Below are 115,343 nucleotides of genomic sequence, written 5' to 3'. Positions count from 1 at the left end.
TCACGGCGGTAACAGGGGTTCGAGTCCCCTAGGGGACGCCACTTTTCCTGCGTTTTGCAGGGCTTTAAAAGGCTCGTCGCTTATTGATGAGCCTTTTGTTTCGGGGCTATAGCTCAGCTGGGAGAGCGCCTGCATGGCATGCAGGAGGTCAGCGGTTCGATCCCGCTTAGCTCCACCATTTCTGCCAGGGTTCACGCAAGTGGATCTTCGCGAAGGTTACGTCCCCTTCGTCTAGTGGCCTAGGACACCGCCCTTTCACGGCGGTAACAGGGGTTCGAGTCCCCTAGGGGACGCCACGTTTACCCGCGTTTTGCGGGACTTTAAAGGCTCATTCGCTTATTGAATGGGCCTTTTGTTTTTTCCCTTCTCAATAATTTGCCCCCGACAAACGGCCGCACATTTTGCTTGCCAAAAAATATGATGAGAATAATATTTCGATCATCATATTTTGTGTGGGTGTGCCAGATGAGCGACAAGAAGAGCAAAACCCGCGAACGCATTCTGGAAGCTGCGCGCAGTGCGCTGATCCAGCACGGCCCGGCCGAGCCCAGCGTCAGCCAGGTGATGGGTGCGGCAGGCCTGACCGTCGGGGGCTTCTATGCGCACTTCGACAGCAAGGACGAGCTGATGCTCGAGGCGTTCCGCCAGTTGTTGGGTGAGCGCCGTGCCTTGCTCGCCCAGATCGACCCCAATCTCGATGGCGCCGGGCGGCGAGCGCTGGCCGGCGCCTTCTACCTCTCGCGCAAGCACCGGGACTGCGAAGTACATGCTTGCCCGCTGCCTAACGCGTTGGGCGAAATGCAGCGCCTGCCGGAGGTCTTCCGCGAGGTGCTGGCCGAGCACATCGAGTTGATGGCTGCCGCGATGGTCGACCGCCCTGAGGATGCTGACAAAGCATTGGCCGACCTGGCCCTGATGGTGGGGGGGCTGGCGCTGGCCCGGGCCTTGGGGGCCAGTGACCTGTCTGACCGTATTCTGCGCGCCGCCAAATCGGCGGTGCTTTAACCCTGGAGCATGGCGATGACCACCCTGAGCTGGATTCGCGGTGTCAATGGCACCTTGGGCCGCCTGGCCCCCGAGCATGTCGCGGGCAGGATGCGCCGTGCCTTCATGACCCCGCGCAACCTGCCGCCGCGGGATTGGGAGCTGCCTGTGCTGGCCAGGGCTGAGCGCATTACACTGCGCTTCGGTCTGTCTGCCTTGCGCTGGGGGCAAGGGCCGACCGTGCTGCTGATGCACGGTTGGGAAGGGCGCCCGACGCAGTTTGCCGCCTTGATCGAGACCTTGGTTCAGGCGGGGCATACGGTGGTGTCGCTGGAAGGGCCTGGGCATGGTCGTTCGCCTGGCGAGCAGGCGAATGTGGTGCTGTTTGCCCGGGCGCTGCTTGAGGCTGCGGCTGAGTTGCCGCCCTTGCGTGCGGTCATAGGTCATTCCATGGGCGGTGCCAGCGTGCTGCTGGCTTTGCAGATGGGGCTGCGTACAGAGGCGGCTGTCAGCATTGCAGCGCCGGCACGGTTGCTCGGTGTGTTGCGTGGTTTTGCCCATCGCCTGGGGCTGCCAGCCCGGGCACGGGCAGCGTTCATTCGCCAGATCGAGCGCGATGTGGGCATGCAGATTGCGCGGCTGGATGTCACGGGTTACCAGCTGGAACTGCCGGGGCTGGTGGTGCATGCTGCCGATGATGCTCTTGTGCCCGCAGATGAGGCACATGTGATCCACAAGGCCTGGTTCGACAGCCGGCTGATGCTGCTGGAAGGGGGTGGTCACCAGCGAGTGCTCGCCGACCCGCGGCTGAGCGACGCCGTGCTCGAATTGCTGGCTCGGGCTGAAGCGGTCAGTGTCGGGGCGGCTTCAGCCGCGAACATCGGCATCGCCGGTGCCACCCACCGCGGTGTCTGATTCGCGGGCAAGCCCGCTCCTACAACGACCGCTTCAGGCTCGCTGGGGCTGGACATTGCCCCGCAGATCGCTGCTAAATCGCCTTTTGCGCCAAGGAAGCGAAAATGAGCTGGGACCTGGCAACACCCTTCGTCATCGACCTGCGCGTCGGCAGCGAGGACATCGACGGCCTTGGCCACGCCAACAATGCCGTCTACGTCACCTGGCTTGAGCGCTGCGCCTGGCGCCACTCCCAGCGTCTGGGGCTGGACCTGGCCGAGTACCGGCGCCTTGACCGAGCGATGGCTGTGGTGCGCCACGAAATCGACTACCTGGCCGCCGCCTATGAAGACGATGAGCTGCAGCTGGCCACCTGGATCATTGATTGGGACCAACGCCTGCGCATGACGCGGCGGTTTCAGCTCAAGCGCCCGCGCGATGGTGTGACGTTGCTGCGTGCGCAAACCACCTTTGCCTGCATCGAGCTGTCCAGCGGCAAGCCCAGGCGCATGCCGGCGGAATTCGTCGAAGGTTACGGTCCGGCGCTGATCGGCGCCTGAGTCGCCGGCATTTTTTGTTAAACTGCCGGCTTTTTCCGCTGAGACCCCGACATGCAAATTGCTCTGGCCCCGATGGAGGGGCTGGTCGACAACATCCTGCGCGACGTATTGACCCGTGTGGGCGGTATCGACTGGTGCGTCACCGAGTTCATTCGCGTGTGCGACCGCCTGCTGCCGGCGTCCTCGTTCGACAAGCTGGCGCCTGAACTGCGTCAGGGCGCGCGCACGGCTGCCGGTGTGCCCATGCGCGTGCAATTGCTGGGTTCGGACCCGGTATGCCTGGCGGAAAACGCCGCACTGGCTTGCGAGCTTGGGGCGCCGGTGATCGACCTGAACTTCGGTTGCCCGGCAAAGACGGTGAACAAGTCGCGCGGTGGCGCGGTACTGCTCAAAGAGCCGGAGTTGCTGCACGCCATTGTGCGTGAAGTGCGGCGTGCGGTGCCGGCGAACATTCCGGTGACCTCGAAGATGCGTCTGGGCTTCGACAGCCCCGATGGGGCACTGGAGTGCGCCACGGCGCTGGCCGAGGGCGGTTCGGCACACCTGGTGGTGCACGCACGGACCAAGGTTGAGGGCTACAAGCCGCCAGCGCACTGGGAGTGGGTGGCGCGTGTGCAGGATGTGGTCAAGGTCCCGGTATTTGCCAATGGCGAGATCTGGACGGTCGATGACTGGCGGCGTTGCCGCGAGGTCAGTGGCGCTGAAGACATCATGCTCGGGCGTGGGCTGGTATCGCGCCCGGACCTGGGCCTGCAGATTGCAGCGGCGCGGGATGGGCGCGACTATCAGCCGATGAGCTGGCATGATTTGTTGCCACTGTTGCGTGAGTTCTGGCGCCAGGCCCAGGCCAAATTGTCGCCGCGTTATGCGCCGGGGCGGATGAAGCAGTGGCTGGCGATGCTGACTCGCAGTTACCCCGAAGCGGTGGTGTTGTTTGCCGAGTTGCGCCGGGAAGATGACTGCGCGCGGATCAGCCGGTTGCTAGGGGTTGAGGCGCAAGCGTTGGAGGCTTGCGTCGCCTGAGCAGGGCGCTACGCGGGTACTGCACCTGTAGGCGCGGGGTCACCCGGGAAAGGGGCGGGCCTGCTGGCCATTTTCCACCCGCCGTTCACCGTTGCCGCCGCTACCGTATTCGCGGGTAAACCCGCTCCTACGCCGGATTGGTGGTGGACACATGTTGGTGGCGGGGCACAGGCCGTCGTAGGAGCGGGTTCACCCGCGAAGAGGCCGGGCCTGCTGGCCAATTTCCACCGGCCGTTCACCGTTGCCGCCGCTACCGTATTCGCGGGTAAATCCGCTCCTACGTCGGATTGGTGGTGGACACATGTTGGTGGCTGGGCATCGGCCGTCGTAGGAGCGGGTTCACCCGCGAAAGGGCCGGGCCTGCTGGCCAATTTCCACCCGTCGTTTACCGTTGCTGCCGCTACCGTATTCGCGGGTAAACCCGCTCCTACGCCTGATCGAGGGTGGACACATTGTCGGTGGCGGGGCACAGGCCGTCGTAGGAGCGGGTTAACCCGCGAAGAGGCCGGGCCTGCTGGCCAATTTCCACCCGCCGTTCACCGATGCCGCCGCTACCGTATTCGCGGGTAAACCCGCTCCTACGTCTGATCGAGGGTGGACACATGTCGGTGATTGGGCGCAGGCCGCCGTGTAGAAAGGGCCGGCCCTGCTGGCCAATTTCCACCCTTCCTTCACCGTTGCCGCCACCACCGTATTCGCGGGTAAACCCGCTCCTACGCCGGATTGGTGGTGGACACATGTTGGTGGCTGGGCATAGGCCGTCGTAGGAGCGGGTTCACCCGCGAAGAGGCCATCAAACCCCGTGCAAAAAAATCAAATTTTTTCTGTTTGCCCCTTGAAAGCGTTTCCCTCGGCCATATCTTTTGAGTACGCGATGCCGAAGCCGGGTCGCGTAATGACTTACTTGCTGAATCTCAGGAGTTTATGACCATGACTACTGCTTTCTCTCTTGCTCCACTGTTCCGTCATTCCGTTGGTTTCGACCGTTTCAACGACCTGTTCGAATCCGCGGCACGTAACGAGGCCGGTAGCAGCTACCCGCCCTATAACGTGGAAAAGCATGGCGATGACCACTACCGCATCGTGGTTGCTGCAGCTGGTTTCCAGGAAGAGGACCTCGACCTGCAGGTCGAAAAAGGTGTCCTGACCGTGACCGGTGGCAAGCGCGACAATAGCGCCGCTGAAGTGACCTACCTGCACCAGGGTATCGCACAACGCGCCTTCAAGCTGTCGTTCCGCCTGGCAGATCACATCGAAGTGAAGGCCGCCGGCCTGGCCAATGGCCTGCTCAGCATCGACCTGCTGCGCATCGTGCCTGAAGAAGCCAAGGCCAAGCGCATTCCGATCAATAGCGAAAAACCAGCGCTGAACTGACCGCGCGGCACTGAAAAAAGGGCACCTCCAGAGGTGCCCTTTTTCGTGCTTCTGTCCCGTCCTGAATAAGGTTTACACCTCCCATCCCGAATTTCCGGAGAGTCTGATGGAGCAAGGTGTAAAGCGCACACAGCGTGATTACTCACTGTCTTTTAAATTGGCGGTGGTTGATCAGATAGAAAAAGGCGAACTGACCTACAAGCAGGCCCAGGTGCGGTATGGCATCCAGGGTCGCTCGACGGTTCTGGTATGGTTGCGTAAGCACGGTCGGCAGGATTGGAGCCAGGGGGCCTCGATCCGCGACGAGAGGAGCTGCGCGATGTCTGACCCCAAAACGCTCACTCCAGAGCAGCGGATCAAAGAGCTTGAGCAGCAGCTTGAGCTGATGAGCCAGAAGGCCCAATTCTTTGAGACGGTCGTTGATGTTCTGAAAAATGACTATGGTGTCTCGGTCGTAAAAAAGCGATCCGGCAAGTCCTCACGCAAGGTCAAGTCGCAGGACTGAGCATTGCCAGGGCTTGTCAGTTTCTAGGCATCAGTCGACAGGCTTACTACAAACGCAATCGAGTTGCTGATGGCAAAGAACGCCAGGCAGACCGGGTGGTTGAGTTTGTACAGCAGATCCGGATACGCCAGCCTCGTCTGGGCACACGCAAGCTGCACTATCTGCTGCATTGCCAACCTGACAGACGATTCCAGGTCGGCCGAGATAGGCTGTTCCAGGTCTTGGGAGAGCGCCGTTTGCTAGTGCTGCCTAAGCGGGCCTATCACAAGACAACACAAAGCTTTCATCGCTTCTACCGCCATCCCAATTTACTCAAACCCGGCCCAAGTCAGATCGTTCCGACAAGGCCGGAGCACGTCTGGGTTGCCGACATTACTTACCTGCCCGCACGCAAGGGCCCGCTGTACCTGAGCCTGGTAACGGATGCGTACTCAAGGAAGATTGTTGGCCACCACGTCCATGAAAGCCTGCATGCCGAGTCAGTGGCGCAAGCCTTCAAGCAGGCATTACGAAAGCGCCGTCGTCGCCAGCCATTAGTCCACCATTCGGATCGAGGAATCCAATATTGCTCGGCGCTATACCAGTCACTACATCAACGGCACGGCGTTCAGTGCTCCATGACTGATGGGTATGACTGCTACCAGAACGCGCTGGCCGAGCGAATCAACGGAATCCTCAAGATGGAGCTGCTGTTGAGTAGCCCTGAGGATCTGGAACAAGCGAGGCAGATGGTTGACGAGGCAGTGCAGATTTACAATACAGAACGGCCTCATATGGCCCTGAAAAACAAAACGCCCGATGCGGTGCATCAGGCGTTTTGAGGCCTGTCGGCCTACCTGAACAGGTGTAAACCTATTTCAGGACTAGACATTCTCACGCGGTCCCGTGTAGGCGCGCGGCCGTCATGCGATCAGTAATCTGCCGGCGCCTCCAGCAACATCTGCCGAAACTCCAGCAACGGTAATGGCCGGCTGTGCAGATAACCCTGGTACAGATGGCACCCCAGCCGCTCGAGAAACGCCAGCTGTTCGGTCAGCTCTACCCCTTCGGCAATCACCGCCAGGTCCAGACTGCGCGCCATGGCGACAATGGCGCGGACAATTTCTGCGTCGTTGGGGTCGACCGGTGCATCGCGCACGAAGCTCTGGTCGATTTTCAGCGCATCGACCGGCAGGCGCTTCAGGTAAGTCAGCGAGGAATAGCCGGTGCCGAAGTCATCCATGGCAAAACTCACCCCATAGCGCTTCAGCTCGCGCATCTTGCTGATGGTGTCTTCCAGGTTCTGAATGACGATGCCTTCCGTGATTTCCAGCGTCAGCATCTGCCGCGGCAGGCGGTAATCGTCCAGGCTGCGCAGCACCCGCCCGACAAAGTCGTTCTGGCGGAACTGTCGCGGGCTTATGTTCACGCACAGGCTGAAATCATCAGCATCGATCAACCCGTCGGTGAGCATGCGGGCGCAGGCGTCGCAGGCTTCGTCGAGAATCCAGCTGCCAACTTCAAGGATCAGGCCGCTTTCTTCCAGTACCTGAATGAACTGCGAGGGCGGTTGCTGGCCCAGTAGCGGGTGGTGCCAGCGCAGCAGTACTTCAGCACCGACGATGCGGTTGTCGCGGGCATCCACCTGCGGCTGGAAGTGCAGCGCCAGTTCGCCACGGGCCAGGGCCAGGCGCAGGTCGTTTTCCATGCGCAGGCGCTCGCTGGCGGCCTTCTGCATGGTGGTGTGGAACAGCTGTGTGGTGTTGCGACCGGAGTCCTTGGCCCGGTACAGGGCGATATCGGCACGCTTGAGCAGGTCGGCCGGTGTGGTGCCGTGGTCGGGGATCAGCGCCACGCCGATGCTGGGCGTTACCTGCAGGCGCTGGCCATCCAGTGACATTGGCTCGGCCAGCAGTTCGCGAAGGGTGTCGGCCAGCTCGCGCACTTTCTCCTCCACGTGTTCGCGACTCCCTTCCAGGCCGCTGAGCAGCACCACGAATTCGTCGCCCCCCAGACGCGCCACGGTGTCCTCCAGGCGCACGCTGGCCTCAAGGCGGGCGGTGATGATCTTCAGCACAGTGTCGCCCACCGGGTGGCCCAGCGAATCGTTGATGTGCTTGAAGTGGTCGAGGTCGAGGAACAGCAGGGCGCCACGCAGGTTATGACGCTTGAGCAGGGCGATCTGCTGGCTCAGGCGGTCCATCAGCAAGGCGCGGTTGGGCAGGTTGGTCAGCGGGTCGTGATAGGCCAGGTGGCGTATCTGCGCCTGGGCGTTCTTCAGCTGGCTGACGTCGCGGGCGGTCAGCAGCAGGCAATCCACTTCGTTGAGGGTGATCGGTTCCACCGAAACCTCGACCGTGAGGATATCGCCACGCTTGTTGCGCCCGAGCATCTCGCGGTGGTGTACCCGGCCGCGCTCGTGCAATTCGGCCAGCAGCGCGCTGCGCTGCTTGTCGTCGGCCCAGATGCCGATCTCATACACCGTGTGGCCGATCACGTCGGCAGTGCTGTAGCCGGTCAGGCGGCAGAAGCCGTCGTTGATCTCCAGGTAGCGGCCGCTGTGGCGTTCGGTGATGGTGATGGCATCGGGGCTGGAGTGGAAGGCCTTGGCGAACTTCTCCTCGCTGGACTTCAGCGCGGCTTCGGCGCGTTGTTGCTGGGTGATGTCGCGCAGGGTGGTCACGCTGCAGGGCTGGTCGTCGACGGTGATCAGGCGGCTGGAAATCACACAGGTCATCGGGGCGCCATTGCGGTGGTTGAGTACCACGGCGACGTTGCTCAAGGCCTGTTCGCGGATCACCTGCTCGATACGTTTGGCGCGCTCGACGGACTCGGCCCACAGGCCGATCTCCTCTGCGGTACGCCCAAGCACCTGCTCGCTGCTCCAGCCGAAGGTCTGGGTGAACGCCGGATTGATCTCGATGAACTGGCCAGTGTCCTGGCGGGTGACGCAGATCGGGTCGGGGCTGACCTGGAACAGGCTGGCAAACTTCTCTTCCGAGGCGCTCAGGCGCTGTTCGCGCTCCACCTGATCGGTGATGTCGAGCAAGGTGCCCGCCATGCGCAGGGGGATGCCCTGGTCGTCGCGGTACAGCCGCGCGCGGCTTTCGATGTAGCGTGAAGTGCCGTTTTCCAACTGCACCCGGTAGGTGATCTGATAGTTGCCGGCAGGCCCTTCGCGCAGGCTGCGGTAGGCCTGTCGCATCGAGTTGCGCTCTTGCTCCGGCACACCTTCGAAGAACGCATCGAACGATTCATGAAAAGGGATGGGCGGCAAGCCATGCAGCTGCGCCGCGCGGGCTGAGCCGTAGAGCATGCCGCTTGGGATGTGCCAGTCCCAGGTGCCCAGTTGCGCCGAGTCCAGGGCCAGGTCCAGCCGCTCCTGGCTGTCCTTCAGGGCCTGTTCGGCGCGCTTGCGTTCGGTGGTGTCGACGAATGTACTGATCAGGAAGGTCACGCCTTCCAGCTCGATGCCCTGGGTGCACAGGATGCCGTCATGCACCTTGCCGCTGGTCGCGCGAAATTGCACCTCCATGATCAGCGGGCCGCCGTTGGCGCGGGTCGACTCCATGATCTGGTGGCGCTGTTCGGGGTTGACCCACAGGCCCAGTTCCAGGCTGGTCTTGCCGATCACCTGGCTGCCGGGCCAGCCGAACATGTTTTCGAAGTGCTGGTTGACCTCGAAGATCATGCCATCGTGGCGACGGGTCAGCAAAATGGCGTTGGGGCTCAGGTGGAACAGCGTGGCGAAGCGCTTTTCCGAATTGATCAGTGCTGTTTCCCGTTCGCGCTGGCGGGTGATCTCGCGGATCACGCCGATCATCTGCGGCCGGCCGTGCGGGTCGTGGGTCAGGCTGCCGTTGATCTCCAGCCAGTGCAGGCTGCCGTCCGGCCAGCGGATACGGTGGCGCATGGCTTGCTCCACCGGCTCGCCATTGACCACCGCCTGGAACACCTGACGCGTGCGGGCGCGGTCCTCCTCGGGCAGCAGGTCGAGGTAATCGATATCGGCGGGCAGTGGCCGTTGTGGATCAAAACCGAACAGGGCCTGGGTGCCCCGCGACCAACTGACCCTGCCGCTTTCGATATCCCATAGCCAGGCACCCAGGCGCGCACCGTTGAGCGCTGCCAGCAGTTGCGGGGCGTTCTGCCAGGCCTGCTCGGACTCCTGGGGATCAGCGGCAGGTATTCGCGGCAGGCGCAAAAAGCGGTTTGCTGATTTGGGCATCGGTACCAGACCTTTGGCGTATGACGTGTCCTTGGAATCGGAATAGCTGACAGCCAGTCAGGTGGGCCCTGAGTGGCTGTCGAGCAGGGCCATGAATGCCCTGGCCGCATTCGATAGCGTACGCTCCGTGTGCAGAATGTAGCCTAGCTGGCGCGACAGCTGTATGCCGGGCAAAGCGATGGGTGAAACCTGTTCGTCGAGCATGGTGCGTGGCAGCACGCTCCAGGCCAGGCCGATCGACACCATCATCTTGATGGTTTCCAGGTAGTTGGTGCTCATGGCGATGTTCGGCGTCAGGCCCTGGCTTTCGAACAGGCGCTGGACAATATGGTGGGTAAAGGTATTGCCGCCGGGAAATACCGCCGGGTGGCGGGCGACGTCAGCCAGGCTTACCGCCTGGTTGTTGGCCAGCGGGTGCTCGGGGGCGGCGACAAAGTCCAGGGCGTCATCCCACACCGGCACGGCCTTGACCAAGTGGTGTGGCTCGGGCGCCAGGGTGATCACGGCGATTTCGGCGCGGCCATGCAGAATCTCGTCGTAGGCCTGTTCCGAATCCATGAACTGAATATCCAGTGCCACTGCCGGGTACTGGCGGGTGAAAACCCGTAGTAGCGGGGGCAGGCGGTGCAGGCCGATGTGGTGGCTGGTGGCCAGGGTCAGGCGACCGCTCACAGCCCCGGTCAGATTGGTCAGCGCCCGTCGGGTATCATCCAGGACGTTGAGGATCTGGTAGGCCCGCGGCAGCAGTGCGCGCCCGGCTTCAGTCAGGGTTACTTCGCGGCCCAGGCGGTCGAACAGGCGCACGTCCAGTTGCTGCTCCAGGCCGGCGATGCGTTTGCTGATGGCCGGCTGGGTCAGGAACAGGCGTTCGGCTGCGCCGGAAAAGCTGCCGGTTTCGGCAATGGCGATGAAGGCGCTGAGGTTGGCCAGGTCCATGGTGTGGTATTCCTTTGGGTTATCCAAAGCATAAAAATTATGAATTTGAGTTATTCAATCTAACCCCCTAGCATCGTCCGTACAAGCCAAGGGGTCTTTGGCATAGAAAGACGCTGATGAGGAACAGTCTGATGGCTGGCAAAACGCTCTACGACAAACTCTGGGAAGCCCATGAGGTCAAGCGCCGTGATGACGGCTCGTCCTTGATCTACATCGACCGCCACATCATCCACGAAGTGACGTCGCCCCAGGCCTTCGAAGGCCTGCGCCTGGCCAATCGCAAACCGTGGCGTATCGACGCCAACATCGCCACGCCTGACCACAACGTACCGACCACGCCAGAGCGCAAGGGCGGTATCGAGGCGATCGTCGACCAGGTTTCGCGCCTGCAAGTACAGACCCTCGACGAGAACTGTGACGAATACGGCATCGTCGAATTCAAGATGAATGACGAGCGCCAGGGCATCGTCCACGTCATCAGCCCGGAGCAGGGCGCCACCTTGCCGGGCATGACCGTGGTCTGCGGTGACTCGCACACCTCCACCCACGGCGCTTTCGGTGCCCTGGCCCACGGCATCGGCACCTCCGAGGTCGAGCACGTGCTCGCCACCCAGTGCCTGGTCGCCAAGAAGATGAAGAACATGCTGGTGCGCGTGGAAGGCCAATTGCCGGCCGGCGTCACCGCCAAGGATATCGTCCTGGCCGTGATCGGCAAGATCGGCACTGCCGGTGGCAACGGTCACGCCATGGAATTCGCTGGCAGTGCCATTCGCGAATTGTCGATGGAAGGCCGCATGACCATCTGCAACATGTCCATCGAAGCCGGTGCCCGCGTTGGCTTGGTGGCGACCGATGCCACTACCGTTGCCTACGTCGAAGGGCGCCCGTACGCGCCGAAGGGTGAGCAGTGGAAGCAAGCGGTCGAATCGTGGAAAGACCTGGTGTCGGATGACGATGCCGTATTCGACACCGTGGTCGAGCTGGATGCCAGCCAGATCAAGCCACAGGTCAGCTGGGGCACTTCGCCCGAGATGGTTCTGGCCGTCGACCAGCGCGTACCGGATCCGGCGGCCGAAGCCGACTTGGTCAAGCGTGGTTCGATCGAGCGTGCCTTGAAGTACATGGGGCTGACCGCCAACCAGGCGATCACCGACATCAAGTTGGACCGTGTGTTCATCGGCTCGTGCACCAACTCGCGAATCGAGGACCTGCGCGCTGCGGCGGAAATCGCCAAGGGTCGCAAGGTGGCCGCCAGCGTCAAGCAAGCCATCGTCGTGCCGGGTTCGGGCCTGGTCAAGGCCCAGGCCGAGCGTGAAGGCCTGGACAAGATCTTCCTCGAAGCCGGTTTCGAATGGCGTGAACCAGGCTGCTCGATGTGCCTGGCGATGAACCCGGACCGCCTGGAAAGCGGCGAGCATTGCGCGTCCACCTCCAACCGCAACTTCGAAGGCCGTCAGGGCGCCGGTGGCCGTACCCACCTGGTCAGTCCGGCCATGGCCGCCGCTGCCGCGGTAGCCGGCCACTTCATCGATGTCCGCGAGTTGATCCAAGGGAGCGCAGCATGAAAGCCTTTACCCAGCACACTGGCCTCGTCGCACCGTTGGACCGTGCCAACGTCGACACCGACCAGATCATCCCAAAGCAGTTCTTGAAGTCGATCAAGCGCACCGGCTTTGGCCCGAACCTGTTTGACGAGTGGCGTTACCTGGACGTGGGGCAGCCCTACCAGGACAACAGCAAGCGCCCGGTCAACGAGGAGTTCGTGCTCAACCACGCGCGCTACCAGGGCGCCAGCGTGTTGCTGGCGCGGGAGAACTTTGGTTGCGGCTCCAGCCGTGAACATGCCCCTTGGGCGCTGGACGAGTACGGCTTCCGCAGCATCATTGCGCCAAGCTTTGCCGACATTTTCTTCAACAACAGCTTCAAGAACGGCTTGCTGCCGATCATTCTCAGCGATGAGGAAGTCGACGAGCTGTTCAAGCAGGTCGAAGCCAACCCGGGCTACCAGCTGACCATCGACCTGCAGGCGCAGGCGGTGACCCGCCCAGATGGCAAGGTGCTGCACTTCGAAATCGATGCGTTCCGCAAGCACTGCCTGCTCAACGGTCTGGACGATATCGGCCTGACCCTGCAGGACAGCGACGCGATCAAGGCCTTCGAGGCCAAGCACCGCGCCAGCCAGCCTTGGCTGTTCCGTGATGCCTGAAGTTCGCAGGTGACAGTGCGGGCCTCTTCGCGGGCAGAGGGTTACGCGGTCGTTGTAGGCGCGGGTTTACCCGCGAAGAGGCCGGCACAGGCAACAAAAATCTAAAGGAACGAGACATGACCAGCACCCAGCACATCGATGTGGTCCAACGCCAGTTCGGCGAGCAGGCCAGCGCCTACCTCAGCAGCGCCGTGCACGCCCAAGGCAGTGAATTCGCCCTGCTGCAGGCTGAGCTGGCAGGGCAGGCCCATGCCCGCGTGCTGGACCTGGGCTGCGGTGCCGGTCATGTCAGCTTCCACGTCGCCCCGCTGGTTGCCGAAGTGGTCGCCTACGACCTCTCGCAGTCCATGCTCGACGTGGTCGCCAGCGCCGCCGCCGAACGCGGCCTGGCCAATATCACGACCGAACGCGGCGCTGCCGAACGCCTGCCGTTCGCCGATGCGTCGTTCGACTTTGTCTTCAGCCGTTATTCGGCCCACCACTGGAGCGACCTGGGCCTGGCCCTGCGCGAGGTGCGCCGGGTGCTCAAGCCCGGTGGTGTGGCGGCGTTCATCGACGTGATGTCGCCGGGCAGCCCGCTGCTCGACACTTACCTGCAAACGGTCGAAGTGCTGCGCGACACCAGCCACGTGCGCGACTACTCCGCCGCCGAGTGGCAACGCCAGGTCAGCGAAGCCGGCCTGCACGTGCGCAGCCACACCCGCCAACCGTTGCGCCTGGAGTGGAGCACCTGGGTTGAGCGCATGCGCACCCCCGAGCCGATGCGTGTGGCCATCCGCCAATTGCAGCAAGCCATGGGCGAAGAAGTACGGCAGTATTACCAGATCGAGGCCGACGGCTCGTTCAGCACCGATGTGCTGGTGTTGTGGGCCGAGCGTTAAGCACTTTTCGGTGGGGCCCGCTTGGCCACGCCGCGTGAATGGATAGAGGAAAGCATGAGCAAGCAGATTCTGATTCTCCCAGGTGACGGTATCGGCCCGGAAATCATGGCCGAGGCAGTCAAGGTACTGGAGCTGGCCAACGACAAGTTCCAGCTCGGCTTCAGCCTGGCGCACGACGTGATTGGCGGTGCCGCCATCGACAAGCACGGTGTGCCGCTGGCCGACGAAACCCTGGAGCGTGCGCGCAAGGCCGATGCGGTGCTGCTGGGGGCTGTGGGCGGGCCGAAGTGGGACAAGATCGAGCGAGACATTCGCCCGGAGCGCGGCCTGCTGAAGATCCGTTCGCAACTGGGCCTGTTCGCCAACCTGCGCCCAGCCATCCTTTACCCGCAACTGGCCGATGCCTCGTCGCTGAAGCCGGAAATCGTATCGGGCCTGGACATCCTCATCGTCCGTGAGCTGACCGGCGGCATCTACTTCGGTGCCCCGCGTGGTCAGCGCGAGCTGGAAGGCGGCGAACGCCAGGCCTACGACACCCTGCCGTACAGCGAAAGCGAAGTGCGCCGCATTGCCCGTGTCGGTTTCGACATGGCCCGTGTGCGCGGCAAGAAGCTGTGCTCGGTGGACAAGGCCAACGTTCTGGCCTCCAGCCAGCTGTGGCGTGAAGTGGTCGAAGACGTGGCCAAGGACTACCCGGACGTGGAACTGAGCCACATGTACGTCGACAACGCTGCCATGCAGCTGGTGCGTGCACCCAAACAGTTCGACGTGATGGTGACCGACAACATGTTCGGTGACATTCTGTCGGATGAAGCTTCCATGTTGACCGGTTCCATCGGCATGCTGCCTTCGGCGTCTCTGGATGCCGACAACAAAGGCATGTACGAGCCTTGCCACGGCTCGGCACCGGACATCGCCGGCCTTGGCATCGCCAACCCACTGGCGACCATCCTGTCGGTGTCGATGATGTTGCGTTACAGCTTCAATCAGTCGGCTGCCGCCGAGGCGATCGAGAAGGCCGTGAGCCTGGTTCTGGACCAGGGGCTGCGTACCGGCGACATCTTCTCGGAAGGCTGCCGCAAAGTTGGTACGCAGGAAATGGGCGACGCAGTAGTCGCAGCGCTGCGGAATCTGTAATCTCTCTGGCCCGCCCCCCAAAATTCCCGGTGGCGGCCCACTTTTAGCAAAGGTGTAGTTGCGATGAAACGTGTAGGTCTGATCGGTTGGCGCGGTATGGTCGGTTCCGTGCTCATGCAGCGGATGCTGGAGGAGCAGGATTTCGACCTTATCGAGCCGGTGTTCTTCACTACCTCCAATGTTGGTGGCCAGGGTCCGAACGTGGGCAAGGATACAGCGCCCCTCAAGGACGCTTATTCGATTGAAGAACTCAAGACCCTCGACGTGATCCTGACCTGCCAGGGCGGCGACTACACCAACGAGGTCTTCCCCAAGCTGCGTGAAGCCGGCTGGCAGGGTTACTGGATCGACGCCGCTTCGTCCCTGCGCATGCAGGATGACGCGGTGATCATCCTTGACCCAGTCAACCGCAAGGTCATCGACCAGCAGCTGGACGCCGGTACCAAGAACTACATCGGTGGCAACTGCACCGTCAGCCTGATGCTGATGGGCCTGGGTGGCCTGTTCGAGGCCGGTCTGGTCGAGTGGATGAGCGCCATGACCTACCAGGCGGCTTCGGGTGCCGGCGCGCAGAACATGCGCGAGCTGATCAAGCAGATGGGTGCTACCCACGCGGCAGTGGCCGATGACCTGGCCAACCCGGCCAGCGCCATCCTCGATATCGACCGCAAGGTTGCCGAGACCATGCGCAGCGAAGCGTTCCCGACCGAGAACTTCGGCGTGCCACTGGCGGGCAGCCTGATCCCGTGGATCGACAAGGAACTGCCGAACGGTCAGAGCCGCGAAGAGTGGAAGGCCCAGGCCGAAACCAACAAGATCCTCGGCCGCTTCAAGAGCCCGATCCCGGTCGACGGCATCTGCGTGCGCATCGGCGCCATGCGTTGCCACAGCCAGGCGCTGACCATCAAGCTGAACAAGGACGTGCCGATCGCCGACATCGAAGGCATGATCAGCCAGCACAACCCTTGGGTGAAGCTGGTGCCGAACCAGCGTGAAATCAGCATGCAGGAGCTGACCCCGACCAAGGTCACCGGCACCCTGAACATCCCGGTTGGTCGCCTGCGCAAGCTGAACATGGGTTCGCAGTACCTGGGCGCGTTCACTGTAGGTGACCAGCTGCTGTGGGGCGCCGCCGAACCGCTGCGCCGCATGTTGCGGATTCTGCTGGAGCGTTGATCGTTCAGGCTTTACCTGAAAAATACCGCACTGGTGACAGTGCGGTATTTTTTTATGCCTGAAGGTATGCATTTGGGTCGCGGGCCTAATCGCCGGATAATTCATGCCGCTGTTTAATGGCGAAATGTCTGCTCTGACAGAGCCGTTGCCGTTGCCGTTGCTTTTGCTTTTGCTTTTGCTTCTAAGTGCGCGGTAGTTCAGGCGACGCAGATTGCGACTTCAGGAGGCCGAGCGCAGGGCTTGCGAAGGGAGGTGACGGGCATGGATGCCCGTCAAGCGCTGGGCCCCAGGATGGGGCCTGCAGCGCGGTCCTCCCGGGAGCAAGCCCGGAGCGAGGGGACCCCGGAGCGCAGCGCAGGGGCCGGATGATGGGAGCCGACGGCTTTGGTTACTTTGGCCACGACCAAAGTAACCCGCCGGAAGGGCGGAAAGGTGAATAGGCGCCAACATCGTGAATGAATGTCTGCTTGATGTGTAAGCGTACAACCCAAAAGCTCAAAAGCTTAAGCGCCGGTTTTGATCGGGCGTACAGTCCGTTTGCGATGGCGACGCCGACTCACCTTTCCGCCCTTACGGCGGGTCCCTTTTTGTCGTGGCAAAAAGGGACCAAAAACCGTCGGCTCCCATCATCCGGCCCCTACGCTGCGCTCCGGGGTCCCCTCGCTCCGGCCTTGCTCCCGGGAGCACGCGCTGCAGGCCCCATCCATGGGGCCTCAGCGCTTGACGGGCATCCATGCCCGTCATCTCCCTCCGCAATGCCTCCACTCGGCCTCCTGAAGTCGCAATCTGCGTCGCCTGGACTACCGCGCGCTTAGAAGCAAGATCAAAAGCGAGAAGCGAATTCGGTGATTGGCCGGCACCGCCGATGCATTCGGTGAGGTTCTGCCCAGTCATCTGGATAAGGATACGTCGGCATGGCTGCCCTCGGCCTGGTGTACCTGGAAGAACGCCGTTGCTCTTGCTCTTGCTTTGGCTTTTGCTTCTAAGCGCGCGGTAGTTCAGGCGACGCAGATTGCGACTTCAGGAGGCCGAGCGCAGGGCTTGCGGAGGGAGGTGACGGGCATGGATGCCCGTCAAGCGCTGGGCCCCAGGATGGGGCCTGCAGCGCGGTCCTCCCGGGAGCAAGCCCGGAGCGAGGGGACCCCGGAGCGTAGCGTAGGGGCCGGATGATGGGAGCCGACGGTTTTGGTTACTTTGGCCACGACCAAAGTAACCCGCCGGAAGGGCGGAAAGGTGACGATGCGCCACCTGCGCGAAGGAATACCTACTCGGTGTGAGTGCGCACATCCAAGAAGCAAGACGCAATCGAGCAACAGCAACAGCAGCGCCGGGTGGGCACAGACAAAACCCTACAATCCGAGTAAAGTGCCGCCCCCGCCGTTTACAGCAAAAGGATCCCTTCCATGACACACCCTTTGGATATCGCCGTCGTCGGCGCCACCGGCAGCGTCGGTGAAGCCTTGGTGCAGATCCTCGAGGAACTGGCATTCCCGGTTGCCACCCTGCACCTGCTGGCCAGCATGGAATCGGCGGGCAGCAGCGTGATGTTCGCTGGCAAGAAACTGAAGGTGCGCGAAGTCGACAGCTTCGACTTCGCCCAGGTCAAGCTGGCCTTCTTCGCCACCGGCGCCGCCGTCAGCCGCAGCTTTGCCGGCAAGGCGCTGCAGGCGGGCTGCACGGTCATCGACCTGTCCGGCGGCCTGGACGACGCCCTGGCCCTGGTGCCGGAAGCCAACGCCGAACGCCTGGCCAGCCTGTCGTTGCCAGCGCGCATTGTCAGCCCATGCTCGGCCGCAGTAGCCCTGGCCGTCGCGCTGGCGCCGCTCAAAGGCCTGCTGGACATCGAGCGGGTGCAAGTGATGGCCGCGTTGGCGGTGTCGGCGCAAGGCCGTGAAGCGGTCAGCGAGCTGGCCCGGCAAACCGCCGAACTGCTCAATGCCCGCCCGCTGGAGCCGCGCTTCTTCGACCGCCAGGTGGCATTCAACCTGCTGGCCCAGGTCGGTGCTGCCGACGAGCAGGGCCATACCGCGCTGGAGCGCCGCCTGGTCAGCGAACTGCGCGTGCTGCTGGGCCTGCCTGACCTGAAGATTTCCGTGAGCTGTGTTCAAGTCCCGGTGTTTTTCGGCGATAGCTTCAGTGTGGCCGTGCAAAGCCGTCGCCCGGTAGACCTGGCAGCGGTCAACCAGGCCCTGGAGGCAGCCGACAGCATCGAGCGGGTGGAAAACGATGATTATCCGACCCCGGTAGGTGACGCAGTGGGCCAAGACGTGGTCTATGTTGGACGTGTACGTCACGGTGTTGATGAAGACCAGCAACTCAACCTCTGGCTAACCACTGACAACGTGCGCAAAGGCGCCGCGCTCAATGCCGTGCAAGTGGCGCAATTGTTGATTAAACACATGCCGTAAAAGATACTGGCGAGCACTTTTGTCCTGCTCCGCATGCAGGTTTCGGGACGATTCATACAAGGGAAGAGGTCATGCTTCGAATTCGCAAACTGGTTCTGGCCATGGCTGCAGCATCCGCGCTGTCGTCTGGCATGGCGAATGCGCTGGGCCTGGGGGAGCTGACCCTGAAGTCGGCACAGAATCAGCCGCTGGACGCCGAGATCGAATTGCTCGACGTGCGCGACCTCAAAGCCGCCGAGGTGGCGCCGAGCCTGGCGCCACCGGAAGAGTTCAGCAAGGCCGGGGTGGCGTTTCCGACCTACCTCGAAGACCTGACCTTCACACCGGTAATCAACCCCAACGGCAAAAGTGTGCTGCGCGTGACGTCCAGTCAGCCGCTGCCAGGTCCGGTGGTCAAGTTCCTGGTGCAGGTGATGTGGCCGCAGGGCCGTCTGCTGCGTGACTATAGTGTGCTGCTCGACCAGGCCAAGGCGCAGGGCGACAAGCCGGCGGCAGGCAGTGTCACACCGGCCATGACCGGTGCCAGCAACTACACCACCCAGCGTCGCGACACCTTGTGGCAGATTGCCGCGCGTAACGCCCAGGGAGGGTCGATCCAGCAGACCATGATCGCGATCCAGGCATTGAACCCGGACGCCTTCATCGGCAACAACATCAACCAGCTGAAGGTTGGCCAGGTACTGCGCCTGCCCGACCAGCAGCAGATCCAGAGCATCGCCCAGGGCGAAGCGAACCGCGAGGTGGCCGAGCAGTATGCGGCCTGGCGTGAAGGCCGTCGCCTGGGGCCGCGTGCCCGCCAGCTGGATGCCACCCGCCGTGGCGCCGCCGAAGCTGCGCCGTCGCGTATCGCCCAGGGCGACAACCTGCGCCTGGTCAGCCCGGGCAAGCAGGCCGGTGCAGGGCAGGCCAAGGCGTTGAATGACGAGCTGGCCATGGCCCAGGAAAGCCTGGACACCAGCCGTCGCGACAACGAAGAACTGAAAAGCCGCATGGCCGACCTGCAGAGCCAGCTGGACAAGCTGCAGCGCCTGATCGAGCTGAAGAACAACCAGTTGGCACGCCTGGAAGGCCAGGGCGCAGCCGCGTCGGCTGCCGCTATCCCGGAGCAGCCCGTGGTCGATCCGGCACCTGCTGCTGCCGATACCGCACCCAAGCCTGTGCCGGACGCCCAGCCAGCATCCGCCAGCCAGCCGAAGGGTACGCTCGATTCGGTCCTGGGCAACCCGTGGCTTTTGGGGGTGATTGCCGGTTCCAGCATCCTGGTGCTGGCACTGCTGCTGTGGCTGCTGGCGCGCAAGCGCAAAGCCCAGCAAGAAGCCGAGAAGCACCTGCGCATGGCGCGGGCGCTGGAAGAAGAGCAGGGCGCAGGTTTCGACAGCGATACCGAGAGCTTCGACGGCGTCGAAGCCCGGGAGCCTGGCGTAACCCTGTCGCCGGCGGTGGTTGCCGCTTCGGCTGCAGCTGCCGTCGCTGCGGAAAAAGTGGCAGAACCGGTCGCTGAGGCAGAACCCGAGCCTGAGCCGCAAGCAGACCCGCACGCCGCGCTGCTGGCGCAAGTTGACCAATGCCTGGCCGAAGGCCGCCTTAATCGTGCTACCGAGCTGTTGGAGCCCGCCGTGGCCGCCGCGCCGGAGCGTGACGACCTGCGCCTGAAGCTGATGGACGTGTACGCCCGTCAGGGTGACCAGAGCGCGTTCGCTGAACAGGAGCGTCAGTTGCCGGCCAGCGAGCAGAACGTTGCTGAAGTCGCCAGCCTGAAAGAGCGTTACCCCGCCATGCTCGGCCTGGCTGCTGCCGGCCTGGGTGCGGCGGCGCTGGCTGCCGAAATGGATGAGCAGTACGTGCAAGAGCTGCTGCACGATGAGCCCGAAGCGCCGGTGGTTGCCGATGTGGTGCCTGACGAGTTGTCTGGGTTCGAGCCGCACGTGGAGGCTGAGCCAGAGGCTGTCGCGCAAGCAGAGCCTGACGCTGAGCTGGACGCCTTCGATGAAGTGCCAACGCTCGATGCAACGGACCTGGCCGAGCAGGATCTGGACAGCGCCTTCGACCTGAGCCTGGGTGAAGACCTGGCCGATCAAGACCCACTGGCCGCGTCCGTGCTGGACGAGCCGATCGCACAGGGGGGCGTACCCGACGAGCTGGTAATCGCTGAGCCTGTGCTGGATGAGCCCGTACAGGAAGAAGCTCAGCCAGAAGAACAGCCCTTTGCCGTGGATGCCGAGCTGCAAGCCGACGCCGACGCTGATTTCGAGGCCATGCTGGCTCAGGCCGAGCCTCAGCCTGCCGTGGACCTGTCTGATTTCGACCTCGACGTCAGTGAGCCGGTTGCCCCGGCTGCCCCGGAGGCGCTGGAGCAAGATCCGCTGGATGTCGCGTCCGAACTGGCTGCCTTCGACAGCGAGCCGGAGTTTGACCCGGTCTCCGAGTTCGACCTGCCATCGGACTTCGACTTGTCCCTGTCGCTGGAAGACGATTCGCCGGCCGCCAAGAGCTTTGCCTCGGAGCTCAATGACGTCAACGCCGAGTTGGACAAGCTGTCGCAGAGCCTCGAAACGCCATCGCTGGAGCCGCACTTCACCAGCGAAGACGCGGTGGCGCAGCCAGAGCCCGAGCCTTTGGACGACCTGGACTTCGACTTCTTCTCCGGCAGTGACGAAGTCGCCACCAAGCTCGACCTGGCCCGTGCCTATATCGACATGGGTGACAGCCAGGGCGCGCGTGACATCCTCGACGAAGTGGTCAAGGATGGCGACGACAGCCAGCGTCAGGAAGCCGAGGACATGCTCTCCCGGCTGGTCTGATGCAAGCAGGTCAGGCCTCTTGGCGGGCTGACCGCGCCCGCGAAGAGGCCCGCACATGCAGTGCGCAACCACCGGCAGCCCTACGAGGCTGCCGTTGTCGTTATAATCCCCGCCATTCCGTACACCCCACAGGTTTCATGCTCTTGGACATCATCGACACCGCTACCGCCGAATCCGCGGCCGAAGGCTACTCTCGCATCGCCCTGGGCGTGGAATACAAAGGCGCGCGCTACCGCGGCTGGCAACGTCAGGCCAGCGGCGTGCCGAGTGTCCAGCAAGCCCTGGAGCAAGCGCTGTCCAAGGTCGCCAACGAGCCGATTTCGGTGGTCTGCGCCGGGCGTACCGACGCCGGCGTTCACGGCTGCGGGCAGGTCGTGCACTTCGATACCCGTGCCGTGCGTGACGAGCGCGCCTGGACCATGGGCACCAACTTCAACCTGCCGCACGACATCAGTGTGGTCTGGTCGCGGCCAATGCCGGCCGACTTTCATGCCCGCTTCAAGGCCTGCGCCCGGCGCTACCGCTACGTCATCTACAACGACCCGATTCGCCCGGCGCACCTGGCCGAAGAGGTGACCTGGAACCACCGTCCGCTGGACGTCGATCGCATGGCCGAGGCGGCGCAGTTCCTGCTGGGTACCCACGACTTCAGCGCCTTCCGTGCCAGCCAGTGTCAGGCTAAGTCACCGATCAAGCACGTCTACCACCTGCGTGTTACCCGCCATGGCCAGATGATCGTGCTGGACGTGCGTGCCACCGCCTTCCTGCACCACATGGTGCGTAACATTGCCGGTGTGCTGATGGCCATCGGCGCCGGCGAGCGTCCGGTTGCCTGGGCGCGCGAGGTGCTGGAAGGGCGCAACCGCCGTGAAGGTGGGGTAACGGCACACCCATACGGGCTTTACCTGGTGCAGGTGGAGTACCCCGAAGCGTTTGCGTTGCCCAAGCGTTACATCGGCCCACACTTTTTGAGTGGTTACGAGGCGTTGGCAGACTGACGAGCGAAAAGCCATTTGCTAACATCCGCCCTTTCGCCGCAACAATCAGGGTCCTTGTTCCATGAGCAATGTTCGCAGCAAGATCTGCGGGATTACCCGCATCGAAGACGCACTGGCCGCTGCCGAAGCGGGGGCCGATGCCATCGGCTTCGTCTTCTATGCCAAGAGCCCGCGGGCGGTGGACGTGCGCCAGGCGCGGGCGATCATTGCCGAGTTGCCGCCGTTCGTGACCACGGTCGGGCTGTTCGTCAATGCCTCGCGCTGTGAGCTGAACGAGATCCTCGAAGTGGTTCCGCTGGACCTGCTACAGTTTCACGGCGATGAAACCCCGCAGGACTGCGAAGGCTACCACCGCCCCTGGATCAAGGCCCTGCGTGTGCGCCCTGGCGATGACCTGGAGGCGGCCTGTCAGCTTTACGCGGGTGCCCGCGGCATTTTGCTGGACACCTATGTGCCAGGCGTACCAGGGGGAACCGGCGAGGCGTTCGATTGGTCATTGGTACCGGCGCGTCTTGGCAAGCCGATCATCCTCGCGGGTGGTCTGTCGGCCGATAACGTTGGCCAGGCCATTGCCCGGGTAAAGCCTTATGCGGTGGATGTCAGTGGCGGCGTCGAACAGGCCAAGGGCATCAAGGATGCGGCGAAGATCGAGGCCTTCATGCGTGCGGTGAAACAGGCTTGATGGCAGATGTGACGGCTGGCTGCGCGCCATCGTCCATAGCTTTCGCAGCCCTGCGGGCCGCATGCCAGCACCTGTGGCGGCAAAAACACATTAGCGGTGGAGTGGCGCGCTGGAAGCCCCGGCGGCCGGTCCACCATCGTTTCATAAAAGATTTTGAGCTCAAGGGCAGGGTAGGGCCGGTGACGCCGTCCCCCGCCTGCCAATACTGGAGAAAGAAAGCATGAGCAACTGGTTAGTCGACAAACTGATCCCTTCGATCATGCGTTCCGAGGTGAAAAAGAGCTCGGTGCCTGAGGGCCTGTGGCACAAGTGCCCGTCCTGCGAGGCCGTGCTGTATCGTCCGGAGCTGGAAAAGACCCTGGATGTCTGCCCCAAGTGCAATCACCACATGCGCATCGGCGCACGTGCGCGCATCGACATCTTCCTTGACGCCGAAGGCCGGGCCGAACTGGGCGCTGACCTGGAACCGGTCGACCGCCTGAAGTTCCGTGATGGCAAGAAGTACAAGGACCGCCTGACCGCTGCGCAGAAGCAGACTGGCGAAAAAGACGCGCTGATCTCCATGAGCGGCACCCTGATGGGCATGCCGATCGTGGTTAGCGCCTTCGAGTTCTCGTTCATGGGCGGCTCCATGGGTGCCATCGTCGGCGAGCGCTTCGTCCGCGCGGCCAACTATGCCCTGGAAAACCGCTGCCCAATGGTTTGCTTCTCCGCTTCGGGGGGGGCGCGCATGCAGGAAGCGCTGATCTCGCTGATGCAGATGGCCAAGACCTCTGCCGTGCTGGCGCGCCTGCGCGAAGAAGGCATCCCGTTCATCTCGGTCCTGACCGACCCGGTGTATGGCGGTGTTTCCGCCAGCCTGGCCATGCTCGGCGACGTCATCGTCGGTGAGCCGAAGGCCCTGATCGGTTTCGCCGGCCCACGCGTGATCGAGCAGACCGTACGCGAGAAGCTGCCTGAAGGCTTCCAGCGCAGTGAGTTCCTGCTGGAGCACGGTGCCATCGACCTGATCATCTCCCGTGGCGAATTGCGTCCGCGTCTGGCCCGCCTGCTGGCGCAGATGACCGGTCAGCAAACGCCGGAAGAAGCGCGTGAGGCGGCTGCCGTCGCGTGATGAAACAACGATCCCTGGGCGAATGGCTCGCCTACCTCGAGCAGTTGCACCCCTCGGCCATCGACATGGGCCTGGAGCGGTCGCAGAAGGTGCTTGCCCGCTTGGCGCTGGGCAAGCTGGCGCCGCGCGTGGTGACAGTAACCGGCACCAACGGCAAGGGTTCGACCTGCGCCTTTGTGGCGTCGTTGCTGCGTGCCCAGGGGCTCAAGGTCGGTGTGTACAGTTCGCCGCACCTGCTACGTTACAACGAGCGGGTGGTGATCGATGGCCAAGAGGCCAGCGATGAGCGCCTGTGCGAAGCCTTCGCCGCCGTCGAGGCGGCGCGGGGCGATATTTCCCTGACCTACTTCGAGATGGGGACGTTGGCCGCGTTCTGGTTGTTCTACCAGTCGCAGCTGGATGCGGTGGTGCTGGAGGTGGGCCTGGGTGGCCGCCTGGATACCGTCAACGTAGTGGATGCCGACTTCGCCCTGGTGACCAGCATCGGTGTCGACCATGTTGATTACCTGGGTGATACCCGCGAGCTGGTGGCCTTCGAGAAGGCTGGCATCTTCCGCCCGGGCAAGCCGGCCCTGTGCGGTGATCTGGATCCGCCCGGGCCGTTGCTGGACAAGGCCGCCGAACTGGCCGCGCCACTGTTCCTGCGTGGTCGGGAATTCGACCTGACCAGCGCCGAAGGCTGCTGGAGCTGGCGTGGTACTGCCGCCGATGGTGCGCAGGTCGAGCTGCGTGACCTGCCTTTGCTAGACCTGCCCATGGAAAACGCCACGCTGGCCTTGCAGGCTTACCTGCTGATGGGGCTGCCGTGGGACGCGGTGCAAGTTCGCCAGGCGTTGCTGGATACCCGTATCACTGGGCGTCTCGACCTCCGTCTGTTGAACTGGCAGGGTAAGCCGGTAGCGTTGCTGCTGGATGTCGGGCATAACCCGCATGCGGCGCAGTACCTGGCCAGGCGGCTGGCGGCCCGGCCGCTCAAGGGGCGCCGCCTCGCGGTGTTTGGCCTGCTCGCCGACAAGGATCTGGAGGGCGTTATCGCGCCGCTTCAGGGCCTCATCGACGACTGGGCGGTGGCGCCGCTGGATACCCCGCGCAGTCGCCCGGCCGCAGAACTGGCCTCGTCCTTGGCGAACCTCGGTGCCACGGTGAAGTCTTATGCCAGCGTCGACGCCGCCCTTGAAGGGCAATGTGCGCAGGCGACGGCGGATGATCAGATCCTGCTGTTCGGTTCGTTTTTCTGTGTCGCCCAGGCGCTGGAATGGCTGGAGCGGCACGCCCAGGAGGGTGGAATAGATGGCTGTGCTGGATAAAGGGATGAAACAGCGCATGGTGGGTGCGCTGGTGCTGGTGGCGCTGGCGGTTATCTTCCTGCCGATGCTGTTTACCCGCGAGGACGAGATGCGCCAGGTGCACGTCGAAGCCCCGCAGGCACCGGCCATGCCCAGCCTACCGGAAGTGAAGGTGGAGCCGGTTGCCGTGCCGGAGCCACAGGTTATTGCGCAGGAGGCGCAGCCCGCGCCGGTGGTGATCGACGAGGCCACTGCGCCGGCGAGTACGCCCAGCCAGCCAATCACCCCGTCGCCGCAGACCCAGGCGCAGGTTCAGCCGCCCAAGCCGCAGGCGCCCGCGCCCAAGGTGGAGGCCAAGGCTGCTGCAACACCAGCGCCTGCCGCGCCATCGAAGATCGACGCCAATGGCCTGCCCGTCAGTTGGTCGATCCAGCTGGCCAGCCTGTCCAACCGCGCCGGTGCCGAAAAGCTGCAGCAAACCCTGCGTAGCCAGGGTTACAACGCCTATATCCGTACGGCGGGGGGCATGAACCGCGTGTACGTGGGGCCGTTGATCGAGCGCGCCGAAGCTGAGCGCGTGCGTGACGCCATCAACCGTCAGAACAGCCTCAAGGGCTTTGTGGTGCGCTTCCAGCCTGAGCGCAGCTGATTCCCCGGGGCGGCCATGCCGCCCATTCGCGGGTGAGCCCGTTCCTGCAGGTACTGCGCCGCTGCAAGGCTCAGCCAGAACCAGTTGGGGGCGGGTTTGCCTGCCAATGGCCCAACACCAATCCAGCTGACATTCCGCTTACTCCCGGCCCGCCGCTCTGGTAAAATGCGCCGCCTCAAACGTCTGCAGGCAGCACCGTGGCATTTACCTTGGTTGATTGGGCGATCATTGCGATCATCGCCGTCTCCACACTGATCAGTCTCAAGCGCGGCTTCGTCAAGGAGGCCTTGTCCTTGCTCATCTGGATCATTGCCGGTGCGGTTGCCTGGATGTTCGGCGGTTCGCTCTCGGTGTATCTTGAGAGCTATATCCAGACGCCATCGATGCGCGTCATCGCTGGCTGCGCCATTCTTTTCGTCGCCACCTTGCTGGTGGGGGCCATGGTCAACTTCCTTGTCGGTGAGCTGATCCGCGTGACCGGGCTGTCCGGCACCGATCGTTTCCTGGGCATGGCCTTCGGTGCTGCGCGCGGGGCCTTGCTGGTAGTGGTGGCCATAGGCCTGATCAGCCTGGGGCCGGTTCAACAAGACACCTGGTGGCAGGAATCACGCCTGATACCACAATTTCTCTTGGTCGCCGACTGGTCGAAAAACCTGATTCTGGGTTTCACCGGCCAATGGACGCCCAGTGGGCTGATCAGCACTCCGGCTGATCTTCCGTTCAAGGAACAGTTGCTCGGGCCGTCCAAGCCCTGAGCGCTATTCACTCAAGTTTCATCAAAGTAGGGGTTGCGTCGCATGTGTGGCATCGTCGGTATCGTCGGTAAGTCGAACGTCAATCAGGCGCTGTATGACGCGCTTACGGTCCTCCAGCACCGCGGCCAGGACGCTGCCGGTATCGTGACCAGCCATGACGGCCGGTTGTTCCTGCGCAAGGATAATGGCCTGGTGCGCGACGTGTTCCAGCAGCGCCACATGCAGCGCCTGGTAGGCAACATCGGCATCGGCCACGTGCGCTACCCCACTGCGGGCAGCTCGACCTCGGCCGAGGCCCAGCCGTTCTACGTCAATTCGCCTTACGGCATCACCCTGGCTCACAACGGCAACCTGACCAACGTCGAGCAGTTGGCCAAGGAGATCTACGAGTCCGACCTGCGCCACGTCAACACCAACTCCGACTCGGAAGTGCTGCTGAACGTGTTCGCCCATGAACTGGCGGTGCGCGGCAAGTTGCAGCCGACCGAAGAAGACGTGTTCGCTGCGGTCTCCCATGTGCACAGCCGCTGCGTTGGCGGTTACGCCGTGGTGGCCATGATCACCGGCTACGGCATCGTCGGTTTCCGCGACCCCCACGGCATTCGCCCGGTGGTGTTCGGTCAGCGTCACACCGACGAAGGTGTGGAATACATGATCGCGTCGGAAAGCGTCGCCCTGGACGTGCTCGGCTTCACCCTGATCCGCGACCTGGCACCGGGCGAAGCGGTGTACATCACCGAAGAAGGCCAGTTGTTCACCAAGCAGTGCGCCGAATCGCCAAAGTTGCAGCCGTGCATCTTCGAGCACGTCTACCTGGCGCGCCCGGACTCGATCATCGATGGGGTCTCGGTGTACAAGGCGCGTCTGCGCATGGGTGAAAAGCTGGCCGACAAGATCATGCGCGAGCGCCCCGATCATGATATCGACGTGGTCATCCCGATCCCGGATACCAGTCGCACTGCCGCGCTGGAACTGGCCAACCGGCTGGGCGTCAAGTTCCGCGAAGGTTTCGTCAAGAACCGTTACATCGGCCGTACCTTCATCATGCCCGGCCAGGCCGCGCGCAAGAAGTCGGTGCGTCAGAAGCTCAACGCCATCGAGCTGGAGTTCCGCGGCAAGAATGTGATGCTGGTGGACGACTCGATCGTGCGCGGCACCACCTGCAAGCAGATCATCCAGATGGCCCGCGAAGCCGGCGCCAAGAATGTCTACTTCTGCTCCGCGGCCCCTGCAGTACGCTACCCCAACGTCTACGGCATCGACATGCCGAGTGTTCACGAACTGATCGCCCACAACCGCACCACCGAACAGGTGGGTGAGTTGATTGGCGCCGATTGGCTGGTCTATCAGGACCTGCCAGACCTGATCGATTCGGTCGGCGGCGGCAAGATCAAGATCGAGCAGTTCGATTGCGCGGTGTTCAACGGCGAATACGTCACTGGCGATATCGACGAAGCCTACCTCGACCGCATCGAGCAGGCCCGTAATGACCTGGCCAAGGTCAAGAACCAGGCCGTCAGCGCGATCATCGACCTTTACAACAACTGATTTTGGGAGCGACGGCATGACGGATCAATGGGATGCCGGGCGACTGGACAGTGACCTCGAGGGTGTCGGTTTCGACACCCTGGCGGTTCGCGCTGGTCAAAACCGTACCCCGGAAGGCGAGCACAGCGAAGCGCTGTTCCTGACCTCCAGCTATGTGTTCCGCACGGCAGCCGATGCTGCTGCGCGCTTTGCCGGCGAAACGCCGGGCAACGTCTATTCGCGCTACACCAACCCATCCGTGCGTGCCTTCGAGGAGCGCCTGGCGGCCATGGAAGGTGCCGAGCAGGCCGTGGGTACGTCCACCGGCATGGCGGCGATCCTGGCCGTGGTCATGTCGCTGTGCAGCGCCGGTGACCATGTGCTGGTGTCGCAGAGCGTATTCGGCTCTACCATCAGCCTGTTCGAGAAGTACTTCAAGCGCTTTGGTCTACAGGTGGACTACGTGCCACTGGTCGACCTCACCGGTTGGGAAAAGGCCATCAAGGCCAACACCAAGCTGCTGATCGTCGAATCGCCCTCCAACCCGCTGGCCGAGTTGGTCGATATCACTGCGCTCAGCGAAATCGCCCATGCTCAGGGTGCCATGCTGGTGGTGGACAACTGTTTCAGTACCCCGGCGTTGCAGCAGCCGCTGAAGCTGGGTGCCGACATTGTGTTCCACTCGGCCACCAAGTTCATCGATGGCCAGGGCCGCTGCATGGGCGGTGTGGTTGCCGGCCGTACCGAGCAAATGAAAGAGGTGGTGGGTTTCCTGCGAACCGCAGGTCCAACCCTCAGCCCGTTCAACGCCTGGATCTTTACCAAGGGCCTGGAAACGCTGCGCCTGCGTATGCGTGCACACTGCGAAAGCGCTCAGGCCCTGGCCGAATGGCTGGAGCAGCAGGACGGCGTGGAAAAGGTGCATTACGCCGGCCTGCCCAGCCACCCGCAGCACGAACTGGCCAAGCGCCAGATGAGCGGTTTTGGTGCAGTGGTCAGCTTCGAGGTCAAGGGTGGCAAAGAGGGCGCGTGGCGTTTCATCGACGCTACTCGGGTGATTTCCATCACTACCAACCTGGGTGACAGCAAAACCACCATCGCTCATCCGGCGACCACCTCACATGGTCGCCTGTCGCCGCAGGAGCGTGAAGCGGCGGGTATCCGCGACAGCCTGATCCGCGTTGCCGTGGGCCTGGAAGACGTGGCCGACCTGCAGGCTGACCTGGCGCGCGGGCTGGCGGCATTGTGATCGAAATCAGCGGCAGCACCCCGGGCCACAATGGCCGGGTAGCCTTGGTCACGGGCGCGGCCCGCGGCATCGGTCTTGGCATTGCCGCATGGCTGATCTGCGAAGGCTGGCAAGTGGTACTGAGTGATCTGGACCGCCAGCGTGGTACCAAAGTGGCCAAGGCGTTGGGCGACAACGCCTGGTTCATCACCATGGACGTTGCCGACGAGGCCCAGGTCAGTGCCGGCGTGTCCGAAGTGCTCGGGCAGTTCGGCCGGCTGGACGCGCTGGTGTGCAATGCGGCCATTGCCAACCCGCACAACCAGACGCTGGAAAGCCTGAGCCTGGCCCAATGGAACCGGGTGCTGGCGGTCAACCTCAGCGGCCCCATGCTGCTGGCCAAGCATTGTGCGCCGTACCTGCGTGCGCACAATGGGGCGATCGTCAACCTGACCTCTACCCGTGCTCGGCAGTCCGAACCCGACACCGAGGCTTACGCGGCAAGCAAGGGCGGCCTGGTGGCTTTGACCCATGCCCTGGCCATGAGCCTGGGCCCGGAGATTCGCGTCAATGCGGTGAGCCCGGGCTGGATCGATGCCCGTGATCCGTCGCAGCGCCGTGCCGAGCCGTTAAGCGAAGCTGACCATGCCCAGCACCCAGCGGGCAGGGTAGGGACTGTGGAAGATGTAGCGGCCATGGTTGCCTGGTTGCTGTCACGCCAGGCGGCATTTGTCACCGGCCAGGAGTTTGTGGTCGATGGCGGCATGACCCGCAAGATGATCTATAGCTGAGCACCTTGTTTAAACCGCGCCGGCCTCTTCGCGGGTAAACCCGCTCCTACAACGGTTAATGTCCGACTGTAGGAGCGGGTTTACCCGCGAAGAGGCCGGCACAGGCAATAACCTCACGTTGCCTTTTTGAAAAAAATTCAATGGGGCTATTGACTTAGCTTCGCCACCTGCGTAAATTTCGCGGCCTCAGCGAAGCAAACGCAACAAGCAACATCGCGAGGGTGATTAGCTCAGCCGGGAGAGCATCTGCCTTACAAGCAGAGGGTCGGCGGTTCGATCCCGTCATCACCCACCACTTCCTGAGATGTTCCTGGAGCATCGGATTCGCAAGAAGCCGATAGCCAGAGAGGAACGCACTGCGCAGCGGTAGTTCAGTCGGTTAGAATACCGGCCTGTCACGCCGGGGGTCGCGGGTTCGAGTCCCGTCCGCTGCGCCATTTTTCAGTAACAGATGGGTGCCTGGCACCGGTCTGAAGCCACAAGGCAGACGCCTTGGGCTGATCCCAGTTTCAATCGGGCGCAAGCCTGAACGATACGCAGCGGTAGTTCAGTCGGTTAGAATACCGGCCTGTCACGCCGGGGGTCGCGGGTTCGAGTCCCGTCCGCTGCGCCATCTTCGCTTCAAGGTCCCTAGAACACCTTGAAGCAAACACAAGAGAAGCGATCGTGTTATCGCTTTTTTTGTGCCTGCCCTGAGGCCATCGCGCCGCAAGGGTAGACCCAGGTTTCAATCGGGCGCAAGCCTGAATGATACGCAGCGGTAGTTCAGTCGGTTAGAATACCGGCCTGTCACGCCGGGGGTCGCGGGTTCGAGTCCCGTCCGCTGCGCCATCTTCGCTTTAAGGCCCCATGAACGCCTTGAAGTAACGTTAAAGCGACCTTCGGGTCGCTTTTTTCGTTGGTGCGCCTGGCAAGTGCCTGCCTTTACCCAGATTTACACCAACCTGACAGATTCTTCACCGACCAGCGGTTCCTGTGCCTGCCTGCTGTGTTGCACAATAGGCACTTTCCCGACATACCCGGAATTCGCAATGACCAGATCTTCCGTCTTTGGTGCGCTCGGGCTGGCCCTGGTGCTGGCGGGCGTGACCGGTTGTTCCTCGAAAAAAGCGGCCGTCTACGAGCACGAGAACTTCGATGACTCGGGTACCTTCTCGCGCAGCTTTCCGGTGAGCGATGCTGGCTCTTGCGAGGCCGCCCGGCGTGCTTTGCTTAGCCAGGGATACATCATCACCAGCAGTGGCGCCAACCAGGTGGTGGGTAACAAGAGCTTTCAGCAAAACAGCGAGAACCACCTGCAGATCAGCTTCAATGTCACCTGTGCGCCGGACGTGAGCGACGATCAGCGCTCGACCATGTTCGCCAACGCCCTCCAGGACCGCTATGCGCTGAAAAAGTCCAACACCTCCGCCAGCCTGGGCGTGGGGGTGCTGGGCTCGGTGTCGATGCCGATCGGCTCCAGTGACGACTCGATGGTCAAGGTAGCCAGTGAGACGGTGACCGCGGCGCAGTTCTATGACCGTTATTTCGCCTTGGTGGAGAGCTACCTGCCCAAGCCGAAAAAAGTGAGCAAAGCCAAGGTCGAAGAGCCAGCGCCGAAGGTTGAAAAACCGGCGGCTGACCTTGGGCTTCCGGAGCAGGCTGCGGCGAACCCGGTGGCGCCGGCCCCGGCAGCTGCGCCGTTGGTTGAAGCGACGCCTGCACCTGTGGGGGTAGCCCCGGCCAGCGAGGCGGCAGCGGCGCCGGTGGTGGATGATAGCCAGGGTTCGCAGCCTGTGGCCCCGCCGGCGGAAGCTGCACCCATTCAGGTGCAGCAGGATGCCCAGCCGGTCGAAGCCGCCGCCCCCTCCCTTTGATGGGTCGCCTGAACCGGCCTTTTCGCCGGCAGCCCGCGAAAGGGCCGGTTCAGGCTGTAAACATCCCCTGTTACAGACGCCCCGCGATAACTTCCTGAACACCTGCTACGTTTACCACTCATAAGCTTGTCATCATCCCTTCATCCCACCTGCTTAGGCTGAAGGCGATACCTACAAAGGCAAAATGAGCAAAGAGGACGCAGGGCAATGGATGAATACCAGGAAGAACTACTCGAAACCCAGGCTTACGAACTGGACACCCCGGAACCGGCCGACGACGCCACCGAACTCTAGCCCGGCTGCCGCTGGCTGCGGCGGAACTCCCCCGGCGTGAGGCCCGTCCAGCGCTTGAATGCGCGCTGGAAGGCCTCGGCCGAAGCAAACCCCAACAGATAGGCAATCTCGCCAAAGGCCAGCGCCGTGTCACGGATGTAGGTCTCGGCCAGGTCGCGCCGTGTTTCGTTGAGCAGGTCGCGAAAACGCGTGCCTTCCTCGGCGAGCTTGCGGCGCAAGGTCCAGCTTGGCAACTGCAAGTGCAGCGCCACTTCTTCCAGGTCCGGTTCACGGCCGCCATTGAGCAGCGGGCCCAACAGGTGGGTGATGCGCTCACCCAGGCTGCGCACCCGCGTGCGCTGCAGCAGCTCTGCCTCGCACAGTTGCAGCAGGTGCTGCCAGGTACTTGGGCAATGCCCTGGATTGGCCAGTTGCAAGGTGGCGCGGCTCAGACGCAGCTGATTGCCGTCGGCGGCGAACTGCACAGGCGTGCTGCAGAGCGGTTGATAGCGCGCGGCATAGGAGGGTGCGGCAAACTCGATCTCCAGGCGTTCAGCCTGCACTGGGGTGCCGGCAAGGTCGGTCAACTGGGCCAGCCAGCCGGCCAGCAGTGAGTCGACCACAAAGCGGTTGTAGTCGTTATACGGGCTGATGGAGTAGAAGCGCAGCCAGGCGCCCTGGGCATCTTCCACAAAGCGGGAACGGCCACGGTAGTTGGCCGCGTAAAGCGGCTCGAAGCGAAGCAGGGTGCGCGCCGCCTCACCCAAGGTGGGGGCCTGGGCCGCGGTGACCCCGGCCAGGCCAGCATGCGCCAGACGGCTCAGGCGCCCCATACGCAGGCCTAGAGCAGCCTCGCCGCTCATTTCGATTGCCGCGTGGCCCAGATGCATGTAGCGGGGGATGGACAGGCGTGCGCCGGCTTCGCCCAGGCGTGTCGCGTCCAGGCCGTAGCGGCGCAGCAATGGTTCAGGGTCGTGGCCCAGCTCGCGTAGGGCTTCGCTCAAAGGCTGGACAAAACCCACCGACAGTTCGCCCAGGCGCACGCGGGGGCGGGCCATGGGCTTACAGCCACACATTCAGCAGGCGGGCACCTGGGCTGGGAGGGGCGGCAAGCAACGCTCCCGACTGGCGGGCAAAGCCCTGGCCATCGCTGCCCTGTTCCCAGAACTGCCCGCGCATGAACACGCTCATACTGCTGATGTCGGTTCCGGCCACTTCGGTCAGGCGTTGCCAAGCCGCCTGTTCACTGACTTCGCCGCGCTGCAAGGCCAGCCCGGCGCTGGCATCCTGGTGGCGATTTCCCCGCCAGGGTGCTTGCCAGCTGCCCTTGCCACTGAGAAACGCTGGGTTGGCGATCAGTTGTACGGCTTGTTCAGTCAGTTGCTGGTGGTTTTCCGGGTACCAGCTGTCACTGCCCACCAGTATCCCCAGGCGCCCGGCCGGGGTCTGCACGACCTGCAGCGGGTGCTGGCGGCCGTCGTGGACGTAGCGGCGCATTTCACTGTCGGGATATTGCTGGCGCTGGGGCTGTCCCAGTAGCGAGCCGTCACCGGCAAACACCACACTGCTGTTGAACAGCGGGCCACGGCCGGTATGCAGTACGCCTTGTTTCACATAAGGTTCGGGCAGCACGATCGAACCGGCCACCAAGGTGACGCCAAATTCCTTGGCCAGGCCACCGAACAGCTGCTGGTAGTCTGCGGCCATCTGCTCGGCCTTCATGCGCAAGTGCGCATCGGCGCGCCAGTCGTCGCCGTCAGCGCCAAGAACCGCGAGGCCATAGCGCAGCGGGTTGCTCAGTTCCAGCCATTGTTGGGCTTCGCGGCTCTGGGTAACTTGATACAGCTCGCTCTTCTCTCCGCGCGCCCACAGCCAGGTACCGATGTGTTCCGGCAGCACCACCACCGTGCGCGGGTTCACCAGGCCTTGGGCGCGGGCTTGCTCCAGATAGGCTGCGAGCTTGCGGTGCAGGCGTTGCAAGTTCTGATAGTCGCCCGGGTACAGCAGTGGTTCGACACCGAGCAGGTTGCCGTGCTCGCCCGGGACGCCATGGTTAAGCGCCAGTTCGATGCGCAGGTCGGACAGGTAGTGGCCTTCCGGGCGCTGTTGGGTCCAGAAACCGTAGCCGCAGAGGGCGGCGATCATCACCAGCGCCAGGGCGCTTGCCAGGAGTTTTCGCATCAAGCGTGGGTATTCGCTAAAAATGGAGTGGCCATGCGGGAAATCAAGGACATGGTGCGGCCTTATTCATCAGCATCGGAATCCTTGTTGCGCTGCCTTCTTGCAGAGTCGCGTTTGATCATACCAAAGCTACCGGGCGCTTATGAGCATTCTCTGCAGACAAGAGCGGGTGTCACGGCCGGCAAGCCAGGCGTTGACGTTCATAGTTAACTGCCTTGTCCCGTTCCGGAAGGTTGTAAGGTGCCGAACACTGGCGCTCACCCCACTTGATGGTCAGGCTGCCCTGGTCCTGTTCCAGGAGTAACAATGCCTTGCCGCTCGGGTCGGAAATTGCCAGTTGCTGGCCCGCAGCGTCCTCGACCGAGGCCCCGAACGGTATCAGTTGACCGCGCTCGTCGAACAGCTCGAACTGCACCCGACGCCCGCTCTTGCCGGTATAGCGGGCCAGCACCACGGCACCGCGGCGAGGCACCAACTGCTGGGTGGCGTTGTCGATTTCGATGTCGCCCCCCAGGTCACTGGTGTCCAGGCTGATCCAGTTGACGCGATAGGGCTGGGCGCTGGGGATCACCGCATAGCCATTGTGCCCGGTCTCCACACCGCTATAGCTGCTGATCTTTGCACCCTTCACACCCGGCACTTCGGCCAGGGCGAAGGTCTCACTGAGCGACTGGCCGAGGTTGATGCCGCCCTGGTGGGCAACCACGGCGCCGGCAATGTTCAGGTTCTGCGAGTCGTAGCCGCGCCCTTGGCTATAGCCCAGGCTGATGTCGGCGACCGAAGTGCGGGTGTTCAGGTTGGCCGATGCCGAGCTGCCGCTGGTGCGGCTGTGGCCGCCCTGGATCGAGTAGAAGGTGTCGCTGGTCTCCGACAGGTAGCCGTTGATGCCGGCCTGGGTGGTGTCGTTTCCCTTCTGTGTGCTGGTGGTGACGAACGCCCGCGGTGCGCGGGCGCGGCTGCCGAGTGGGAACGATACCGACAGGTTGAGCTGGGTATCTTGCCCCGAAGGGCCTGAGTTCCCCAGCTCCTTGGTGCGGCTGACGTCCAGGTTGTAGGAGATCTCGCCCCAGTTGTTGCTGTATCCGGCGGTCAGGCTCTGCGAACCGCCGCGGTTCCAGTAGCGCTGGTCGGTGGCCGTCAGGTACAGGCTGCCGAACGCGCGGTTGCGGCCCAGGCTCTGGTTGATGGTCAGGTCGGTGCGGGTCTTGGAGTTGCCACTGCGCTTGATCGCGTTGGCGCTCAGGTCCTCGACATGCTGGGTGAGGGTACGGAAGCCCTCGGTGGAGTAGCGGTAGGCCGCGAGGGTAAAGTTGGTGTCGGTGCCGGTGAACGTCTTGGCGTAAAGCGCCCGCAAGCTGTTGCCCTGGGTGGTCTGGCCCTGGGCCTTGCTCGAGGAGTGGGTGACATCGAGCGAAAAGGCGCCCAGCAGTGTGTTCAGGCCGCTGCCCACGGCCATTGCCTTATAGTCTTGGGTGGCTTGCAGGCCAACGACGCCCGTCACGGTGTTGGTCAGGCCGTAAGCCAGCGTCGTACTGAGCATCTGCGGCGTGGCCAGGCCCTCCGTGTTGCTGTTGTAGCGTCCAGCGGACAGGCTGTACTTGACCTGACCGCCACGGACCATGAGCGGCAGGCTGGAGAAGGCCTGCACGGTGACCCGCCGACGGCCGTCGGCCTCGATGATGGTGACTTCCAGGTCGCCATTGGAGCCGCTGGGGTAGATGTCGCTGATCTCGAACGGGCCGGGCGGCACGTTGGCGGTGTAGAGCACGTAGTTGTTCTGGCGAATCTCGACCCTGGCGCTGGTCTGCGCCACGCCACGCACCACAGGTGCGTAGCCGCGCTCGCTGTCGGCGCGCATGCCTTCGTCCGAAGCCAGCTTCAGGCCCCGGTAGCGCACGCTGTCAAACAGGTCGGTGTCGCTGAAAATGTCACCGGCGCTGAACTGGCCTTTGAGCGCGGTCACGTCGTGCTGCACATAGCTGCGGTTGCTCTTGAAGGTGTCCGGCTGCCCGGTGCCGCTGCTGAAGTTCGATTCGTTGCGCAAGCGCCAGCTGCCCAGGTTGATGCCGTTGCGCAGGCTCAGGTTGTTGGCGATGCGGGTCTCGGCATCGCCGGCGCTGCGGCTGGTGTTGAACTGATAGTTCACGAACGCCGCAGACACCCCTGCGTCCCACAGTTGCGGGTCGACGTAGCCGCGCAGGCCGCGTTTCATGGCGACCTGCGGGATGCTGGCGGACAGGCGCAGGTGACCCGAGTCGTAGCTCAGGCTGGCCTGGTCGATCAGTGCGGCCAGGTCGTGGCAGGCCGAGGCGGTATCCAGGCGCCCCTGTGCCTTGAGCTTGTCCATGTCGATACCCAGCTGCTCGAGCAGTTCCAGGGTCAGGCAGGGTTCCACCCGCCCAGTCTGTGGGTGGCGGTTGAATTCGATGTCACGCCGGCCTACCAGCACTTCGTTGCTGTACAGGTCTACCCGGTAGTTGCCCGGCAGCACGCTGTTGGCCGACAGCAGCATTTGCAGGTCGACCGCCGATTGCGCGCCCTGCAGAAAGGTGGTGTTGAAGCCCTGCAGGTGGGCGGCGTCCTGCGCCGATGCAAGGCTGGGCAGCGCGGTGCAGATGACCAATGACAGGGCGTTGAGCTTCCAGGCCGGACGAAGCGTGCCGCCACTGAACGCGTGCGCGCCTGCATCGGCTCCCTCGACGGGGTGGGGGGCGATGGACAGAGACATACCAGAAACCTATTTCATATCCCGGCACGGGCTGGGCACGGGGAGGCCGCACGCGACCAGGGCACGAGGTGGGGGCTACGATTTCACAAGGTGATGGCGGGTTCGGCAGGCTTGGCGCTACCCGGCTGGGCAGTGTTCAAACGCAAGGAATATCCATGTTGGGCGCCATAGTCGTTGATGCTCTTGAACGTCAGCGTCAACGGGCCGTCCACCTGGGAAAATACCGAGGTGAATGTCTTTTGTTCGCCAGGGGCGATCATGGTCGAATCGGCGTTAAGCACGGTTTGTTTCCCGCTTTTAAGTTCGATATCGGCCATCGACACGTGATACAGGCTGGGGTTGTTCACGGTCAGTTGTGGCTTCCCGGCGCGCTGGGTCAATTGCCAGACCAGTTGTTCGGGGGCCAGCAGGGCATTGCCGGGCAAGTTGGCCGGGCGGAAGAAAATCTTGATACGTTGGCGCACCGCCAACTGCAAGGTATTGGCCTGGGTACTGGCTTGCGGAATTTCCTGGACATTGAGCCAGACCACCGACTCGCGATCGGTCGGCAGGCCTTGGCCTTCATAGAGAATACGCAGCAGTTGTTCCTGCTTGGGCAATACTCTGGCCAACGGTGGAGTAATGGCGAACGGTGCCTGTGCACGGTCGCCGGCATCTACCCAGGATTGCACCAGGACTTCCTGGTTGCCATTGCGTACGATGACATTGGCTTCTTTGTGCGCACCGTCGAACACGACGCGCGTAGCGCTCAGGGAGATGCTGGCAGTTGCCTGGGCGGCGACGAGCATGCCCAGCAACCCGAGAACGGGGTACAGAGAACGACGCAACATGGTTGGGTACCTTGCGGGGCGAAGAAGTGGCGAGGCTGGTCAGCCTCGCGCAGGGAGCAGCGGCGAAGTGATTACTCGTACTGCAGGATGAACGGCAGGGTGGCGTCACCGCGACCGGCGGTGGCAGTGCCGGCGGCGCCCGTGGTGACGTACGCCGCAGAGAAGCTCAGGGTGGCGTCGCCGCCCTCGGCGCCAGTGCCGTGTACGTCGCTCTGGATCTTGGCAGTGGCAGCCGAGCTCAGGTCGATCAGGTTGCCATTAGGGTCGAGCAGGGCAATGCCAACGTTGGCGGCAGTGCCGGTGCCTTTGGTCAGCGCCAGGACTTTCTTGCCGGTCACCAGGCCCGAGCCGCCGCTGTTGGCATCGAAGATCATCGCCACCTTGGTGCCGAGGTTGCAGTTGACGTTGAGGTTGAAGTCCTTGCCGGTCACGCGGCCAGCTGTCGGGTTTTCGGCGGTGCCCATGTCTTTGATCGCGACGCTGCCCATGTCCACGGCGATCACGCGGTCGGCGTTGGCGCCATCGACCGAGCAGGCGTCATTGTTGATTACGCCGGTGAAGGAAATCTTGCCGCTGCCACCGGTGACTGGCCCGGTGGCCTCGACGGCCAGTGCACCGGCCGAAGCGGTCAGGAGCGAGAGGGTCAGGGCGGCCAGGGAAAATTTATTCATATTGATGTCCACATGAGAGTGAGTAAGTGCTGCAACTTAATGCACGCTCACAATAAGTCAGGTGGTTTCTCTGGCCCATCAGACGAATCTTAATGGTGGGGCAATGACGCGCGCTAGTTAATTAAAGATATGACTCGCCAGGCAATAGGCCAACAATTCCTGATCGCTGTTCACTTCAAGTTTGCGCATCGCGGAAACTTTCTGCGCACTAATGGTCTTGGTGCTTCGATGTTGGCTGCGGGCGATCTCACTGACACTTTGTCCGGCAACAAACAGGCGCAGTATTTCGAATTCCTTGGGTGACAGGTTTTCCACCCGTTGATCGATGGCGGTGTTACAGGCGACCACCGACTGCCTTGCCGGTGCCGGCGCCCGGTAGGTGCTGTTGCGGGCGACGGCATTGAGGGCCTTTTCGATTTCGCCATGCAACTGGCTCTTCTGGATCACGCCGTCCACGCCCAGTTCCTGCAGCCGTGTCAGGATCAGCGGGTTGGAAATCATCGTCAGCACGAGGATGCGGACAGCGGGATAGTGACGTTTGAGGTAGTCGATCAGTTTCAGGCCGTCACCGTAGGGTGAGTCTGCCGGCATGTTGTAGTCGGAGATGACCATGTCCACGGGTTGGCGTTCGAGCAGTTCGATCAGCCCTTGCGAACAGACGGCTTCGCCGACCACGCTAAAGCGTGGGTCGCGTTCGACCAGTTCCCTGACGCCGAGCAGCACGATGGGGTGATCGTCGGCGATGATGACCTTGAGTTTTTCCATAAAAGACGACCCGTTAGCCGGTGCGGATGGGAGGGTTGTTTCCATGCGCTATCAGCGCTGAAGTTGATTCTATGCGAGGGCATCGAGTATTGCTGACAGCCTGTCCAGCACCCCCCCCAGCTTATCGGCCAGGGCTGCGTCGAGCGGCGACTCGGCCAGCGCGGTTTCCAGCGCACAGCACTGCTCGGCCAGGGGCCGGGACTGTACCGCGCCCAGGGCGCCGGCGATGCTGTGCAGGCGCTCGCCAAGACGCCGCTGGTCGCCTTGCTCAAGGGCCAGGCGCAACTGCTGCATATCCTCGCGCAGGGTGGTGATGAACAGCGCGCGCATGGCGTCGGACACTTGCACGGTATCGGTGGCTGCAGGGGAGCGGGAGGGGGAGGCGCTGAGGCTGTCCGCTTGCGGACGGCTGGGCGCTTCGGCCAGTGCTGGCCGACACAGACGGACCAGATGGCTGCGCAACGCCTGCAGGCTCAACGGTTTGACCATCCAGGCATTCATGCCCACCTCGAGGCAGCGCTGGCCTTCTTCTCGCAGTGCATTGGCGGTGACGCCGATGATCGGCAACCGGGCGTCGTGCTGGCGCAGGGTCCTGGCCAGTTCGTAGCCATTCATCAACGGCATGTTTACGTCGGTCAGGACCAGGTCGAACTGGCCTGGCTGCCAGCGTTGCATGGCCTGTTCGCCGTTGGCCGCGACCACCGTGGTGCAGCCCAGCGCCTCGAGTTGCTCCTGCAGGATCGCCTGGTTGATCGGATTGTCCTCGGCCACCAGGATATGCAGGCGCAGAGCGGCGCGTTGCTGTTGCGCGGTGTTCTGGTCATCGGGCGACCCGCCCTGGCGCACGACCGCGATGAGCTGGGCGATGGCCCGCACGTCATGCAGGTCTACCCGCCAGCAGCCGTCGACGAACGCGCCGGGGGTAGGGCCGTCGCTGCTGGCGCAGATCCGCTGGCCATGCCAGGTGGCGGCGTCCGGGCAGTCGAGCAGGTCTACCAGCAGGGCCTGGTGGTTGTCCTTCTCCAGGGGTGGAATCGTCAGGGTCGCGGCGATACCCAGGCGCTGCAGCCAGTCGACGCCATGCTGGGCAAGCTCCGGTATCGGCGCGCGCACATACACCGGGGTCGGGTCGGGCACTGCGCTTGGGCTGTCGCTCAGCGCCCCCTGGGCCAGTGGCAGGCTGATGTTGAGGGAAAAGCTGCTGCCCAGCCCCGGCTCACTGACCACCTTGATCTGGCCACCCATCATGTCGGCAAGCCAGCCGCAGATCGGCAGGCCCAGGCCCGCACCGCCCTCGCTGGAGGCGTCGGCGACCTGGTAGAACAGCTCGAAGAGCCTGGCCTGCTGTGCCTGGGAAATGCCAATGCCGCTATCGGCTACCTGCCATTGCAGGCGCACGTGGGTGTCGTCGAGCGCCAGCACGCGGGTGCGCAGCACCACCCGGCCGGTGTCGGTGAACTTGATGGCGTTGCTCAGCAGGTTGTTGAGGATCTGGCGGATGCGTATCGGATCGCCCACCACCTGCGCCGGCAGGCGGGCGTCATGGCAGGCATAGAGCAACAGGCCCTTGCGCTCGGCGAAGGCGCGATAGGTGCGCACGGTGTCCTCGAGCATGTCCAGCGGGCAGAACGGCACGGGTTCGAGCGCCATCTGCCCGGATTCGATCTTGGTCACGTCGAGCACGTCACTGATCAGCTGGAACAGGGTTGCCGAGGAGCGCTGGATAGTGTGCAGGTAGCCTTTCTGGCGTGCATCCAGGTGCGTCAGGCCAAGCAGCTCGAGGGTGCCCAGCACGCCGTACAACGGGGTACGGATCTCGTGGCTCATGGTGGCCAGGAACAGGGTCTTGGCGGTGTTGGCGGCGTCGGCGGCGCGCCGGGCTTCGTCGAGCGCCTGGGCGTCCTCGACATGGCGGGTGACGTCGTTGAATGCGTAAAGGCGCACGTCTTCGCCGTGGTAGCGGGTCGACACGAAACCGACCTGCAGGTGGCGGCCTTCGACCTGCAGGTAGTGCTCGCCACTGCGGGTGTTGCCCACTGCCGAGGCGAGGGTACTGACCAGCTCGCGGGTGCCCTGCCATTGCTGCGCCCGCTGGTTCTCCAGCAGCACCTCGTTGTCGGCGCTGCGGATTACGCACAGGCCGGTCGGGGCGGTGTCGATGACCACCCGGCTGAAGGCCTCGCTCTCGGTGATGACCTCGTGGGCCGCGCGCGCAGGCAGGATGACCTGGCGCTGATACCAGCGGATGGCCACCCGGCCCAGCCCGATGAGGACCAGGAACGTGGCGGCGATGCTGGCCAGCGACCAGAACGCGTAACGGAAGAAGTGCCGGTAGGTCACGGTGTAGATCGCACTCCAGCCACCGTTGGCCTGTTCGTGGAGACGGAACACCAGGCCTTCGGGCTTGATGTTGAGGCCTTCATGCACCCCCTTCAGGGGCGTGGGCGCGCCGATCAGCACCTCGCCGGATGGGGTGATGAGGTTAAAGTGGTCATACACGGTCCAGTCCATGATGCGTTCGAAATCATCGATCTGGGCCAGGTCCACCAGCGACGCCACTTGCGTGGCTTGGCCCTCTGCCTTGCCCGAGCGCAGGGGGACGTTGGCGTAGGCCAGCACGCGTGGCGGGGAGGCCTGGTCCGGCTGCTCGACATAGCTGCGCCAGACGATCCTGCTGCCTGGGCCCCAGTCCTTGTCCTGAGGCTGGCGCACAATGACCTGCCTGATCACATCGATGAACGGTTCATTCTCCAGCTTGCCCCGCCCGCGTCCTGCGGCGGGAACCGTGATGTCGTAACGGGCATCCGGCGAGAACAGGAACACCTGTGGCGAACGGTACGGAGAGGCCGACCAGAACATGCTGTAGAAGCTGGCCAGGTTCGCCCCCAGGGTGAAGATGTCCGATACTTCGCGGTCAGCCAGGTTGCGTGGGTCGAATTTGAGGCTGAACGGCATGGAAAATGGAAAGATCTGGCCCTTGTAGATGTCCGGCCCTTCCTCGGGCATGGGTGCCAGCGCCGGCTCGAGCGCACGTGGGTAGTCGAGCAGCTCCCCCTTGGCGCTGCGTTGCACGAGGGCCTCGAGGAAGGTTTCCTGCTCTTGGACATTCTCCATCAGCCGGGCGAAATGGATGCTGACCGTATCGCTGTGTTCGTCGATCAGGCGCTCGAGCGACCAGAGACTGAAGCCGGCCAGCAGCAGCGCCAGGCCCAGCAGGACGGTCATGCCTTTGTTCAGGCGCAGAGAGCTGCGGGCCAGGTTTTCCAGCAGGGCGTTGTACTGTTTCATGCAAGGGTCCGCAAGGGCGTGGGGGCATCGATACCCAACGAATATTACCTTTGATGCCCGGCCGGCGCTGTGGGTTACAGCCGGTCAGTAGGCTGACGGGGGACCGTCGTTGTGCAGCAGGCGCTGGAACTGTTCCGCCGACACGGCATGGGCGATCAAAAAGCCCTGCACCTGGTTGCAGTCGACCTTGCGCAGCATTTCGAGCTCCTGAGGCGTCTCGACCCCTTCGGCGACCACGGTGAGCCCGAGCTTGCGACCCAGGGCAACGATGCTGGCCAAGGCCGAGGCCAGGGTCTCGCTTTCATCGCAACGCTGCACCAGCGCCCGGTCTATCTTCAGTTCGGTGAAGGGCGTCGAGACCAGGCTCATGTACGAGCTGTAGCCTTTGCCGAAGTCGTCCTGGGACAGGCCGAAACCTTTCATGCGCAAGCGGCAGGCGCCTGCATAGAAGTTGCTCAGCTCTTCGGGAATGGAACATTCCATCAGCTCGAAGCACAGCTTGCCGGGCACGCCTTGGTGGTGCAGGACGAATTCCAGCAGCCGGTCGGCCAGGTCATGGCTATTCAGCAGGTGGGTCGGCAGGTTGATCGAGACCGGGATGTCATAGCCCCGTTCGCGCCAGCGCGCCTGGGCATCCATGGCTTGCTTGAGCATCACCCACAGCAGCCTTTCCTCCAGGCCAAAGGCATTGATCGTTGGCAGGAAGGTGCCTGGCAGCAACACCCCTTGCTCCGGGTGCATCCAGCGCACCAAGGCCTCTGCCGCGACGATGCGACCATTGTGCAAGGACTTCTTGGGTTGGAACCAGGCCTGAAAAGCTCGGTTGTTCAAGGCATCGACCAAGGTCTGGCGATCGAACTCGGGCGTGGCCGGTACCGCCTGGGCCGGTGCCTGATGGTGCAACTGCAATTGGTCGATCAGGCTGCGCAGCGCGGCGGGTTCGACCGGCTTGGAGATCAGCCCGAGCACGTCCACGCCGAGGTTCTTGGCCACCAGGCTCGCCGCCATGAGCATGCGCCGCGAGGCCACGCTCATGATCGCCAGGCCTGGCTTGTGGCGCAGGCCGGCAAGGTGCTGGATGAATTGCACACCGTCCATGCCGGGCATCAGCAGGTCGGTCAGCACCAGGTCGAAGTCACGCTGGCGCAGGCGCTCCAGCGCTTCCTGGCCATCCCGGGCCGCTTCCAGGTTGAAGCTGCCAAGCTCGCTGAACAAGTGTTGCAGGTACATATGCTGGAAGGGGTGGTCTTCGACGATCAGGATGTTAAAGGTCTTCAAGGGCTACCTCGATACGGGGCCAGGCAGTTGAACAGGACTTGCAGGTTGAAGGGCTTGATCAGGCAGCGATCCATGCCGGCGGCCAGGCACAGTTCTTCCTCGCCGCGCAGGGCATTGGCAGTGGCGCCGACGATGGGGCGTGTGCAGCCCAACTGGCGCAGGGCCCGGGTCAGTTCGTAGCCGTTCGTGCCGGGCATGTTGACGTCGGTCAGCAGCAGGTCGAAATGCTCGCGCTGCCAGGTTTGCAAGGCCTGCTCGCCATCGTTGACCAAGGTCACGCTGCAGCCGAGCTCCTCGAGCTGGTCGCGCAGGATCAACTGGTTGATGACATTGTCCTCGGCAACCAGCACGTGCAGCCCGAGCGGCTCGGTCAAGGGGGCCGGCGCGGCGGGGTCCCTGGGACGGCGCAGGCCCTGGGCCTGGCCGACAGCATGGTGCAGGGCGCCCAGGTCGTTGAGGTTGACCTGCCAGTGACCGGCCTCGTGCCGCGCCTCCCAGCAGTCCTGGGCGCTGGCCTGGATTCGCGGGCCGGGCCATTCGGCGACCAGCCAGCGTTCGACAGTGCCGGGATGCAGCTCGACCAGCAGTTCGCCGGGCAGGGCGCTGCCTGGCGCCGGCGCGCCGACCTGCGCACGCGCCCCCCAGCGGCAGAGCCAACCACTGATGGCTTCAGCCAGTTCGTGTACGGGCGATACCACGTGAATGCGTTCGCCCAGCAGGTTGAACGGGGCGCTGGTGCGGCCTGACGCCACTTCCAGGGGTAGGGTCAGGCTGAAGCTGCTGCCCAGGCCCAGCTCGCTGACCAGGCGCAGCTGGCCGTTCATCAATTGCGTCAGGCGCTGGCAGATCGGCAGGCCGAGCCCGGTGCCGGGGATGACCTGGCTATGGCCTTCGGTCTGGTAGAAAGGCTCGAAGATGAACGGCTGGTCCTGTTCGGCGATGCCCTTGCCCGTGTCCGAGACCTGCCACAACAGGCAGGAGCGTTCGCCGTCGCGGTTGAGCAGCCTGGCCCGCAGCACCACGCGGCCGCAATCGGTGAACTTGACCGCATTGCTCAGCAGGTTGTTGAGGATCTGGCGGATCCGGTTGACGTCGCCGATCAGGTGTTCCGGCAGGCGTGGGTCCAGGCAGCTGTAGAGCTGCAGCCCCTTGCTCCTGGCTGCCGCGCTGTAGCCCTGGACCACCTCGCGGACCAGGTCCGGGGCACTGAACTCGCTGAGTTCGAGGGCCAGCTGACCGGCCTCGATCTTGGACACGTCCAGCACGTCGCAGATCAACTGCAGCAAGGTTGACGAGGAGCCTTCGATTGCCCGCAGGTAATCGCGCTGCTGGGCGTCGAGCACGGTGCGCGACAGCAGCTCCAGGGTCCCCAACACGCCGTACAGCGGTGTGCGGATTTCGTGGCTCATGGTCGCCAGGAACTGGGTTTTTGCTTCGTTGGCGGTGTCGGCCGCGCGCCGGGCGTCGTCCAGCGCGGCCTCGATCTGCTTGCGTGCGCTGATGTCGCTGAACGCGCAAAGCAGCACCGGCTCGCCCTTGTAGCGGGTTGGCGAGCAGCTCAGGTACAGGTGGCGCCCTTCGGCGCTCTCGAAATAGTCGCTGCACTGGCCTTCGTGTCGCTCGAAAGCCTGCTCGATCCATTGCGCGCTACGCGCACCGCGTGCCGGGTCCTGGCCCAGCCACTGCTGGGCCAGGTGGTTCTCCAGCACCACCTGGCCATCGCTGCGGCGCAACACGCACAGGGCGACAGGTGCGGTTTCGATGACGTCGCGGCTGAACATCTCGCTTTCCACCAGCGCGCGGATGCGTTCAACCGTGGGGGTGAACAAGCGCTGGTCGAACCGCTGGATCAACACCCGAATCAAGGTGATGCTGAGCACGCAGAACAGCAAGGCACCCAGCAGCTGCTGCCACAGACCGGCGAGGATCGCGGACAGGTCGATCGCGTAAACCAGTTGCCAGTCCGAGGACATCAACGGCTTGCTGATGACCAGGTACTCTGGCAGGAGCCCCTGGCCGGCGAAGCCGAAGAAGTTGTTACCCACGGGATGGTGCAGCGAACGGTCCAGCGCCGGGCCTGGGGTGTTGCTGAACACCAGCATGCCGTCGGCATTGAACATCATGAACTTACCCGCGCTGGCATCCTCGAGCGACGGCGACACTGCATGGCTGTCGATCTCCAGGCCCAGCCAGCCAGAGCCCGGGTCGCGTGCGTCCAGGCGCAGGAAGATGAACAGGCGCGAACCTTGGGCACCCTGGTCGGCCAGCCACAGTTCCCGAGGGGCCGTGCCCCGCTGCCCAGCAGCCAGCAGCTGCTCCAGCAGGGCAGATGAAGGCAGCGAGGCCTGGGCGTCAGCGTTGTACAGCCAGCGCATGGGGGCCTGCGCCGCTGTGTCGACATACAGCAGGTTGACCTGTCGGGCCTTGAGGTAGGCACACATACGCTGGGTCAGCCACAGGCTCCAGCGCTTGCCTGGCTGGCTGCCCAGTTGCAGGTGCACTTCCTCGCCCGGTGCCAGGGGCAGCCAGTCGACACCCGGCGCCGTTTGACGCACGGCTGCCAGGCTCAGGCTCTCCAGCAGCGCCTCGCGGTTGGTGAAGAAGGTATGGGCCTCGGCGATCGCGCTGCTCATGGCACCATGGCGCCGAGCGATATCGGTGTTGAAGGTAAAGGACAGGAAATTGTAGGCCGCGCCGAGAATGCCGGCCGATAGCACGATTGCCAGCAGCCGAAGCAGGCGGCGTGCTGCCTCGGGGTTGGAGAGCAGGGGGTTGATCTGTTGCAGGTAGGCTTTGAGTCGCATCCCGCAAATGTAGGCAGGCCGCTGGCAACTGGACATCAGACGATCCTTAAAGGCCGCCTGGCCGAAGGTTTTACTGGTAGTACAGGTCGACCAGCGCCGTGGCTTCGAACGGACCGGAAATGGGCGCCGAGCGCCAGATCAGGTCGGCGCGGAACGGGTTGTGGATCACGCCCGGCGCAGCCAGGTCGGCCAGCTTGAACCAGGTGGCGAAAGGCACCGGCTGGTTGCTGTCCTGCTGGGTCAGGGCGATGCCGACGGAGGTGTTGTTGGCGGGCACCAGCAGCTTGTCGATGATGCTGGCGCTGCCAGCGACCGGGGTGAAGCGGGCGCTGACGGTGTAGGGCGTGTCGCAGGATCTGGTCAGGTCGAGGCTGAAGCTGGCCGAGCTGGCGACCTGGCCGACCTGTGCCGAGCTGGCCAGGGCACGGCGGAAATTGACCACCGAAGGCAAGATGGTCAACTCGGGAGAGCAAGGCACGAAGCGGATGTTGTTCATGCCGGTGACGACATAGTTGAGGTTGCTGTCGGGTTTGGGGTTGAGCATGTACCCGCCGTCCAGCTGGAATACCCGGTATTCGCTGAGCGTGCTGGCTTGTCCGTTGGTTGGCGTTGCGCCGTACTTTTCGATGAACACCGTAAAATTCAGGGTGAAGCGGGCCTTGTACCAGCCTGTACAGTTCGCCCAGTCGCAACCATGAAACGAGTTGTAGCCAGTGGTGACGGCGCCCGAAGTCTGAGTGATTTTCTGCGAGCCGTAGCGAATCCCGACCCGTATGCCCTTGCCTATACTGGCTTTGGCCGGGTTGACATAGAAATAGACATCTTCCTTGATGCCGGTTTCATAGTCGTCGGCGCAGATGACCGGAAGCGAGTGTGGTGCCGACTCCCAGATGATCGTGCCGTCGGGCGCGTCGGCCGGTACCGCCAGTGCAGTGCCCAGTGCCTCCTTGAATACCGTCGCCATGGACGGGTCCAGCTTGCAGGACAGCGCATAGCTGGTGGCGGGGCAGCTGGCGGCGACGAAAAGCAGGCCAAGCAAGTGTTTCCGGATCAGGTTCATGAGTAAGTATCCTGTGGCGGTGTGTTCACGGCAGCGCGATGTGGTGGCGCTTCTGCAGGCCGATATCGGTGAGTTCGCTGAACGCCACGCGACTTTGCGCGGGCAGGGGCGAGGGCGCCTCGAGGGTGAGCGATGCCCCCGGGCGCAGGAGGACGTAGTCCGCAAGCTGGCGCGACTGCCCGGGGCTGTCGAGCTGGAGGTTGACCAGCGAAACATGAAAGGCACTCGGGTTGCTGACTTCGATCAGGCCAGGCTGACGTGCGCGCCATGCCAGGCCCTCGACCGCCTCGCTGGCCGAGCCTGGCAGGCCGGCAGGGCGGTAGAACAGCTTCAGGCGCTGGCGAACGGCGAATTGCAGGGTATTGGCCTGTTCGGGTTTGCGCGGGATCTCGAGGATGTTCAGCCAGAACAGTGACTCCCTGTCCTCGGGCAGCCCCTTGCCGGCGTACAGCACCCGCAGCATGTGCCGGCCGTTGGGCGGTATCAATGCCAACGGTTGGACGATGGCGAAGGGCGCATCGGCGCGTTCGTCGGTACTGCTGACCCAGCTTTGCATGACTGTGTCGAGGTCGCTGCGATTGACCACGCTGATGCTTGCTTCCTTGTTCGAGCCTGGGTAAATGAGGCGTGTGCCCTCGACTTTGAGCTGGCCCCAGGCACCGGACGCCAGGCCCATCAGGACCAGCGCCGCCATGGCTGGGCGCGAGAGGGTATGAAGCAAGCGCGACATGGTCAGGGCAGGGCTCCGGTGAGGGTGACTGGGAAGGACCTGGGCATCCTAGACAGCTGGGCCGCCCCCGGCTTTGAGACGTTTCTTAAATTGCCGCGTGGTTTAAATGCCTGCTTTGTGAACTGCCTCACGCGCGCAGACGGCCCGGTCCCTGCTCATCCGATAGGCTCAAACGTGGGTATCGGGGAGTGGAAACCATGAGCGGCAAGCGATTCGCATTGAGTGTTGCAATGAGTCTGGCCCTGGTCGGTCAGGCCCAGGCAGGCGCCGTCGTCGCCTCGGGCATGCTGCAGTTCACTGGCAGCATCGTCGAGCCGTCCTGCACGACTACCGTGGGCAGTGCCGGTTGGCGCATGGATGACTGTCCGGCGCTGGCGCGTGACAGCGTCATCGGCATTGAGGGCGTGGACGGCCAGGCACTGCCGGCGCTGGCGGTACGCGTCGATCAGGGGGCCACGGTCGACCAGGCCTACAGGCTGGTCGACGGGCGCGGCGAGCCGCTGACCCAAGGCCATTACGTGGTGATCCTGACCTCACCTTGAGGGCGGGCAGCCGCTCGCTCGCGCTTTGGAGAACATCTTCAGCTTCAGCGCTCAACACAACATGAATTGCCGTACAGGCAATCCGCCAGTTCGTTTGGATGGCGGCTCGGGAAGCGAGCCGCTGGTTCTCAACCCTGGGACGCTGGAAAATCGACGCCGCGAGCGGTGGCTTCCCAGACGCTGAACTCCGTACGCATGGCGGACAGCTTGGCCATCGCCACATCGAATGCTCTGTTGCCCAGCAGCAGGCGGTGTGGTGGCTGAGGCGAAGTAACCGCAGTATGAATTGCCGCAGCTGCACGGGCCGGGTCCCCCTCCTGCTTGCCGACCGAAGCGTGGTAGGCACGGCGCGCCTTACCTGCGGTAACCTCGTAATCCGCTATCGGTTCCGACACTTCACCCGATGAGCCTGCCCATTCGGTGCGAAATGCGCTGGGCTCGACCGTCATGACACCGATCCCCAGGGGCTCAAGCTCAGCACGCAAGGTTTCCGATAACCCCTCGACAGCGAACTTGCTCGCGCAGTAGTAGCCCACTGCGGGGAAGCCCGCGAGCCCACCTATGGAGGTCAGGTTCACGATCATGCCCTGACGCCGCTGGCGCATGCCGGGCAGCACTGCCTGGATCATATGGGAGGTGCCGAAGAAATTAACGTCGAACAGGCGGCGCGCCGCCTGCGGGTCTGTTTCCTCGACAGCGGCGAAGTAACCGATACCGGCGTTGTTGATCAGTACATCCACCCTGCCGAATACGCGTTCAGCTTCAGCCACCACGGCCTTGGCCTGTTCGGCATCGGTTACATCCAGTGGCAGTACCAGCGATTGGCCGAGGCTGGCGAGATCCTGCACCTGTTCGGTCTTGCGTGCGGTGACAACCACGCGCTCGCCTTGCTTGAGCAAATGGGCTGCAATGTGGCGGCCAAAACCGGTGGAACAGCCGGTTACCAGCCAGGTGTTCTGTGTACTCATGGGAGGGTCCTCCTGCAAGTGGTCGGGTTCAGTGCTTGATCGTCTAGGCGCGCCGCTCGAACGTATGGACCTCGGGGACCTCGCTGCAGAACGTGTCGAGTTCGGTCATGAAGGCCTGCACATAAGGTGTCTGCAGATGTCCGTCAAAGGCCTCGGACGAGTGCCAGTCCTCGTAAACGAGCCAACCCTCGACCGAGTCGCCCGATTGGTAGATGTCGTAACGGACGCAGCCAGGCTCCTGCCGTGTGGGGCCGACCAGCGCCAACAGGCGCTGGCCGAGGGCACCGCTTTGCCCGGGGCGTGCGGTGAAGAACGCGAGCTTTGTGAGCATGCTATGGGCTCCTTTATGGGTGATAGACCGATCAACCGGCGGTCACGGTCATGCCGCCGTCGGCCATGACAACCGAACCGACCATGAAGCTGGCCCGTTCGGACGCGAGAAACGCGACGAGCTCGGCAATTTCTTCCGGCTGTGCGGCACGGCCGATGGGGGCCGCTTCGCCGTGCTTGGCAAGAAAGCCCGGACCATCTTCGACCACGTCATTGAGGATGTTGGTGACCACGTCGCCGACGCCGATGGCATTGACACGTATACCGTACTCGATGGCTTCGAGTGCCAGCGTACGGGTCAGCTGTGCCAGCGCACCCTTGGAGGCGGTGTACGCCGCGATGGTTGGAAAGGCGAAGTAGGCGGCATAGGAGGCGATATTGACGATTGCGCCGGACTTGTTAGGCATCATTGCCTTGACTGCCTCGCGGCAATGCAGAAAGGCCGCGGTGGTATTAACCGCCTGGATGCGCTCCCAGTCTTCGCGGGTCATGTCGATGACCAGTTTGTTGATGATGATCCCGGCGTTATTCACCAAAATGTCCAGCCGGCCGAACCGCTCGACGGCAAGGCCGACGGCACGTTCTGCAGCGCCATCTTCGCTGATGTCCGCCACCAGTGGGACCAGCCCTGGACGTGCGAGGTCTTCTACGGCAGGGTCGATATCTTCGGCAACGACCTTGGCGCCACGTGCATGCAGCAAAAGCGCAATTGCCTTGCCGATGCCACTGGCGGCGCCGGTGACCAGCGCGACTTTGCCTTCGACTTCATGGGGAATGTTGGGCGTGATAGTAGTCATGATGCTCTCCTGCGTTGTGAGCCGAGGAGACATTCGCCGGCTCTAGCCCGTAAGGGACGGCTTTACTGTCGCGCAACGCGCAGAGAGAGGCTTTCGTAAGCTTGCCGAGGCTGTCGGGATTTTGCGCCGATATGCAGTCCCTCGGTCCGTAAGCGCAAATCATGCTTTGAATCGCAGCCAACCCCGCCATCCAGGAGCGGAGTAAACACAGGGGCACCTGGCTCATCGGGGCTTTGCCCCGCTGGCTTACCTGCAAACCTCAGATAATATGAGCCGGAACGTTCGAGAGAAGAGCAATGATTTCAGACCCGGGTACCCCAACGCTCGATCAACTGCGGGTATTTCTTGCAGTAGTCGATGTCGGCAGTTTTGCTGGAGCAGCGCGCAAGTTGCATCGCGCCACTTCAGTGGTGAGCTACTCCATTGCCAACCTGGAACTGCAGCTGGGCGTCAGCCTTTTTGATCGCAAAACCACCCGTAAGCCGCAATTGACCGACGCCGGCCGGACAGTGCTGGCCGAGGCGCGCACCATCTACAGCAGCATTGACGGGCTGCGCGCCAAGGTTCGCGGTTTGCTGCATGGCCTGGAAGCCGAAGTGCATCTCGTGCTTGACGTAATGTTGCCTCGCGAGCGTATGGTCGATGCGCTGAAAGCCTTCCGAGTAACGTTTCCAACCGTATCCCTACACCTGCATATAGAGGCGCTTGGCGCAGTGACCCAACGGGTGCTCGACCGTGGCGCCACGTTGGGTGTGAGTGGCCCTCTGTCCACAAGCATTGATGGCATTGAACGTATCGGCGTAGGTAAGGTGGCGCTGGTTCCGGTGGCCGCGCCTGACCACCCGTTGGCGCAACCGGGCCCACACCCGCCGGGCTCAGGTCGCGCACATGTCCAACTGGTCCTGACAGATCGCTCACGGCTCACTGAAGATCAGGAATTCGCGGTGGTCGGCACACGCACGTGGCGCCTGGCGGATTTGGGCGCCAAGCACATGCTGCTTCGCGAAGGCATCGGCTGGGGCAACATGCCGATAGACATGGTTCGCGATGACCTGGCCACCGGACGCCTCGTGCAAGTCGAACTGCCCGACTGCTTTGGCGGCGATTACGCGTTCGATGTTATTTACCGCACCGACACGCCTCCCGGCCCGGCCTCGAAATGGCTGATCGAACGGTTTAAGGCTCAGGCCCGATCCTCCTGACCATTCGAAAAAGTCGAACCTGACGCCCGGCGCATCTATGAACAGGAGTATGTGCTCTTCGTGCGTGTCAAGGACGGCAAGCTTGCCTTTATCCGTGAGTACTTCGACCCGGTCCGGGCTGCCGTTGCACTGAATGCGCCGATTCCTGCGTTGGCCAGTTAAGGTGTCGCTCGCGCTTACGCAACGCCGCTGCACGGTTGCCGCTTCGCTGAGCCCCTGGCTGTTCGGCTGGAGGGATTTTGAAGGCACACTGGGCGGTCGGTAACAAAAACCGATGCGTTCGCCGAGCTTCTATACGGCATCATGTTCCCCTATTGGCGGTATTGCGTGGGCGTTACGCCCACCTCGCGTTTGAACACCTGTGAGAAATGGCTGTGACTGCTATACCCAACCTCCAGGCCTACATCGATGATGCTCTGATCGGTCTCGAGGAGAAGCTGCCGGGCCCGAGCCATCCTCAACCTGATGAAGAACTGCAAGGGTGAATATCCGGCGGCTTTTTTGAACATTCGGCTGAAGTGGCATTCACTCATCCCGGCAACCTCGGCCAACTGCCTTAAATTGAAGTCCCTTGCCAGATCGGCTTCCATGGCCGCCAGCACGCGCCGAAACTTGTACGCAGGGAGAGCGTTGCGGCGTGGGCGATCGTCCGCTGAGCTATCCAGGTAATTGCGGGCAAGGTAGACGGCGATGCATTGGGCCAGACCCTGCAAATACAGCGGGCTCGCGCCACGTCCCATGAGTTCCTGCCGAACATGCTCCAGCAGTACCGACAGTCCTTCGTCACGCCCGCCTGACACTTCCCGCAGGCGAACGGCCTCGACAGGCCCGCCCAGTATTTCATGGATGGCTTTTTCCAGGAGCGGGACACCGAGATAGATGTGCATGACTTCAAAGTCGTCTGCGCTGGAGACGTTCCAACGCATCTCATACGGTTGCGCCGAAGTGGTCAAAAAGAAATCGCCTTTAGCAACTTCGCTGGTTTCCCATTGGCCCCCAAGCTCACGTTCCTGTACGGCAGCGTTTCCCGAAATGATCCAGACCAGCAAGGGTTCGGCCACCGCTGGGACGATGAAGTTACCTTCCTCACGTTCCCGGTTGAAAATCTGCACCAAGATGTCCCGGTCGGCCAGCACGTCCGAAGCGGCAATTCGCTTGCCCCGGATGTGTGCCTCCAAACCATGGGCAGAAGTCCGCTCTGTCACATCCAGGGTCATAGTGTCCTCCCTCTTTCTTGGCGAGTACGCAGGATAAAAGCTGCCTCGCTTCCTGGGTGCCGTACGGTCAGGTACAGGTTCAAGGCGGACAGCGCGCGGTGTATTTCACCTGATCTGGTCACGGCAGTGAGAACACACTCTGGACGCAACGGCAGGGCTTTCAGGGTTCAGAGTCACGACAAAGCCGGAATGTCTCCATTCCGGCTTGCGCTTCAACGTTCGGGGTATAAAACCATCCCGGCGTGGTACAACACATTGTTGCGAAACTCACCATCAGCGGTAAATCCAGTGTCATCGACATACTCGATGTGATCACCCTCCAACCAATAGCGGCCCTGGTAAGCACTTGCTTGCCGACCGCGTGCTTCGTCGTAGCGGCCCCCGGGCAAGAGTTCATGGCGGATCCGACCGTCAGCCGTCACCCACATGCCAACGTATGTGTTCTGGTTTCCATATGGCTTGCCCATCTCTGTTCCTCGCTATCGTCAATAGAGCATCAGAATGGACTCGCGGTTGGACGCACGATCAGCTCGCTGACGTCGACATCCGCTGGCTGCTCGACCGCGTAGGCAATCGCACGGGCAATGGCCGCAGCGGGAATCGCGATCTTGCGGAACTCCCTCATCTCCGTGCGTCCGCCTTCATCCGAAATGCTGTCGGCCAGCTCCGATTCGGTAACGCCTGGTGCAATCACCGTGACTCGAATATCACCCCCGACCTCTTGACGCAGACCTTCGGAAATTGCCCGGACGGCATATTTGGTGGCGCAGTACACCGCAGCGGTAGGGCTCACGGCGTAGGCACCAATTGAGGCGATATTGATGATCTGGCCAGCACGCTGCTGTTGCATGAGCGGCAGCGTTGCAGCAATACCGTGTAGTACGCCGCGAATGTTCACGTCGATCATCCGGTTCCACTCATTGACCTTCAACGCTTCCAGTTTCGAGAGTGGCATTACGCCGGCATTGTTGATGAGTACGTCGACGCGACCATGCAATTCGACAGCGAAATCGATGAAGGACTGCATGTCGTCCAGGCTGGTGACGTCCAGTGCCAGCACATCAGCGGTACCGCCTGCTGAACGAATGTCATCGGCCAGGGCTTCAAGGCGGTCGGTACGGCGGGCCCCCAGAACGACGCGAGCGCCTTTGCTGGCGAGCAGGCGGGCTGTGGCTTCGCCGATACCACTGCTGGCGCCTGTAATCACGATGACTTTGTGTTCGATGCCGTGCATTTTTCTCACTCCTGTTCCTGGTTTCAGAGGCACCTGCTGAACGGCAGGTGTTAAGGCAAGAGTAAGAATCCTGGGGGAAACAGCGTTATGTGATTCCTGCGACGGTCATGCACGATCCTGCATGATTGATCTGCGACTTATGTCAGCCCTTTGCCCGATCCTGGACTGTCTGAGGGCTGCACGAACCGGATACAACTTTTCTATTTATTCGAACATAAATGCCGAAACTAACTGGCTATTAAGCAAAGGCGTATGGAGCCACACTCTCACCCGAACTGCTGCAGTCGTACTGGCGTTGTTCAGTGTTCTCACCGCAGCGATTTTCCACAGCGCGCTGGCCGACCAGGCCCAGTTCATCCATTTCTTCAAGAACATCGCGATGGCCGGTGGCTTGCTGCAGACCGTGGCTTTTTTGGTGCAGGCCGCTTCAGCTTGGACGCCCGTCGTCAGTAGTCGAAGTGCAGCGGCACAGAGCATCTGGGGCATCATCACCTTACCAATGGGAAAAACTATGAAAGCTATCCAAGTGGCACAGTACGGTCAGGTTCAGGGGTTGGAACTCAAAGATGTCCCAGATTTGGTGCCCAATGACGACCAGGTTTTAATCAATGTCGCGGGGAGTGGAGTCAACCCGATTGACTGGAAGATCCTCTCAGGGGCAATGAAGCAATTCATCCCATTGTCTTTGCCCTATACGCCGGGGGTCGAGGTTGCCGGTACCGTTGCAGCGGTTGGCAAAAATGTCCAAGGGTTTGTTGTGGGGGATGAGGTATTCGGTTTCATAGGCATAGTCGGTGGCTACGCGACTCAGGCCGTGGCAGCCGCCGACAGGCTTGCGCATAAGCCCGCCGGCCTGCCGCTCCTCCACGCCAGTGGCATTCCTGCTGCAGCGCTTACCGCCTGGCAAGCACTGCATGAACACGCCAACCTACAGTCGGGTCAAACAGTGTTGATTCACGGGGCTGCGGGAGGCGTAGGAAGTTTCGCCGTACAGTTGGCTCGCCTGGCCGGTGCTTATGTAGTGACAACGGCCTCGGCCGGCAACCGAGACTACCTGTATTCACTCGGGGCGCAGCAGGTCATTGACTATACCGCGCAACGGTTCGAAGACGTGGCTGAAGAGATCGATGTTGTTCTCGACCTGGTAGGAGGAGAAACGCAAGACCGTTCCTGGACGATTGTCAAACGAGGAGGTGTACTTGTGTCTACCGTCAGCCCACCCGACCCGCAGAAGGCGCGTGAACACGACGCTGTCGGCAAACATTTCGCTACCCGTTCGGATGGGCGCCAGTTAGCACAGATCGCGCAATTGATTGCTGAGGAGAAGTTGCGCGTCGAGGTTGAGGTGATGCCACTTTCCAAGGTGACCGACGCTATAACGCTGAGCTCAGGGGGGCATACCCGCGGCAAACGTGTCCTGGATGTCAATCGTTGAACAGCGGTTAACTGTATTAGGCTTTTTATGAAAAGCCTAGAAAAGGGATGCCTGCTCCTGGCTGAAGCCTCGTCCCCGAGATGCCTCGCCGCAGGAATGTGCAAAATCATCGCAGGAAACCCATAACGGGTTCATTACCGCCGCCTTAATCTGAGCCCAAGCAGCAAGCGAACCACTGCTGCTGCCGGCCATCAGAGCGACCAAGCCTGGAAGCATACAGGCATCAACGTCACGCTTTGCACTGACAACCGGCAACGAATCCATCGCTAATTTCGGAGTCGCTGTCATGAAAAATGTTAACAAAATGATGATTGGAGTCGCCTTAACTGTTCTGAGCGCAAGTTCGATGGCGCTTCCAGCCAAAGAGCAAGGCAACTGGACCCCTAAACCTTGCAAATACCTGTGTTCACCAATCCTGGTCGAGGACGGTGCAGACCGACTCAATGGCCGTCGGGTTGCCGAGGACGGTGCAGACCGACTCAACGACCGGCGTGTAGCCGAGGACGGTTCGGACCGAGTCATCAATGCCTGATGTGCCTGGGCTGCGCCAAAAGCCCGGAAAAACCGGGCTTTTGGCAGATCAAATGATCCATTCGGCATCTACCCAAATGGATGCGAACCCACCTATCCTCTGCAATCGGGACAGCCGAACGGGGAGGTAACGGTAGTGAGTGATCTGGACGATGAGCTGACACGCCTCAGGGCCGAACTGGCATCAGCGATGCAACGTTTTGCTCCGACATACGGCGTCTATCAAACGGCGATTGATCCGTTGCATTTCATACGCAGCGACACGCCAACAGACGTCATCCATACGGTTCATAAACCGGGATTGTGCATAATTGTACAGGGCCGGAAACAGATCCAGTTGTGGGATGAAAGCTATACCTACGATCAACTGAACTATCTGGTTGTCTCTGTGACACTGCCTCTGGCTGGGCAAGTGACCGAGGCCTCTCCAGAGAGGCCCTACTTCTGCATTCGCCTGGATATCGACCCGGCAGAAATCGCTCAGCTGATTGCCGACGTCAGCCCGATCGGCGTACCCAGCCAGCCATCTCGTCGCGGCCTCTATCTGGACAGGATTGATACCCCATTGCTTGATGCCATGTTGCGACTGGTACGTCTGTTGGATGTGCCCTCCGATATCCCGGCATTGGCTCCGCTGGCCCTCAGGGAAATATTCTACCGGTTGCTCAAAGGCCAGCAGGGCCAGCGATTACATGAGATAGCCATCAACGACAGCCAGACCCACCGGGTGACAAGAGCTATCGAATGGTTGAACAACAACTATGCGCAGCCGCTGCACATCGATGAGTTGGCGAGCTATGTCAATTTGAGTAATTCCACGCTTCACCACCGATTCAAGGCAATCACCGCGATGAGCCCGTTGCAGTACCAGAAACAACTGCGCCTGCAGCACGCACGAAGGTTGATGATTTCAGAAGGGCTGGATGTTTCCACGGCCGGGTTCACGGTGGGCTATGAGAGCCCGTCACAGTTCAGCCGAGAATACAGCCGGATGTTCGGAGCCCCTCCAAGCAAGGACATCGCAAAGATTCGATCGATGGGATGAGTTGCAAGGTGGAACGGGCATGCAAAGAGGCTCCCCCATGCCCCGCAAGCAAGTAAAGGGGGGCAGCGTAGGGGTATTGATACCGGTCGGGCCTATGCGTCAGCCCTCAGCAGTCTCGCTGTGCGCCAGGATCAATAACTTGTCAGTTTCGATCATTGAGCCCTTTCAAACGGCTGTTTAATGTCGCTGACAGACAAACGACGGGGCCCGCCACCCAGTGAGGTGCCCGCAATCCGTGATCACGCCATCAGGGGACCTTTCCATGGCCGCCGACCGCTACCCGCACCTGCTTGCCCCGCTGGACCTGGGCTTTACCACCTTGCGCAATCGCACCCTGATGGGCTCGATGCACACCGGCCTCGAAGAGCGCCCCGGCGGCTTCGAGCGCATGGCCGCGTACTTTGCCGAGCGCGCCCGGGGCGGCGTTGGCCTGATGGTCACGGGCGGCATTGCGCCCAATGATGAAGGCGGGGTGTATTCCGGTGCGGCAAAGCTCAGCACCGAGGAAGAGGCCGACAAGCACCGCATCGTCACCGAGGCGGTGCACGCTGCCGGTGGCAAGATCTGCCTGCAGATCCTGCATGCCGGGCGCTACGCCTACAGCCCACGCCAGGTGGCACCTAGCGCGATTCAGGCGCCGATCAACCCGTTCAAGCCCAAGGCGCTGGACGAGGAGGGTATCGAGAAGCAGATTGCCGACTTCGTCAATTGTGCCGTGCTGGCCCAGCGTGCCGGTTACGACGGTGTCGAGATCATGGGTTCGGAAGGCTACTTCATCAACCAGTTCCTGGCCGCCCACACCAACCACCGCACCGACCGCTGGGGCGGCAGTTATGAAAACCGCATGCGCCTGGCAGTGGAAATCGTCAGCCGGGTGCGTGGCGCGGTAGGGCCGAACTTCATCATCATCTTCCGCCTGTCGATGCTCGACCTGGTCGAGGGTGGCAGCACCTGGGACGAGATCGAGCTGCTGGCCAAGGCCATCGAGCAGGCCGGCGCTACCTTGATCAACACCGGAATCGGTTGGCACGAGGCGCGTATTCCGACCATCGCCACCAAAGTGCCGCGTGCGGCCTTCAGCAAAGTCACCGCCAAGTTGCGGGGCGTGGTGAGCATTCCGCTGATCACCACCAACCGCATCAACACCCCGGAGGTGGCCGAGGCGGTGCTGGCCGAGGGCGATGCGGACATGGTCTCGATGGCCCGACCGTTTCTCGCCGACCCGGACTTCGTCAACAAGGCCGCTGCCGGTCGCGCGGATGAAATCAACACCTGCATCGGCTGCAACCAGGCCTGCCTGGACCACACCTTCGGCGGCAAACTGACCAGCTGCCTGGTCAACCCGCGTGCCTGCCACGAGACCGAACTCAACTACTTGCCTGTACGTACGGTGAAGCGCATTGCCGTGGTCGGCGCCGGCCCGGCTGGCCTGGCCGCGGCCACCGTGGCGGCCGAGCGGGGCCACGGGGTGACCCTGTTTGACGCCGCCAGCGAGATCGGTGGCCAGTTCAACGTGGCCAAGCGGGTGCCGGGCAAGGAAGAATTCTTCGAAACGCTGCGTTACTTCCGCAACAAGGTCAAAAGCACGGGCGTCGACCTGCGCCTGAATACCCGTGTGGATGTGCAGGCACTGGTGGGCGGCGGCTTTGATGAAATCATCCTGGCTACCGGCATCGCCCCGCGTACCCCGGCCATTGCGGGCGTGGAGCACGCCAAGGTGCTCAGCTACCTGGACGTGCTGCTCGAGCGCAAGCCTGTGGGCAAGTCGGTGGCCGTGATTGGCGCGGGAGGTATCGGCTTCGATGTGTCCGAGTACCTGGTACATGAGGGCGTGGCCACCAGCCAGGACCGAGCGGCATTCTGGAAAGAGTGGGGCATCGATACCCACCTTCAGGCGCGAGGTGGTGTGGCCGGGATCAAGGCCGAGCCGCATGCCCCGGCGCGGCAGGTGTACCTGTTGCAGCGCAAGAAATCCAAGGTGGGTGACGGGCTCGGCAAGACGACCGGCTGGATTCACCGCACCGGGTTGAAGAACAAGGGGGTGCAGATGCTCAACAGCGTCGAGTATCTGGCTATCGACGATGCCGGCCTGCACATTCGTGTGGACGGCGGCGAGCCGCAGGTGCTGGCGGTGGATAACGTGGTGATCTGTGCCGGGCAAGATCCGCTGCGCGAGCTGCAGGAAGGGCTGGCGGCGGCGGGGCAGTCGGTGCACCTGATTGGTGGCGCGGATGTGGCGGCCGAGCTGGATGCCAAGCGGGCGATCAACCAAGGCTCGCGGTTGGCGGCTGAGCTCTGAGGTCGTCGGGGCTGCGTGAACCCGTCACCTGCACGTGTGGGAGCGGGCATGCCCGCGAAACAGGTGACGCGGTGGATGGCACCGGCTTTGCCGGTGTTCGCGGGTGAACCCGCTCCTACGACGGCCTGTGCCGGGGCATCGATGCCTGTGTCGAGCCACCCTGGCACTGTGATGCCTCGGCGGGGCGAGTCATCGATTACAAGCGCTTGCGGGATTACCCTGTAAACTGCGATCCATGCATGTATTCGACCTCCCCCCAGCACCGCTGCAATTTCTGAACTTGCCCTGGCTGGAACAAGCCCAGGTCCAGGCCGCCATTCTGCGCCTGGACCTGATCGACCCGCTGATCAGCGGCAACAAGTGGTTCAAGCTACGCCACCACCTGCAACAGGCCGGCGCCAGCCATGCTCCAGGCCTGATCAGCCTTGGCGGCAACCATTCCAACCACCTGCACGCCTTGGCCGCTGCCGGCAAGCGTTTCGGCTTCGCCACCGTCGGCCTGTTACGCGGCCATGCCCAGGACACGCCAACCGTGCGTGACCTGCAGGCGCTGGGCATGGAACTGCATTGGCTAGGCTACGGCGGCTACCGTGCGCGCAACGAGCCAGGCTTTTGGGCTTCCTGGCAGGTGCGCTATCCAGGCTGGCACTGCATCCCCGAAGGGGGCGGCGGGCTGGCCGGTGCGCAGGGCTGCGCGCTGATCATGCAGCAGGCGCGCGCGCAAATCTCGGCCTTGGGGTGGTCAGACTACGACGCCTGGTGGTTGGCTGCCGGAACGGGGACTACCTTGGCCGGCCTGGTAATGGCGGAGGCAGGGGCGCATGCCGTGCACGGCGCCTTGGCCGTACCCAGGGATCATGGGGTGCCGGAGACGGTGGCAGCACTGGCCGGCACGCACGGCTACCAGCTACACGACGCCTGCCGTGGCGGTTTCGGAAAATTCGACGATGCGCTACTGACGTTCATCGCCGACTGCGAGCAGCACACTGACGTGCCGCTCGAAGCCCTCTATACCGGCAAGGCTCTGCTGGCCTTGCGTGATCAGGTCGCTGCCGGGCTGTTCAAGCCCGGCAGCCGCCTGATCTTCGTGCACACAGGCGGCCTGCAGGGGCGACGCGGTTACTTGTAAGGCAGCATGCGCAACAGCGTGTTGTCGCGCTGCACATAGTGATGGTAAAGCCCGGCCAGTGCATGCAGGCCGATCAGCCAGTAGCCCCAGCTGCCAATACGCTCATGCCAGCCTTTAATGAACTTGGCCTGGTCCGGGTTCGGGCCGATCAGATGTGGCAGCTCCAGGCCAAAGAACGGCACCGGTTTGTCGGCGGCGCTGAGGATCAGCCAGCCGGCCAGCGGCAGGCCGATCATCATCAGGTACAGTGCCAGGTGCATCAGGTGCGCCAGGCCAGTCTGCCAGGCCGGTGGTTTTGGCACGATGGGCGGCGTCGGGCGGCTCAGGCGCATGGCCAGACGCAGCCAGACCAGCACGAACACGCTGAGCCCGAGCATGAAGTGCAGGTCCTTCATCAGGTTGCGTTCGACGCTGTCCTTGGGGAACAGGCCACGCAGTTCGATGAGTGCATAGACAGCGGCCAGCAGCACCAGCATCAGCCAATGCAGGGCGATGGACAGGCGCGCGTAATGGGTCGCGGGGTTGGATGAAACCATGATCGGTCCTCGTCATCAGGTCGGAAAGGCGCTCTTGCTGGCGCTCAGGCACCATTGTAATGGTTGCCAGAAACGAATCTTTGCGCTGGGTCTGTGAAAATTGTGTTGCCAGCCACCGGCCTCTTCGCGGGCCCGCCCGCTCCCACAGGGACTGCACAGTCTTTGAAGCCGTGCAGTCCCTGTGGGAGCGGGCGGGCCCGCGAAGGGGCCGGAACAGGCGACATCAGTTACCGGGCAGATACGGCCAGTCATCAGCCACCAGAAACACCCGCTCTGCCTCCTGCCAGGCACCCTCGGCATCAGGCACCAGTCGTACCAGCAAGTGCGCCGGTGCCTGCCGCTCCAGCACATGCAGCCACGCCGCAAACTGCTCCGCCTGCCAGCACTCACCTGACGCCACCCTAGCCGGTGCCAGCCAGGCATGCCGCTGCAGCGGCTGCCAGCGCTCGCCCTCGGCCATCACCCAGTCCCGCCGACGAAGCCAGCGCCCACGCAAATGTTGCGGGTTGGCGCCCTCCGGCGCCTCGGCATGCCCAGGCCGTTGATAGAACAGGTAACCACCCAGCCACATTTGCGCCTGCACCTGCTCCACCCCTAGCTGGGCCAGCGCCTGACGGCTGTGCGCCCCCTTGGACATGGGCAATTGGTGCCCCGCCAGGTGCGCAAGCTTGGTCCCCAGCCGGTCATGGCAACCTGGCCCCAGCCAGGCATGGGGATCGTGCCCGGCGCCTTCCGGGCCCAGGTACAGCTTGATCGCCAGTTCCAGGTGGTGCACGCCGTCGCAGTCGCGCAACACCACGTCGAGCTCACCCAAGGTGCGCCCGCCGTCGCGAATCGCCAGGTTGGCGGCCAGCAGCTCGATGCCTGGCGCCTGGCCCAGGGCAAATTGCCACAGGCGTTCGTAGTAATGCCCCAGGCGCCGGCTGCCCAATTGCGCCAGCCACTCGCGCAACGGTCGCTCATCGGCATCCAGGGCCCGCAACCATTGTTCAAGGCGTTGTGGCTGCTGCGCCCACAGGCTGCCCGCCAGCGGGTGTCGCTGGGGGCAGGGCGGGGCGCTGAGCAGGGGCGGCGACAACAGGGCCCATGCCAGGTCACGCACGGTAGAGTGCTGCAGTTGTCGGGGCAGGTCGTGAAGCTGGGCGAATGGCGTCATCCTGCGAGCATAGCCGGTTTGCCGCTGCCCGGTGGTTTCGCCCATAATCGGCGCATCGTCACCCGCCGCAGAGCCTCGCAGGAGCCCCATGGAGCAATTTCGCAATATCGGTATCATCGGTCGCCTTGGCAGCTCGCAGGTGCTCGACACCATTCGCCGACTGAAAAAATTCCTCCTCGATCGCCACCTGCACGTGATCCTCGAGGACACCATTGCCGAAGTGCTGCCCGGCCATGGCTTGCAGACGTCCACCCGCAAGCTGCTGGGCGAGGTCTGCGACCTGGTTATCGTGGTCGGCGGCGACGGCAGCCTGCTGGGCGCTGCCCGCGCGCTGGCCCGGCACAACATTCCGGTGCTGGGTATCAACCGTGGCAACCTGGGTTTTCTCACCGACATCCGCCCCGACGAGCTGGAACAGAAGGTCGCCGAAGTGCTCGACGGCCACTACCTGGTAGAAAACCGTTTCCTGCTGCAGGCCGAGGTGCGTCGCCACCATGAGGCCATCGGCCAGGGCGATGCGCTGAACGACGTGGTGCTGCACCCAGGCAAGTCCACGCGCATGATCGAGTTCGAGATCTACATCGACGGCCAGTTCGTCTGCAGCCAGAAGGCCGACGGCCTGATCGTCGCCACCCCCACCGGCTCCACCGCCTATGCGCTGTCGGCCGGTGGCCCGATCATGCACCCCAAGCTCGATGCCATCGTCATCGTGCCGATGTACCCGCACACCTTGTCGGGTCGGCCGATCGTGGTTGACGGCAACAGCGAGCTGAAGATCGTGGTGTCCAAGGACCTGCAGATCTACCCGCAGGTGTCCTGTGACGGCCAGAACCACTTCACGTGCGCCCCCGGCGACACCATCACGGTCAGCAAAAAGCCGCAAAAGCTGCGCCTGATCCACCCGCTGGACCACAATTACTACGAGGTCTGCCGCACCAAACTGGGTTGGGGCAGCCGCCTGGGGAGCAGTGACGACTGATGCTCGATCCGGCGCGAAGTTTTGACATCATCGGCGACGTGCACGGCTGTGCACTGACCCTTGAACGCCTGCTCGACGCCCTCGGATACAAGCGCGTGGCTGGTGTGTGGCGCCACCCGCGACGTCAGGCGCTGTTCCTTGGCGACATCGTCGACCGCGGGCCACGCATTCGTGAGGCGCTGCACATCGTCCACGACATGGTCGAAGCCGGCCAGGCGTTCTGCATCATGGGCAACCACGAATACAATGCCCTGGGCTGGGTCACCCCGGCGCTGCCTGGCAGCGGCAAGGCCTATGTCCGCGAACACACGCCGCGGCATGCCCGGCTGATCGACGAAACCCTGACCCAGTTTGCCCAACACCCCGGCGATTGGCACGATTTCGTCAACTGGTTCTACCAGCTGCCGTTGTTCATCGACGCCGGACGCTTCCGTCTGGTGCACGCCTGCTGGGACCCGCGGCTGATCGAGCCGCTGCGCCAGCAATACCCCGACGGCCGCATCGATGAACACTTCATCCAGGCCTCGGCGGTCAGTGGCAGTTTTGCCGACACAGTGTGCAACCGCCTGTTGCGCGGTACCGACATGCGCCTGCCGGACGGGCTGACGCTGACCGGCGGCGACGGCCTGACCCGCGCGTTCTTCCGCACCAAGTTCTGGGAAGAAGACCCGAAAACCTACGGTGACATCGTGTTCCAGCCCGATGCCCTGCCCGAGGAAGTGGCCAGCACCCCGCTCAGCCACAGCCAGAAGAACGCCTTGCTGCGCTATGACGAAGACCAGCCGATGCTGTTCGTCGGGCATTACTGGCGCAGCGGCCGTCCGGCACCGATCCGCGCCAACCTGGCCTGCCTGGACTACAGCGCCGTGCTCTACGGCAAGCTGGTCGCCTACCGGCTGGATGATGAAACCCGTATCGACCCACACAAGTTCGTCTGGGTCGACGTCGACCGCCCACAGGCCAACCAATGAACATAATCGAAGTGATGCGCCTGCCGCTGTCGGTCGACCTCAGCGGCTTCGTCCACCTGTTGCAACGCCTGCAGGTGCCGCACCGGGTCAGCGAGGAGGGTGATGCCCAGGTCCTCTGGGCCCCCGACACCCTGGCCGAAGATGTGCTGCAGCTTTACCAGCGCTACCCCGACGGCAACGCCGACCTGCCGGCCAGCGCCGACCCTGTAGGGGCGGGTTCACCCGCGAATGCCCCCACACAGCCTTCTCTGGCAGCCCAGGCCAAGGCCTGCAAAATCACCACCCTCACCCTGCTGCTGTGCTTCATCGTCGCCGGCCTTACGGGGCTTGGTGACAACTTCACCACCATCAGCTGGTTCACCTTCCTCGACTTCCGTGTCCAGGGCGACTACCTGTACTTCACCTCGCTGGCGCAAACCCTGGATGAAGGCCAGTGGTGGCGCCTGGTATCACCCATGCTGCTGCATTTCGGCGTGCTGCACCTGGCCATGAACAGCCTGTGGTACTGGGAGCTGGGCAAACGCATCGAACTGCGCCAGGGCCCGTGGGCGTTGCTGGGCCTGACCCTGCTGTTCAGCCTGGTGTCCAACCTGGCCCAGCACTACACCAGTGGGCCGAGCTTGTTTGGTGGTCTGTCTGGCGTGCTATACGGCCTGCTCGGGCATATCTGGCTGTACCAGTGGCTGGCGCCTGACCGTTACTTCAACCTGCCCAAGGGCGTGCTGGTGATGATGCTGATCTGGCTGGTGGTATGCCTGACCGGCGTGGTCGGCACGCTCGGCCTTGGCCAGATCGCCAATGCCGCCCACGTCGGCGGGCTGCTCATCGGATGCCTGACCGGGCTCTTGGGTGGGGCGCTGGCCCGGCGTAAACTGTCGGCTTGAATCAGGAGACACTATGTCCACTTTCGCGCAAATGATTGAAAACATTACCCCGGAAATCTACCAGAGCCTGAAACTGGCCGTGGAAATCGGCAAATGGTCCGATGGCCGCAAGCTCACCGCCGAGCAGAAAGAGCTGTCGCTGCAGGCGGTCATCGCCTGGGAGATGAAGAACCTGCCTGAAGACCAGCGCACCGGCTACATGGGCCCTCAGGAATGCGCGTCGAAGTCCGCGCCCATCGCCAACATTCTGTTCAAGTCGGACTCGGTACATTGATCGAACTCGCACGTGGCTCGTTGAGCAAGATGGCGGTGAGCCTGCAGGCACCGGTGGTGCAGTACAGCTTCCGCCTGGATGACACGCAGGTGCCGGTCAACCCCATGATCGGCCAGCGCCTGCGCCTGGAATACCTCGGCGCCATTCATTGCAGCCATTGCGGCAAGCGCACCAAGACCAGCTTCAGCCAGGGTTACTGCTACCCGTGCATGACCAAGCTGGCCCAGTGCGATGTGTGCATCATGGCCCCGGAAAAATGCCACTACGACGCCGGCACCTGCCGGGAGCCGTCGTGGGGCGAGCAGTTCTGCATGACCGACCACGTCGTCTACCTGGCCAATTCGTCGGGGATCAAGGTCGGCATCACCCGTGCCACCCAGCTGCCCACCCGCTGGCTCGACCAGGGCGCCAGCCAGGCGTTGCCGATCATGCGCGTGGCCACCCGGCAGCAATCGGGCCTGGTTGAAGACGTGCTGCGCAGCCAGGTGCCGGACCGTACCAACTGGCGCGCGCTGCTCAAGGGCGATGCCGAGGTGCTCGACCTGCCGGCCATCCGGGAGCAGGTCTTCGAAGCCTGCGCCGACGGCCTGCGCGAACTGCAGGGGCGCTTTGGCCTGCAGGCGATCCAGCCGCTGCCGGACGCCGAAGTGGTGCAGATGAACTACCCGGTCGAGGCGTACCCGAAGAAGATTGTCAGCTTCAATCTCGACAAGGACCCGGTGGCCGAGGGCACGCTGCTGGGCATCAAGGGCCAGTACCTGATCTTCGACACCGGTGTGATCAATATTCGCAAGTACACGGCCTACCAGTTGGCCGTGCTCCAGTAAAAAGGACCTGCACATGCGTACCGAACAACCGCAAGTGATCTACCTCAAGGATTACCAGGCGCCGGAGTACCTGATCGACGAGACGCACCTGACCTTCGAGCTGTTCGAGGACCACACGCTGGTTCACGCGCAACTGGTCATGCGCCGCAACCCGGCACGCGGTGCCGGCCTGCCGCCACTGGAACTCGATGGCCAGCAGCTGGAACTGCTGCGCGCCTCCCTGGATGACCAGGAACTGCAGTCAGGCGACTACCGGCTCGACGCCGACAGCCTGACCGTGCAGCCCAAGGCCGAGCGCTTCACCCTCGATACCAGCGTGAAGATCCACCCGGAAAGCAACACCGCCCTGGAAGGCCTGTACAAGTCGGGCAAGATGTTCTGCACCCAGTGCGAGGCCGAGGGCTTCCGCAAGATCACTTACTACCTCGACCGCCCGGACGTGATGAGCACCTTCACCACCACGGTCATCGCCGAGCAGCATCGCTACCCGGTCTTGCTGTCGAACGGCAACCCGATCGGCAGCGGGCCGGCCGAAGACGGCCGCCACTGGGCGACCTGGGAAGACCCGTTCATGAAGCCGGCCTACCTGTTCGCCTTGGTCGCCGGTGACCTGTGGTGCGTTGAAGACAGCTTCACCCGCCAGTCCGGCCGTGAGGTGACCCTGCGCATCTACGTCGAGCCCGAGAACATCGACAAGTGTGACCACGCCATGGTCAGCCTGAAAAAGTCCATGCGCTGGGACGAAGAAGTCTATGGCCGCGAGTACGACCTGGACATTTTCATGATTGTTGCGGTCAATGACTTCAACATGGGCGCCATGGAAAACAAGGGCCTGAACATCTTCAACTCCAGCTGTGTGCTGGCCCGCGCCGAAACCGCCACCGATGCTGCGCACCAGCGCGTCGAAGGGGTGGTCGCTCACGAGTACTTCCACAACTGGTCGGGCAACCGTGTCACCTGCCGTGACTGGTTCCAGCTGTCGCTGAAGGAAGGCTTCACGGTGTTCCGCGATGCCGAGTTCAGTGCCGACATGAACTCGCGCACGGTCAAGCGCATCGAAGACGTCGCCTACCTGCGCACCCACCAGTTCGCCGAAGACGCCGGCCCCATGGCCCACCCGGTGCGCCCGGACAGCTTCATCGAAATCTCCAACTTCTACACCCTGACCGTCTACGAGAAGGGCGCCGAAGTGGTGCGCATGGTCCGTACCCTGTTGGGTACCGAAGGCTTCCGTAAAGGCAGCGACCTGTACTTTGAACGTCACGATGGCCAGGCGGTAACCACCGACGACTTCATCAAGGCCATGGAAGACGCCAACGGCGTCGACTTTACCCAGTTCAAGCGCTGGTACAGCCAGGCGGGTACCCCGCGTCTGGAGGTCAGCGAGGCGTATGACGCCGCCGCGCAGACCTACAGCCTGACGTTCCGCCAGAGCTGCCCGCAGACCCCGGACAAGGCCGAGAAACTGCCGTTCGTGATCCCGGTGGAGCTGGGCCTGCTGGATGCCGCCGGCAACGATCTGCCGCTGCAGTTGGCGGGCGAAGAGGCCGCTCAAGGGACCAGCCGCGTGCTGTCGGTGACCGAGGCCGAGCAAACCTTCACCTTCCAGGGCATTCAGGCCAAGCCGCTGCCGTCGCTGCTGCGTGGCTTCAGCGCCCCGGTGAAGCTGAGCTTCCCGTATGACCGCGACCAGCTGATGTTCCTGATGCAGCACGACAGCGACGGCTTCAACCGCTGGGAAGCGGGCCAGCAGCTGTCGGTGCAGGTACTGCAGGAACTGATCGGCCAGCATCAACGCGGTGAAGCCCTGAAGCTCGACCAGCGCCTGATCACCGCTCTGGGCACTGTGCTGGGCAACGAATCGCTGGACCCTGCCATGGTGGCCGAAATGCTCTCGCTGCCAGGTGAGGCGTACCTTACCGAGATCAGCCAGGTGGCCGACGTCGACGCCATCCACGCCGCCCGCGAGTTCGCACGCCAGCAGATCGCCGAACACCTGTTCGACGCCCTGTGGGCGCGTTACCAGGCCAACCGTGAAGTGTCGCGCAGCACTGCCTACGTGGCCTCGGCCGAGCACTTTGCCCGCCGCAGCCTGCAGAACATTGCGCTGTCGTACCTGATGCAGAGTGGCAAGCAACAGGTGCTGGACGCGACCCTGGAGCAGTTCGAGCACTGCGACAACATGACCGAGCGCCTTACCGCGCTGGCGGTACTGGTCAACTCGCCGTTCGAGGCCGAGCGCGCCAAAGCGCTGGAGGCGTTTGCCGAGCACTTCAAGGACAACCCGCTGGTCATGGACCAATGGTTCAGCGTGCAGGCGGCCAGCACGCTGCCGGGTGGGCTGGCGCGGGTCAAGGCATTGATGCAGCACCCGGCCTTCACCCTGAAGAACCCGAACAAGGTGCGTGCGCTGATCGGTGCCTTTGCCGGGCAGAATCTGGTCAACTTCCATGCTGCCGATGGCTCCGGGTATCGCTTCCTGGCGGACCTGGTGATCGAGCTGAATGCGCTGAATCCGCAGATTGCCTCGCGGCAACTGGCGCCGCTGACCCGCTGGCGTAAGTATGACGATGCGCGTCAGGCGCTGATGAAGGGTGAGCTGGAGCGGATTCTGGCTTCGGGTGAGTTGTCCAGTGATGTGTATGAGGTTGTGAGCAAGAGTCTGGCGTAATTGTTGTGAATTGGGGCTGCTTTGCAGCCCTTCGCGGGTGAACCCGCTCCTACAGGGGGGCGTAACCTTGTTGGAGCGGGTTTACCCGCGAAGGGCCGCCCAGCGGCCCCCGGCTTTCCCCTGCCGACAACAAAACATAACACCCCGCCCGTTGTCTTCCCGCAAACATCCCCGCTACGATCCCCTCAAGCGATTGCAGGCCTCTAGATCAGGCTTTTTGCAAAGCCTGCAATGCATTGACCCACCAAAAAGAACACAACAAGGGGGCAGTCATGAGGGAACAGTTGCGTACGCCAGCCAGGCGTGGTGCCTGGCCATGGGCAGCCAGCGCGATGCTGGCATTGGCATTGGGGGTGTGGGCAGACAGCGCCCAGGCCGCGGCCGCCGACGAATACTCCACCGAATCGGCCAGGGCCAGCCAAAGCCTGTTGATCGACGCCACCCATGCCGGCAAGCGCCTGGTGGTGGTGGGTGATCGCGGCCACATTCTGTTCTCCGACGACCAAGGCAGTACCTGGACCCAGGCCCGGGTACCCACCCGGCAATTGCTCACTGCTGTGTTTTTCCTCGACGACAAGCGTGGCTGGGCCGTCGGCCATGACGCGCAGATCCTCGCCAGCAGCGACGGCGGCGCCACCTGGAGCAAGCAGTTCGAAGACCTCGCCCGTGAAGCGCCCTTGCTCGATGTCACCTTCCTTGACGCCCAGCACGGCTTTGCCGTGGGGGCCTATGGTGCCTTGCTGGAAACCACCGATGGCGGGCAGCACTGGCAGGATGTGGCCGAGCGGCTGGACAACCCGGACCAGCTGCACCTGAACGGTATCGCCCACGTGCGCGATGCCGGCCTGTTCATCGTGGGTGAGCAGGGCGGCATGTTCCGCTCCACCGACAACGGCCAGACCTGGGCCAAGGTCCAGGGCCCCTACGAGGGCTCATTGTTCGGCGTGATCGGCACCGCCAGGCCGCAGACCCTGCTGGCCTACGGCCTTCGCGGCAACCTGTTCCGCTCCAGCGACTTCGGTGACAGCTGGCAGCCGATCGAACTCAAGGCCGCACGCGGTACCCTGGAGTTCGGCCTGGCAGGCGCTACGCTTGTCGATGATGGCAGCCTGGTGCTGGTCGGCAATGGTGGCAGCGTGCTGCGCAGCACGGACGACGGCCAGACCTTCAGCGTGTACAACCGTGCCGACCGCCTGGCCCTGGCCGGCGTCAGTGGCCTGGCCAACGGCGGCCTGCTGCTGGTGGGGCAGGGGGGTGTACACCTGGCCAGCGCCGAAGGGGCTGATCAGGCTGCCCGGGAGGTGCGCCCATGACCAGCAGGGAGAGCATTGCCATGCACCCGCATCACCAGGACAAGGCCACGCTGCTCGAACGCCTGATCTTCAACAACCGCCCAGTGGTCATCGCCCTGTGCGTGCTGGTCAGCATTTTTCTGTTCTGGCAGGCCACGCAGATTCGCCCCTCCACCAGCTTCGAGAAGATGATCCCACTGCAGCATCCGTTCATCGAGCAGATGATGGAGCACCGCAACGACCTGGCCAACCTCGGCAACACCGTGCGCATCTCGGTGGAGGCGGTGAACGGTGACATCTTCGACAAGGACTACATGGAGACCCTGCGTCAGATCCATGACGAAGTGTTCTACATCCCGGGTGTCGATCGGGCCGGGTTGAAGTCACTGTGGAGCCCCAGCGTGCGCTGGAGCGAGGTCACCGAAGAGGGTTTTTCCGGTGGCGAGGTCATCCCTAACACCTACAACGGGTCGCAGGACAGCCTCGATACCCTGCGCGACAACGTGCTCAAGTCAGGCCAGGTGGGGCGCCTGGTAGGCAACAACTTCAAGTCCAGCATCGTCGACGTGCCGCTGCTGGAAAGCTACCCCGACCCGCAGGACCCGGGCAAACAGGTGAAGCTGGACTACCAGCAGTTCTCTCACCTGCTGGAAGAGAAGATCCGTGACAAGTTCCAGGCGCAGAACCCCAATGTAAAAATCCACATTGTCGGCTTTGCCAAGAAGGTCGGTGACCTGATCGATGGCCTGGTGATGGTGGCGATGTTCTTCGGCGTCGCCCTGGTGATCACCTGGGTGCTGTTGTACTGGTTCACCTGGTGCATCCGCAGCACTGTCGCCGTGCTCATCACCACGCTGGTGGCGGTGGTCTGGCAGCTGGGGCTGATGCATGCGGTGGGCTTTGGCCTGGACCCGTACTCGATGCTGGTGCCGTTCCTGATCTTCGCCATCGGCATTTCCCACGGGGTGCAGAAGATCAACGGCATCGCCCTGCAGTCGAGTGACGCCGACAACGCCCTTACCGCTGCCCGGCGCACTTTCCGTCAGTTGTTCCTGCCGGGAATGATCGCCATCCTTGCCGACGCGGTGGGCTTCATTACCCTGCTGATCATCGACATCGGGGTGATTCGCGAACTGGCCATTGGCGCCTCCATCGGCGTGGCGGTGATCGTGTTCACCAACCTGATCCTGTTGCCGGTGGCCATCTCCTACGTGGGCATCAGCAAGAAGGCCATCGAACGCAGCAAGAAAGACGCGACCCGCGAGCACCCGTTCTGGCGCCTGTTGTCGAACTTCGCCAGTGCCAAGGTGGCGCCGGTGTCGGTGGTGCTGGCGCTGCTCGCCTTCGCCGGGGGCTTGTGGTACAGCCAGAACCTGAAGATCGGCGACCTCGACCAGGGCGCACCGGAGCTGCGCCCCGACTCACGCTACAACCAGGACAACAACTTCATCATCAGCAACTACTCGACCAGTTCCGATGTACTGGTGATCATGGTCAAGACGCCGTCGGAGAAGTGCTCGGTCCACTCGACCATGGCGCCGATCGACGAGCTGATGTGGACCATGGAAAACACCCCTGGCGTGCAGTCGGCGATTTCCTTGGTCACCGTTTCCAAGCAGGTGATCAAGGGCATGAACGAGGGCAGCCTGAAATGGGAAACCCTGTCGCGTAACCCGGACATCCTCAACAACTCCATCGCCCGGGCTGACGGCCTTTACAACGGCGACTGCTCATTGGCACCCGTGCTGGTGTTCCTCAATGACCACAAGGCTGAAACGCTGGAGCGCGTCACCGCCGTGGCCAAGGCGTTTGCCGACAGCCATGACAAGGAAGGCCTGCAGTTCCTGCTGGCGGCGGGCAACGCCGGTATCGAGGCAGCGACCAACGAAGTGATCAAGTCGGCCGAGCTGACCATCCTGATCCTGGTGTACATCTGCGTGGCAGTGATGTGCCTGATCACCTTCCGCTCGTTCGCCGCCACGCTGTGCATCGTGCTGCCCCTGGTGCTGACCTCGGTGCTGGGCAACGCGCTGATGGCCTATATGGGCATCGGGGTGAAGGTGGCGACCTTGCCGGTGGTGGCGTTGGGGGTGGGCATTGGCGTGGACTATGGCATCTATATCTACAGCCGCCTGGAAAGCTTCCTGCGTGCGGGGCTGCCGTTGCAGGAGGCCTATTACCAGACCCTGCGCTCGACGGGTAAAGCCGTGTTGTTCACTGGCTTGTGCCTGGCCATCGGCGTGTGCACCTGGATCTTCTCGGCAATCAAGTTCCAGGCTGATATGGGGCTGATGCTGACCTTCATGCTGCTGTGGAACATGTTTGGCGCACTGTGGCTGCTGCCGGCGCTGGCACGGTTCCTGATCAAGCCGGAGAAGATGGTGGGCAAGGAGGGGGGCTCGATTTTCGCCCATTGAATCGCAAGGGGGCCGCATTGCGGCCCAATCGCGACACAAGGCCGCTCCTCCACTAGGTTCGCGTTCCCGTGTGGAGGCAGCCTTGTGTCGCGATTGGGCTGCAAAGCAGCACCAGGGTTATAATGCCGCCACATCTTCCACAGGTACCCCCATGTCCCCCCTCGCCACCGCCCTGCAGTCCTGCGACATGCTCCTGATTGACGGCCTGCATGCCTTCGATTTCACCGCCGACGCATCCGGTCTCACCGTCGAATGCATGGACGGCCGCCAGCTTCGCCGCTGGTCCTTCACCCCCGAACAAGTCGCCGCCGCTATCGCCACCGGCGATGAATGGCAACTCAACGATGCCAACGGCGAGCATCGGCTAGTCTGTATGAGTGCCTTTCGTGCCCCGGATGATGACCAAGATGAACCGGACCTGGACGAGCCTGCTGACCGCTAGCCTGATGAGCCTGACAATCTCTGCCCACGCCGCCACCTTGCTGGTGGGCAGCTACACCGATGGCGCCAGCCAGGGTATCTACCGCTACCATTTCGACGACAAGGCCGGCCAAATCGGCCCCACGCCCCTGCAGGTGGTGAAAAGCGTCAGCCCTTCGTGGCTGGTGCTGTCGGCCGACCAGCGTCAGCTGTTCGCGGTGAATGAGACCCCGCAGGGCCATGCCAGCAGTTTCAGCATCAGCAGCAACGGCGAAATCAAGCCGCTCAACCAAGTGGTCACCCAGGGCGACGAGCCCACCCACGCCAGCCTCAGCCGTGACCAGCGCTACCTGTTTGTGGCCAACTACGCGGTCAACCCCGACCCCGGTGGCAGCCTGGTGGTGATCCCGGTGGCCAAGGACGGCACGCTCAAGCCCGTGGTGCAACAGGCCCGGCATAAGGCGAGCGGGGTCAACCCTGAGCGCCAGGCCGGTGCCCACGTGCATTCGCTGGTGCTGTCGCCGGATGGCCAGCACCTGTATGCCAGCGACCTGGGTGCCGACAAGGTGTTCATCTACCGCTACGACGGTGCCAGTGCGGACCACCCGCTGACAGCGGCGATACCTGCGTCCGTGGCCTTGCCGCCGGGCAGCGGTCCGCGTCACTTGCTGTTCGACGCCAAGGGCCGGCACGCCTACCTCACCCTGGAAATGAACGCCGAGGTGGTGATGTTCGATGTGCAGGACGGCAACCTGGTTGAACGCCAGCGCTTACCCCTGACCGAGCGCCAGGAGGCCGCAGCGAAGGCAGCAGGTGGCTTGCACCTGTCGGCGGACGGGCGCTTCCTGTACGTGAGCAACCGTGGCACGGCCAATGAAATTGTGGCGTTCAGCGTGGGCAAGCAGGACGGCCAGTTGACGTTCCTGCAGCGTCGCCCGGTGGAAGGCGATCACCCTCGGGAGTTTGCCCTGGACCCGAGTGACAACTTCCTGCTGGTGGCCAACCAGAAGAGCAACCAGATCGTGGTGATACGTCGCGATCCGCGCAGTGGCAAGCTGCTGGAGACGGTGCAGACGCTGAAGCAGGATGCACCCTCGGACCTCAAGTTCATCGAGTGATATCGATCAGCGTGATAATCGGTACTGCCGCAATGAATTTTTGCGTGAGGCCTCGGCGGCGTAAGTTTGACCCAAGGCCCAAAAGGGCCACCGTCAAACCACCGCCGTCGAGGTCAGCCCAGATGAACTTCAATCTCTTCCCGGTTATTGCCGCATCCGCCATTTCCGCATCGGTCGTACTGCCAGCGCATGCCCATGCCGACAGCAGCAAGGCTTCTGCCACCCACAGCTACACCGAGCAGTACCTGCGCCAGAGCGCCAATTTCCATGCGGCCCTGAGTGGCAAGCACCACCATTGAGCCTTGTGCGGTGTCCTGTAGGAGCGGCCCCTGTCGCGACACAAGGCCGCTCCTGCAAGGTATCGCGTGAACTTATTTGGCCATCACTGACCTGAACAGCTCCGAAGCCAGCCACCCCTCCAGCCAGCTCCGCACACGCGGATAAGCCGCCTCGGCGAACCACTGCGGTTCGACCCCGGCAAACTGGCACATCAGGGGCAGCAACGCGGCATCGGCCATGCTCGGGTGGTCGGCCAGCAGGTAAGCCCGCCCCACCAGCAAGCCTTCGAGCTCCGCCAGCCAGGCCTCGGCCTGCTGGCGGTAATGCTCGCGGGAATGCTCCGGGTAACGTTCGGCATACTTGTACAGGTTCACGTGCGCCTTGAACGTGGTGTCATTGCGTGCAATCAGTGTTTCAGCCTGCTGCGCAGCCGCAGGGTTGGCCTGTAGCCGCCAATCCTGCGGGTCGTTTTGCGTCAGCGCCCAGCGCATGATGTCCAGGCTCTCTTCCAGTACTTCGGCACCGGTATCCAGCACCGGTACCGTGCCCTTGGGCGACAAGGCCAGCAGCTCTGCCGGCTTGTTCTTCATCGCCACCTCGCAGATTTCCACCTCGCAGCCGGCATAGCGCAGTGCCAGGCGCGCACGCATGGCCCACGGGCAGCGGCGGAACGAGTAGAGGATCACCCGCACACCTCCACGTCACTGAGGCCATTACCCTGGCGCCGCACCTGGATCTGCACCGGGATGCGCTCGTGCATTTCCTGTACGTGGGAAATCACCGCCACTTTGCGGCCCTGGGCTTGCAAGCCGTCGAGGGCGTCCATTGCCAGTTGCAGCGACTCGGGGTCGAGGCTGCCGAAGCCTTCGTCGATGAACAGCGACTCGATACGCAAGGTGCTGGACGCCATCGACGCCAGGCCCAGCGCCAGGGCCAGCGACACCAGGAAGGTTTCCCCGCCCGACAACGAGTGCACCGAACGCAGTTCGTCGCCCATCTCGGTGTCCAGCACCAGCAGGCCAAGGGCGCTGCCGCCGCGCTTGAGGCGGTAGCGACGGGCCAGCTGACGTAGCTGGGCGTTGGCGTGGTGCAGCAGCAGATCAAGGTTGTAGCCTTGGGCGATCTTGCGGAACACATCACCGGAGGCCGAACCGATCAGGGCATTGAGGCGGGCCCAGCGTTGCCACTGCTGGTGGGCCTGTTCGATTTCTGCCGCCAGCGCCTGGTGGGCCTGCTGCCGGCGCTGATCGTCGGCCTGTTGTGCACGCAATTCGGCGCATTGCTGCTCATGGTTGACCAGCCGCCCGCGCAGCTCGGTCAGGGCGTGTTCCAAGGCTTCGGCCGAGGTGTCCACGGTCATTTGTGCGGCGTGTTGTTGCAGGCGCTGCTCACGTTCCTGCAGCAGCACGCGGCCCTGCTCGATGGCTTTTTCCGCGCCTTGCAAACGCTGGCGCAATTCATTGACTTGCGCGTCATCCATGGCCAGCAGGCGATCGAGGCCGGCATCGTCCAGTTCCGGATGCTCGCTGCGCCACTGGGCGATCTGGGCCTGCAACTGTTGGCATTCGGCATCCAGTGCCTGTTGTTGCTGGGTATTGGCCTTGAGCTCGCTGGCCAGTTGCACGCCTTGGGTGCGCAGATCTTGCAGGCGCTGGGCGGTGTCGGCATCGAGGGCGCGGGCTTGTTCCAGCGTGGCTTCCATATGCTGCTGCCAGGCTTCGGCACTGGCATGTTCGCCTAGCAGCTCGCCGAGCGACGTCTGGGCCTGCTGGCGCTGTTCGTCGAGGGCCGCGAGCGTGTGTTGCAACTGTTGCAGGCCTTGCACGCGCGCCTGTTGCTGATCGCGCAGTTTGTCCAGCTGGGCTTGTCGGGCTTGCTGTTCTTCCTGTTCGTCCTTGCGCTGTTCCAGTTGCTGCAGGCGCTGGGCAATCTGCTGGTCGAGGGCGAGGAAGGCATTGGCCGGGTCTTCGTTGAGGGCCTTGAGCGCTTCCTCTGGCAGTACGCCGGCCAGGTCGTTCAGGCCTTGCTGCAACAGCTGTTCGTCGTTGGCCAGGGCCTGGTGCTGTTGCTCCAGATGGCGTTGGGCCTGTTGCTGGGCGTCGTGGGCCGCCTGCAATTGCTGGTTCAGGCGGGCGGCGTCTTTTTGCAGGGCCAGCAGGGCGCTCTGGCGTTTCTCGTCCTGGCTGATTTCTTCATCCAGGCGACGCAGCTGGCTGTCGAGCCAGGTGCTACGGGCCTTGTCGTCCTGCGGGGCGAGGGCTGGCCATAGGCTGTGTGCCTGTACCTGAGCCACCAGCGGTTGCAACTGTTCGCCCAGTTGCTGCTGTTGCTGCTGAAAGTCCTTGAGCTGGGCATTGACCACACCCAGCTGGGTACGCAGCTCCACCAGCTTGTTGTTGAGCGTTTCGACCTGCTTCTGCGCAGCGTGCTCTTCGGCCTGGTCATGGCGACCCAGGCTCTGCAGCAGCGCTTCTGGCTGATGGAAGGGGTGTTCGGCGCTGCCACAGACCGGGCAGGGTTCGCCGTCACGCAGTTGGTCACGCAGTTCTTCGACGCTGGTGTTGCGTGCCAGGCGTTGCCGTTCCAGCAGTTGACGGGTGAGGATCAACGCCTGCTCGGCGGCCTCCAGCTCGGCCTTGGCGGCGGTGCCTTCGGTAATCAGTTGCTGGCGTTGCAGCATGGCCTGCTGCTGCCGTTCGCGCAGGGCATCCAGCTGCTGGCGCAGCTCCTGTTCACGGCCGTGCAGGCGTGACATTTCTTCTACGGCGCGCTGCTGTTTGCGGTTGTCCTGCAGCATGCCGCCGAGCAGGTCGATCTGTTCGGCCAGGGCCTGGGGTTCGGCCTTGGCTTCACGGAACAACAGGTCGTAGGCATCGCGCTCGGCCTGCAGGTGCGCATTGGCCTGGCTGGCCTGGGCCTGCAAGCCGGGTAGCTCTTCTCGGCCCTTGGTCAGGCGGCCACCGATCAGCATCACCTGTTTCAGTTGCGGCAGGTAGGCGTGCCAGGCATTGGCCAGGCCCGCCAGGTGCTGGCTGTCGGCAAGCGCGGTGTCGATCTGCGCCAGTTGCTGCACGCTGCGCTGCTGGTTGTCTTCCAGCTGCTGCAGTTGCTGCTGGCCGTCAGCGACCTGTTGTTGCGCCTGTTGGCTGATGCTGCGCTGGGCGGCCAGCTCCTGGTCCAGGCGTGCCAGACTGTCCTGGGCGGCAAAGGCCTGGCGCAGGCGCGGCGCGTTCTCGCTGTGCTCGGCCTGGCGGTCGGCAAGCGCTTGGCGCGCAGTGTCCAGCGCCTGTTCGAGCTCGCGGGTGCGCACCTGCAGTTCGGCTTGCTGCTGTTGCTGTTCGGCCATTTTCGCGGCCACTGGCGCCAGCTGTGCGCTCAGGGCCTGTCGGCGGTGGAACTGGTGACGCTCTGGGGCCAGGCGCTCCAGGCGTGCCAGGTCCAGGCGTGGTTCGGCCAGCTGTTGCCAGTCCAGTTCGGCGGCCTGCAGCGTGGTGCTGGCTTCGGTGTGTTGGGCCTGTAGCTGGCGTTGCTCATTCAGCCAGTTGCGTTGCTGCTCCAGCTGGCGCTCGCCGGCCTGGTCGGCCTTGAACTGCTGCTGCGCCTGCTCCAGGCGCTGGTCGAGCTCGGTACGGGCCTCGGCAGCCATCGGCAGTAGATGGCTGGCGCGTTCTTTCAGGGCGTTGTGCGCCTCGCCGGCTTCGCGCGCCTTGCTGAAGGCACGCTGGCCCAGGCGGGTGTAGATCGCGGTGTTGGTGAGCTTTTCCAGCAACTCGCTACGGTCTTTGTCGTCGGCCTTGAGGAACGCGCCGAACTCGCTCTGGGCCAGCATCACCGCACGGGTGAACTGTTCGAAGTTCAGGCCCAGACGGGCTTCGACCAGTTGCTTGTATTCGTTCTTGCCACTGCCGAGCACTTGCTCGCTGTCGAGGTCGTAGAAGCTTTGACGGCTGTGCTGCAGTTTGCCGTTGGCCTTGTCGCGGGCGCGGTTGGCTTCCCAGCGGGCGCGGTAGCGGCGGCCGTCGATGCCGACGAAATCGACCTCGGCAAACCCGCTGCCGGTGCCACGGCGCAGCAGGTTGCGCGGGTCGGAGGTGGGGATGTCGCCGTCGGCGTCCGGCACCTTGGCCTCACGGCCAATGGCATTGAGGCGCGGCACGGTGCCGAACAGCGCCAGGCACAGGGCGTCAAGCAAGGTGCTCTTGCCCGCACCGGTAGGCCCGGTGATGGCGAACAGGCCAGCGCTGGCCAACGGTTCTGCGGTGAAATCGATGTCGATCGGGCCGGCCAGCGATGCCAGGTTCTTCAGGCGGATGGCGAGAATCTTCATGGCTGTTCCTCTTCCTGCTGCACGTCCTGCAACAGCAGGGCGAAGTCGGCCAGCGCCTGCTCGTCGGCGGGGTTGCCGTAGGCTTGCTCCCAGGCGCGGCTGAACAGGTCTTGTGGGGTCATCTGGGCCAGCTCGACAAAGGCCAGGTCATCGTCCTCGGCGTTGTTGCGGCCGGCGTACTCGGCGCTGATGCGGATCAGTCGTACCGCCTTGCCTTCAAGCGCGGTTTCGATCTGCTGGCGCAGGTCGGGTTGCGGCTCGTCGAGCATCACCCGCACCTCCAGCCAGGGCTGGCGGTTGGGGTCTTCAAGCAGGTCGACCACGGGCAGGTCGGCCAGTTGCTGCAACAGCTCGCCCAGCGGTGCCGGGCCCACCCGTTGCAGGGCCACGGCGCGTGGTACGGGGCGTGGCTCGACGCTGACCAGGCCGTTGCCGTCCAGCTCCACTTCCAGGACCTGGTGCGGGTAGTTGATTTCGGCGAACGACAGCGGGATTGGCGAGCCGCTGTAGCGGATGCGTTCTTCGCGGTTGACCTTCTGCGGTTTGTGCAGATGGCCCAGGGCGACGTAGCTGATAGCCTTGTCGAACAGCTTGGCCGGCAGCGCCTCGGCGTTGCCGATGATCAGGCTGCGTTCGGAGTCCTCCGACACCGCGCCACCGGCCATGTGCGCGTGGCTGATGGCGATCAGCGCCTGGTCTTTCTTGCGTTTCTTCAGGGCGGCGGCGATCAGTTGCTGGTGCACCTGGGTGATGCCTTGCAGGTAATCGTCACCCAGCTGCGGGCCGGTGACTTCGGCCGGCCGCAGGAAGGGCAGGGCCAGGCACCAGGCAGCGACCTTGCCCCGGCCGTTGGTCAACGGAATCAACAGGCGCTCGGCATCCAGCTGACCCTCGTCCAGCCAGTGCACACGGCCCAACGCATGGGTGCGCAGGCGGCGCATGAGTGCGGCGGGCAGCTCGATGCGCGAACCGGAGTCGTGGTTGCCGGCGATCATCACAATGTCCAGCTTGGGCTGTTGCTCATGGGCCTGGACGATGAAGTCGTAGAGGCGTTCCTGGGCTTTGACGGGTGGGTTGACGGTGTCGAAGATGTCGCCCGCAATCAGCAGCGCATCCGGCTGGCGCAGGCGCAGCTGGCCGAGCAGCCAGTCGAGGAAGCAGGCGTGTTCGAAGTCGCGTTCCTGGCCGTGCAGGCTTTGGCCCAGGTGCCAGTCGGAGGTATGAAACAGACGCATGGATGACCTGTTGGTGTCGAGTCGAGCAAGCGAGGGCTTGGCTTGGGTGATGGGTGTTGCGCAAGGGCGGTATGGTAACCCAAGCACGGGGCCGCTGTGCGGCCCGAAAGTTCAGCGCTTGATCTCATAGGCGCACGGTGCTGGTTGTCCTACAGGCAAGCCCGCGCATTAAACCCCTTGTTCATGGATGGCATTGGCTTATCGCGGTAGCGTCCTGCGACTCCAGGCGTTGACGCGGGTTGCCACGTTGGTTCCATGAAAAGCTGACATTGATAGCAGGGTGTCGCTCATCTCGGTTTGCCCCACGGACGTGTCGCGGCAAAGCGTCGAGCACACGCTCGGCCATTTCCGCCTTGAACGTTCTGTGAGCTGGCTCTCGCTTTGCACCAGGGATCAAGCTTGCCCTCAAAAGTAGGCTGATTTACCCTCCAAAACGGCCATGATCACGGCTATTCGAAACCCACGGACGACAATCACAGGAGTCACCAATGGAAGGCATCCCTCAGACCCAATCATCCCCGGATAACCTCAAGCCAAAATGGCGGGAGCGTTTCGCCTTCTTCGATCAGTACGGCGCCCCCACCTCCGAGTCCTACAAAGCCGCATTCCGCGCCTTGCCATTCGGGAAGAAGTTGCTGATCAACAACAATTTCATAGCTTTTTTCTTCGGCCCGATCTATTGGTTCGTGCTGGGGCTGTGGAAGAAGAACCTGGTCATGCTGGCCATCATCATCGGCATCGGGCTGCTGCTGAGCGTCTATGAGGTGGCGACGGGCAGCGAAATCCCGCGTCCTCTGGATAACGGTATCAGCATGGGTTTTGCGTTTCTGTACAGCTTCCTGACCAACCGGGCCTATTACCTGAAGCAGGCCAAAGGGCAGCAGAGCTGGAACCCGTTCGAGGGGCAGCGGTTCATCTGACTCGGCTGGTACATTCGGCAAGCATTGTCAGGGGCGGCCATGAGCTGAAAATTCGCAACCAGCCACTGCGCATCACTTGGGATAGAGCGGCGGCAAGCTGCCGCTCTCGCCCGCCGGCAGCAACACCTGCTCAGCTGGCGGAATGGTACCAATCGCCCGCCACAAATCCTCCCCCTGCCAATACTGCCCGCTCTCGCTGTACAACGCCCCGTTCAACCCATCCAGCGCATCCGACAACGGCACGAAGCGCGCCGCCATCTCGGCCAGGGTTTCCGGTTGCTGCCGGGCCCAGGCATCCAGCGCCTGGCGCGTAGCCTGGGGGTCGTTGGCCTGGCATGCGCGCTTGAGGTCGTCCAGCAAGGTGCGTGGGCTTGGCCCGTTCTGCGCGGTGCGCAGCACCGCTGGCCGCGAACGGGCGCGCCACCACAGGGCAAAGCCCAGCACGGTGGTCAGGGCGAGCACCAGTGTGGACAGCTGCCAGGGCCACAGCAGGGTGCTGGCGCTGCTGTTGTCGCCCACCGGGGTGTCGGCGCTCAGTGCCGGGTTGTCCAGCACGTTCAGCGTGCGCGCTGGCAGGCTGCTGTGCTCCAGGTGGTCTTCGCGGGTGTTCCACCAGGCCACTTCCAGCGCCGGCAAGGCCAGCGTGCCGCTGTGGGTCGGCACCAGGGCCTCGCGCTCCTCGCGGTTGGCGGTCATGCCCCGTTCGCTGATTTCGTTGCGCAGCAGCGGCTGGTCAGGGTAGCGGCGCAGGCCGATGATTTCTGTGGCCGGCAGCGGCGGCAGTTGGGTGCTGGACAAGCCTTCGGCACGCAAGGTGATGTTGCGCGTCAGCGAGTCGCCAATCTGTACTTGCTGGCTGCCCGGGTCGGGGCTCCAGTGCTCTTCCAGGGTCAGGCTGCTGGCTGGCAACCACGGCAAGCCAGCCGGCCAGGCTGCCGGAATCGGCCGTACCGTGAGGCGCAAGGGCAGCGAGCTGACCTGCACCTGGTGGCCGGCGCGGGCCGTGCCATTGGCCTGCGCTGCTTCGTCGCTGCTGGCAGCTGCCGTGGCGGTGAACGTCAGCGACGGGATATCGAGGGTGCCGCTTTGCTGGGCATACACCGCATAGCGGGTTTCGATCACGCCGTGACGCACGCCGTTGATTTCCTTTTCATACGTGCGCGACTCGCCCAACGGCTCGACCTTGGCGTTCTCCAGTTGCAGGGGGCTGAGGCTGCTGTCGTCGTACAGCGCTACCGAGTGGTAGATGCGCAGGGTCAGCACGGCTTGAGCCTGGACATAGACGTCATGGCTGTCGAGGGTCGCTTCGATGAAGACCTGAGCGTTGTCCTGGCGGCTGGCATCGGCCTGCAGCACTTGCAATTCGATGGCCTGGCTGTGTGACTGGCCCAGCTGCAGCTCGGGAATGCGCAGGCTACCGCTGCGCCGTGGCAGCAGGGTGATGATCCAGCGGGTGCTGGCGCGGGTTTCGCCGTCCAGGGTGTGCAGGCTGTTCAACTGGCGCGTACCGCGGACTTCGAAGTCACCTTCCAGGGCGCGCAGGTCGGGCTTGCCGAACTGGGTGACGTCCTGGCTTTCCAGGGTCAGTTCCAGGCTTTCGCCCGCTTCCAGGCGGGTGCGGTCGACGCTGGCCTGCAGCAGCGGTTCGGCGTGGGCCAGTACGGCCCATAGCAGGGTGAGGAGAAAGACGCCGAAGCGACTCATCGTGATTTTTCCTGATGCAATTGCTGTTCATACCAGAATTTGCGTCGCAGCAGCTCTGCCGGGTTGTCGGGAATTTCCCGCAGCCATTGCTCCAGGGCTTGGCGCTGTTCGCCGTCGAGGCTGGTCGACACCGGGCGCTGTGGCGGCTGGATGACACTGTCGTCGCCGGCCTGGTTGCCGGGTGCGGCCTGGCTGTTGCTGCTGCTTTCGCCGGGTTGTTCGGGGCTGGCCTGTTGGTCGTCGCCGGGTGTGCCTTGGGCCGGGCTGCTGGCCGAGCTGCTGTTGCCTTCGGTTTCGCTGCCGGGCGTGTCTTGGGCATCGCTGCCGGGCGGTTGTTCCTCGGCCTTGGCTTCACGTTGCTGCAGCAGTTGCTGCACCAGCGCCTGGTTGTCCAGCGCGGCCTGCAGGTCGGGCTGACGCTCCAGGGCTTGCTCGTAGGCATCCAGGGCGGCGTCCAGCTCGCCACTGTGGGCCAGGGCATTGCCTCGATTGTAGTGGGCTGCTGCAGTGTCGCCTTGGGAAAATGCCTCGGCGGCACCGGCATAGTCGCCGGCCTGGTACAGGGCCATGCCGCGCCATTGCGGGTTCTGGAAGTGACGCGCAGCGCTGGCCGGGCGGTTTTGCTCCAGCAGCTTCTGGCCTTGCTGGTCGGGGCGCAGCCACAGGTCGTTGAACTCGAAAGCCTGGCTAGGCTGCGGCAAGGCCAGCAGCAGCGGCAGGCAGAACAGCCAGCCGCGCCGGCCAGCGCAGGCGGCCAGCAGCAACAACGGAATCAGCAGCCAGTAACCTTGGTCGGCCCAGCTGTCCAGTTGCAGGGTCTGGCCGTCATTGCGCCCGCTCCGCGGGTTGTCGAACAGGCCCAGGCCACGCAGGTCGAGGTCGTCAATGCGGGCGTGCCGGTAGCGCCCGCCTGTGCCGCTGATAAAACCCTTCAGGCTGGCACTGTCCAGGCGAGGCAAGAGGATGCCGCCCTGGTCGTCTTTAAGGTATTCGCCATTGGCCTGGCGCACCGGGGCGCCTTCGCGGCTGCCGATGCCCAGCATCAGCAGGCTTGGGCCTTGGCGGCCGAGGGCCTGGGTGATGCCCTGGCGCTCGGCGGCGCTGAGCGCCGAGCCTACCAGCAGCAGGCGGCCTTGGCCGAGGCCGCTCTGGGCCAGCAGCGCCAGGCCTTTTTGCACGGCCAGGTCGGCACGCTGGCCGGGTTTTGGCATGATCGACGGGTCGATGGCCTCAAGCAAATTGCGGGTGGTGGCCAGGTCGTCAGACAGCGGCACCAGGGTGTGCGCGGAGCCGGCATACACCACCAGCGCCGTCTGGCTGTCGCGGCGGTGTTCAAGCAGGTCGAGGATCTTGCGCCGGGCCTGTTCCAGGCGGTTGGGCGGGCTGTCCTCGGCGAGCATTTGCGGGGTCAGTTCGAGCAGGATCACCAGGGGGTCGGCCGGGCGCTGACGGCTTTCTTCCAGCCGCTGCCAGCTGGGCCCGAGCAGCGCCAGGATCACCAGTAACCAGGCGAGGCCCAGCGCCACCCACGGCAGTTTGCTGGTGCTGCCGCTGCCGCCACCCAGCAGTACACCATGGAAGGCGGGTGGCAGAATCATCTGCCAGCGCCCGGCACGCTTGCGCCGGTGCCACAGCTTGTACAGCAGCCAGCCGAGCACGGGAACCGCCAGCAGCCAGAGCGGGCGCAGCCATTGGGGCCACAAGTCGATCATCGCCGCCTCCTTAAACGCAGGCGCTTCAAGCGCTGGCGCCATTCCGGGTGCGGCTGCAGGAAGCGTGGCTTGCGCAGCAGGCGCTGCAACAGGTTGTCGGGCCACTGCACGGCTACCACCAGCAGCACGCTGAGCAGCAGCGCCAGCGCCAGGGGCCAGGCGTACAGGGCCTGGGCTGTGCGCGCCTGGGTCGGTTGCTGGGCCACGGGCTCCAGTTGGTCGAGGGTATCGCCGATAGCGTCCAGTTCGGCGCCGTCATGGGCACGGAAGTAGGCGCCGTGGGTGATGTCGGCAATTTCCTTGAGCGCGGCTTCGTCCAGGTCCAGGCTCGGGTTGAGGCCGAGCAGGCCTGGGGTGCCACTGGCTTCGGGGTTGGCGCCAATACCGATGGTGTAGATGCGCACGCCTTCCTGGGCCGCCAGGCGAGCGGCTGTCAGCGGGTGAATCTGCCCGCCGTTGTTGGCACCGTCCGTGATCAGCACCAGCACCCGGCTTTGTGCCGGGCGTTCGCGCAGGCGTTTGACCGCCAGGCCAATGGCGTCGCCGATGGCGGTGTTCTTGCCGGCGATGCCGATCTGCGCCTCGATGAGGAAGGTGCGCACGGTGCGCCGGTCAAAGGTGAGCGGCGCCTGCAGGTAGGCCTGGCTGCCGAACAGGATCAGGCCCACACGGTCGCCTTCACGGTCTTGCAGGAAGTCGCCCATCAGCGCCTTGACCAGGTCGAGGCGGCTGATGTCCTCGTTCTTCCACTGCATGTCGGGGAAGTCCATCGACCCGGACACGTCCACCGCCACCAGCAGGTCGCGGCCGCTGGCGGCGATCGGCACCGGTTCGCCCAGCCATTGCGGGCGAGCGGCGGCGCACAGCAGCAACAGCCAGATGACGACGAACGGTGCCTGCTGGCGCCAGGTGGGCAGGTTGAGCCGTGCGCGGCGCCCGGCCAGGCCTTCCAGCTCGTTGAGGAAGCCCACCTTGAGCACCGGTTCACCGCTGTCGGCGGCGGGCAGCAGCAGGCGCACCAGCCATGGCAGCGGCAACAGGGCGAAGACCCACGGCCAGGCCAGTTCAAACATGCTTGCGGATCCAGGTTTCGACGGCTTGGCTGAGCCCGGCGATGGCCTTGTCATCGAGCTTGCACTCGGGTTTATAGGCGCCTTCGACCAGTACCATCCAGCGGGTCAGGCCGGCGGCCGGGCAGCGGTTGTCGAGAAAGGCCAGCCACTGGCGGCCGTTGAGGGTGTGACTGTTGGCGCCTGGGTAGTGGTTGCGGCACAGGCGTTTGAGCAAGGCGTTGATCTGTTGCAGCCAGGCGCCGGCCGGGGCGCCGTCATACGGGCGTGGCAGGCGGGCCAGCTCGGCCAAGGCCTCCAGGCGTACCGGGTCCAGGGGTTGTTCGGCGCGCACGATGCGGCGTTTGCCTGGGCGCCAGCGGCGCAGCCGCCACAGGCCCCAGCCCAGGAGTGGCAGGACGGCCAGCAGCAGCCACCAGCCTGGTGCGGGTGGCCACAGGCTGACCGGTGCCGGGGCGATCAGTGGGTGCAACTGGTCGAGCGGGTTCATGACGCGCTCCGTGGCCGCTGGGCGTTCAGGTACTCGCGCAGTTGCTCGATCATTTCGCTTTGCGTGCTCAGTGGCATCAGGACCACCCTCAGCTTTTGCGCCATCAGCTCCCAGCGCTCGATGCGGGCCTCGGCCTGCTGGCGGTAGGCCTGGCGCAGGTTGGCGTCGAGGGTGTCGAGCTCCAGCTGGGCGCTGCGCTGGGCGAAGCGCAGCAGGCCGGCGGCGGGCAACGCGTGGTCGAGCGGGTCGGATACCGGCAGCAACAGCAGGTCGCAATGCCGTGAGAGCATGGCCAGGTGCTGTTCCACCTGGGCGCTGAGCGAGCGCTCATCGCAGATCACGATGGCCAGGCTGCCGGGGCGTAGCACTTCGCGGGCGCGGCGCAGGGCCAGGCCGAGGCTGTCGGCCCCGGGTATGGCTTCGGTGTGCAGTGACTGGTTGACCTTTGCCAAGCGGTTGAGCAGTTGCAGCAGGCTCTGTTTGCTGCGTCGGGGCTTGATCTCGTGGTGTTCGTTGTCGCCGAACACCAGGCCGCCGATGCGGTCGTTGTGGCCCAGCGCTGCCCAGCCGAACAGTGCCGCCGCCTGGGCCGCCAGCACGGACTTGAACATCAGCCCTGAACCGAAGAAAAGCCGTTGGCTTTGTTCGACGAGGATGAAGATCGGCCGCTCGCGTTCTTCGTGGAACAGCTTGGTGTGCGGCTCCTGGGTACGCGCAGTGACACGCCAGTCGATGTTGCGCACATCGTCGCCGGCCTGGTAAACGCGCACCTGGTCGAAGTCCACGCCGCGCCCGCGCAGCCTGGAATGGTGCAGACCGACCAGCGGGCTGCGCTGGCCGGGCTTGGAAAACAGCTGGATTTCGCGCACGCGGTGGCGCATGTCGATCAGCTCGGCAAGGCCAATGCGGATGCCGTGTTCGGTCAGCTGCGCAGTGGGCATGGGGTCAGGCAACGGCGACGACGTCGAGGATGCGCTGGACCACGCGGTCCTGGTCGATCCCTGCCGCCTCGGCCTCGAACGAGAGGATGATGCGGTGGCGCAGGACGTCGAACAGCACGGCCTGGATGTCTTCGGGGCTGACGAAGTCGCGCCCGGCCAGCCAGGCGTGGGCACGCGCGCAGCGGTCCAGCGAGATGGAGCCACGCGGGCTGGCGCCGTAGGCGATCCAGTCGGCCAGCTCGGTGTCGAACTTGGCCGGGGTGCGGGTGGCCATGACCAGCTGCACCAGGTATTCCTCCACTGCGTCGGCCATGTACAGGCCAAGGATTTCCTTGCGCGCGGCGAAGATGGCCTGTTGGCTGACCCGGCGCTCAGGCTTGGTCTCGCCGCCCAGGGCTTCACCCCGGGCCTGCGCCAGGATGCGCCGCTCTACGGCGGCGTCGGGGAAGCCGATTTTTACATGCATCAGGAAGCGGTCGAGCTGGGCTTCGGGCAGCGGGTAGGTGCCTTCCTGCTCGATCGGGTTCTGCGTGGCCATGACCAGAAACAGCGGCGACAGGTCGTAGGTGCTGCGGCCCACGCTGACCTGGCGCTCGGCCATGGCTTCGAGCAGCGCCGATTGCACCTTGGCCGGTGCACGGTTGATTTCGTCGGCCAGCACCAGGTTATGGAAGATAGGCCCCTGCTGGAACACGAAGCTGCCGGTTTCCGGGCGGTAAATCTCCGTGCCGGTGATGTCGGCCGGGAGCAGGTCGGGGGTGAACTGGATGCGATGGAACTGCGCTTCGATGCCTTCTGCGAGTTCTTTGATGGCTTTGGTCTTGGCCAGGCCCGGTGCCCCTTCGACCAGCATGTGGCCGTCGGCCAGCAGCACGATCAACAGCCGTTCGACCAGTTTCTCCTGGCCTAGGATCTGGGTAGAAAGAAAAGTGCGCAGCGCGATCAGCGCTTCACGGTGTTCCATCGGCGACGGTTCCTGGTAGGGGCCTGAGGCGGCGTGAGGCAGCAGCCTTGGCAAGGGGGGATACTTTAATCTATCCGGGGGGGCGACCACCAATGGCGGCGGGTAAATTTATCGTTGCAGCCGGGCCTGCGGGCAAAGAAATGTCCCACGTATGGCTGGCCATTGCCTGATGTTCCGTGACGGCGTGCTGGCGCCTGCTTGTGCTTTTCGGACAAGCAGGAGGCACGATGATGAAAATGACCAGCGCCAGCACGCCAAACCTTACGCCGATCACCTTGCGTTTTGGCGTGTTCTTCGATGGCACCGGTAACAACCAGCACAATGCCATGACGATGGGTGAGCAGGGCGACAAGGGCGGCAGCTATGGCAACGCCTTGAGCAATGTGGCCCTGTTGCATGCGTTGTATCCGGCTGAGGCGGCCAATGCCGAGGGGCCGCAGGCGTTCTTGAAGCACTATGTGGAAGGCGTGGGCACGCTGGCGGGTGAAGCCGACCATGTCTACGCCTCGGCCACCGGGCATGGGCGCACGGGGGCCGAGGCGCGGGTTGCCGAGGCGTTGCAGGCGATGGCCGAGCAACTGCAGGCGTGGCGCCGGGCGCATCCGCAGGCAACGCTGGAAGGGGTCGAGTTCGATCTTTTCGGTTTCAGCCGCGGTGCGGCGGCGGTGCGGCATCTGGCCAACCTGCTGTACGAGGGCGCGGGCGGGCTGTTGTCGGTGGCGTGCGAAACCTCGATCAACTTTATCGGCCTGTTCGACACCGTGGCGGCGATCATCGCGCCGTTACAGGGCGACTTCGACCCGGCAGACGGCCGCCACGGTCGCCTGCGCCTGGGCCTAAGTGCGGGTATTGCCCGGCACGTGGTGCAGCTGGTGGCCGAGGACGAGCGGCGGCATAACTTCCCGCTGGTGCGCAGTGGCCACGATATCCTGCTGCCGGGCGTGCACTCGAATATTGGGGGGGGTTACCCGGAGACCCTCCTGGAGCAGGTGCTGCTGTGCAAGCCGCAGTCCCAGCGTGTGCCCGCAGGCATGCGTGTCGAGCAGTGCCGCGTCCATGCCAAGGTGAGCGCCTTGCTGGATTCGGCGTTTGCCGATATGGGCGAACCCAGGCCGCGCGTGATGACCTGGGAGGAGCCGATTGCCGGTGCGCATCGGGACGAGGCGCAAAAGCAGGTCTATGCGGCGGTGTACCGGGAGCGGCAAGTGGCGGGGCACTTGTCCCGGGTGTACCTGAGCGTGATGCGGGCGTTGGCGGTGCGCGCGGGTGTGCCGTTTGCGCCGTTGGGGGCGCAGGCTGAGCATCGGCTGCCGGATGAGTTGTCGAGCATCAGCCGCAAATTGCATGCCTTTGCCTTGGGGGAAACTGGCCAGGTGGGGTTGAGCGAGGAAGAACAGCGGCTGTTGCGCGACAGATACGTGCATGCGTCAGCGAACTGGAATGCAGTGAAGGGCTTGCGCAACAGTGTGTTGGATGTGCTGTTCGTCAATCGGCCGGGGGCAGGCGGGCGAGTGATGCATGCCAACCCGGCGCAATGAGTGATTGATCGTGGCCTGGCAATGCTGCACCGGGCCTACAGGGCGCGCGCCAGCTGTTCAGTCGCGCGCCTTCTGGCTGAATACATCTCCTGTGCCAGGGTCAGCAGCACCGTCAGCAACATGAACACCACCGATGCGATGAAAATCCCGTTGGGCAGGCGCTGATCGAGCATCCAGCCGAACGCCACCGGCCCGATGGCACCGCCGACGTTGAACCCGGTCGACACCAGGCCGAAGGTTTTGCCCTCGGCCCCGGGTGGCGCCGCCGCCTTGACCAGCATGTCCCGTGATGGGGCGATGACACCGGTGAGCAAGCCGATGGCACCCAGTACGACCACCAATGCCCAGCCCTGCAGCAGCCCCAGCGCCACCAGTGCAGTCAACGCAGCCGCCAGCGCGAAGGCCAGTGCCGCCACCAGGCCATGGCGCCGGGTACGGTCGGCCAAAGCGCCTCCACACAGCACGCCGGCTGCGCTGCTCAGCAGGAAAGCGGTGAGCGCGGCGTTGGCCCAGGCCAGTGTCAGGCCTTGGCCCTGGACCAGGGCGGCTACGGAGAACTTCTCGATGGCACTGGTGCTCAGGTTGAGCAGGATGAACAGCACCGTCAGCACGCCGATCATGGGGGTGAACAAACGTACGCGGCCTGTTGCTGTGACCGGGCCTGTGTCGTGTTTGTTGGCAGGCCTGGCGACCCGGTAAACGCCACTGCCTGGTATCGATATCAGCAGTAGCGCGGCTACCCCGAATAACGCGCCCGCCGCCAGGGCTGCCCGCGTGCCGAGCGCCGCGGCGATGCCGAGAAATACGGCTGGGGTAACGGCCGAACCGAGGAAGCCGGCAAAGGTATGAATAGAGAACGACCGCCCCAGGCGCGCGGGCTCGATGCCGTTGGCCAGCAGCGCATAGTCGGCCGGGTGGTACACACCATTGGCCAGGCCAGCCATGGCCATCGCCACCAGCAATACCGCATACCCGGGGCTGGCCGCCAGCAGCACGAAGCTGAGGCTGCCCAGCAACAGCCCGGCCTTGAGCACTTTACGTGCACCATAGTGGTCGACGGCATAACCCAGCGGGGCCTGTACCAGCGCGGAGACGATGTTGAACACCGCCAGGGCTACGCCCAGCTCTACGAAGCCTACGCCCAGCAGGCCGGGCAGCACGGGCAGTAGCGCCGGGATCAGCATGATGTGCACATGGCTGACGAAGTGCACGGCAGCAATTTGGGTCAGCAGCTTGGGGCCAGCGTGGGGCATGTCGATACCTGTTGAACAGCGTGCGCCCCTGGCGCACGGCAAGGTGGTGGAAAGCTCGTTTAGCGGGAGGCGCCGCGCAAACCGGGCAAGCGACCGTTCAGCACAACATGGGCCAGCAGACCAATGACCAGGCCCCAGAAAGCCCCGCCAATGCCCAACAGGCTGATGTTGGCCGCCGCCGCCAGGAAGGTGATCAGTGCTGCCTCGCGTGAACGGGCATCGGCCAGGGCGCTGGCCAGGCTGGCGCCGATGGTGCCCAGCAGGGCAAGGCCCGCCAGGGTGGTGATAAAGGTGCCCGGCAGGGCCATGAAGACACTCGCCAGCGTGACCCCGAACACCCCGACGAGGATGTAGCAGACACCGGCAGCGATGCCCGCCACCCAGCGCTTGTCCGGGTTTTCATGGGCTTCCTTGCCGGTGCAGATGGCCGCGGTGATGGCAGCGATGTTGAACGCGTGTGAACCGAAGGGCGCCATCAGCAACGAGCCGATGCCGGTGACGGCGACAATCGGGTTGGCGCTGGTCTTGAAACCATCGTTGCGCAGCACCAGCATGCCGGGCATGTACTGGCCGGTGAGGGTGATCAGGAACAATGGCAGGGCCACGCTGAGGGCCGCGTTGAGGGAGAAGGTGGGCGCGGTGAAAACCGGTGAGGCGAATTCCAGCCGCAACGTCGTCAGGCCCACTTGCCCCTGCAGCAACAGGTAGCCCAGGCCCAGCAGCAATATGGCGACCACGGCGTAACGGGCGGTGAAGCGTTTGAAGGCCACATAGGCTGCAATCAGCAGTCCGGCGAGGGTGGGGTCGACCGACAGGCTGGCAAAGGCACCGATGCCAAACTGCAGCAGGATGCCGGCCAGCAGGCCGGCGGCAATGCCGCCGGGCACGACGCGCACCAGGCGCTCGAAGCACCCGCTCAGCCCCAGCACCACGAAGCCGGCGGCCGACAGCAGGTAGGCACCTATGGCCTCGCTGTAGGGCACGCTGGCCAGGGCGGTGACCAGGAACGCGGCGGCTGGCGTGGACCAGGCTGTGATGACCGGCTCCCGGCTGTACCAGGACAGTGCCAGGCCGCTGAGGCCGACGCCGATCGACACCGCCCAGACCCACGACGACGTCAGCTCCGGGCTCAGCCCGGCCACTTTGGCCGCCTGGAACACCAGGATGAACGTGCCGCCGTAGTTGACGATCACCGAAACGATTCCGGCAATCACCGGGTGAAGGATGTCTGTCAGCCTGAGCGGGGTTGTAGAGCTTTGAGCAGGCGCGTCCATGGTTGCCTCTGGTAATGGTCAGATGAGGAGCAGTTTTGTGCGGCGAAGGGGTAATCCGACTGCAGCGTCATTGGCCCTTTCGCAGCCCAAGGCTGCTCCTGAAGAAAAAGACTGCCCGACAGCGACAGGCTGCCGGGCAGGTTTGGGCGTCAGTTGGCCAGCGCCACCAGCAAGCTTTTCAGGTGATTACTGCCTTGCGCATCCAGCGGCTGCAGGGGCAGGCGTGGGGCGCCGACCTCCTGGCCGAGCATTTTCAGGCCGGCCTTGATGGTGGTCGGCAGGCCACGGCGGGTGATGTACTCCAGCAGCTCGTACTGGCGGTAGAACAACGCACGGGCTTCGGCCAGATCGCCTTGTTGTACGGCGTCCCACAGCGCCAGGTTGAGTGCCGGGATCAGGTTGGGCGCGGCGGTACACCAGCCCGTGGCGCCGGCCACCAAGGCTTCCAGGGTCAGCGGGTTGCAACCGTTGTAGAACGCCACCTGACCATCTGTAGCCGTGAACAGGCGGTGCATGCGCTGGATGTCACCGGTGCTTTCCTTGACCATGGTCACAGTGGGCACTTCGCCGAGGATACGCAGGATCAGCTCCACCGACAGGTCGGTGCCGCTGGTGCCCGGGTTGTTGTAGAGCATGATCGGAATGTCGATGGCGGCGCCGACCGCCTTGTAGTGGGCGACCACTTCGGCTTCGGTGAGCTTCCAGTAAGAGATGGGCAGCACCATCACCGCCGTAGCACCGCAGGCCTGTGCCAGGCGGGCACGCTGCACGGTGCGGGCGGTGGTCAGGTCGGAGACGCTGACCACGCTGGGTACGCGCCCGGCAATGCGTACCTGGCTGAAACGCACCACGGTTTCCCATTCGCTGTCGGACAGGTAAGCCCCTTCGCCGGTGCTGCCCAGCGGCGCGATGGCGTGCACGCCGTCTGCAATCAGGCTATCGATGGACGTGCCCAAGGCGTCCAGGTCGAGTGTGCCGTCTGCCGTGAAGGGAGTGATGGTGTAGCCGATAACGCCGCGAATTACAGGTGTAGACATGACCAGGCACCTTTGCCGTTGTTGAGGAAAGAGTACAGCTTCGATCAGCCCAGGCAGTCGCCATGGGCACGCAAGGCTCGGCGCGCGTAGTAGCTGAAGGCGGCACCGTGACGTTTGGGGGTGGAAATCCAGTCGTGGGCCTCTTTGCCCAGTGCTTCGGGGATGGGGCGGATGTCACCGGCGCCCATGGCCAGCAGTTGCATCTTTGCTGCGCGCTCGAACAGCAGGGCGAGCACGCAGGCTTCCTCGATCGAACGCCCAGCGATCAGCAGGCCATGATGGGAAAGCAGGATTGCGCGCTTGTCGCCAATCGCGTTCGCGATGATTTCGCCTTCTTCGTTGCCCACCGGCACACCGGGCCATTCCTTGAGGAATGCACAGTCGTCGAACAGGGGGCACAGGTCCATGTGCGAGATGGCCAGCGGAACTTCCAGCATCGACAAGGCGGCGCTGTGCAACGGGTGGGTGTGGATGATGCAGTTGACGTCGGGGCGGGCGCGGTACAGCCAGCTGTGGAAGCGATTGGCTGGGTTGGCCATGCCACGGCCTTGCAGCACCGTCAGGTCTTCGTCCACCACCAGCAGGTTGGAGGCAGCGATTTCGTCGAAGCCAAGCCCCAGTTGTTGGGTGTAGTAGGTGCCAGGTTCCTGCGCGCGCGCAGTGATCTGCCCGGCCAGGCCAGAGTCGTGGCCGCCGTCGAACAGGATCCGGCAGGTGAGGGCGAGCTTTTGTCGCACGGTGTAGGTGTTGTCGGTCAGCGCCGTCAGCATCTGTTGCTGGGCGTGTTTGACAAGCTGGTCCTTGGGGGTGTGCATGGTGGTCGTCATGAGCGGTACCTGCAGGGGTGGAGACTAGGGATGGCTGATCGGCGCGGAGGCGACGCCAGGACACGGCGTTGATCGTAATGACACAAGGTGTCATATGCAAGCGATGTGTCATCCTTACCTCAGGGCCTCAACACATCAGTGCCAGCGCAATCTGTTATGGCGTGCATACGCAACTGGTATTACTTGCCCCGGCTTCACGCTGTTTAGCATCGAGCGGGTCTTAACCGTCGACGAGAACAACAACGTGAACCTTGGAACCCTATCCAGTCGAAGTGCCAGATATTGGCCTGAACGTCTGGCGGTAATCGACCGCCACACCCGGCTGACCTTCGCTCAGCTCGAACAGCGGGCCAACCAGCTGGCCTCGGCCTTGCTGGCACAGGGCATCGCCACGGGCGAGCATGTCGCCATCCTGGCGCCAAACCGCGCCGAACTGGTGGAAGCAGAGGTGGCTTTCTACAAGGCCGGCCTGGTCAAGGTACCGGTCAATGCGCGTCTGGCACCGGATGAAGTCATTCAGGTGCTCAACGACGCCTGCAGTGTCGCACTGATCGCCGATGCGCAACTCGCCCAGGCGTTGCTGGACCGCAGGCAGGAGGTACCTTCATTACGCTTGATCGTGACCTTGGGTGAGCGGGGCGGTGACATCACCTATGCCGCGCTGCTGGCACAAGGCAGTAGCCAGCCAATCAGCTGCGACCTGCCTGACGATGCTCTTGCCGTTTTGCATTACACCTCAGGCAGCTCTGGTGTGCTCAAGGCTGCGATGCTCAGCGTGGGCAACCGCAAGGCGCTAATCCGCAAGAGCCTCGCCAGCCCGACCCGTCGCGCCGCCCCGGGCGACGTCATGGCTCACGTCGGCCCTATCACCCATGCCAGCGGCATGCAGCTGATGCCGCTGCTGGCGGTCGGTGCCTGCAACCTGCTGCTGGAGCGCTACGATGACCAGCTGTTGCTCGAGACCATCCAGCGCGAAGGCGTGACCCGCTTGTTCCTGGTGCCTGCCATGATCAATCGCCTGGTCAACTTCCCCGATGTCGAGCGCTACGACCTGAGCAGCTTGCGCCTGGTCATGTACGGTGCCGCGCCGATGGCACCAGCGCTGGTGAAACGGGCCATCGAGGTATTCGGGCCGATCCTGGCCCAGGGTTACGGTGCTGGCGAGACCTGCTCGCTGGTAACCGTCCTGACCGAACAGGACCATCTGTGCGAGGGCGGCGACTACCGGCGCCTGGCCTCGTGCGGGCGTTGCTACTTCGAAACCGACCTGCGCGTGGTGAACGACCATTTCCAGGACGTCCAGCCGGGAGAGGTGGGCGAAATCGTAGTCAAGGGCCCGGACATCATGCAGGGCTACTGGCGCGCCCCCCACCTCACCGCCGAGGTAATGCGCGACGGCTACTACCTGACTGGCGACCTGGCCACGGTGGATGAGCAGGGGTATGTGTTCATCGTCGACCGCAAGAAAGAAATGATCATTTCCGGTGGCTTCAACATTTACCCCAGTGAGGTCGAGCAGGTGCTCTACAGCATGCCGCAGGTGTTCGAGGCGGCAGTGGTGGGGGTGCCTGACGAGCAGTGGGGCGAAGCGGTGCGGGCGGTGATCGTGCTCAAGCCGGGCATGGCGCTGCAGGAGCAGGACGTCATCGAACATTGCGCCCAGGCCCTGGCCGGTTTCAAGAAACCACGTGCCGTGGACTTCGTCAGCGAGCTGCCGAAAAACCCCAACGGCAAGGTGGTGCGCCGGTTGATCCGTGACGCCTACTGGCAAAACAGCGAACGCCGTATCTGACACGAGGAACGACCATGTATCAGCCAAGCGAAAAGGCCCAGCAGATCATCGAGGCCATCAGTGGCTTCGTTCGCAACGAAATCCTGCCCCTGGAACAGCAAGCCGGTCTCAGTTGGGCAGAGCCGCACCCGCGGGCGGTGCTGCAGCAGGTATGGCAGCGCTCGTGCGAGCAGGGCTTCTACAACATCATGCTGCCCGAGGCGATAGGTGGCGCCGGGTTGAGCGTGTCAGACCTGTGTGCGGTCAAGGAAGCCACGGTGCTCACCGGCTCGATGCTGGCGCCGCACATTCTCGGTGAGCTTTCCGGACCGCCCCGTATCGGCCATCTGTTCAAGGTGGCGAGCCCGACCCAGATCGAGGCGTTCCTGCAGCCGGTGTGCCGTGCCGAAAAGGCCGTGTGCTTCGCCCTGACTGAAAGCGAAGCCGGCTCTGATGCAACGGCGATCAAGACCTCCGCACGGCGGGAAGGTGAACACTATGTGCTCAATGGCGCCAAGCGCTACATTTCAGGGGCGCCCTATGCCGACATCGCCGTGCTGCTTGCGGTGACGGATCCCGGGCGCGGTGCCCAGGGGATTTCGGCGTTCTTCGTCGACCTGAGCGCATCGGGGGTAAGGGTTGAAAGCGATTATTCGGTCATGTCCGGCGGTGGTGCGCATGGCGACATCATTCTTGAGGACGTACGGGTGCCGGCGGCCAACCGCATCGGTGAGCAAGGGCAGGGCTTCAAGTTGGCGATGGGGCGCATCACCCTCAACCGCCTGCTGCATTGCCCCACCTTGCTGGGGCTGGCCGGCCTGGCACTGAACCTCTCGATCGACTATGCCCGCACGCGCAAGCAGTTCGGCCAGCCTATCGCCATGTTCCAGTCGATCAACCACATGATCGCCGACATGGCCACCGAGCTGCATGCTGCACGCAGCATGGTCTACACCACGGCAGCGGTGAATGACGCCGGCGGCAATATCCGCACCCAGGCCCCGATGTGCAAGCTGTTCGTTTCGGAGACGGCCTTCCGCATCGCCGATCGCGCCGTGCAGATACACGGCGGTGCCGGGCTGCTGCGTGGCAACCCGGTGGAGTGGATATTCCGTGCGACACGTATGATGCGCATTCTCACGGGAACCAGCGAGATCCAGCGCAACACCATCGCCAAGGGCGTGCTCATGCCTGAGCAATGACGCGGTATGCCCGGCCCCTGGCGGCCGGGTTCTCCAGACAATAACAAGAACGAGAGATCATCATGACTCATACTGACACCCCCGCACGTGCAGGCACGGCCTGGATGATTGCGGTACTGCTGGCGCTGTTGATGCTGGTGAACTTCCTGGACAAGGTGGTCATCGGCCTGGTGGCGGTGCCGATGTCCAGGGAACTGGGCTTGTCCCCTGCCGAGTTCGGCCTGGTAGGGGGCGCACTGCACTGGTTCTTCGCCATCTCGGCGGTGATAGGCGGCTTCATGGCCAATCGCCGGCCAACCCGCACCCTGCTGCTGGGGATGGGCGCGTTCTGGGCGCTTATCCAGTTGCCCATGTTGTTCGTCAGCTCGCTGTGGGCGATCGTCGCCTGCCGGGTGCTGCTGGGTATTGGCGAGGGACCGGCCTCACCGGTGGCTACACATGCCTTGTACAAGTGGTTCCCCAACGACCGTCGCAACCTTCCCGTGGCGCTGTTGCATACCGGCAGTGCGCTGGGGCTATTGGTAGCGGGTGCCATGATCCCATGGATCAGTGTGCACTACGGCTGGCGCATGAACTTCATCGTGCTGGCGGTGATCGGGGCGGTGTGGTGTGTGCTGTGGTGGTGGCTGGGCAGCGAGGGCAACCTCGACCGCATTCGCCCGGGCCAGCGTGAAGAAGGGCAGGCCCCTGTTCCCTATCGTCGGCTGCTCGGTGACCGCACGGTACTGGGCAACTACTTGTGCCACTTCGCCGCCAACTGGTCCCTGGCGTTGACCCTGACCTGGGTACCGAGCTACCTGGAAACCGGGCTGGGGATCGACCCGATCATGACCGGCCAGGTGTTCGTTCTGTTCGTGGTGGTTACCACGCCGCTGAGCCTGTTCATGGCCTGGCTGTCACAGCGAATGATGCGTGCCGGGGTTGCCACGCGCTGGTCGCGCGGTGCGTTCGTTTCAGTGTGCCTGATCGCCAGCGGGCTGCTGTCAGCGGCGTTGTTTCTGCCCGGTCTGAGCAACGTCGAGCGGATCGTCAGCCTCACCTTCAGCGGCGGGCTGGCGCTGGTGATGTACTCCGTGGGGCCTGCCATGCTGGCGGAGTTCACGCCCAGCGGGCAGCGCGGCGGCATTCTGGCGATCGGCAACGGTATCGCCTCGTTGGCCGGGCTGTCGGCACCGGTGGTCACCGGTTTGCTGGTGCAGGGCGCCGGGGCCGGGCACACGGCAGGGTTTGGCCAGGGATTTCTGGTGTGCGGCGCGGTGCTGGTGATTGCCGGGCTGATCGGGCTGGCCTGGATGGACCCGCAGAAAACCCGGCAACGTCTGATGCAGGTGGGCACGGCTGCGCCAGCCCAAGCGTGATGTGCACAGCGCTCAGAGGCTCTGCTCCGCCAGGGCCTCGCGCTCGATCAAGGTGCCTTTCCAGCGCTCGCTGCGCACCGCATCCACCAGCAGTGCGCGCACCAGGTCGCGCATGCAGGCGGCGGCGAACGACAGCGGCTTGTGCTGCGAGTGGGCCAAGGCGATGGTGCGGGTGATGCGCGGTTCCACTATCAGCCGCGCGCTGGCAGGCGCGGCCAAATCCAGCAGCGGTGGCCAGTTGCTGATGGTGGCCGCCAGGCCAGCACGGACCAGGCTGGTGATACCGGGGGCCGACTGCTGTTCGTAGCTGGAGTCCAGTGTCACACCGGTTTCCATGGCAGCCTGCTCGATGCGCCTGCGCAAGTGCAGGCTACGGGGTGGCATTACCAGGCGGCTCGCTGCGGCCTCAGCCAAGGTGATGGGCGACTCGTCAGGGCCGTGCCCAGGCAGGCCGACCCAGTACAGGTCTTCGGAAAACACGGGCTCGGCGACCACATGGACAAGCTCTTCGGCGTTGGGCACCACGCCGAAATCCACCTTGCCCAGCTCGATCGCCTGGCCACCTTCGCGGCTCAGGCCATCCCAAACGGTGAGCTTGATCCCCGGGAAGCGTGCCTGGGCCTGGGTAATGATGGCCGGCAACAACAGTGCCGAGGCCGTGGCGGGAATCGAGATGGCCACGTGCCCCTTGGGGTTGCCGCGGCTGGATTTCAGCTCGTCTTTCACCGAGTCGAGTTGCTGCACGACCGATCGGGCCACTTCGTACAACTGCCGCCCGGCATCGGTCAGTTCGATACCGTCATGCTGGCGCGCCAGCAGTTGCATTTCCAGTTCGCTCTCCAGCAGGCCTATCTGTCGGCTCAAGGCCGGTTGGGCGATGAACGCCTGGCGTGCGGCATTGGAAAAACTGCCGGCTTCGACAATGGCGATCAAATAACGCAGCTGTTTCAAAGTCATTGTGGTTCTCAGGCTATGCCGAAGTGATATGGCAACCATCGGGAGACGCTATTTGTTCAGCCCCGGTGGCCTACTTAGTATCGGTAAGCAGCAAAACGAGGATAACAGAAACGTTCGAATAATTACCCAAGCCCTTGCCTGCAGGCCTTTGCGCCGTACTTAAGCATTAACTCGCAATTCACTCTCTAATAAACACAATAAGAGGTTAAGAGTGATGGCATCTCGTATTTTCGGTCGCTCGGGACCGTTGTCGGTACTTGCCTCATCAGTACTTTTTTCTGCGTCTGCCTGTGCCGCTCAGTTTCACTGGGGTGAACTTGAGGGGCAATTCGACTCGGCGCTTTCCTTTGGTACCAGCATTGCGACTGCCAACCCTGACCCGGCCCTGCACAACAGCGCCAACAGCGATGACGGCCGCCTGAACTTTGCCTCTGGCGATGTGTTTTCAGCGGTGTTCAAAGGCACCCATGACCTGGAGCTCAAGCACGACAACCTGGGGGTGTTCCTTCGCGGTACCTACTGGTACGACACGGCCCTGCGTGATCACGATCAGCGCTTCAAGCAGGTCGAGGACAACAACCGCAAGCGCTCGGCCAAGACCGCAGGTAGCCAGCTGCTCGATGCCTTCGGTTATTACCTGTACGACATCGATGGCCAGCCGGGTTCGCTCAGGCTGGGCAAGCAGGTGGTCAACTGGGGTGAGAGCACCTTCATCCAGGGCGGACTGAACGTCATCAACCCCTTCAACCTGGCGGCCTTGCGCCGCCCCGGCTCGGAAGTGAAGGACGCGCTGGTGCCGGTGAACCTGTTCTACTTCACCCAGAACCTTACCGAAGCGCTGTCGGTCGACGGTTTCTATCAGCTGGACTGGGAACAGACCCAGCTCGACAACTGCGGCACGTTCTTTTCGAACAACGACTTTTTGCCCGATGGGTGTGATGGCCTGGACGTGGGCGCCAAATTGCTCGGCAACCCCACAGCCGTGACCGGGCTTGCGCCGTTCGGTGTGAACCTCACCAGCGAAGGCGTGCGCATACCTCGCGGCAGCGACCAGGATGCCCGCAACAGCGGGCAGTGGGGCGTTTCACTGCGCTGGTACGTGGCGGCGCTGGACACCGAGTTTGGTGCTTACGCGGCGAACTACCACAGCCGCACGCCTTACCTGGGTACGGTCAGCAGCCCGTATTTCGACAACCGCCGTTTCGCCCCGCAGTTGTGCGCCAACCTCGCTATCGGGCTTGCAGACTGTGCCGCTTTTCTGGGTTCCAGCGCAGGCCAGTCGCTGGTCGGCGCGCTACGCCTGGGCACCTCGCAGTACCGGGTGCAATACCCCGAGGACATTCGCCTCTACGGCCTTTCGTTCTCCACTACCCTGCGCACCGGCACGGCGCTGCAGGGGGAGCTGAGCTACCGGCCGAACATGCCCATGCAGCTCAACGGTACCGATATCATCCAGTCGTTGTTGAACGTCGATGGCCGCTCGCCCTTGCTGGGTGACGGCCTGCGGCCAGACAGCGCCAGTACGCTGTTCGACGGCTACCGCCGTAAAGAGATGACCCAGTTGCAGATAACCGCTGTTCACGCTTTCAGCCAGGTGATGGGGGCCAACCAGTTGCTGTTGATAGGCGAGGCTGGCGCCACCTACGTGGGCGGTCTGGAGGGCGCCTATGGCCCCCGTTACGGGCGCTCGGGCACGTTCAACAGCGGCGAACTGGCGGACAACAGCGTGTGCGTGGCCATTTCCAAAACCCCTGAGCACTGCAACGACGAAGGCTTCATGACCCCGTTTTCCTGGGGCTACCGGCTGCGTGCCACCTGGGCCTACCCCAACGTGATTGCCGGTTTCGACCTGCGGCCGAACCTGTCCTGGGCACATGACGTGCACGGCACCGGCCCGGTGGAGGGGTCGGCGTTCAGCGAAGGCTCCAGGGCCATCAGTGTCGGGTTGGATGCGACGCTCGCCAGCACCTACAGCCTGAGTGTGTCGTACACCGACTTTATCGACGGCGACTATGGCACCCGCGGCGACCGGGACTTCATCTCGCTGAGCCTGGGCGTCACTTTCTGAGGGCATGACAATGAAAATGCGCATGGTGATGATCGGCCTGTTCTGGGCGAGTGGCACGCTGGCAGCAGCCGGCCTGCCCGACAACCTGACCCCGGTGGGAGCCGAGCGTGCTGCCAGCCCCGACGGGCGCATCCCGGCCTGGCAAGGTGGGTTGAGTACAGCCCAGCAACGCCTGGGCGACAACGGCACGCCGCTGGATCCGTTTGCCGATGAGCAGGCTCTGTACCGGATCACGGCCGCCAACTACCGGCAGTACCGAGGTCAGCTTACCGACGGCCAGGTGGCCTTGCTCAAACGCTTCCCAGCCAGCTTCAGCTTGCCGGTGTATCCCACGCACCGCAGTGTTGCGATACCCGACGCGGTCGCGGTATCGGCCGCCCGCAACGCCGAGCAGGCGCAGCTGGATGACCAGGGCAACGGTGTGCGAGGTTTCACTGGCGTCATCGCCTTTCCGCGGCCAACCAACGGCCTGGAGGTGATCTGGAACCACCTGACCCGGCATCGCAACGAGAGCTACAGCCTGAGCTCCGACAGCGTCACGCCGCTGAAGAATGGCCGCTTCGTGCTGATGAGCGCGCGTCAGGAAGTGGCCCGGCCTGAAGGCTTGGCCAACCTGGGGGCGGGCAATGTACTTTATTACTTCACCTACCGCATGACGGCGCCCTCGCGGCTTGCCGGCGATGCGATGGTGGTGCATGAGACACTGGACCAGGTCGCCGAGCCGCGCTTGTCCTGGGTGTACAGTGCCAGCCAGCGCCGGGTACGGCGGGCGCCGAATATCGCCTATGACACCACCGGCCCGGGCACCGCCGGCCTGCGGACCGCCGACAGCCGCGACATGTTCAATGGCGCGCCAGACCGGTACGACTGGAAGCTGCTGGGCAAGCAGACGCTGCACGTGCCCTACAACAGCTACCGCTTGGCATCGCCTGAGCTGCGCTATGCGGACCTGATCAAGCCAGGTCACATCGACCCGGCACCAACCCGCTACGAACTGCACCGGGTATGGGTCGTGGAGGCGACGTTGAAGCCCGGGGCGCAGCATATCTACGCCAAGCGCCGGTTCTACCTGGATGAAGACACCTGGGCCATTCTCGAAACAGACAGCTACGACGCGCGTGGCGAGCTGTGGCGCACCTCACAGGCCCATGGTTTCTTTCACCCCGGCGGCCAGGTGGCAGTCAACGCCATGGAGGTTACCTACGACCTCAAGAGTGGCCGCTACCATGCATCTGGCTTGATCAACGAGCAGCGTCGGCCCTTTGCCTTCAATGTGCGCACCAGCCTTTCGTACTTCTCGCCCGGCGCCCTGCGCAGCTTTGGTGTGCGCTGATGGGCGTGCCTGAACCACGGCCTGACTGGTCGCGGCGGCTGTTGGGCCAGGGTGAAGCGCCTGATCCGCGCTTCACCCTGGCCAACGAACGTACTTTCCTGGCCTGGATTCGCACCGCGCTGGCGCTGCTGGGTGGCGCTATCGCCATTGAAACCTTCGCCGGCCACGTCCTCGAGACACCCCTGCGGCTGTGGCTGGTCGCTGGCCTGATGCTGCTGAGCGCATTGCTGAGCGCGGGCGCCTGCCTGCGCTGGCTGCGGGTAGAGCGGGCATTGCGTCATCGACGTCCATTGCCGTTGCCGGCACTGGTGCCCTTGTTGGCGCTGGGCTGCCTGGTCGCTGTATTGCTGGCAGGTCTCGTCCTGTGGCCACGCTGGCATGGGTGATCCGGGCCTGCAGGCAGAACGCACCGAGTTGGCCTGGCGGCGCACTGTGCTGGCGCTGATGGCGGTGGCGGGGTTGGCCTGTCGTCAGGGCGATGTGTACGTGCTGGCATTGGCGGGCGTGGCCGCGCTGGCGCTGCTGACCCGCCAGGGGCGGCGTTACGAACGGGGCCTGGCGATGTTGCAGGCCGAACGCGGCCAGCCTGAGCCGTGGGGAGTGCTGGCACTGGGTAGCGTGGTGTGGCTCATGGCATTGGCAGGCTTGTGCCGGTTGGCGAAGGGCGGCTGAGCGCAGTGCCGGCGCCGCCCGCTGCCGCTCAGGGCGTGACGAGATTGAAGCGTGAATCAGCCTCTTCCAGCCCGCCCATGAATTGCAGGAACTTTACCCGCTCGCCTTTGATGTCGATTGCCCCTGCTGTGGCTTCCTTGAGAAAGCCTGTCTGCTTCAAGGCAATGCTGTCCAGCGTCTGCTTGCGCATGGTCACCTCTACATCGGCCTTGGCGTGGCGCGCCAGGTCGCGGTGGGTGAGGACGCCGTTGCGCAGGGTGAGCGCGTAGTCTTCGTCCAGGTCGGAAAACCGCCAGTTGATGGTCAGGTTGCTATCGGCAGCCTTGTAGGCATTCACCCGAACACCCAGGTAGTCGAAAAACAGGCTGGGTGTCAGGGCCCGCACCATGTCATCGGCGTTGCCGCCGCTACCCGCACCGGCGGCAACGCCTGAGCGCAATTCCTGCGCGCCACTGAGGTAGGCATTGCGCCAGGTGGCGTTCTCACTCTGATAACCCAGTTGCTCCAGCGCGTCGGCCTGCAGTTCGCGGGCCTCGGTGTTGTCTGGCTCGGCGAATACCAGGTGGTTGACCAATTGCGCCACCCAGCGATAGTCGCCCTCGGCGAAGGCCTGGCGGGCCTGGGTCAGCACCTGATCGGCACCCCCCATCGCCGCCACGTAACGCTTGCCGGCCGCTTGCGGTGGCAATGGGTCGAGGTTGGCCGGGTTGCCGTCGTAGAACCCCATGTAGCGTTGATAGACGGCCCTGACGTTATGGCTGAGCGAGCCGTAGTAGTCGCGGCTGTACCATTTGCTTGCCAGACGCGGCGGCAGACTGGCCAGGGTCTGGGCAATTTCCATGGGTGTCTGGCCCAGATTGATCAGGCGCAAGGTCTGGCTGTCGATGAAGGCATACATATCGCGCTGGTCGGCCAGGTAGTCGCGGATGGCCGCACCACCCCAAGTGGGCCAGTGATGCTGGGCGAACACCACCTCGGCCTGCTCGCCGTAGCGTACCAGCGATTGGTCCAGGTAATGGGCCCACACTTTCGGATCGCGCACCAGTGCCCCGCGCAGCGTCAGTACGTTATGCTGCACATGGGTGGCGTTCTCGGCCATGCACAGTGCCCTGAGCGCCGGGAAATAAATGTTCATTTCCGCCGGCGCCTCGGTGCCCGGGGTCAGCTGGAACTCCACCTCCACGCCGCTCAGGGTCATGCGTTGCAGCGGTTGGCTGATTTCGAGCGTCGGCGCGATGAGGCTGACAGTGGCATTGGCCGGCACGCCCTTGCCCAGTCCGGCATCCACCTGGCCTCGCGGCCCACGGGGCAGGGGGGCGCCGTACATGTACTGGGCGCGGCGTTTCATGGCCGGTCCGGCCAGCACGTTTTCGCCGATGGCATGTTCGAAGAACCCCTCGGGCGCGATGACCTGGACTTTGCCAGCCTTGACGTCCGCCTCGTTGATCACGCCGCGAGCGCCGCCGAAATGGTCGACGTGCGGGTGGGTGTAGATCACCGTGGTCACCGGCTTGCGCGGGCGGTGCTTGAAGTACAGTTCGAGGCCCGCCTTGGCAGTCTCCACGGCAAGCAGCGGGTCAAGCACAATCAGCCCGTCCTTCCCCTCGACGATGGTCATGTTGGCCAGGTCCAGGCCGCGAAGCTGGTAGATGCCCTCGGTGACCTTGAACAGTCCGGCGATGTTGTTCAACTGAGCGATGCGCCACAAGCTCGGGTTTACCGTGGCAGGGGATTGCGCCGGTTCCAGAAAAGCATACTGGGCCAGGTTCCACACGGTCTTGCCATCGGCTGTCGCGACTGGCCCGTCGAACCGCTCGACCAGCCCACGCCGGGCTGTTTCGTAATCGACGCGATCCTCGAAAGGCAACCGTTGCAGCCACTGCTGGTTGCTGGCCTGTGTGGCCGGGGTGGCATCCTTGGCCGCTGTTGCGGCCAGGCTCGGAAGGGGGGCCAGCAGGGCAAGCGCCAGCATCGACAGTGAAAAGCGCATGGGATTTCCTTGTTGTTCTTGAGGCAGAACACTCTAGGGGAGGGGCTTGCGCACCAGCCAATACCAGAGCGGCATGGCCGCTATCGCGTTTCCTGATGGCTTCAGGCGGGGGGGAGCGTGAGGATCTGTTCGACCAGCCAGGCCAGGGCGGGGTCGTGCTGACGGTGGCTCAGGTGTACCAGTTCCAGTTCGAAAGGCTCCAGGGCAAAAGGCAGTTCGTGCACCGCCAAGGGCAGCAGATGCGCGAACTGCTGGGCCAGTTGCCGCGGCAGCACCACACACATGTCGGTGGCTGCGGCCAGATGGGCGGCCTGCAGGTAGTTGGGCGTGGTATAGGCGATTTGCCGGGTCAGGCCTTGCTCGGCCAGCCACTGGTCGACCATGCCCCGGGTCTGGCCGCCGTGCACCCAGATGTGCCGCAAACCCAGGAACGCGTCGAGGTCCAGTGCCTGGCCCGGCACCAGGTGCGGGTGCTGCTGGCGCAGCGCGATCTGCAGGGTTTCACGGCGCCAGGGGTGGCGGGTGAAGCGCGCCGGCACCTCGTCGAAACGGCCCAGTACCAGGTCGAGGTCGCCCCGGTCCAGCGCCTCGGCCGGCAGGTTGGGGGCCAGGTGCACCACGTCGATGCGCACGTTGGGTGCCAGCAGCTCCAGCCGCGCCAGGAGTGGCGGCATGCACAGCTGTTCGACGAAATCGGTGAGGGCGATGCGCAACTGGCGATGGCTGCGCTGAGGCTCGAAGCCATCGCCGGTGCCCAGCGTCTGCTCGATCTGCTGTAACGCCGCACGTATCGGCCCCTCCAGTGCCAAGGCCCGTGGCGTCGGACGCATGCGCCGGCCCACGCGGACCAGCAGCGGGTCGCCCAGCTGGTCACGCAGGCGCGCCAGGGCATTGCTCACGGTCGGCTGGGTGAGGGCCAGACGCTCGGCTGCCCGGGATACGTTCTGTTCACGCAGCAACATATCGAAGACGCGCAGCAGGTTCAGGTCGAAGTTCGAAATATTCATGCCGAAAATATATGGCATACGAAATGGAAATTTCAAAAATACCTTCGGCCTGCTTAGGGTGATCACAGTCCTCATACCTACAAGAAAGCAGGAGCGTTGCGCGTGAATACTCCCTTCCCGATCAATCAGGTGGCTGTGATAGGTGCAGGCACCATGGGCCGCGGCATCGTCATCAGCCTGGCCAACGCCGGGCTGTCGGTGCTGTGGCTGGACTGCAACGCGGCAGCGCTCGAAGCCGGGCTGGGCATGGTCAGCCAGGCCTGGGCCCAGCAGGTGGACAAGCAGCGCATCACCCCGGCCCAGGCCGACGCTTGCCTGGCGCGTGTGCAGGCAGTGGACGGCTATCCGGCGTTGGCGGAGGCCGACCTGGTGATTGAAGCGGTGTATGAAAACCTGGCGCTCAAGCAGGAAATCTTCCGTGCACTGGATGCGCACCTCAAGCCACGTGCGATCCTGGCCAGCAACACCTCGGCGCTGGACATCGACGCGATTGCCGCTGTCACCCAGCGGCCGTCCCAGGTCCTGGGGCTGCATTTCTTCAGCCCTGCGCATGTCATGAAACTGCTCGAAATCGTGCGTGGGACGCACACCGATCAGAAGGTGCTCGATGCCGCCAAAGCGCTGGGCGAGCGCATGGGCAAGGTGGCGATAGTGGCAGGCAACTGCCCTGGTTTCATTGGCAATCGCATGTTGCGCAGCTATGTGGGCGAAGCGCGCAAGTTGCTGCTTGAAGGGGCGTTGCCACATCAGGTGGATGCGGTACTGCAGCAGTTCGGCTTCGCCATGGGGCCGTTCCGCATGTACGACGTGGTGGGCATCGACCTGGAGTGGCGCGCCCGGCAGTTGGCCGGGCAAGGCATGCACGACCCGCTGGTGCAGGTCGATAATGCGCTGTGCGAGCTCGGCCGCCTTGGGCAGAAGACCGGGCAGGGCTATTACCGCTATGCCCCCGGCAGCCGGCAGGCCGAGCATGACCCGCAGGTCGACGCGTTGGTGCTGCAGGTGTCCCAGAACCTTGGCTACCGACGTCGGGGCATCAGTGCCGAGGAAATCCTCGAACGTTGCCTGCTGGCACTGGTCAACGAAGGGGCGAAGGTTCTTCAGGAAGGTATCGCCGACAGCAGCAGCGACATCGACCGGGTCTGGCTCCACGGCTATGGCTTTCCGGCTGCCACAGGCGGGCCCATGCGCTGGGCTGACGAGCAGGGGGCGCCGTTTATCCTGGCCCGGCTGGAATACCTGCAGGGCGTGCTTGGCGAGCATTGGCGCCCGGCAGGGCTGCTCTATTCACTCGTGGCCGGTGGCAAGCGTTTCGAACCGCGTGGGGAGGTTCAGGCATGAACTACCAGGCGCCCCTTCGCGACATGCGTTTCGTGCTGCATGAACTGTTCGACCTGAGCGGACATTGCCAGCAACTCGGTATCGAACTGGATCGCGACACCCTCGACGGCATCCTTGAGGAGGCCGCACGCTTCACTGGCCAAATCATCGCACCACTCAATCGCAACAGTGACGAACTGGGCTGCCAATGGGTGGGCGGCGAGGTCACCACCCCGGACGGCATGCGGGACGCCTATCGGCAATACGTCGAACATGGCTGGGCCAGTATGACCGGGCCGCAGGCCTACGGTGGCCAGGGTTTGCCGCAGATGGCATCGGCCAGCTTCCATGAAATGCTGATGGCAGCGTCGTTGTCGTTCCGCATCTACTCCGGCCTGACCGAGGGCGCGGTCCTGGCGTTGCATCGCCATGGCAGCGAGCCACTCAAGCAGGCCTACCTGAGCCGGATGGTCAGTGGCGAGTGGGCCGGCACCATGTGCCTGACCGAGCCGCAGGCCGGCACCGACCTGGCGTTGCTGCGTACCCGCGCCCAGCCGGAAGCGGACGACAGCTATCGCATTACCGGCAGCAAGATATTCATCAGTGGTGGCGAGCAGGACCTGACTGACAACATCGTTCATCTGGTACTCGCGCGCCTGCCTGATGCGCCGGCCGGTGTCAGGGGCATCAGCCTGTTCCTGGTGCCCAAGCTGTTGCCCGGTGGCGAGCGCAATGCGCTGGGCTGCGGGGCGCTGGAGCACAAGATGGGCATCAAGGGGGCATCGACCTGCGTGATGAACTTCGACGGTGCCCAGGGCTGGCTGGTGGGGGAGGCCAACCAGGGCCTGGCCTGCATGTTCACCATGATGAACGATGCCCGCTTCCAGGTCGGCCTGCAGGGGCTTGGTATTGCCGAGGCCGCTTTTCAGGGAGGGCTGGCCTATGCCCGGGAGCGTCTGCAGTCGCGCTCGCTTGCTGGGCCGGTGGCAGCGGAAAAGCCTGCCGATCCGATCATCGTCCATCCAGACGTGCGGCGCATGCTGCTGACCCAGAAGACCCTTACCGAGGGCTGTCGCATGCTGGGCATCTACACCGCTCGGCAACTGGACCTGGAGCATGCTGCGAAAAATGCACCGGCGCGCCAGGCCGCAGCTCGGCGGGCGGCGTTGCTGATCCCTATCGTCAAGGCGTTCTTCACCGACGTCGGTCAGGAAGTCGCCAGTCTTGGGGTGCAGGTGTACGGCGGTCACGGCTACATCCGCGAGTGGGGGATGGAGCAGTTGATGCGCGATAGCCGCATCACCCAGCTTTATGAAGGCACCAACGGCATACAGGCCCTCGACCTGATACGCCGCAAGGTCCTGGGGGACGGCGGGGCCGAGCTCAATCTGCTGATCGACGAAATGGCGCCGCACGTCAGGGCTGCCAATGCGCTCGACGGCCTGCAGGCCATGGCGACGGCCGTGGGGCAACGTCTGGAGGAATGGCGCGTCCTGGCCGCCCATGTGGTCGAGGCCTGTCAACGCGACCCCCAGGAGTCAGGGGCAGTGTCGGTTGATTTTCTTGCCTACTCGGCCTACGTGCTGTTGGCGGCGATGTGGTTGCAAGCGGCTGTGCGCGCTCAAGCGACGCTTGTCGCCGGCAGCGCGGAAACAGCCTTCTACAGGGCCAAGCTTGACGCCGCGACGTTCTACTGGCGGCGGATCCTGCCCCGCGCCACTGCTCACCGCGAGGCCCTGCTGGGTGGCGCGGATTGCCTGATGGCGCTACCGGCGAGCGATTTCGCGTTCTAGCGCACGGCAAACCACACGAACAAGGAGAGTGCGATGCAGCCTTTCAGCTTTGCCACCACTGCGCAGATCCTCTGCGAACCCGGCGCGGTGCAGCGCCTTGCAGGTCTGTGCCGTGAGCGCGGTGCCAAGCGTGTTTTGATCGTCAGTGACCCGGGTATCGCCCGCCTTGGCATGCTCGATGACCTGCTGCCGGGGTTCACGGCAGCCAAGGTCGGTGTGGCGATCTTCAGTGAGGTTACGGCCGACCCTAGCGAGGCATGCGTGCTGGCGGCCGCCCAGCGCGCCCGGCATATCGGCGCCGACCTGGTGGTGGGGTTCGGCGGCGGCAGCTCGATGGATGTGGCCAAGCTGGTTGCGCTGCTGGCCCACCGCGACTGTTCGCAGCCCATCGCCGAGCTGTACGGCATCGACAGGGCCAAGGGCCGCCGGCTGCCGTTGATCCAGGTGCCCACCACGGCAGGTACCGGTTCGGAGGTGACGCCGATCGCCATCGTCACCACCGGTGCCACCACCAAGATGGGCATTGTTTCGCCGCTGCTGTTGCCAGACCTGGCAGTGCTCGACGCCGTCTGTACCCTCGGCCTGCCATCGGCGGTGACGGCTGCTACCGGTATCGACGCCATGGTGCATGCCATCGAAGCCTATACCAGCCGCCTCAAACGTAACCCGCTGTCCAGCCTGCTGGCCCTTGAGGCGCTGCGGCTGCTGGCGGATAACCTTGACCAGGCTGTGCACAATGGCGGCAACCTGCAGGCCCGCCAGGCCATGCTGCTGGGGGCTTGCCTGGCCGGCCAGGCCTTTGCCAATGCACCGGTGGCGGCGGTGCATGCCCTGGCCTATCCGCTGGGTGGGCACTTTCATGTTCCCCATGGCCTGGCCAACGCGCTGGTGTTGCCGCATGTGCTGCGCTTCAACCTGCCGGTGGCGGCAGTGGACTACGCCGAACTGGCCGTGCCGCTGCTGGGGGCCCGTTTGCAGCCCGGTGATCAGCGCCAGCAGGCAGAACAATTCGTGGCCGAGCTGGCCGCGCTAGGTAGCCGCTGCGGGTTACCGGACCGCCTGCGCGACGCCGATGTACCGCGTCATCGGCTTGGCCAGCTGGCCGAAGACGCGATGCAACAGCAGCGCCTTTTGGTCAATAACCCGCGTGAAGTCACCCAGGCCGATGCGCTGGCCATCTATGAGGCAGCCTACTGATGAGCGACCTCCGGCAACGTGAACACTATCGGCACTTCACGCCTATAACCACCCGGTGGCACGACAACGATGTCTATGGCCACGTGAACAATGTGGTCTATTACAGCTTTTTCGACAGCGCCGTAAACCGCCTGCTGGTGCGGGAGGGCGGGTTGGATATCGACCAGGGGAGGGTGATCGCGCTGGTGGTCAGCTCCGCCTGCGACTACCAGGCGCCGGTGGCCTTCCCGCATGACATCGAAGTGGGCCTAGTGGTGGGCCGGTTGGGCAACACCTCGGTGCACTATCAGTTGGCTGTGTTCCTTGCCGGTCAGCCATTGGCCTGCGCCACCGGCCGCTTCGTCCATGTATTCGTCGACCGCGAAGGGCGGCGCCCGGTGCCGGTACCTGACTGCCTGCGGCGCGTGTTGAGCGAACTGCAGCCCCTATCCCCTGAGGAACAGCCATCATGAAAGACGCCGTGATCGTCGCCACTGCTCGCACCCCTATCGGCAAAGCCATGCGTGGCGCCTTCAACGACCTGAAAACCCCCAGCATGACGGCTGTCGCCATCCGCGCCGCGGTAGAACGTGCCGGTATCGAACCGGCGCAGGTCGATGACCTGGTGCTGGGGACTGCCATGCAGAGCGGCACTGCCGCGATCAACCCGGGTCGGCTGTCGGCGCTGGCCGCCGGCCTGCCCCAAACGGTCAGCGGTCAGACCGTCGACCGCCAGTGCGCTTCAGGCCTGATGGCCATTGCCACGGCGGCGAAGCAGATCATGGTTGATGGCATGCAAGTGACCATTGGCGCAGGCCAGGAGCAGATCAGCCTGGTGCAGCAGGTGCACAACCAGCTGGCCAGTGAGGCTTACGACCCCGCAGTGCTGCGCATGAGCGAGCACGCCTACATGCCGATGTTGCAAACGGCCGAACGGGTGGCCCGGCGTTATGGCATAAGCCGCGAAGCACAGGATGTCTACGCCCTGCAGTCTCAGCAGCGCACGGCGGCGGCGCAGGCGGCAGGGTTGTTCGCCGCTGAAATCGTGCCGGTCATCGCACGCAAGAAGGTGGTGGACAAGCTGACAGGTGTTGTCAGCCATGAAGAGGTGCGCCTGATCCAGGACGAAGGGAACCGACCGGCGACGACCCTGGCCGATCTACAGGGGCTCAAGCCCGTGGTCGAAGGCGGTTGTGTCACGGCCGGCAATGCCAGTCAGTTGTCCGATGGCGCCAGTGCCTGCGTGCTGATGGAGGGCGCGCTGGCGGCGCGCTCGGGCATCGCAGCCCTGGGGCTTTACCGCGGTATCGCCGTGGCTGGCCTTGCCCCCGAGGAAATGGGCATCGGCCCGGTATTGGCGGTGCCCAAGCTACTGCGCCAGCAGGGCCTGACGGTAGACGATATCGGGCTATGGGAGCTGAACGAGGCGTTTGCCTGCCAGGTGCTGTATTGCGCCCAGCAGTTGCAGATCGACCCGGCGAAACTGAACGTCAATGGCGGCGCCATTGCTATCGGCCACCCCTACGGCATGAGCGGCGCGCGGATGGTCGGCCATGCCTTGCTGGAGGGCAAGCGACGTAAGGTGAAGTACGTGGTCGTGACGATGTGCGTGGGCGGCGGCATGGGCGCAGCAGGCCTGTTCGAAGTGCTTTAGGCCGGTATCCAAGGCCAGCCCATGGCGCTGACCGGGACGCAGGCGCAACCCGCGCCCACGGTGTCCCGGCCAGGGCTGGTTATGAGCCTACAGCAACCGCGTGGCGCGAAGCTGGCTGTGGCAATTGGCGGAAGCCTTCACGGATGGCAGCGATCAGTTCCGCGTCCTTGACGGGGCACAACCCGGGGAACGGTTTGTTGGCATGGGTGAGCACGGCTTCGACGCTTTCCTGGTTATCCAGGTAAACCTGCCTGATTGCCTGGCTTTCCAGGTCCTTGCTGTTGCTGCAGTTCAGGGCGTGGTGAATGGCGAGCCCGGCGCCAAACGCCAGGGCCGGGGTTGCAATACCGTGCTTGCGGGCAAGGTCGATGCTGCTGAGGATGCGTTCGTTGCGTTGCAGCTTGCGCAAGGGGTCGCGGCCTACCCGGGCGCACGGGTCTTTGAACGAGGTTTTGCAGCGTTCGAGGAATGCCTCGGCAAAGCGGCTGACCACCTCGGCCATCTGTGGGTATTCGGCCACCAGTGCGGGCGCGACCTCCTGGCGAATCAGGCGCTCGGCCAACTCACTCACCCGCGCATCACCCATGCCCTGGCCGACCCAGGCATGGCCCAGCAGGCTGGCGTACCAGGCCACGATGGCGTGCGGGCCGTTCCACAGGCGGTTCTTGATGATCTGGATCTGGGCAATGTCTGGCACTGTCTTCACCTGGCGCAGGCGTTCGAGCAGATCGCTGCCGCGCTCCGCGTAAAGCGGCATGTCGGCTTCACTGTTGAACAGCACCAGATGCAGCTGGCTCATGGCGCTGCTGGACTGTGCAAAGGGCCTGAAGTGGCCGATCAGCCGTTCGTACTCCGGTAGCGGCGCTGAAGGTTTGCAGGTGCTTGCGGGCTCGTCTTCCAGGCTGTTCTGGAACATCTGCGACTTGATGCGCAGTTGCCGCACCAGTGCGTCATTGCCCAGTTTGGACACGATGCGGCTGACCACCGTTTCGGCGAAATGGGTCTTCTGCATAACCTGCTCGCTGATCGCAGGCGGGCACAGTAACGCCAGCTCGGCTTGCACATGACGCTGAACGAACGCCGCACCGCCAACCTTGTTCAGCACGATCAGCAGAGTCAGCTCGCGGCCTCGGCGCTCGAAGCGTTGCAGCAGGCCTTGGGCGATCACCCTGGCCTGGCTTCTGATGGCCTGCTCGGGCAGGCTCAGGCCGATGATTTCGGCAGTGGTGTACATGCTGATGACCGCGTCGTCATCGTCCATGTCGATCATGCGCACGTTGTCGATGGTTTGGTCGAACGATATGGCACCGTAGCGCACGCTGTAGCGGCCGAAGGCGCTGACGCTTTCGCGCAGCATGCGCGAGCGGGTTGCGGCAATGATTTCACGCGGTCGGGTGTAGCCGTCCCAATGGGAAAATACCTGCGTCAGGTAACCGCCGCCGATGGCGCCGAAACCATGAATGCCCACGCTGAACTGGTTCATCGAGGCCGGGAACGGCTCACTCAATGCAGGCATGCCCAGGTCGGGTACGCACGCGCTCAGGTCGGCGAGAAATTCATGCATGCTGCGGTAGGCTTTGAGCGCGCCCGCCTTGATTTCCGGCGCAGGCGGCTTGATGTCCTCGATCAGGATCGCCTGCCCTTCGGCGCGCATCGCTGACAGCATGCCGTTTTCAGAGTCCTCGACCATGAAGCACTGGCCTGGCTCGCAATTGAGCGCGCGGGCGGCTTTCAGGAAAATCTCGGGGTGGGGTTTGCCTTGGCTGACTTCATCGCCACAAACGGTGATGTCGAAGTACTTCAGCACGTTGGCGTTGATCAGGTATTCCTCGGCGATGGCACGGCGGCTGGAGGTGGCCACTGCCATGGTCAGGCCCGACTTGCGCAGGCGCTCCAGCACCTCCAGCAGGCCGGCCTTGATCGGTACGCCGTGATTGCGCACGTACTCCAGCTCAAGTTCATCGGCGCGTTGGCGGATTTCGGCGTACGGGAAGTCGTCGCCGTTATGCGCCTTGGCAAGGGCTTCGGCCTTTTTTGCGCTCAGGCCCAGCGAGCCAATCAGGGTGTGCTCGCTCAGCGCTTTGCCGAAGATTTCCAGAGACGCTTGCTTGAGTGTCTTGAAGCGCAGGCGCTCGGTGTCGAAGAGGGTGCCATCCATATCGAAGATGGCGCTGAAGATGTGTTTACCGTGAAAGAAAAGCATTGGTTGTTGCCCCTTGTCGTTGCGTCAGGCATCCCGCCTGCAACAGGCGAGAACGGTGTGTGAGCTGCAGTGGAGGCAGTCAGGTCGGGGGCACACGTTCGACGGGGGGACGCTCAGGAGTGACGCAGAGGTAAGGCGGGGCGGAGCGGGGCGTGCAGAGGAGGTTGGCAACCGTTGAGGCGAGGTGGGTGGCGCGTTTGGCCTTGAGGTCACGCCCACTGGCTGCAGTCGGTTTTGCAGGCAGTGGGCGCAAATAGCGATGGATACGTGTGATTCCAAGCATGAGGTGCTTTGCTTCCTTTTCGTCATGGGTGATCCTTTTTCAGCCTTGCACGTATGCGCCGCGACATGCAAGGCTTGGCCTCCCGCTCGCATTGCGCAACAAGGTGAACCCCAATGACCCAAGCT

General features: G+C 63.5%; 94 protein-coding genes, 7 tRNA genes and 1 pseudogene (2 of these 102 cut by a window edge). 63 read left to right on the top strand and 39 right to left on the bottom strand.

Annotation, left to right across the window (positions count from 1 at the left end):
• From REH59_RS20705 to REH59_RS20665, 9 genes are all read left to right on the top strand, one after another.
• Positions 1-41 (top strand) — tRNA-Glu (locus tag REH59_RS20705) (it extends 35 nt beyond the left edge of the window).
• A 61-nt stretch (positions 42-102) separates the two neighbouring features.
• Positions 103-178, top strand: a tRNA-Ala gene (locus tag REH59_RS20700).
• A gap of 42 nt (positions 179-220) precedes the next feature.
• Positions 221-296: transfer RNA gene (locus REH59_RS20695), tRNA-Glu, on the top strand.
• Between the two features lie 169 nt (positions 297-465).
• Entirely contained in the window at positions 466-1,005 is a 540-nt protein-coding gene (locus tag REH59_RS20690) for a TetR/AcrR family transcriptional regulator (RefSeq protein ID WP_121783857.1), read from the top strand.
• 15 nt (positions 1,006-1,020) lie between these two features.
• Positions 1,021-1,899 carry an alpha/beta fold hydrolase gene (locus REH59_RS20685; RefSeq protein ID WP_003247185.1) on the top strand — a complete coding sequence of 293 codons (879 nt, stop codon included), beginning with the start codon at positions 1,021-1,023 and terminating at the stop codon, positions 1,897-1,899.
• 104 nt (positions 1,900-2,003) lie between these two features.
• A complete protein-coding gene (locus REH59_RS20680; protein ID WP_003247186.1) occupies positions 2,004-2,438 on the top strand; it encodes an acyl-CoA thioesterase in 435 nt (144 codons plus the stop codon).
• 51 nt (positions 2,439-2,489) lie between these two features.
• Positions 2,490-3,461, top strand: coding sequence for a tRNA dihydrouridine synthase (locus REH59_RS20675; RefSeq protein WP_014754050.1), 972 nt, complete (start codon positions 2,490-2,492; stop codon positions 3,459-3,461).
• A gap of 930 nt (positions 3,462-4,391) precedes the next feature.
• Positions 4,392-4,835, top strand: coding sequence for an Hsp20 family protein (locus tag REH59_RS20670; RefSeq protein ID WP_003247188.1), 444 nt, complete (start codon positions 4,392-4,394; stop codon positions 4,833-4,835).
• Positions 4,836-4,941: 106 nt separating this feature from the next.
• Positions 4,942-6,161, top strand: a protein-coding gene (locus REH59_RS20665; protein ID WP_265536522.1) for an IS3 family transposase whose coding sequence is annotated in 2 segments (ribosomal slippage) — positions 4,942-5,290 and positions 5,290-6,161 — 1,221 coding nt in all. Because the reading frame shifts where the segments join, the coding sequence is not laid out codon by codon here.
• A gap of 89 nt (positions 6,162-6,250) precedes the next feature.
• Here REH59_RS20665 and REH59_RS20660 read toward each other — a convergent pair.
• On the bottom strand, positions 6,251-9,547 hold the full coding sequence (locus REH59_RS20660) for a bifunctional diguanylate cyclase/phosphodiesterase (protein ID WP_004576934.1): 3,297 nt from the start codon (positions 9,545-9,547) through the stop codon (positions 6,251-6,253).
• Positions 9,548-9,604: 57 nt separating this feature from the next.
• Positions 9,605-10,483, bottom strand: coding sequence for a LysR family transcriptional regulator (locus REH59_RS20655; RefSeq protein ID WP_003247190.1), 879 nt, complete (start codon positions 10,481-10,483; stop codon positions 9,605-9,607).
• A gap of 131 nt (positions 10,484-10,614) precedes the next feature.
• On the opposite strand from REH59_RS20655, the gene leuC reads away from it, so the two are divergent.
• From leuC to asd, 5 genes are all read left to right on the top strand, one after another.
• Positions 10,615-12,048: a 3-isopropylmalate dehydratase large subunit gene (gene leuC / locus REH59_RS20650; protein ID WP_003247191.1), complete on the top strand. Its 1,434-nt coding sequence runs from the start codon at positions 10,615-10,617 to the stop codon at positions 12,046-12,048.
• Positions 12,045-12,689: a 3-isopropylmalate dehydratase small subunit gene (leuD, locus tag REH59_RS20645; RefSeq protein WP_003247192.1), complete on the top strand. Its 645-nt coding sequence runs from the start codon at positions 12,045-12,047 to the stop codon at positions 12,687-12,689. The genes leuC and leuD overlap by 4 nt, the downstream gene beginning before the upstream one ends.
• Before the next feature lie 116 nt (positions 12,690-12,805).
• Positions 12,806-13,570 (top strand): class I SAM-dependent methyltransferase, encoded by a 765-nt coding sequence (locus REH59_RS20640; protein ID WP_014754047.1) that lies wholly within the window; start codon positions 12,806-12,808, stop codon positions 13,568-13,570.
• Positions 13,571-13,624: 54 nt separating this feature from the next.
• Entirely contained in the window at positions 13,625-14,707 is a 1,083-nt protein-coding gene (gene leuB, locus REH59_RS20635) for a 3-isopropylmalate dehydrogenase (RefSeq protein WP_003247194.1), read from the top strand.
• A gap of 63 nt (positions 14,708-14,770) precedes the next feature.
• Positions 14,771-15,883, top strand: a complete 1,113-nt coding sequence (gene asd, locus REH59_RS20630; RefSeq protein ID WP_003247195.1) for an aspartate-semialdehyde dehydrogenase — start codon at positions 14,771-14,773, stop codon at positions 15,881-15,883.
• A gap of 841 nt (positions 15,884-16,724) precedes the next feature.
• Here the strand turns inward: asd and REH59_RS28855 are convergent.
• A pseudogene (locus tag REH59_RS28855) lies at positions 16,725-16,830 on the bottom strand (3-deoxy-7-phosphoheptulonate synthase); the annotation flags it as partial.
• Between the two features lie 456 nt (positions 16,831-17,286).
• Between REH59_RS28855 and REH59_RS20625 the strand changes: the two are divergent.
• From REH59_RS20625 to REH59_RS20550, 16 genes are all read left to right on the top strand, one after another.
• A complete protein-coding gene (locus REH59_RS20625; RefSeq protein WP_014754044.1) occupies positions 17,287-18,291 on the top strand; it encodes an aspartate-semialdehyde dehydrogenase in 1,005 nt (334 codons plus the stop codon).
• A 71-nt stretch (positions 18,292-18,362) separates the two neighbouring features.
• On the top strand, positions 18,363-21,092 hold the full coding sequence (locus REH59_RS20620; protein WP_014859294.1) for a FimV/HubP family polar landmark protein: 2,730 nt from the start codon (positions 18,363-18,365) through the stop codon (positions 21,090-21,092).
• Positions 21,093-21,229: 137 nt separating this feature from the next.
• Complete coding sequence (truA, locus tag REH59_RS20615; protein WP_121783853.1) at positions 21,230-22,090, top strand: tRNA pseudouridine(38-40) synthase TruA; 861 nt, start codon at positions 21,230-21,232, stop codon at positions 22,088-22,090.
• A gap of 61 nt (positions 22,091-22,151) precedes the next feature.
• Entirely contained in the window at positions 22,152-22,772 is a 621-nt protein-coding gene (locus tag REH59_RS20610) for a phosphoribosylanthranilate isomerase (protein ID WP_014859296.1), read from the top strand.
• Positions 22,773-22,992: 220 nt separating this feature from the next.
• Positions 22,993-23,886, top strand: coding sequence for an acetyl-CoA carboxylase, carboxyltransferase subunit beta (gene accD / locus REH59_RS20605; protein WP_004574892.1), 894 nt, complete (start codon positions 22,993-22,995; stop codon positions 23,884-23,886).
• Entirely contained in the window at positions 23,886-25,193 is a 1,308-nt protein-coding gene (folC, locus tag REH59_RS20600) for a bifunctional tetrahydrofolate synthase/dihydrofolate synthase (RefSeq protein ID WP_003247203.1), read from the top strand. The genes accD and folC overlap by 1 nt, the downstream gene beginning before the upstream one ends.
• On the top strand, positions 25,177-25,821 hold the full coding sequence (locus REH59_RS20595; protein WP_003247204.1) for an SPOR domain-containing protein: 645 nt from the start codon (positions 25,177-25,179) through the stop codon (positions 25,819-25,821). The genes folC and REH59_RS20595 overlap by 17 nt, the downstream gene beginning before the upstream one ends.
• Before the next feature lie 197 nt (positions 25,822-26,018).
• The gene (locus REH59_RS20590) at positions 26,019-26,576 is read left to right on the top strand and encodes a CvpA family protein (protein WP_003247206.1); all 558 of its coding nucleotides are present in this window, start codon (positions 26,019-26,021) and stop codon (positions 26,574-26,576) included.
• A gap of 42 nt (positions 26,577-26,618) precedes the next feature.
• Positions 26,619-28,124, top strand: coding sequence for an amidophosphoribosyltransferase (purF, locus tag REH59_RS20585; protein WP_003247207.1), 1,506 nt, complete (start codon positions 26,619-26,621; stop codon positions 28,122-28,124).
• A 16-nt stretch (positions 28,125-28,140) separates the two neighbouring features.
• The gene (locus tag REH59_RS20580; protein WP_003247208.1) at positions 28,141-29,352 is read left to right on the top strand and encodes an O-succinylhomoserine sulfhydrylase; all 1,212 of its coding nucleotides are present in this window, start codon (positions 28,141-28,143) and stop codon (positions 29,350-29,352) included.
• Entirely contained in the window at positions 29,349-30,122 is a 774-nt protein-coding gene (locus REH59_RS20575; RefSeq protein ID WP_014859298.1) for an SDR family oxidoreductase, read from the top strand. Before REH59_RS20580 ends, REH59_RS20575 begins: the two co-directional genes overlap by 4 nt.
• A 219-nt stretch (positions 30,123-30,341) precedes the next feature.
• Positions 30,342-30,417: transfer RNA gene (locus REH59_RS20570), tRNA-Val, on the top strand.
• Between the two features lie 65 nt (positions 30,418-30,482).
• A tRNA-Asp gene (locus REH59_RS20565) sits at positions 30,483-30,559 on the top strand.
• A gap of 99 nt (positions 30,560-30,658) precedes the next feature.
• Positions 30,659-30,735, top strand: a tRNA-Asp gene (locus tag REH59_RS20560).
• A 141-nt stretch (positions 30,736-30,876) separates the two neighbouring features.
• Positions 30,877-30,953 (top strand) — tRNA-Asp (locus REH59_RS20555).
• A gap of 200 nt (positions 30,954-31,153) precedes the next feature.
• Positions 31,154-31,978, top strand: a complete 825-nt coding sequence (locus REH59_RS20550) for a DUF2242 domain-containing protein (RefSeq protein WP_014859521.1) — start codon at positions 31,154-31,156, stop codon at positions 31,976-31,978.
• A gap of 290 nt (positions 31,979-32,268) precedes the next feature.
• Here REH59_RS20550 and REH59_RS20545 read toward each other — a convergent pair whose 3' ends face one another.
• From REH59_RS20545 to REH59_RS20495, 11 genes are all read right to left on the bottom strand, one after another.
• Entirely contained in the window at positions 32,269-33,309 is a 1,041-nt protein-coding gene (locus REH59_RS20545; RefSeq protein WP_014859522.1) for an AraC family transcriptional regulator, read from the bottom strand.
• Between the two features lie 4 nt (positions 33,310-33,313).
• The gene (locus REH59_RS20540; RefSeq protein WP_003247213.1) at positions 33,314-34,432 is read right to left on the bottom strand and encodes a nitrilase-related carbon-nitrogen hydrolase; all 1,119 of its coding nucleotides are present in this window, start codon (positions 34,430-34,432) and stop codon (positions 33,314-33,316) included.
• Between the two features lie 172 nt (positions 34,433-34,604).
• Positions 34,605-37,160, bottom strand: coding sequence for a fimbria/pilus outer membrane usher protein (locus REH59_RS20535; protein WP_014859523.1), 2,556 nt, complete (start codon positions 37,158-37,160; stop codon positions 34,605-34,607).
• Between the two features lie 83 nt (positions 37,161-37,243).
• The gene (locus REH59_RS20530) at positions 37,244-37,990 is read right to left on the bottom strand and encodes a fimbrial biogenesis chaperone (RefSeq protein WP_012053264.1); all 747 of its coding nucleotides are present in this window, start codon (positions 37,988-37,990) and stop codon (positions 37,244-37,246) included.
• 71 nt (positions 37,991-38,061) lie between these two features.
• A complete protein-coding gene (locus tag REH59_RS20525; RefSeq protein ID WP_014859524.1) occupies positions 38,062-38,661 on the bottom strand; it encodes a fimbrial protein in 600 nt (199 codons plus the stop codon).
• 117 nt (positions 38,662-38,778) lie between these two features.
• Positions 38,779-39,426 carry a response regulator gene (locus REH59_RS20520; protein WP_014859525.1) on the bottom strand — a complete coding sequence of 216 codons (648 nt, stop codon included), beginning with the start codon at positions 39,424-39,426 and terminating at the stop codon, positions 38,779-38,781.
• Positions 39,427-39,495: 69 nt separating this feature from the next.
• Positions 39,496-42,714 (bottom strand): hybrid sensor histidine kinase/response regulator, encoded by a 3,219-nt coding sequence (locus tag REH59_RS20515; protein WP_014859526.1) that lies wholly within the window; start codon positions 42,712-42,714, stop codon positions 39,496-39,498.
• An 84-nt stretch (positions 42,715-42,798) separates the two neighbouring features.
• Positions 42,799-43,992 carry an EAL domain-containing response regulator gene (locus tag REH59_RS20510; protein WP_320450346.1) on the bottom strand — a complete coding sequence of 398 codons (1,194 nt, stop codon included), beginning with the start codon at positions 43,990-43,992 and terminating at the stop codon, positions 42,799-42,801.
• Entirely contained in the window at positions 43,989-46,796 is a 2,808-nt protein-coding gene (locus tag REH59_RS20505; protein ID WP_014859528.1) for an ATP-binding protein, read from the bottom strand. Before REH59_RS20505 ends, REH59_RS20510 begins: the two co-directional genes overlap by 4 nt.
• A gap of 70 nt (positions 46,797-46,866) precedes the next feature.
• Positions 46,867-47,856 carry a fimbrial protein gene (locus REH59_RS20500; RefSeq protein WP_014859529.1) on the bottom strand — a complete coding sequence of 330 codons (990 nt, stop codon included), beginning with the start codon at positions 47,854-47,856 and terminating at the stop codon, positions 46,867-46,869.
• Positions 47,857-47,881: 25 nt separating this feature from the next.
• A complete protein-coding gene (locus tag REH59_RS20495) occupies positions 47,882-48,586 on the bottom strand; it encodes a fimbrial biogenesis chaperone (protein WP_014859530.1) in 705 nt (234 codons plus the stop codon).
• Positions 48,587-48,783: 197 nt separating this feature from the next.
• Between REH59_RS20495 and REH59_RS20490 the strand changes: the two genes are divergently transcribed.
• On the top strand, positions 48,784-49,128 hold the full coding sequence (locus tag REH59_RS20490) for a hypothetical protein (RefSeq protein ID WP_029611775.1): 345 nt from the start codon (positions 48,784-48,786) through the stop codon (positions 49,126-49,128).
• Positions 49,129-49,256: 128 nt separating this feature from the next.
• Here the strand turns inward: REH59_RS20490 and REH59_RS20485 are convergent, their stop codons facing one another.
• Genes REH59_RS20485 through REH59_RS20475 form a run of 3 tightly spaced genes read right to left on the bottom strand, consistent with a single transcriptional unit; the run spans position 49,257 to position 51,223 of the window.
• A complete protein-coding gene (locus REH59_RS20485; protein WP_014859531.1) occupies positions 49,257-50,096 on the bottom strand; it encodes an oxidoreductase in 840 nt (279 codons plus the stop codon).
• Positions 50,097-50,139: 43 nt separating this feature from the next.
• Complete coding sequence (locus REH59_RS20480) at positions 50,140-50,427, bottom strand: putative quinol monooxygenase (protein ID WP_014859532.1); 288 nt, start codon at positions 50,425-50,427, stop codon at positions 50,140-50,142.
• Between the two features lie 31 nt (positions 50,428-50,458).
• The gene (locus REH59_RS20475; RefSeq protein ID WP_014859533.1) at positions 50,459-51,223 is read right to left on the bottom strand and encodes an SDR family NAD(P)-dependent oxidoreductase; all 765 of its coding nucleotides are present in this window, start codon (positions 51,221-51,223) and stop codon (positions 50,459-50,461) included.
• A 296-nt stretch (positions 51,224-51,519) separates the two neighbouring features.
• Between REH59_RS20475 and REH59_RS20470 the strand changes: the two genes are divergently transcribed.
• On the top strand, positions 51,520-52,425 hold the full coding sequence (locus tag REH59_RS20470) for a LysR family transcriptional regulator (protein WP_014859534.1): 906 nt from the start codon (positions 51,520-51,522) through the stop codon (positions 52,423-52,425).
• Positions 52,426-52,736: 311 nt separating this feature from the next.
• Here the strand turns inward: REH59_RS20470 and REH59_RS20465 are convergent, their stop codons facing one another.
• The 3 genes from REH59_RS20465 to REH59_RS20455 form a co-directional block, all read right to left on the bottom strand.
• Positions 52,737-53,642 carry a helix-turn-helix domain-containing protein gene (locus REH59_RS20465; protein WP_014859535.1) on the bottom strand — a complete coding sequence of 302 codons (906 nt, stop codon included), beginning with the start codon at positions 53,640-53,642 and terminating at the stop codon, positions 52,737-52,739.
• A gap of 212 nt (positions 53,643-53,854) precedes the next feature.
• Positions 53,855-54,109 (bottom strand): Atu4866 domain-containing protein, encoded by a 255-nt coding sequence (locus REH59_RS20460; RefSeq protein WP_014754027.1) that lies wholly within the window; start codon positions 54,107-54,109, stop codon positions 53,855-53,857.
• 29 nt (positions 54,110-54,138) lie between these two features.
• Positions 54,139-54,876: an SDR family oxidoreductase gene (locus tag REH59_RS20455; protein WP_012053248.1), complete on the bottom strand. Its 738-nt coding sequence runs from the start codon at positions 54,874-54,876 to the stop codon at positions 54,139-54,141.
• Between the two features lie 511 nt (positions 54,877-55,387).
• Between REH59_RS20455 and REH59_RS20450 the strand changes: the two genes are divergently transcribed.
• From REH59_RS20450 to REH59_RS20430, 5 genes are all read left to right on the top strand, one after another.
• Complete coding sequence (locus REH59_RS20450; RefSeq protein WP_128573908.1) at positions 55,388-56,311, top strand: NADP-dependent oxidoreductase; 924 nt, start codon at positions 55,388-55,390, stop codon at positions 56,309-56,311.
• Between the two features lie 286 nt (positions 56,312-56,597).
• Positions 56,598-56,843, top strand: a complete 246-nt coding sequence (locus REH59_RS20445; RefSeq protein WP_128573584.1) for a hypothetical protein — start codon at positions 56,598-56,600, stop codon at positions 56,841-56,843.
• A gap of 135 nt (positions 56,844-56,978) precedes the next feature.
• Positions 56,979-57,887, top strand: a complete 909-nt coding sequence (locus tag REH59_RS20440) for an AraC family transcriptional regulator (RefSeq protein WP_014754024.1) — start codon at positions 56,979-56,981, stop codon at positions 57,885-57,887.
• Between the two features lie 262 nt (positions 57,888-58,149).
• A complete protein-coding gene (locus tag REH59_RS20435) occupies positions 58,150-60,186 on the top strand; it encodes an NADPH-dependent 2,4-dienoyl-CoA reductase (protein ID WP_014859538.1) in 2,037 nt (678 codons plus the stop codon).
• Positions 60,187-60,421: 235 nt separating this feature from the next.
• A complete protein-coding gene (locus REH59_RS20430) occupies positions 60,422-61,315 on the top strand; it encodes a 1-aminocyclopropane-1-carboxylate deaminase/D-cysteine desulfhydrase (RefSeq protein WP_014859539.1) in 894 nt (297 codons plus the stop codon).
• On the opposite strand, the gene REH59_RS20425 is transcribed toward REH59_RS20430, so the two are convergent.
• Together REH59_RS20425 and REH59_RS20420 are read right to left on the bottom strand one after the other, a co-directional pair.
• Positions 61,306-61,851: a cytochrome b gene (locus REH59_RS20425; RefSeq protein WP_003247218.1), complete on the bottom strand. Its 546-nt coding sequence runs from the start codon at positions 61,849-61,851 to the stop codon at positions 61,306-61,308. The genes REH59_RS20430 and REH59_RS20425 overlap by 10 nt on opposite strands.
• Before the next feature lie 223 nt (positions 61,852-62,074).
• Complete coding sequence (locus tag REH59_RS20420; RefSeq protein WP_128573750.1) at positions 62,075-63,097, bottom strand: DUF1853 family protein; 1,023 nt, start codon at positions 63,095-63,097, stop codon at positions 62,075-62,077.
• Between REH59_RS20420 and REH59_RS20415 the strand changes: the two genes are divergently transcribed.
• The 11 genes from REH59_RS20415 to REH59_RS20365 all read left to right on the top strand — a co-directional run bounded on the left by REH59_RS20415 (position 63,096) and on the right by REH59_RS20365 (position 75,159).
• Entirely contained in the window at positions 63,096-63,986 is an 891-nt protein-coding gene (locus tag REH59_RS20415; RefSeq protein WP_003247220.1) for an NAD(+) kinase, read from the top strand. The two genes, REH59_RS20420 and REH59_RS20415, sit on opposite strands and share 2 nt — an antisense overlap.
• Entirely contained in the window at positions 63,986-64,957 is a 972-nt protein-coding gene (locus REH59_RS20410; protein ID WP_010953024.1) for a metallophosphoesterase, read from the top strand. The genes REH59_RS20415 and REH59_RS20410 overlap by 1 nt, the downstream gene beginning before the upstream one ends.
• The gene (locus REH59_RS20405) at positions 64,954-65,841 is read left to right on the top strand and encodes a rhomboid family intramembrane serine protease (RefSeq protein ID WP_004577424.1); all 888 of its coding nucleotides are present in this window, start codon (positions 64,954-64,956) and stop codon (positions 65,839-65,841) included. Before REH59_RS20410 ends, REH59_RS20405 begins: the two co-directional genes overlap by 4 nt.
• 13 nt (positions 65,842-65,854) lie before the next feature.
• Positions 65,855-66,115, top strand: coding sequence for a YeaC family protein (locus REH59_RS20400; protein WP_003247224.1), 261 nt, complete (start codon positions 65,855-65,857; stop codon positions 66,113-66,115).
• Complete coding sequence (locus tag REH59_RS20395; protein WP_003247225.1) at positions 66,112-66,942, top strand: DUF2797 domain-containing protein; 831 nt, start codon at positions 66,112-66,114, stop codon at positions 66,940-66,942. Before REH59_RS20400 ends, REH59_RS20395 begins: the two co-directional genes overlap by 4 nt.
• A gap of 13 nt (positions 66,943-66,955) precedes the next feature.
• Positions 66,956-69,613 carry an aminopeptidase N gene (gene pepN, locus REH59_RS20390; RefSeq protein WP_014860943.1) on the top strand — a complete coding sequence of 886 codons (2,658 nt, stop codon included), beginning with the start codon at positions 66,956-66,958 and terminating at the stop codon, positions 69,611-69,613.
• A 272-nt stretch (positions 69,614-69,885) separates the two neighbouring features.
• The gene (locus tag REH59_RS20385; RefSeq protein WP_004577426.1) at positions 69,886-70,926 is read left to right on the top strand and encodes a WD40/YVTN/BNR-like repeat-containing protein; all 1,041 of its coding nucleotides are present in this window, start codon (positions 69,886-69,888) and stop codon (positions 70,924-70,926) included.
• A complete protein-coding gene (locus REH59_RS20380; RefSeq protein WP_003247228.1) occupies positions 70,923-73,322 on the top strand; it encodes an efflux RND transporter permease subunit in 2,400 nt (799 codons plus the stop codon). The genes REH59_RS20385 and REH59_RS20380 overlap by 4 nt, the downstream gene beginning before the upstream one ends.
• A gap of 151 nt (positions 73,323-73,473) precedes the next feature.
• Complete coding sequence (locus tag REH59_RS20375; protein ID WP_004577427.1) at positions 73,474-73,764, top strand: DUF5629 family protein; 291 nt, start codon at positions 73,474-73,476, stop codon at positions 73,762-73,764.
• A complete protein-coding gene (locus REH59_RS20370) occupies positions 73,730-74,860 on the top strand; it encodes a lactonase family protein (protein ID WP_004577428.1) in 1,131 nt (376 codons plus the stop codon). The genes REH59_RS20375 and REH59_RS20370 overlap by 35 nt, the downstream gene beginning before the upstream one ends.
• A 122-nt stretch (positions 74,861-74,982) precedes the next feature.
• Positions 74,983-75,159 (top strand): hypothetical protein, encoded by a 177-nt coding sequence (locus REH59_RS20365; RefSeq protein ID WP_003247232.1) that lies wholly within the window; start codon positions 74,983-74,985, stop codon positions 75,157-75,159.
• A 72-nt stretch (positions 75,160-75,231) separates the two neighbouring features.
• On the opposite strand, the gene REH59_RS20360 is transcribed toward REH59_RS20365, so the two are convergent.
• The 3 genes from REH59_RS20360 to REH59_RS20350 are packed head-to-tail and all read right to left on the bottom strand — an operon-like array spanning position 75,232 to position 80,701.
• A complete protein-coding gene (locus tag REH59_RS20360) occupies positions 75,232-75,825 on the bottom strand; it encodes a glutathione S-transferase (protein WP_014860947.1) in 594 nt (197 codons plus the stop codon).
• On the bottom strand, positions 75,822-79,466 hold the full coding sequence (locus tag REH59_RS20355) for an AAA family ATPase (RefSeq protein ID WP_014860948.1): 3,645 nt from the start codon (positions 79,464-79,466) through the stop codon (positions 75,822-75,824). Before REH59_RS20355 ends, REH59_RS20360 begins: the two co-directional genes overlap by 4 nt.
• Positions 79,463-80,701 carry an exonuclease SbcCD subunit D C-terminal domain-containing protein gene (locus REH59_RS20350; protein WP_003247235.1) on the bottom strand — a complete coding sequence of 413 codons (1,239 nt, stop codon included), beginning with the start codon at positions 80,699-80,701 and terminating at the stop codon, positions 79,463-79,465. Before REH59_RS20350 ends, REH59_RS20355 begins: the two co-directional genes overlap by 4 nt.
• 488 nt (positions 80,702-81,189) lie before the next feature.
• Here REH59_RS20350 and REH59_RS20345 point away from each other — a divergent pair, with 488 nt between their 5' ends.
• On the top strand, positions 81,190-81,621 hold the full coding sequence (locus REH59_RS20345) for a DUF2628 domain-containing protein (protein WP_003247236.1): 432 nt from the start codon (positions 81,190-81,192) through the stop codon (positions 81,619-81,621).
• Between the two features lie 72 nt (positions 81,622-81,693).
• On the opposite strand, the gene REH59_RS20340 is transcribed toward REH59_RS20345, so the two are convergent.
• Genes REH59_RS20340 through REH59_RS20315 form a run of 6 tightly spaced genes read right to left on the bottom strand, consistent with a single transcriptional unit; the run spans position 81,694 to position 88,502 of the window.
• Positions 81,694-83,325, bottom strand: coding sequence for a BatD family protein (locus REH59_RS20340; protein WP_014860949.1), 1,632 nt, complete (start codon positions 83,323-83,325; stop codon positions 81,694-81,696).
• A complete protein-coding gene (locus REH59_RS20335) occupies positions 83,322-85,037 on the bottom strand; it encodes a tetratricopeptide repeat protein (protein WP_014860950.1) in 1,716 nt (571 codons plus the stop codon). The genes REH59_RS20340 and REH59_RS20335 overlap by 4 nt, the downstream gene beginning before the upstream one ends.
• The gene (locus REH59_RS20330) at positions 85,034-86,110 is read right to left on the bottom strand and encodes a vWA domain-containing protein (RefSeq protein WP_014860951.1); all 1,077 of its coding nucleotides are present in this window, start codon (positions 86,108-86,110) and stop codon (positions 85,034-85,036) included. Before REH59_RS20330 ends, REH59_RS20335 begins: the two co-directional genes overlap by 4 nt.
• Positions 86,103-86,597, bottom strand: coding sequence for a DUF4381 domain-containing protein (locus REH59_RS20325; RefSeq protein ID WP_003247240.1), 495 nt, complete (start codon positions 86,595-86,597; stop codon positions 86,103-86,105). Before REH59_RS20325 ends, REH59_RS20330 begins: the two co-directional genes overlap by 8 nt.
• Positions 86,594-87,538 (bottom strand): DUF58 domain-containing protein, encoded by a 945-nt coding sequence (locus REH59_RS20320; protein WP_014860952.1) that lies wholly within the window; start codon positions 87,536-87,538, stop codon positions 86,594-86,596. The genes REH59_RS20325 and REH59_RS20320 overlap by 4 nt, the downstream gene beginning before the upstream one ends.
• Positions 87,539-87,542: 4 nt before the next feature.
• The gene (locus REH59_RS20315) at positions 87,543-88,502 is read right to left on the bottom strand and encodes an AAA family ATPase (RefSeq protein ID WP_003247242.1); all 960 of its coding nucleotides are present in this window, start codon (positions 88,500-88,502) and stop codon (positions 87,543-87,545) included.
• Between the two features lie 227 nt (positions 88,503-88,729).
• Between REH59_RS20315 and REH59_RS20310 the strand changes: the two genes are divergently transcribed.
• A complete protein-coding gene (locus REH59_RS20310) occupies positions 88,730-90,040 on the top strand; it encodes a T6SS phospholipase effector Tle1-like catalytic domain-containing protein (protein WP_014860953.1) in 1,311 nt (436 codons plus the stop codon).
• Between the two features lie 35 nt (positions 90,041-90,075).
• On the opposite strand, the gene REH59_RS20305 is transcribed toward REH59_RS20310, so the two are convergent.
• From REH59_RS20305 to REH59_RS20290, 4 genes are all read right to left on the bottom strand, one after another.
• Positions 90,076-91,293, bottom strand: a complete 1,218-nt coding sequence (locus tag REH59_RS20305; RefSeq protein ID WP_014860954.1) for an MFS transporter — start codon at positions 91,291-91,293, stop codon at positions 90,076-90,078.
• Between the two features lie 59 nt (positions 91,294-91,352).
• Positions 91,353-92,567 carry a benzoate/H(+) symporter BenE family transporter gene (locus REH59_RS20300; RefSeq protein WP_014860955.1) on the bottom strand — a complete coding sequence of 405 codons (1,215 nt, stop codon included), beginning with the start codon at positions 92,565-92,567 and terminating at the stop codon, positions 91,353-91,355.
• 149 nt (positions 92,568-92,716) lie between these two features.
• Positions 92,717-93,604, bottom strand: a complete 888-nt coding sequence (locus REH59_RS20295) for a dihydrodipicolinate synthase family protein (RefSeq protein ID WP_014860956.1) — start codon at positions 93,602-93,604, stop codon at positions 92,717-92,719.
• 44 nt (positions 93,605-93,648) lie between these two features.
• Positions 93,649-94,431, bottom strand: a complete 783-nt coding sequence (locus tag REH59_RS20290; protein ID WP_014860957.1) for an aldolase — start codon at positions 94,429-94,431, stop codon at positions 93,649-93,651.
• Between the two features lie 244 nt (positions 94,432-94,675).
• On the opposite strand from REH59_RS20290, the gene REH59_RS20285 reads away from it, so the two are divergent.
• The 3 genes from REH59_RS20285 (at position 94,676) to REH59_RS20275 (ending at position 98,762) form a co-directional block, all read left to right on the top strand.
• Positions 94,676-96,223: an AMP-binding protein gene (locus REH59_RS20285; RefSeq protein ID WP_012053225.1), complete on the top strand. Its 1,548-nt coding sequence runs from the start codon at positions 94,676-94,678 to the stop codon at positions 96,221-96,223.
• Positions 96,224-96,237: 14 nt separating this feature from the next.
• A complete protein-coding gene (locus REH59_RS20280) occupies positions 96,238-97,404 on the top strand; it encodes an acyl-CoA dehydrogenase family protein (protein WP_014860958.1) in 1,167 nt (388 codons plus the stop codon).
• A 104-nt stretch (positions 97,405-97,508) separates the two neighbouring features.
• Positions 97,509-98,762 carry an MFS transporter gene (locus REH59_RS20275; RefSeq protein ID WP_003247252.1) on the top strand — a complete coding sequence of 418 codons (1,254 nt, stop codon included), beginning with the start codon at positions 97,509-97,511 and terminating at the stop codon, positions 98,760-98,762.
• 12 nt (positions 98,763-98,774) lie between these two features.
• Here REH59_RS20275 and REH59_RS20270 read toward each other — a convergent pair whose 3' ends face one another.
• Complete coding sequence (locus REH59_RS20270) at positions 98,775-99,719, bottom strand: LysR family transcriptional regulator (RefSeq protein WP_003247253.1); 945 nt, start codon at positions 99,717-99,719, stop codon at positions 98,775-98,777.
• Positions 99,720-99,933: 214 nt separating this feature from the next.
• On the opposite strand from REH59_RS20270, the gene REH59_RS20265 reads away from it, so the two are divergent.
• The 4 genes from REH59_RS20265 to REH59_RS20250 are packed head-to-tail and all read left to right on the top strand — an operon-like array spanning position 99,934 to position 103,792.
• Positions 99,934-101,787 carry a DUF1302 domain-containing protein gene (locus REH59_RS20265; RefSeq protein WP_014860959.1) on the top strand — a complete coding sequence of 618 codons (1,854 nt, stop codon included), beginning with the start codon at positions 99,934-99,936 and terminating at the stop codon, positions 101,785-101,787.
• Between the two features lie 22 nt (positions 101,788-101,809).
• Positions 101,810-103,120: a DUF1329 domain-containing protein gene (locus REH59_RS20260; protein ID WP_014860960.1), complete on the top strand. Its 1,311-nt coding sequence runs from the start codon at positions 101,810-101,812 to the stop codon at positions 103,118-103,120.
• Positions 103,120-103,506, top strand: coding sequence for a YidH family protein (locus REH59_RS20255; RefSeq protein WP_003247256.1), 387 nt, complete (start codon positions 103,120-103,122; stop codon positions 103,504-103,506). The genes REH59_RS20260 and REH59_RS20255 overlap by 1 nt, the downstream gene beginning before the upstream one ends.
• Entirely contained in the window at positions 103,499-103,792 is a 294-nt protein-coding gene (locus REH59_RS20250; RefSeq protein ID WP_014860961.1) for a DUF202 domain-containing protein, read from the top strand. The genes REH59_RS20255 and REH59_RS20250 overlap by 8 nt, the downstream gene beginning before the upstream one ends.
• 28 nt (positions 103,793-103,820) lie before the next feature.
• Here REH59_RS20250 and REH59_RS20245 read toward each other — a convergent pair whose 3' ends face one another.
• Together REH59_RS20245 and REH59_RS20240 are read right to left on the bottom strand one after the other, a co-directional pair.
• Complete coding sequence (locus tag REH59_RS20245; RefSeq protein ID WP_014860962.1) at positions 103,821-105,782, bottom strand: alkyl/aryl-sulfatase; 1,962 nt, start codon at positions 105,780-105,782, stop codon at positions 103,821-103,823.
• A 101-nt stretch (positions 105,783-105,883) separates the two neighbouring features.
• On the bottom strand, positions 105,884-106,807 hold the full coding sequence (locus REH59_RS20240) for a LysR family transcriptional regulator (protein ID WP_014860963.1): 924 nt from the start codon (positions 106,805-106,807) through the stop codon (positions 105,884-105,886).
• An 84-nt stretch (positions 106,808-106,891) separates the two neighbouring features.
• Here REH59_RS20240 and REH59_RS20235 point away from each other — a divergent pair, with 84 nt between their 5' ends.
• The 5 genes from REH59_RS20235 to REH59_RS20215 are packed head-to-tail and all read left to right on the top strand — an operon-like array spanning position 106,892 to position 112,732.
• Positions 106,892-108,130: a 3-hydroxyacyl-CoA dehydrogenase gene (locus REH59_RS20235; RefSeq protein ID WP_014860964.1), complete on the top strand. Its 1,239-nt coding sequence runs from the start codon at positions 106,892-106,894 to the stop codon at positions 108,128-108,130.
• A complete protein-coding gene (locus tag REH59_RS20230) occupies positions 108,127-109,902 on the top strand; it encodes an acyl-CoA dehydrogenase C-terminal domain-containing protein (RefSeq protein ID WP_014860965.1) in 1,776 nt (591 codons plus the stop codon). The genes REH59_RS20235 and REH59_RS20230 overlap by 4 nt, the downstream gene beginning before the upstream one ends.
• A gap of 33 nt (positions 109,903-109,935) precedes the next feature.
• A complete protein-coding gene (locus REH59_RS20225) occupies positions 109,936-111,099 on the top strand; it encodes an iron-containing alcohol dehydrogenase (protein ID WP_014860966.1) in 1,164 nt (387 codons plus the stop codon).
• A complete protein-coding gene (locus tag REH59_RS20220; RefSeq protein WP_003247263.1) occupies positions 111,099-111,551 on the top strand; it encodes an acyl-CoA thioesterase in 453 nt (150 codons plus the stop codon). Before REH59_RS20225 ends, REH59_RS20220 begins: the two co-directional genes overlap by 1 nt.
• Entirely contained in the window at positions 111,548-112,732 is a 1,185-nt protein-coding gene (locus REH59_RS20215) for an acetyl-CoA C-acyltransferase (protein ID WP_014860968.1), read from the top strand. The genes REH59_RS20220 and REH59_RS20215 overlap by 4 nt, the downstream gene beginning before the upstream one ends.
• 79 nt (positions 112,733-112,811) lie before the next feature.
• Here REH59_RS20215 and mtlD read toward each other — a convergent pair whose 3' ends face one another.
• Complete coding sequence (mtlD, locus tag REH59_RS20210) at positions 112,812-114,935, bottom strand: bifunctional mannitol-1-phosphate dehydrogenase/phosphatase (RefSeq protein WP_014860969.1); 2,124 nt, start codon at positions 114,933-114,935, stop codon at positions 112,812-112,814.
• A 396-nt stretch (positions 114,936-115,331) separates the two neighbouring features.
• Here mtlD and REH59_RS20205 point away from each other — a divergent pair, with 396 nt between their 5' ends.
• Positions 115,332-115,343, top strand: partial view of a DUF3144 domain-containing protein gene (locus REH59_RS20205; protein WP_003247266.1) — the 5' portion only. Its footprint extends 285 nt past the window's final position; only the first 12 of its 297 coding nucleotides appear in the window; it begins with the start codon at positions 115,332-115,334; the stop codon falls past the right edge of the window.

The sequence above is a fragment of the Pseudomonas sp. BO3-4 genome (assembly GCF_034044115.1).
Lineage (GTDB): Bacteria > Pseudomonadota > Gammaproteobacteria > Pseudomonadales > Pseudomonadaceae > Aquipseudomonas > Aquipseudomonas alloputida.
Note: the sequence above shows the minus strand (reverse complement) of the source record. Positions and strands in the feature narration are given on the sequence as shown.

Bases quoted from the DNA above. Each gene is read 5' to 3' on its own strand.
- REH59_RS20690 (WP_121783857.1), top strand. From the start codon at position 466: ATGAGCGACAAGAAGAGCAAAACCCGCGAACGCATTCTGGAAGCTGCG.
- REH59_RS20685 (WP_003247185.1), top strand. From the start codon at position 1,021: ATGACCACCCTGAGCTGGATTCGCGGTGTCAATGGCACCTTGGGCCGC.
- REH59_RS20680 (WP_003247186.1), top strand. From the start codon at position 2,004: ATGAGCTGGGACCTGGCAACACCCTTCGTCATCGACCTGCGCGTCGGC.
- REH59_RS20675 (WP_014754050.1), top strand. From the start codon at position 2,490: ATGCAAATTGCTCTGGCCCCGATGGAGGGGCTGGTCGACAACATCCTG.
- REH59_RS20670 (WP_003247188.1), top strand. From the start codon at position 4,392: ATGACTACTGCTTTCTCTCTTGCTCCACTGTTCCGTCATTCCGTTGGT.
- REH59_RS20660 (WP_004576934.1), bottom strand. From the start codon at position 9,547: ATGCCCAAATCAGCAAACCGCTTTTTGCGCCTGCCGCGAATACCTGCC.
- REH59_RS20655 (WP_003247190.1), bottom strand. From the start codon at position 10,483: ATGGACCTGGCCAACCTCAGCGCCTTCATCGCCATTGCCGAAACCGGC.
- leuC (WP_003247191.1), top strand. From the start codon at position 10,615: ATGGCTGGCAAAACGCTCTACGACAAACTCTGGGAAGCCCATGAGGTC.
- leuD (WP_003247192.1), top strand. From the start codon at position 12,045: ATGAAAGCCTTTACCCAGCACACTGGCCTCGTCGCACCGTTGGACCGT.
- REH59_RS20640 (WP_014754047.1), top strand. From the start codon at position 12,806: ATGACCAGCACCCAGCACATCGATGTGGTCCAACGCCAGTTCGGCGAG.
- leuB (WP_003247194.1), top strand. From the start codon at position 13,625: ATGAGCAAGCAGATTCTGATTCTCCCAGGTGACGGTATCGGCCCGGAA.
- asd (WP_003247195.1), top strand. From the start codon at position 14,771: ATGAAACGTGTAGGTCTGATCGGTTGGCGCGGTATGGTCGGTTCCGTG.
- REH59_RS20625 (WP_014754044.1), top strand. From the start codon at position 17,287: ATGACACACCCTTTGGATATCGCCGTCGTCGGCGCCACCGGCAGCGTC.
- REH59_RS20620 (WP_014859294.1), top strand. From the start codon at position 18,363: ATGCTTCGAATTCGCAAACTGGTTCTGGCCATGGCTGCAGCATCCGCG.
- truA (WP_121783853.1), top strand. From the start codon at position 21,230: ATGCTCTTGGACATCATCGACACCGCTACCGCCGAATCCGCGGCCGAA.
- REH59_RS20610 (WP_014859296.1), top strand. From the start codon at position 22,152: ATGAGCAATGTTCGCAGCAAGATCTGCGGGATTACCCGCATCGAAGAC.
- accD (WP_004574892.1), top strand. From the start codon at position 22,993: ATGAGCAACTGGTTAGTCGACAAACTGATCCCTTCGATCATGCGTTCC.
- folC (WP_003247203.1), top strand. From the start codon at position 23,886: ATGAAACAACGATCCCTGGGCGAATGGCTCGCCTACCTCGAGCAGTTG.
- REH59_RS20595 (WP_003247204.1), top strand. From the start codon at position 25,177: ATGGCTGTGCTGGATAAAGGGATGAAACAGCGCATGGTGGGTGCGCTG.
- purF (WP_003247207.1), top strand. From the start codon at position 26,619: ATGTGTGGCATCGTCGGTATCGTCGGTAAGTCGAACGTCAATCAGGCG.
- REH59_RS20580 (WP_003247208.1), top strand. From the start codon at position 28,141: ATGACGGATCAATGGGATGCCGGGCGACTGGACAGTGACCTCGAGGGT.
- REH59_RS20550 (WP_014859521.1), top strand. From the start codon at position 31,154: ATGACCAGATCTTCCGTCTTTGGTGCGCTCGGGCTGGCCCTGGTGCTG.
- REH59_RS20545 (WP_014859522.1), bottom strand. From the start codon at position 33,309: ATGGCCCGCCCCCGCGTGCGCCTGGGCGAACTGTCGGTGGGTTTTGTC.
- REH59_RS20540 (WP_003247213.1), bottom strand. From the start codon at position 34,432: ATGCGAAAACTCCTGGCAAGCGCCCTGGCGCTGGTGATGATCGCCGCC.
- REH59_RS20535 (WP_014859523.1), bottom strand. From the start codon at position 37,160: ATGTCTCTGTCCATCGCCCCCCACCCCGTCGAGGGAGCCGATGCAGGC.
- REH59_RS20530 (WP_012053264.1), bottom strand. From the start codon at position 37,990: ATGTTGCGTCGTTCTCTGTACCCCGTTCTCGGGTTGCTGGGCATGCTC.
- REH59_RS20525 (WP_014859524.1), bottom strand. From the start codon at position 38,661: ATGAATAAATTTTCCCTGGCCGCCCTGACCCTCTCGCTCCTGACCGCT.
- REH59_RS20520 (WP_014859525.1), bottom strand. From the start codon at position 39,426: ATGGAAAAACTCAAGGTCATCATCGCCGACGATCACCCCATCGTGCTG.
- REH59_RS20515 (WP_014859526.1), bottom strand. From the start codon at position 42,714: ATGAAACAGTACAACGCCCTGCTGGAAAACCTGGCCCGCAGCTCTCTG.
- REH59_RS20505 (WP_014859528.1), bottom strand. From the start codon at position 46,796: ATGCGACTCAAAGCCTACCTGCAACAGATCAACCCCCTGCTCTCCAAC.
- REH59_RS20500 (WP_014859529.1), bottom strand. From the start codon at position 47,856: ATGAACCTGATCCGGAAACACTTGCTTGGCCTGCTTTTCGTCGCCGCC.
- REH59_RS20495 (WP_014859530.1), bottom strand. From the start codon at position 48,586: ATGTCGCGCTTGCTTCATACCCTCTCGCGCCCAGCCATGGCGGCGCTG.
- REH59_RS20490 (WP_029611775.1), top strand. From the start codon at position 48,784: ATGAGCGGCAAGCGATTCGCATTGAGTGTTGCAATGAGTCTGGCCCTG.
- REH59_RS20485 (WP_014859531.1), bottom strand. From the start codon at position 50,096: ATGAGTACACAGAACACCTGGCTGGTAACCGGCTGTTCCACCGGTTTT.
- REH59_RS20480 (WP_014859532.1), bottom strand. From the start codon at position 50,427: ATGCTCACAAAGCTCGCGTTCTTCACCGCACGCCCCGGGCAAAGCGGT.
- REH59_RS20475 (WP_014859533.1), bottom strand. From the start codon at position 51,223: ATGACTACTATCACGCCCAACATTCCCCATGAAGTCGAAGGCAAAGTC.
- REH59_RS20470 (WP_014859534.1), top strand. From the start codon at position 51,520: ATGATTTCAGACCCGGGTACCCCAACGCTCGATCAACTGCGGGTATTT.
- REH59_RS20465 (WP_014859535.1), bottom strand. From the start codon at position 53,642: ATGACCCTGGATGTGACAGAGCGGACTTCTGCCCATGGTTTGGAGGCA.
- REH59_RS20460 (WP_014754027.1), bottom strand. From the start codon at position 54,109: ATGGGCAAGCCATATGGAAACCAGAACACATACGTTGGCATGTGGGTG.
- REH59_RS20455 (WP_012053248.1), bottom strand. From the start codon at position 54,876: ATGCACGGCATCGAACACAAAGTCATCGTGATTACAGGCGCCAGCAGT.
- REH59_RS20450 (WP_128573908.1), top strand. From the start codon at position 55,388: ATGAAAGCTATCCAAGTGGCACAGTACGGTCAGGTTCAGGGGTTGGAA.
- REH59_RS20445 (WP_128573584.1), top strand. From the start codon at position 56,598: ATGAAAAATGTTAACAAAATGATGATTGGAGTCGCCTTAACTGTTCTG.
- REH59_RS20435 (WP_014859538.1), top strand. From the start codon at position 58,150: ATGGCCGCCGACCGCTACCCGCACCTGCTTGCCCCGCTGGACCTGGGC.
- REH59_RS20430 (WP_014859539.1), top strand. From the start codon at position 60,422: ATGCATGTATTCGACCTCCCCCCAGCACCGCTGCAATTTCTGAACTTG.
- REH59_RS20425 (WP_003247218.1), bottom strand. From the start codon at position 61,851: ATGGTTTCATCCAACCCCGCGACCCATTACGCGCGCCTGTCCATCGCC.
- REH59_RS20415 (WP_003247220.1), top strand. From the start codon at position 63,096: ATGGAGCAATTTCGCAATATCGGTATCATCGGTCGCCTTGGCAGCTCG.
- REH59_RS20420 (WP_128573750.1), bottom strand. From the start codon at position 63,097: ATGGGGCTCCTGCGAGGCTCTGCGGCGGGTGACGATGCGCCGATTATG.
- REH59_RS20410 (WP_010953024.1), top strand. From the start codon at position 63,986: ATGCTCGATCCGGCGCGAAGTTTTGACATCATCGGCGACGTGCACGGC.
- REH59_RS20405 (WP_004577424.1), top strand. From the start codon at position 64,954: ATGAACATAATCGAAGTGATGCGCCTGCCGCTGTCGGTCGACCTCAGC.
- REH59_RS20400 (WP_003247224.1), top strand. From the start codon at position 65,855: ATGTCCACTTTCGCGCAAATGATTGAAAACATTACCCCGGAAATCTAC.
- pepN (WP_014860943.1), top strand. From the start codon at position 66,956: ATGCGTACCGAACAACCGCAAGTGATCTACCTCAAGGATTACCAGGCG.
- REH59_RS20385 (WP_004577426.1), top strand. From the start codon at position 69,886: ATGAGGGAACAGTTGCGTACGCCAGCCAGGCGTGGTGCCTGGCCATGG.
- REH59_RS20380 (WP_003247228.1), top strand. From the start codon at position 70,923: ATGACCAGCAGGGAGAGCATTGCCATGCACCCGCATCACCAGGACAAG.
- REH59_RS20375 (WP_004577427.1), top strand. From the start codon at position 73,474: ATGTCCCCCCTCGCCACCGCCCTGCAGTCCTGCGACATGCTCCTGATT.
- REH59_RS20370 (WP_004577428.1), top strand. From the start codon at position 73,730: ATGAACCGGACCTGGACGAGCCTGCTGACCGCTAGCCTGATGAGCCTG.
- REH59_RS20365 (WP_003247232.1), top strand. From the start codon at position 74,983: ATGAACTTCAATCTCTTCCCGGTTATTGCCGCATCCGCCATTTCCGCA.
- REH59_RS20355 (WP_014860948.1), bottom strand. From the start codon at position 79,466: ATGAAGATTCTCGCCATCCGCCTGAAGAACCTGGCATCGCTGGCCGGC.
- REH59_RS20350 (WP_003247235.1), bottom strand. From the start codon at position 80,701: ATGCGTCTGTTTCATACCTCCGACTGGCACCTGGGCCAAAGCCTGCAC.
- REH59_RS20345 (WP_003247236.1), top strand. From the start codon at position 81,190: ATGGAAGGCATCCCTCAGACCCAATCATCCCCGGATAACCTCAAGCCA.
- REH59_RS20340 (WP_014860949.1), bottom strand. From the start codon at position 83,325: ATGAGTCGCTTCGGCGTCTTTCTCCTCACCCTGCTATGGGCCGTACTG.
- REH59_RS20335 (WP_014860950.1), bottom strand. From the start codon at position 85,037: ATGATCGACTTGTGGCCCCAATGGCTGCGCCCGCTCTGGCTGCTGGCG.
- REH59_RS20330 (WP_014860951.1), bottom strand. From the start codon at position 86,110: ATGTTTGAACTGGCCTGGCCGTGGGTCTTCGCCCTGTTGCCGCTGCCA.
- REH59_RS20325 (WP_003247240.1), bottom strand. From the start codon at position 86,597: ATGAACCCGCTCGACCAGTTGCACCCACTGATCGCCCCGGCACCGGTC.
- REH59_RS20320 (WP_014860952.1), bottom strand. From the start codon at position 87,538: ATGCCCACTGCGCAGCTGACCGAACACGGCATCCGCATTGGCCTTGCC.
- REH59_RS20315 (WP_003247242.1), bottom strand. From the start codon at position 88,502: ATGGAACACCGTGAAGCGCTGATCGCGCTGCGCACTTTTCTTTCTACC.
- REH59_RS20310 (WP_014860953.1), top strand. From the start codon at position 88,730: ATGATGAAAATGACCAGCGCCAGCACGCCAAACCTTACGCCGATCACC.
- REH59_RS20305 (WP_014860954.1), bottom strand. From the start codon at position 91,293: ATGCCCCACGCTGGCCCCAAGCTGCTGACCCAAATTGCTGCCGTGCAC.
- REH59_RS20300 (WP_014860955.1), bottom strand. From the start codon at position 92,567: ATGGACGCGCCTGCTCAAAGCTCTACAACCCCGCTCAGGCTGACAGAC.
- REH59_RS20295 (WP_014860956.1), bottom strand. From the start codon at position 93,604: ATGTCTACACCTGTAATTCGCGGCGTTATCGGCTACACCATCACTCCC.
- REH59_RS20290 (WP_014860957.1), bottom strand. From the start codon at position 94,431: ATGACGACCACCATGCACACCCCCAAGGACCAGCTTGTCAAACACGCC.
- REH59_RS20280 (WP_014860958.1), top strand. From the start codon at position 96,238: ATGTATCAGCCAAGCGAAAAGGCCCAGCAGATCATCGAGGCCATCAGT.
- REH59_RS20275 (WP_003247252.1), top strand. From the start codon at position 97,509: ATGATTGCGGTACTGCTGGCGCTGTTGATGCTGGTGAACTTCCTGGAC.
- REH59_RS20270 (WP_003247253.1), bottom strand. From the start codon at position 99,719: ATGACTTTGAAACAGCTGCGTTATTTGATCGCCATTGTCGAAGCCGGC.
- REH59_RS20265 (WP_014860959.1), top strand. From the start codon at position 99,934: ATGGCATCTCGTATTTTCGGTCGCTCGGGACCGTTGTCGGTACTTGCC.
- REH59_RS20260 (WP_014860960.1), top strand. From the start codon at position 101,810: ATGGTGATGATCGGCCTGTTCTGGGCGAGTGGCACGCTGGCAGCAGCC.
- REH59_RS20255 (WP_003247256.1), top strand. From the start codon at position 103,120: ATGGGCGTGCCTGAACCACGGCCTGACTGGTCGCGGCGGCTGTTGGGC.
- REH59_RS20250 (WP_014860961.1), top strand. From the start codon at position 103,499: ATGGGTGATCCGGGCCTGCAGGCAGAACGCACCGAGTTGGCCTGGCGG.
- REH59_RS20245 (WP_014860962.1), bottom strand. From the start codon at position 105,782: ATGCGCTTTTCACTGTCGATGCTGGCGCTTGCCCTGCTGGCCCCCCTT.
- REH59_RS20240 (WP_014860963.1), bottom strand. From the start codon at position 106,807: ATGCCATATATTTTCGGCATGAATATTTCGAACTTCGACCTGAACCTG.
- REH59_RS20230 (WP_014860965.1), top strand. From the start codon at position 108,127: ATGAACTACCAGGCGCCCCTTCGCGACATGCGTTTCGTGCTGCATGAA.
- REH59_RS20225 (WP_014860966.1), top strand. From the start codon at position 109,936: ATGCAGCCTTTCAGCTTTGCCACCACTGCGCAGATCCTCTGCGAACCC.
- REH59_RS20220 (WP_003247263.1), top strand. From the start codon at position 111,099: ATGAGCGACCTCCGGCAACGTGAACACTATCGGCACTTCACGCCTATA.
- REH59_RS20215 (WP_014860968.1), top strand. From the start codon at position 111,548: ATGAAAGACGCCGTGATCGTCGCCACTGCTCGCACCCCTATCGGCAAA.
- mtlD (WP_014860969.1), bottom strand. From the start codon at position 114,935: ATGCTTTTCTTTCACGGTAAACACATCTTCAGCGCCATCTTCGATATG.